This window comes from Chlamydia sp. 16-02, from assembly GCF_042235055.1.
Lineage (GTDB): Bacteria > Chlamydiota > Chlamydiia > Chlamydiales > Chlamydiaceae > Chlamydia.
In genome coordinates this window covers 519,045-633,559 of the sequence record NZ_CP114172.1, presented here as the reverse complement: position 1 = coordinate 633,559, position 114,515 = coordinate 519,045, and the positions used below count along the sequence as shown (strand labels likewise).

The window sequence follows — 114,515 nt, the reverse complement described above, 5'->3', positions numbered from 1 at the left end:
TGAGTAGTGGTAGCGGGAGCAGTTGCTCAGCATTTAATTTTAATGACATGCTTAATGGCGTATGCAAGTACGTCCAAGGTGTGCAACAATATCTAACAGAATTAGAAACCTCAACGCAAGGTACCGTTGACTTAGGTACGATGTTTAATTTGCAATTTCGTATGCAGATTTTATCACAGTACATGGAAGCAGTATCCAATATCTTGACAGCAGTGAACACAGAGATGATCACTATGGCAAGAGCTGTTAAAGGAAGTTAATAAACTAAGAGAAGGATCATGGCAGATTTGGAATTATTTAAAGCAGATTTTGCGTTGTTGTTTGAAGCTGGCATGTTGGCTATCAAACAAGGTGATGAAGAAAGCGCAAAAAAGCTTTTTCAATCTTTACAAATTTTAAATCCCGACCATTATGGTCACGAATTAGGATTAGCATTGATTGACCTGCATAAGATGGAAATTTTTGCTGCAGAAGAGCGATTAAGTGCTTTAGCACAAAAAGAAGTCGATAATTGGAGCATTAAGTCTTTCCTTTCTCTAACACACATGATGATCGTTTTGCATCAAGGAAGCTCTTTCGAAGTGCGACGTGAAAGCTTGGAAAACTGCTTAAAATTAGCAGATCAGGTGTTAGAAAATTGTGAAATAGAATCAACAAGAATTCTTGCCCAATCCGTTTTAGACTGGCATGATACTTTAGTAGCTAAAAGTGGTGGACCTTTAGGTTAATCTATTTTTTGGTTCTAAATAAAATACACATGGTTGTTGTCTTATGATAGATCCTTTGCAGCTTTTCCCGAAGCTAGACTCTGATAAAGAAACAGCTTCTATACAAAAACCTTCAGGGACTCCTTTAGCGAGCGAGCTAAATAAGGAGGTTCCTGCATTTTCTTTAGGAATGTCCGCGGACGCACTTAATAAAAATATTGAGGATGTAAAACCTAATCCTATGGCGATGATGCAAGATAGAAATTCTAACATCATTGATCCTGAATTAGAAGAAGCCTTGGATTCTGAAGAGCTCAAAGAACAGATAAATAATCTGAAAGAGCGTTTATGGGACGCACAATCAACCTTACAAAACCAAGATCAAAATAAGTTGTCTCCTGAACATTTTGAAGCTGTTAGTGTGATTATCGATTTAATCAATGGAGATCTTAGTGATATAGCTGAGCATACACAGCAAAGCTTAGAGAAAAAGACAGAAGAAGAAAGTGATTCTGTTACGCGTAAGATGATCAATTGGGTTTCCTCAGGTGAGGAAGTATTAAACAGAGCTCTCCTGTATTTTTCTGATAGAAACGGAGAGCGAGAAAATTTAGCCGACTTTTTAAAAGTACAGTACGCTGTTCAAAGAGCAACGCAAAGGGCAGAACTCTTTGCTAGTATTGTAGGAACTACGGTAAGTAGTATAAAGACGATAATGACCACACAATTAGGTTAACATGGACGAATTGACGACAGATTTTGACACGCTCATGTCGCAATTAAACGACGTACATTTGACTACAGTCGTAGGTCGTATTACTGAAGTTGTCGGTATGTTAATCAAAGCAGTCGTTCCCAATGTGCGTGTTGGGGAAGTGTGTTTGGTTAAACGTCACGGCATGGAGCCTCTCGTTACTGAGGTTGTTGGCTTCACGCAAAATTTTGCTTTTCTATCGCCATTGGGAGAGCTTTCTGGGGTTAGCCCTTCTTCAGAAGTTATCCCAACTGGTCTACCTTTGCACATCCGTGCAGGTAATGGTCTTTTAGGGCGTGTGTTGAATGGTTTGGGAGAGCCTATTGATGCCGAAACAAAGGGACCTTTAGTTGATGTTAATGAAACCTATCCTATTTTCCGTGCACCACCTGATCCATTGCATAGGGAAAAGTTAAGAACAATCTTGTCCACAGGCGTGCGATGCATCGATGGTATGCTCACAGTAGCTAGAGGTCAGCGTATAGGAATCTTCGCTGGAGCCGGGGTTGGTAAATCCTCCCTTTTAGGGATGATTGCTAGAAATGCTGAAGAAGCTGATGTTAATGTGATTGCTCTCATTGGAGAGCGGGGCCGTGAGGTTCGTGAGTTTATCGAGGGGGACCTTGGAGAAGAAGGAATGAAACGATCGGTGATCGTTGTTTCTACATCAGATCAATCATCACAACTACGATTAAACGCTGCTTATGTAGGTACTGCTATAGCAGAGTATTTCCGAGATCAGGGGAAGACTGTTGTTTTAATGATGGATTCTGTAACTCGATTTGCTCGAGCATTAAGAGAAGTTGGGTTGGCTGCTGGAGAACCTCCAGCTAGAGCAGGATACACACCTTCAGTATTTTCAACCTTGCCTAGATTATTAGAACGTTCAGGAGCATCAGATAAAGGAACAATCACAGCATTTTATACTGTGCTTGTTGCCGGAGATGATATGAATGAACCGGTTGCAGATGAAGTTAAATCGATTCTTGATGGACACATTGTCTTATCTAACGCTTTAGCACAGGCATATCATTATCCTGCTATTGATGTTTTAGCATCAATTAGTCGTTTGCTGACAGCAATTGTTCCTGAGGAACAAAGACGCATCATAGGAAAAGCTCGTGAGGTATTGGCAAAGTATAAGGCAAACGAAATGCTTATACGTATTGGAGAATACCGTCGAGGTTCCGATCGCGAAGTGGATTTTGCTATAGATCACATAGATAAGTTGAATAGATTCTTAAAGCAAGATATCCATGAAAAGACTAATTACGAGGAAGCTGCGCAACAACTTCGGGCAATTTTCCGATAAGATATTAAGGGTAAAATGCCGTGCCTAAATACCCGTTAGAGCCTGTTCTAGCGATTAAAAAAGATCGTGTTGATAGAGCGGAAAAAGTTGTTAAAGAAAAGCGGCGTCTTTTAGAGATAGAACAAGAGAAATTAAGAGAAATCGAAGCTGCTCGTGACAAAGTGAAAAATCACTATATGCAAAAGATTCAGCAATTGCGAGAATTGTTAGACGAAGGCACAACGAGTGATGCGGTTTTACAGAGAAAAGCCTATATTAAAGTTGTTGCTGTACAACTGGCTGAAGAAGAAGAAAAGGTTAATAAACAAAAAGAAAGCGTTTTAGCAGCTTCCAAAGAGCTGGAAAAAGCAGAAGTTAATTTAGCCAAACGGCGAAAAGAAGAAGAAAAAACGCGTTTGCATAAAGAAGAGTGGATGAAAGAAGCTCTCAAAGAAGAAGCGCGAGAAATAGAAAAAGAGCAAGATGAAATGGGACAACTACTTCATCAGTTGCGCAAGAAAAAACAACGTGAATCGGGGGAATCTAGTTCATGGAATTAAATAAAACATCCGAGTCTTTGTACAATTGCAAGACAGATCGCCATTCAGTACAACAGGACGTAGGTCCGGAGCCTAAAGATAACCGCGACGTTAAAGTATTTTCTTTGGAAGGCCGCCAACAATCAAAACAAGATCGTCAGGATAAAGTTTCGAATAAAGGTTCTCGTCAAGAATCTCGAGGAGCTGATGATAAGCATGTAGAAGAGAAAACATCTGCTGTATCTTCTAAAGAAGAAGATAAAGAAGATGGCGATGGCTTCATGGCTTATGACAATCCTACAGCAGGAATGGCATTTGTAGATGTCGCTGCTCCTATGTCTAGCGAAGTTGTTGTAGAAAGTTCTACAGTAGCTGTTGCTAGTGCAGATTTACAGTGGGTGCAAGAAGTTATTGCTAATACTGTAGAATCTATGATGGTTGCTGATGTTAATGGTCAGCAGTTAATCGAATTAGTTTTAGATACTGAAGGTAATGTTCCTGAAATTTTTGCAGGTGCAAATTTAACCTTAGTACAATCTGGAACGGACCTTTCTGTAAAATTCTCTAATTTTGTAGATAATGCTCAGATGGCAGAAGCAATGAATCTCATTGTAAATAATCCTTCTCAGCTTGCTAGTTTAGTAGGAGCATTAAAAAATCGTCATTTGAATTTGACAGAATTGACTGTTGGATCAAGTATTGTACAATTGCCAACTGTTGAAGAGGTACAAACACCTCTACATATGATTGCTGCTACAATTCATCAAAGAGGTGAAGAGAAAGATCAAGAAGGAAAAGATCAGCAGCAACAACAAGATCAAGAACAAAACCAATATAAAGTTGAAGAAGCACGTTTATAAAGGTGATTTCTCATGGCAGTAGCAGCGGAGCCTAGCGCTAGTTGGTTAAAATCTAGAAATGATTTTCTAAACTCTTTAGTGAAAACGGAAGAAGGGATTTCTCTTCCTTCGTTTCCTAAAGATTTATGCCAACGTAGGTTGAAAGAAAAATTTCGTTTAGAAGAAACAAGTCTTACTATTCAACCTCGAGGCTCCCTCTCTGCAAATCAGGCTGTTCAAGATTTTGGAACACATCTTTTAGTTCAGTCGTTTCTAGCACAACCTTTAGATCCTGGGACCTTCTTCTTTGTTACTTCAGAAGCAGATCTTCAATCTTTCATGGTTGCTGTATTTAATGATTCTAGTTTAGCTTCCTATTTCTACGAGAAAGATAAACTATTAGGATTCCATTACTACTTTTGCGCAGAGCTATGTAAGTTACTCCAAGAATTGGCTTGGTTGCCTTCATTATCTGCTAGAGTTTTAGGAGATGCACGGTTTTCTAATAAGGATCTGCAAGGATCTTACCAAGCTGTAGATATCACTTGCGGATTAGATGGAAAGTATATGCGTTTCCGTTTACTTTTCCCAGAAGTGGTATGTGATAGTTGTAAACAGTTCCTTTCTACATCGGATCAAAATTTTGATGTTCATCAATTAGATCCTACTCCTTTGACGATGTCTATAGAAGTTGGTTATTGCCAACTAACGCAAGAGGAATGGCAACAAGTTGTACATGGCAGCTTCATCTTGTTAGATAGTTGTTTATACGATCCTGATACAGAAGAAAGCGGTGGCTTGCTTACTATTCAGGGACATCAATTTTTCGGTGGTCGTTTTGTTGATCAAACCTCCGGGGAATTTAAAATTACCAGCTATCCAAGTTTACAACAGGAAGAACCTGCTGAAGAAACACCAGAAGCTGCTCTACCTGCAGCACCTTTACCAGGAAGCTGTAAATTAGTAGCCGAAGCTTCTAGATACTCATTAACTGTTGAGGAGTTTTTAAAACTTACTCAAGGCAGTATCTTAAATCTCGATGGTATCCACCCTTCTCGAGGTGTGGATTTGATTCTCAATGGAGCGAAAGTCGGGAGAGGAGAGATAGTATCTTTAGGAGATGTTTTAGGAATTCGAGTCCTAGAAGTATAAACGCATAATTGTCTCCTATGGATTGTCAATCCGAAATACCTTCTCAAAATCAGGTAATTGGTGAATATCACATCAAACAAATCTTGAGTAAGAAAGAGGGCAGAGCGGTGTACCAGGGTTTGCATCCTGATACTCTACAACCTGCAGCCATTAAAGTTCTTGCAACACCTTTGATTGCTGATACATCACGAGTTCATAATTTCTTAAAAGAAGCGCGGATCGTTGAACAAATCTCACATCCAAATATTGTTAAGTTATACCAATATGGACAATGTAGGGAAGGTCTGTACATAGCTATGGAATATATTCAGGGAGTTTCTCTTAGACACTACATTCTCTCCCAGCTAATTCCTTTATCACGTGCTATTGATATTGTCTTACATATTGCCCAAGCTCTTGAATATCTACATAGCCGCGGCATTCTCCATAGGGATATAAAACCAGAAAATATCCTTATGACATCTCAAGGACAAATTAAGCTTATAGATTTTGGTCTTGCTGCGTGTTCTATGGATGAAGATACTCGTCTTGCGTGTTTAGGGACACCTTCGTACATGAGTCCTGAACAACGTCAAGGAGATAAGATTTCTGAACTTTCAGAAATCTATTCATTGGGTTTAATAGCATACGAATTAATCTTAGGAAATTTAGCCTTAGGTAAAGTCGTTTTATCTTTAATCCCAGCTAGAGTGAGTAAGATCCTAGCAAAGGCTTTACAACCCTCCCCTAAAGATCGATACGGATCTATGAAGGAATTCATCTCAGATTTACATAGATATCGTCATGGTGAAGATCTTCAAAAAGATAAGCGTAATAAAGATCATACCGCGCTGGTGAATGATCAGCTATATCATCAGAGATTTTGGTTATCTCCTTTGGAAATTGTTACTCCCGAATTTCTATCGATTTCCATATGTGAACAAGGATATCCTACGCATCCCCATGTATACTATGAAGCTTATATGAGTGGAGATACTTTTAGATTATGGTTTTGTTATAGTCTTTCAGGAAATCCAACTTTAGTATTAACTATTGTGAAGAGCTTCGTAAGTCAATGGGGTCATGAAGATAACATTAGAAATACGATCCGCAAAATTCATAGTGAGTTAATGCGTATAAATGTTCCTATAGATGAAAAGGGAATTTCGTTAGTTTGCGTAACTATCCCGAAAGAAAAAAAGGAACTTTCTTGGATTGCTTGTGGGAAAACTAATTTCTGGTTAAAAAAACAAGGAAAGGTTCCTCAGAATTTTGCTACTTCGTCCTTAGGTCTAGGAAAAATTAGTTCTTTACAAATTCAGGAAACCAAGGTTGCATGGGAAATAGGTGATGGAGCAGTATTACATACCTTACAGGCAGACGATTCCATGTCATCTTTACATAGTCCTTTATTCACAGAGTTGAAAGATAGAGGACAAACAGCTATATTCTGCCCAATAGAGAGCGTACAGTACGGGATATTAGAAAATCATGACGGAAATCTTTGTCCCTCAACACTTATCAGCTTAAAAAGAATCCGGTGAAAATAGTGACGTCGAACATTGGAAGAAAGATCTTACAGGTCATAAATAAGAAAAAAGGAAAAATCGGAGTACTTGCTGCTGTGTTTTTCTTTGACCTGGTTTTACTTGGTGTGAATTCTCAAAAACCACCAATTAATGAACCAAGATCTCGAGCTAGAAACTCCCAAACAGACGAAAATAGCCAAATTGCTGCCTGTCCTAAAAACATAGTTAATAAGACATCAGCAAAGAAATCTGATAAGCAATCTATTGCTAAAAGCTTACCTCAAAATCAACCGCGTCATTTTAAGAAATCTACACAGACATTTTCTCCAGGATTTTCTGAGGGTTCGCCATTTGCTAAGCCTGAAGTTAGAAAACGTCCTCTTGATAACCGTTATACTCAAACGGCTACGAAAAAAACTCCGCGTTTCCTTCCTAAACAGGAAGAAAAAACGGAAGTTATCGAAGAGAAAAGCGAAGAGGCTCAACTTTGGGAAGATAAGCGTGCTTATGCTAAACGCGCTGTAAACGCTATAAACTTTAGTGTAAAAAAGCTTGTTGAAGAGAGTGAGAAAAAGAGTTCTCAGGAAGAAGGCTTTAAAGTTGATAATAAAGCAGCATCTTCACAACCATTGAAAACAAAATCTCCAGATAAGCAACCCTCTATTGATAAGATAGCAATTCACTCTGATTCCAAAAAAGATGATGAGCAAGCTCCCTCTTTATTGAAAGGGAAACAAATTACCTGCGCAGATCTTAAAGATAATGGTTATACTGTAAATTTTGAAGATATCTCTGTTCTTGAGCTTTTGCAATTTGTCAGTAAGATTTCTGGAACAAATTTTGTTTTCGACAGTAATGATTTAAATTTCAATGTAACGATTGTTTCTCACGATCCTACATCTGTTGACGATCTTTCTACGATCCTTTTACAAGTCTTAAAAATGCATGACTTGAAAGTAGTAGAGCAAGGGAATAACGTCCTTATTTATCGTAATCCTCGTCTTTCTAAATTATCGACTGTAGTTACCGATGGTTCTGCAAAGGATAATTGTGAAGCTGTTGTGGTTACTCGTGTATTTCGTTTATACAGCGTACATCCTACATCTGCTGTAAATATTATTCAGCCGCTACTTTCACACGATGCTATAGTAAGTGCTTCAGAAGCTACACGCCATGTCATTGTTTCTGATATTGCTGGAAATGTTGAAAAAGTTGGGGAGTTATTAGCAGCTTTAGATAGTCCCGGAACATCCGTGGATATGTCAGAGTATGAAGTGCGTTATGCAAATCCTGCTTCACTAGTGAGCTATTGCCAAGATGTTCTTGGTGCTATGGCTGAAGACGAAGCTTTTCAGATTTTTATTCAACCAGGAACAAATAAGATTTTCGTAGTTTCCTCGCCTCGTTTAACTAGCAAGGCAATACAACTACTAAAATCCTTAGATGTTCCAGAAATGGCACATACATTAGATGATGTCACAAGCCCTGCTGCAGCTTTAGGAACATCAGGGGCCGCAAATCCCAAAAGCTTACGCTTCTTTATGTATAAGCTGAAATATCAAAATGGTGCGGCAATTGCTCAGGCAATTCAAGATATTGGATACAATCTCTATGTAACAACAGCGATGGATGAAGATTTCATCAATACGCTAAACAGTATTCAATGGTTAGATGTTAACAACTCTATTGTTGTTATCGGAAATCAAACGAATGTAGATAAAGTCGTTAGCTTACTCAATGGTTTAGACTTACCTCCAAAACAAGTGTATATTGAGGTGCTTATCCTAGAGACTAGCCTAGAGAAATCTTGGGATTTCGGGGTTCAGTGGGTAGCACTTGGAGATGAACAAGGTAAGGTCGCCTATGCTTCAGGCTTATTAAGCAATACAGGTCTTACTAATCCTGCAAAATCTACAGTTCCACCTGCAAAACCATCTCCAGGAGATATTCCATTACCGACACCTGGTCAGTTAGCAGGAATTAGCGATATGATGTATGCATCCTCAGCTTTTGGCTTGGGGATCATAGGAAATGTTCTTAGCCATAAAGGGAAATCTTTCCTTACCTTAGGGGGGCTTCTCAGTGCTTTAGATCAAGATGGCGATACTGTCATTGTTCTTAACCCAAGAATTATGGCTCAGGATACACAACAGGCATCTTTCTTTGTTGGGCAGACGATTCCTTTCCAAACAACGAGCACAATCATTCAAGAAACGGGAACTGTTACACAAAATATCGAGTATGAAGATATTGGTGTTAACCTTGTTGTTGCTTCAACGATCGCTCCGAATAACGTCGTTACTTTACAAATAGAACAGACGATTTCTGAGCTACATTCTGCTCAGGGGACTCTTACACCTGTAACAGATAAAACTTATGCAGCTACCCGACTACAAGTTCCTGATGGATGTTTCTTAGTAATGAGTGGTCATATCAGAGATAAAACTACAAAAATCATTACGGGAGTTCCTCTGCTAAACTCTATACCTTTAATTCGAGGTTTGTTCAGCAGAACAATAGATCAAAGGCAAAAACGTAACATCATGATGTTCATTAAGCCTAAGGTTATTAGCAGCTTTGAAGAGGGCACAACATTAACAAATAAAGAGGGTTACAGATACAACTGGGAAGCTGATGAGGGATCTATGCAAGTAGCGCCACGACATGCTCCTGAATGTCAGCACCCTCCCGCATTACAGGCAGAAAGTGATTTTAAAATGCTAGAAATAGAAGCCCGATAAATGCTATATAGAAAAAATAAGATGATATTCTACGCCATGGAATAGCTTCTGACTCTGTTGTATTTCAGGGGGAAAGCCAAGAAAACATCATCGGCCGTATGATTGTTGTTTTCTTGGCTTTTTTATTCCCCAACTCTATACTTACTCCTTCTTTTTTGCCTAAATAGCTCAGTTGGTAGAGCAACGCATTCGTAACGCGTAGGTCGTCGGTTCGATCCCGGCTTTGGGCAAACATAGCGAAAAATATTTACAGAAAATAAAAAGAAGGCTTACCGTTTTGCTTTATTTTTAATGGAAAAGTATAAGAGATAAGAACTTATAAAGAGCAAGATCCTCTCATAATCGCCATTATGAGGTTTTGCATTTTGCTTTCTATTTTAGAAGTATTTCTTAGCCTATTTCTATAAAGAATATTCCGTATTTGATGGATATGGTGAAAATCAATGTCTTTTCTCTATCCAAATTAAAAATACATTTAGGGGAAAAAGGGCAACTGGCATGTCCTAAGAGGCGAGAGACTTTAGGGAGAGTCGTCCTCAGAGCTTTTCAAGATTTCATCTTAAAAGTATGTCAGGGCTTTTAATTTTGGCCTTAGGGGGAAAACTTTGCCGCCCTCCTATAACCACATATTTGGTAAGGAGGGTATTAAAAGCCGGCGGGAGATAAACCTTCTGCAAGTTTTTTTAAAACATCTGCGCGTAATTGCGTAATTACTTCTTTTTGCAGATTCTTATTATTTTCAGGTTGTTTTGTAAGTGCTAAATGTCCACGATGTGCTTGCCAAAATACTGGATTCCAAATAGTGCTATTATTAGCTCCCTGGATCCACCCTAGACTAATTCCTAGTTGAATCCAGCTTAATGCATCTAATGTTTCCTGAAGGTCTAAATGATAGGAATGCGTAAGCAGTCCTAATGCACGTAAAATATGATTTTTTAATTCTCCAGCATTTTCTTCAGCATGTTTCTTTTTTGCTGATGCCTCCGCAACGGATATTTTTGAGGACCATATTCTCAACGATGATAGGATTTGCTCTTCAGTAAGTCCTAAAGAACATTTATTGGATAAAACTAGCATGTTTCCAATGTATCCTGGCGTTGCCGGTAGCATTCCTGAACAAGCTACTTCTGTATCTTCATCAATAATATCGTTTAATTCCTGAGAATATACTAGTGTAGGAGCATGCAAAAAACACTGACTTTTTAATCCCGTACCACATTCTCTAGGATTTGTAGTTAAAAAACCAAAATCTGAAGAAAAAGCAAATTCTAGCTTCTCATTAAGATAAGAGTCTAACCGTACAAGCTGATCTAAAGCTTTTTCAGGTTCAGATACAAAGTCTATCGTATGGAGAATCAAATGATCTCGGAAATTTATTGCGGCTAGAATAGTTCCAGAACGATTTACAATAAGAGCTTCGCCTTCAGGATTCCCTGTTAGATCATAGGGAAATAGAAAATGCTCAATGAGAAATTCTTTTTGCCAAGCGGGAGCATCTTTAAGAGGTAAAACTAAAAACTCATCAAAACCTTCAATATGGTTGAAATGGGAAACTATAGCCTCTAAAATTTCCTGCTTTTTCTCCCTAGATAAACAAGGAAGAAACTTTGCTATGGAAAGATTCCTAGATAGTGAAAACGTCGTTATAGGCCAGGTTTTATTTATAGGAGGGGCGTCTTTCTTACTAGCAAAATTAAGAAGTAAATCATTGGGAAGAATCATGCGAATTCTGATTTTTTAAATGATTAATCTGATCTCGTATTACAGCAGCTTGCTCGTAATCTTCACGAGCTAACGTATCCTGAAGAGCCTCGTTTAAAGCTATTAGCTTAAGAAGGGGATTCATACTTGCCGCTTCTCCAGGAGCACGACCAATATGTAAGCAACCGCGACTACTGTCAGAAGTTGCTGATGAGAAAATAGCTTTAGTATGCATTAGTTTCGCAATAAGCTGTGTTTTGAAATTGGTGTAACACAAATGACAACCAAGTAGCTGATCTTCATCAGCAGTTGGTTTCCATACAGTTTTACAATTGCCACACTCTAAAGTTACTGAAGATCCCGAAGTACCTACGGCAATATTATCACGACTATAGTAATGACTCGGACAAGGACAAGATTCACATACATAAGAACGTAAGATCTTATCTTTATCTACTTCAGTATAGCAAATTGTTGCTGGCTTTTGACAGTGATAACACTGATGGGATTTAGAAGTCGCCATGGAGATCTACCATTAAAGCCAAATACTAATACACCCAGTACCAATAACAAAAAAGTGACAAAGGAGAAAAAGGTTTTTTTTAAAGAAATGTAAAAGAACCAAGAATAATCAACTGGGCCTTGAAGGATTTGAACCTTCGACCCCCTCATTAAAAGTGAGGTGCTCTAACCGCTGAGCTAAAGGCCCGAAGTTTGCTTGGTAATTTTACATTTTGACCCCAAGGGGATTCGAACCCCTGTTACCGGAATGAAAATCCGATGTCCTGGGCCAGGCTAGACGATGGGGCCAAGACAACTACAATATTACTAGTTCTATCCCTTTAGAGCAATCTTTTCCTCTCTTTGTTTCATATGAAAAACCAAAGAAATAGAGGTAGATAAAGATTACATATACGAAATAGAGCTTATCATATTGACGAAAGATCCGCCTCTTTTTGCTTCGTAATTTCGTCAATTTGCTTACAGAACTTATCTGTTAATTCCTGGATCTTCTTCTCCATTCCTTTAACAGCATCTTCTGTTAAGTCAGAATCTTTTTTTAACTTGTCGTTAGATTCCCTGCGGATATTGCGAATAGTTACTTTCGCTTCCTCAGATTTACGGCGCAACTGCTTGATAACTTCATTTCTGTATTCCGCAGTAGGCTCAGGAATCTTAATACGTACTATCGTTCCTTCTACATCCGGTTGCAAATTTAAATTTGCAGCAATAATGCCCTTGGATATAGCAGAAACATTATTCGCATCGTAAGGAGAAATAACTAACTGACGAATGTCTGCTACAGAAATAGAGGCTAAATCAGACAGCCTCATTGTGGTTCCATACACATCTACGGTCACTGTTTCTACTAAAGCAGGATTGGCTTTTCCTGTTCTAAATGATCTGACTTCTTTATGGAAGAATTCCAAAGCACCAGCCATTTTTTTTTCAGTATCAGTTAGAATGGACATGCTGAGCGTCTCCACAAATTAATGTTCCGATATTCTCATCGAAAATAGCTTGCTCTAAAGAATGCTTAACAAAGCTAAAGACACGAATAGGAATATTGGAATCCATGCATAAAGACACAGCGGAAGCGTCCATAACTCCTAGTCCCTGAGATAGGAAATCTTTATAACTAATACGGTCGTATTTTACAGCATCTGTAAACATTCGAGGATCTTTATCATAAACTCCATCAACATGCATAGTTGCTTTAAGTAGGATGTCAGCCTTCAACTCACAAGCACGCAAAGCAGCGCCTGTATCTGTTGTTAAATAAGGCGAACCCGCTCCTGTTGTGCAGATTAAAACTTTACCTTGGCTTAAAGCTTCCGCAGATTTTTGAGGAGTATACAAGTCTGCTAGTTGAGGGCAAGAAAGCGTAGAAGTTAACAAACAAGGAATATCATCGGCTTTTAATGCATCCGCTACAGCCATACCATTAATTAAAGTAGCTAACATTCCCATTTGGTCTGCAGATACTCGATTAATTTGTAGTTCTTTTTGTTGAGCAAGACCCCTTAAGATATTTCCACCGCCTATAACAAGAGCTGTTTCGATATCGCAGTTGCGTACGGCACGTAATTCTGCTACTAATCTGGATAAACGAACTTCATCAATTCGGTTTCCACTATCTGTTGAGAGAGATTCTCCAGAAATCTTAAATAAGACTCGTGTTATTCGCTTAGACATATTTCCTCTCGCTTATTAAGCTCCTATTTTCCATAAAATGAATTCCTTCACTTCGACGGAATTGCCACTAGTTTTGCTAGCGTCATCAACCAAACCTTGAATGGTTATATCAGGATTTTTAATGAAGGCTTGTTCTAGTAGACAAACATCTTGGAAGAATGTTCCCAATTTACCACTGATAATCTTATCGATAACAGCTTGGGGTTTTCCTTGTATTTGAGAAGAAATTACTTCTTTTTCTCTTTCTAAAGCATCCGCAGGTACACTCTCTTTATTTAAAAATAGTGGTTGTGCGGCTACGATGTGCATGGAAATATCTTTAGCTAGATCTTCTTTATCAGCAATTCCAGAAAGAACAGTCACGGAAACGGCTTTCCCATTACCGTGCGAGTAAATGCCTATACTTTCTTCCGTTGCTTTTGGTAAGTACTTAATTCTGCTAATACGGATATTTTCGCCGACAGTTTGCATAGTTACAGCGCGTAACTCATCAACGGTAAGAGAAGAGTCTTGAGATGAAGCAAGAGGTAGTAAGGCGTCGATATTGTCTACTTTATGATTTAAAACATCTTCAACTAAACTATCGACGAAAGATCGAAATACAGAGTTATTAGCTACGAAATCTGTTTCCACGTTAACTTCAACAACAGCAGTACCCCGAGCATCGCTTTTTGCTGCAATGACGCCTTCTTTTGTTTCTCTGTGCTCCTTTTTGCTAGCAGAGGCAAGACCTAATTTACGTAAGTGAACCACAGCTTCTTCAAGATTCCCATTGCATTCAGCTAAAGCTTCCTTACATTTGGTTAACCCTACACCGGTCTGTTGTCTTAAGAGTTTGAGGGTTTCCATTGAAAAGTTGCTCATTAGTTAGCCTCATTACTGTCGTATTTTTTTGCCAATAAATCTTCTTGACGATTGTCTTCGCCGGTTGCGTAGATATCGATTTCTTCAGATGCATCTTCAGTGTTTAAAGCTTTAATTGGAGAAATAATCTCGATGCCAAGTTTTTTCTTGGTATTAACGATGTTGTCTTTAATAGCGTTAACGATTAAACGAATACTTTTTAAAGAATCATCATTACATGGAACAACATAGTCAATCGGTGTTGGATCACAGTTAGTATCAACTAATGCCAATACAGGGATACCGAGTTTTTTAGCTTCTGCAACAGCGATTTTTTCATAGCTAGGGTCAACAACTATAACCAAACCAGGAATCTTCCTTAGGTAACGGATACCTTCCAAGTTTTTTAATAATTTTTGATGACGCTTAGCAAGTAAGGCGATTTCTTTTTTTGTTAAGTAAGAACTATTTTGAGTAAGATCTTTTTCGATTTTATCCAAAGTTTTAATAGAGTTTCGGATAGTTGTCATGTTAGTTAACATGCCACCTAACCATCTCTCAGCGACAAAGTATTCGCCAGCTTCTATAGCAGCTTCTTTAATGACGCATTTGGCTTGTTTTTTAGTTCCTACAAAGAGAATAGGCTTGTTCTCTTTAATGACCTTACATACTTGTGGAAGGGCATTGCGCAATTGATAAAGAGTTTTTGCTAGATTGATAATGTAAAGACCATTTTTCTCCTCAAAGATGTAAAGTTTCATCTTTGGGTTCCATCTTCGCGTTTGGTGCCCAAAATGAGCCCCCGCTTCCATTAAGTCTTTAACTGAAAGATTGCATAGTGGTTGTTCTTCCAAGCTTTGTACCTCTATTTCTTGAATATGTTAACAATGGCATCTTGATCCAACGTCAAGATTTCAGTCTTGGTGACGTTTAGAAAAGCGCCCGATCAGAATCGAACTGACACCGGTAGCTTGGAAGGCTACAGCTCTACCATTGAGCTACGGGCGCATGCTAAAAAGGAGATGTTAATTTAATAAAGCTTTTTACGCAAGATTGTAATCTCTAGGTCTCTAGCTTCTAGAAAATTTTAGATAGAAGGTTAGTTCTTATGCGAATGGATTTTAGAAAAGAGATTTGAAAGTAAACAAAAAATCAGAACCCAGATGCTCCTAGGTTCTGATAGCGGGACAAAAAGTTAGGATAGTATAAAACTAAATCCTTAGAATCTGAATTGAGCGTTTAAATGAGCGGCTCTTTCATTGATTAAGCGTGCTTCACCAGTGATTGACCATTTATCAGCATCGATTAAAGTTGCACCAACAGCAACGCCACAAGCTTTTCTAGACTTCATTTTGTTGATCTGAATCGAAACAGTTTGCATGAAGTCAGAGAATTTGTTGGTTGTGTCAAAAGTAGTTGCTTCCCCTAAAAGCGTCGGATTCCAATTTGTTAGTTTCAAAATAGCTGAAGCTAATTTAGGTTGGGCTATGCGGATGGCATCGGCATCAAATGTAGCTCTAGACCAATTGACCCCAATGTATGGAACAAGCATGTTCAATCTATAAGAGAGAGCCATGCCGACTTGCCACTCATGATATTTAATTGTGGCAGATTTAGTGTCGGTAGCTTGGTCTGTCCCAGCATTTAGAGGTAGAGGAAAGGCTTGGTTTTTATAACCTCTAGGCTTATGAATCACAAACTGTGCTGGGCTAGAAGTTACGTTAAGCATTTCAATTTTAGGATTAGACTGAGCGTATTGGAACTCTGCTCCTAAAGTCGCACAACCACATTCCCATAAAGCCCCACGTGCACCAACGCTCCAAGAGAATGTTGTGTCAGTATAAAGCTCTACAACGCCTTGGGTAATCCCTACGTTTGGAAGCTGATCGGCTGCAAGAGTGCCACCCTTAACCCCAATTAAACCAACAAGGTTGAATGCTGCAGAGCTTGCTTTGAAGTAGCCGTTAGAAGCTCCTAATGTGCAAAAGATATCAAAACGATCCCAGATATTTAATGCTAGGAAAGCGGCATTTGTAAACCATTCTGCATCTTGCATATGTTTGCCGTAAGCAATATTAGGTCTATCTGTAGGAGTTTTAAAATCTGCGGCAGAATCACCTGTAGGGGCAGCTCCCATACTGAATGTTTTATTAACATCAACTTTTAATACACGATCGAAAACATAATCTCCGTAGTATCCTGCGCGGATGCTAATAGCATCACACCAAGTAGAGCAAGGATCACAAGGATCACCTGAAGCACCTTCCCACATAGTGCCATCGATTAATAAACTTGGTTCAGCTGGATTCCCTACAGGCAAGGCTTGTAAGGAGAGAGCGGAACCCGTAGCGGCAAACAGTAATGCCGATTTTAAGAGTTTTTTCATACTCACCTCTAAAGATTATGCTTAGTATCTTTTCTTTTTGTGCTCGCTATTCTAATTTGCTCTTCTGGCGGCACCACGTCCAAGTTAAAGCCAGACAAGATATCCTGTAGGCAATTAATGGCTTTGAGGAGTGTCTTGCAAGTGAAAACAGCCTTAAGCATGAACATACAGTTCATTAATCGAAAACATAACAAACTTTTCTTATTATAGTAAAGACGATAAGAAAAAAGACTGTTTTCAGGCATAGATTTCAAGCGATAACTCCTTATATCTGCTAATAAGTGAGCTAATAGATTTTTGTACACACTTTTATTTCTTATGCCACTTAGAATAAGTTGGAATTGCCTTCACAGAAGAGTGTAAAAAGGCTTTCTTATACCCAAATCATTATATGTTCTTCTTTATTTTTGCAAATAAAACAAAGCGAAATTATTTAATAAAACATTAAAATTTTTGACGATTTTCATTTTTATGTTTTATTTATAATGTTTTCATTTTTGCAAAAATTACATTTGTTTTATCCATTATTATGTCTTGTAATGCTCAGTTTATAACTAGCCGAATCTCTTGCCAGACAATGGTTGAGACCCTACTATTTGTTTTATGAAACCTCCTAATAAGCGTCGTTCTTATCTTACAGTTCCAGAAAAGACCAACAGGCTATTGTCGGGGATTATCGTAACATTGGCGATAATCGCTGTGCGTTTGTGGCATCTTGCTGTTGTTGAGCATGATCAGAAATTAGAAGAGGCTTATAAACCACAGATGAGAGTTGTTCCTGAGCTTGTTGAGCGTGCAACGATTTGCGATCGTTTTGGTAAAGTATTAGCGGAAAACAAGATGCAATACGATGTGAGTGTTGCTTATGGAGCTATTCGTGATTTGCCATCCAGAGCTTGGCATGTTCATCCAGATGGAACTCGCGAGCTTATTCCTGTTAGGAAAAATTATATTGCGCGTTTATCCGAACTCCTTGCCCAAGAGCTACATTTAGATAAAGATGCGATTGAAGATAGTATCCATGCTAAAGCCTCTGTATTAGGTTCTGTACCGTATTTAGTTCAAACCAATGTTTCTGAACGTACGTATTTAAGATTAAAGATGATGTCAAAACATTGGCCAGGCTTGCATGTAGAGCCTACTGTACGACGTTATTATCCTATGGGAAAGATGGCTTCGGATATTTTAGGTTATGTAGGACCGATTAGTGCTCAAGAATATAAGCGAGTAACGCGTGAATTGAGTAAGTTGCGAGAATGTGTTCGAGCGTATGAGGAAGGAGAAGATCCAAAATTTCCTGAAGGTTTAGCGAGTATAGATCAGGTGCGCTCTTTACTAAATTCTTTAGAGAATAATGCTTATAGTTTAAATGCCTTAGTTGGGAAACTAGGCATAGAGGCATGTTGGGATGGGAAATTACGCGGTCAATTAGGCAAGAAAACAGTTCTTGTAGATCGCCGTGGAAACTTCATTCAAGGTCTTAATGAGATAGCTGCGACTTCTGGTAAGAAGCTTCAGCTTACATTGTCTACAGAGCTACAGACATTTGCAGATGCTTTGCTTTTAGATCATGAAAAAACAGAACAATTCCGTTCGACACGATCATTAAAGAAGCAAAAGTTTCTACCTCCTTTATTTCCTTGGATTAAAGGGGGAGCCATTATTGCTTTAGATCCTAATAGTGGTCAAATATTGGCCATGGCGTCATCTCCGCGTTATCACAATAACGACTTTATCGATATGCGGATAGGATCCGAACCAGAAGCGAGATCTGAAGTATATCGTTGGTTAGAAAATGCTGAACATGTTGCGGAAGTGTATGATAGGAAAGTTCCTTTGCGTCGTGAAAGGAGAGATTCTCTTACAGGTTTATACTACGACGAAGAACTTTCTCTTACTTTTGATTATTTCTTGGATTTTATTTTGCCAAACACATCAGAGCTTAAGTCTGTTGTTAAGCTTTATGGGACAGTAGGAAATGCTATCAAGTTGCAGCAGGATGTAGAACGTTTATTGAGTATTTTCTCTTATTCTGAAGGGCATTGTTCATGCTCTTCTATATTTGATGCAGTGTTTCCTTCTGAGCAAGAGCATATTGCTATAGGCAGAGTCATTTCTATGAAGCAGCAGGAATGGATAAGCCGTTGCTGTAAAGACTATGAGCAAGAAATAGAGGGCATTAAGAAAGAGCTAGAGCCATTTTTTTCTGAGCTTCCAGCGAATTACGATAAGCTTTTGCTTATAGATCTATTTCAGATGGTTGTTGATCCTTCAAGAGTTCATCCTGAGTTACTTGCTTCTGTAGGATCTCTTTCTTTATCAGAATTTTTCGAATGTCAGGGACATTATGTAGCTTTGCGTAGTGCGTTTTCCAAGATCGTAGAGGACATTTTTACTGAGGTAGATTTTAAAGAGTGGAGAAAGCTCTATTTTGCAAAGTTTCTAGAGGTTAAGAGAAAAGAGGAAAGCGATAGGAAACAACGCTATCCCACGCCGTATGTGGATTATTTATTAGAGGAAAAACGTGCACAATATCAGGATTTCCGTCGTTGTTACCTTGATAAGTTTTTAGTATATTTACTTTCTGGTCAGGGGGAAACAGAACATCTAAAAGCTTATTACGAAGCCCTTTCCATATGGAAAGGAGAATTAGAAAGTGGTGCACATAAGGCATTGTCATGGCACGAGCATTATGAGTTTTTAAAACAAAAGTTTTCTGATTCTTCAGTTGACCTCTTGCATTTGTTCTTATCTTTTAGAGAATTTTCTGAGCTTCAGCGGCCTCTTTATGGAAATTATGCTCCGATGCTTACACGAAATGTTCCACAAAAAGAACAAGATTTAGCATCAGCATTTTATCCTACTTATGGTTATGGCTACCTACGTCCTCATGCTTTTAGTCAGGCAGCAACTTTAGGGTCTATCTTTAAGCTAGTCTCTGCTTATTCTGTATTGTCTCAGGAAGTAATGCGAGGACATGTAGATTTAGACTATCTATCTCGTTTACTCGTTATTATCGATAGACAGTCTTTTGGTTATGTAAGTTCTAAGCCACATGTTGGCTTTTTTAAAGATGGCTCCCCTATTCCTTCATTTTATCATGGAGGGATTTTACCAAAGAATGACTATGCAGGGCGCGGACGCATTGATTTAATTGCTGCTTTGGAAATGTCTAGTAACCCGTATTTTTCCTTGCTTGTTGGTGAATATCTCTCTGACCCTGAGGATTTGTGTCACGCAGCTTCTTTATTTGGTTTTGGAGAAAAAACAGGGATAGGCTTGCCAGGAGAATATGCTGGTGTAATTCCTCATGATGTGGCTTACAATCGTTCGGGATTGTATGCCACTGCTATAGGACAGCATACTCTTGTTGTTACTCCTTTGCAAACGGCTGTGATGATGGCAGCACTGGTTAATGGGGGATCTCTTTATGTTCCTAACTTAATTTTAGGAGAGTGGAGTGGAGAAGAGTTTATAGCAGCCTCTCCTATAAAAAAACGGGATGTATTTATGCCTGAATGCATAACGAAATTGTTTAAATCCGGTATGCATAATGTCATTTGGGGAAATTATGGAACTACAAGAAGTATTCGTGATCAGTTTAGTCCTGAGTTATTAAATCGAGTTATTGGGAAGACAAGCACGGCAGAATCTATAGTGCGGGTAGGTTTAGATCGACAATATGGAAATATGAAGATGAAGCACGTGTGGTTTGCTGCTGTGGGATTTGCTGATGCTGAACTTATTCATCCTGATATTGTTGTGATTGTCTATTTGCGTCTTGGAGAGTTTGGAAGGGATGCAGCGCCTATAGCCGTAAAAATGATAGAAAAATGGGATAAAATAAGAAAAAAAGAGGGTTTTTCTGTCAATCAGTAGGAGTTGGCACGCTTTTTGCTCCTGGAAAACACGAGGTCAACGAACTTGTGTGCCAGGAGAAATATTCATGGAAGAAGCTGCGAAACATCTAGCGAAAGAATTTCTCTGCTCAGGAATTAACTTCTTTTTGAGTGGAGAATATGAACAGGCAGAACGAAGACTAAAAGAAACTTTAGAGCTAGATCCTACAGCAGCACTAGCTTATTGTTATTTAGGAATTATTGCTTTAGAGTTGGGAAGAATTCCTGAGGCATTAACTTGGTGCACAAAAGGATTGGAATCTGAGCCTGGTGATAGCTATTTACGTTATTGCTATGGGGTGGCTTTAGATCGTGATAATCGTTGTGAAGAAGCTGTTGAGCAGTATCGTGCCTACGTTATTTTGCATCCGGATGATGCTGAATGTTGGTTTAGTTTAGGTGGGGTCTACCATCGTTTAGGTAAATACACAGAAGCAATAGAATGCTTTGATAAAATCTTAGATCTCGATCCTTGGAATCCACAAAGTTTGTATAATAAAGCTGTTGTTTTAACAGATATGGATAATGAGTCAGAAGCTATTGCTCTATTAGAAACTACGGTAAGTAAAAATCCTTTGTATTGGAAAGCATGGATAAAATTAGGTTATTTACTCTCGCGTCATAAGCAATGGGATAAGGCTACGGAAGCTTATGAAAGAGTCGTGCAGTTGCGTCCTGATCTATCTGATGGGCACTATAATTTAGGTTTATGTTACCTCACCTTAGATAAAACACGATTGGCTTTGAAAGCTTTTCAGGAAGCTCTATTTTTAAATGAAGAAGACGCAGATGCGCATTTTTATGTTGGCCTAGCTCATATGGATCTTAAACAAAATCAACTTGCATCCGATGCTTTTCATCGTGCGCTAGGAATTAATTTAGAACACGAACGTTCTCATTATCTTCTTGGCTATCTTTATCACATGGAAGGGCAATCAGAAAAAGCGGAAAAAGAACTATCATTTTTAACTATAAAAGATTCCATGTTTGCTCCGTTATTACAGAAAACAGTATCTTCAGGTCAATTTGAACGTAGATTAGATGTGCTGCCATAAATAATAAAATTAGAAATTATGGGATAAGTTAAGTAATTTTTAAAACTCGTTAATTTTTTGTGAGATCGAAAAAATTGCTTTGATGTAGAAACTTTAGGGACAAAAAAAATAGAACTCTTAAAATGGTTTTGTGTTTCAAGACTTTATGTCTTTTTTTGAACACAGAGTGTGATCTCCAAAAGAATGCACAGTGTTAACATTCTTTTCTAAACAGGCGAGAAAGTCGAAGCTTCGCTTTTTCTTTCTCGCCTTCTTTAATGCTTCGAAAAATATTGAAAATCTGTTAATCTGGTTAAGCCCTTGTGTGGTTTTACACAATGACATTACGTGCGCAGAGGCGGGGCATTATGAGCCAATCCATAGAAGATTTTTTACAGAATCATGAAGATTATCCTTATGGGTTCGTCACGCCTATAGAGTCAGAGGGATTGACTAGAGGTCTTAGTGAAGAGACTATTGAAAAAATCTCCCAACTGCGTAATGAGCCCTCCTTCATTTTAGATTTTCGCTTAAAAGCTTACCAGCATTGGAAAAAGTTGCAGGAGCCAGCTTGGGCTAGACTAAATTATGGTCCCATTGATTATGAAGACATAGTTTATTTTTCTGCGCCAAAGCAAAAAAATCCTTTAGGACGTTTAGAAGAGGCCGATCCTGAAATTTTAGAAACTTTTAAAAAATTAGGAATCCCTCTAGACGAACAAAAACGTTTATTAAATGTTCAGAATGTTGCTGTAGATTTAGTTTTTGATTCCGTGTCTATAGGAACGACATTTAAAGAAGCTTTGGATAAAGCTGGGGTCATTTTTTGCTCAATGAGCGAAGCGATTCGTGAACATCCCGAGTTAATAAAAAAATATTTAGGGTCAGTTGTTTCTCATAGGGACAATTATTTTGCAGCTTTAAATGCTGCTGTTTTTAGTGACGGCTCTTTTGTCTATATTCCAAAGGGCGTGCGTTGCCCTATGGAGATCTCTACGTATTTTAGAATTAATGATAAGGAATCGGGACAGTTTGAGCGCACTTTAATTATTGCAGAAGATGATTCTTTTGTGAGTTATCTCGAGGGATGTACAGCTCCATCGTTTTCTTCACACCAGCTGCATGCAGCTGTTGTAGAGCTTGTAGCGCATGAACGGGCTGTCGTTCGTTATTCTACCGTGCAAAATTGGTTTTCTGGAGACAAGAAAACAGGTAAAGGTGGAATTTATAATTTTGTAACCAAGCGTGGTTTATGCGCAGGATACAAATCAAAAATCTCTTGGTCTCAGGTTGAAGTTGGAGCGGCAATTACTTGGAAATATCCTAGCTGCATTTTGAGGGGGAAAGAAAGCGTCGGAGAGTTTTACTCCATAGCTTTAACAAATGGCAAAATGCAAGCCGATACTGGGACAAAGATGATTCATGTGGGGGAAAAAACAACTTCAACAATAGTTTCCAAGGGTATCTCTTCGGAAGAATCTCATAATACCTTCAGGAGTCTTGTTTCTATTTCAGCAGGGGCTGTGAGAAGTCATAACTACACACAGTGTGATTCGATGCTGATTGGACAATCGTGCGGAGCCTATACTGATCCTAAAATTGCGGTAGAAAACTCTAAATCATCTGTTGAACATGAGGCAACGACATCGAAATTGCGCGCAGATCAATTAATGTATTTGCGTAGTAGAGGATTGAGTGCAGAAGAGGCTGTAAGCTTAGTAGTTCATGGGTTTTGTCGTGAGATTATTGAGCAGTTGCCTTTAGAGTTTGCTCGAGAAGCTTCGAAATTATTGTTTGTTAAGTTGGAAAATAGTGTGGGGTAGTTGATGCTACATATACAAAACTTACACGTATGCTGTGAGGATGTTAAAATCCTGGATAATTTAAGCTTGCACATCTCTCCAGGAGAATTACATATTATTATGGGCCCTAATGGAGCAGGAAAATCTACCTTCGCTAAAGTGCTGTCAGGAGATGATAGTGTCTCTATTATTTCTGGAGATATTAGCTTATTAAGTCAGGATCTATTAGAAAAGACTCCTGAAGAGCGTGCGCAGATGGGATTATTTATAGGATTCCAACAGCCTCCAGAAATTCCTGGCGTAAATAATAGGCTCTTTTTAAAAGATGCCTATAATGCTTGCAGGCGTTCTCGCCAAGAAGAAGAAATAGCAGAAGCTGAATTTGATATGCTTTTATCTTCTGTCTGTGAAACCTATGAATTTGAATCGTTTGAACATTTCTTAGAAAGAAATATCAATGAAGGATTTTCTGGTGGAGAGAGAAAGAAAAATGAAATTTGGCAAATGCTTGTTTTAGAACCAGAAATGATATTATTAGATGAGCCTGATTCAGGGTTAGATGTCGATGCTTTAAGATTCGTCTGTAAAACAATTGAGAAATATCGCGAGCTTCACCCTAGGAGTTCTATTTGTATAGTTACTCATAACCCTAAATTAGGAAATCTTCTTCAACCTGATTATGTACATATCCTATTAGAAGGAAGGATAGCATGTTCAGGAGGAGTTTCTTTGATGCGAGAGCTAGAAGAAAAAAGTTATCACGAAGTATTGTCCTGCTCTTCTCGGGGGTAATATGTTAAGTTTTTTGGAACATAGCTGCCCTATAGCTACAGATTCTCCTATGCATCAAGCTACGCGAGTGTGCTATGAAAAACATTTCCAATCGGAATCTTTTAAAGAGATTTTCCGTGCTTTTTCTTGGCTTAAGGATCTTACGCAGTCCCCAGAGAAATATCATATTGCTCATGGGGGGTCTGAGACAGCAAAGCAACATTGGTTACATCATAAGAATTCCCTATCTTGTGAGTGCATTTTAATTAACGGTAAATACGAACCTTCCCTCTCTCAATTGCCTGAAGGTGTATTATCGATGTCGTTGAGGGATGCGCAATCCGTTTTTTCGACTTTTATTCAAAGATATGATGTAGATACACAACCTCTAGCGTTTCTTAACGCTGTATGTTCTCAGGAAGAAGGTGTGGTTATCTATATTCCTGAAGAATTTCAGGTAAGTGAACTTTTGAGTATTCGGCATATTTGTTTCCCGACCTCTCAAGAGGATCGGGTGATCTATTCTCCAAAGATTATCTTAATTTTAGGAAAGCAAACTAGCTGTTCTGTTCAAATTTCTCATCATACTGAACGAGAAAGTGGTGTTGCCGAAAGCTTTGCTATTGTTAATGGTGTTACAGAAGTCTTTGTATCTGAGGGCGCTGAGCTGTCCTTGACCATGCTACCTAAGTACATTAATGAAGAAAGAGTAAGCTGGTCTCACATAGCGACTATCGAAGAGCAAGGAGCATGTTCTATAGCTCAACATCTTCTTGAAGATGCTGGAGGTTATGGTTGGTTTGATAATACTTTTTCTATGATAGGGAATAACTCTCATGGAGAATCTTTGGTTTCTGCATTATCTCCGAAAAAGACATGGGTAAGAAATCTTATGCATCATGATGCAGAATCCACAACATCACGACAAAATATCAAATCGATTTTATATTCTGGGCATTTCCTTTTTGAAGGAGGTATCCATGTAACATCTCGTGGAATGTTTACCGATGCTTATCAAAAGCACGATACATTATTGCTTAGTGACAACGCTCGTGTAACAACTTTCCCAAGACTAGAAATTCTTACTGATGATGTTAAGGCTTCTCATGGAGCTACTGTAGGACCTTTAGATGCTCAGCAGATATTTTATATGCAATCTCGTGGAATGACACGCGAGGAGGCTCAAAAGAAACTTGTTCGAGGATTTTTATCTATAGAACCTTCCCTGGAACATTTCCCGAAATTATCGATGCGAATGCAATCGCAAGAAACTAAAGAGTGCTCTATAGATGGTGTGTAGGATAAAAGAAGACTTTCCTATTTTTTCTAATAAAAAGCTTCAAGGGGAATCCTATATCTACCTAGATTCTGCTGCGACTACGCATAAGCCTAAAAAGGTAATAGAAGCTATTACGGATTTTTATAGTAGTACCTATGCTACTGTGAACCGTAATGTATACAGTTCTTCGAAAAATATTACCGAAGATTATAACGCTGTTCGTGGGAAGATACGTGAGTGGATACAGGCTTCATGTAATGAGGAAATTATTTTTACTCGAGGAACCACAGCAGCTTTAAACTTATTAGCAATATCTGCTAACGATAGTTTTATTCCTGAAGGTGGTGTTGTATTAGTTTCTGAAGCAGAGCATCATGCAAATGTTTTATCTTGGGAATTAGCTTGTCGTAGACGCGGATCTTGCGTGAAGAAAGTAGCCGTTGATGATTCGGGTTATATAAATTTAGAACATTTGGAGACCTTACTTAGGGCAGGGGCTTCTTTTGTTAGTATAGCCCATGTCAGTAATGTTACAGGATGCATCCAACCTTTAAAGCAAATAGCGCAGTTAGCTCATACATATGGAGCGTATATTGCTGTAGATGGTGCTCAGGGAGTCGCCCATGCTTCTGTAGATGTTGTCGATTGGGATATTGATTTCTATGCTTTTTCAGCTCATAAAATCTATGCCCCTACTGGATTGGGAGTGTTATACGGTAAGAAAGAGCTTTTAGAGAAGATGCCTCCTGTAGAGGGTGGTGGAGATATGGTCTCTATCTATGATAGTGAGAATCCAGAATACCTTCCTGCGCCGTTAAAATTTGAAGCAGGAACACCGCCTATAGCTTCTATCTTAGGGTTGGGAGCTGCTATAGACTATCTGCAATCCCTGCCAGATGCTTTATATCAGCAGGAAGAAGAGTTAATCCATTATCTTTACAACGAGTTAATGACAATTCCCGGTATGCAAATATTAGGTCCTGAGGTAAATCAGCCGCGCGGGGCTTTGGTAAGTTTGAAAGTCCAGGGTGCGCATCCTTTTGATATTGGTTGTCTTTTAGATCTTCAGGGAATAGCTGTACGTACTGGTCATCAATGCGCACAACCTGCAATGAGCCGATGGAATTTAGGCCACGTTCTTAGAGTGTCACTAGGGATATATAATGATAAAGAGGACATCGATACTTTTCTGTCTGCTTTGCAAGCTATATTGACTAGAGTGCGCACGTAGTTTTATCGACAACTTCCCTGAAAATCAATACGTTCTTTTCTAGGACGCCAGCGTAAATATGTTTGCCTAGATTTATCTATTAACCAATTTTTAATATATTGTGAGCTATGGATAAGTTTTGGCAATGTATAGTCCGCACGTGTCATATCTATACGATAGATCCCATGCTTCTTATTTTTTCTATTTAGGGTATTTCCTAGGATAAAGGAAAAGGGATAGTGTTGCTTAACTATTTTTGCACATGCATCATCATATTTCCCAAAGGGATAGAAAAATCCTAAAGGAGTTTGCCCAAGAGCTTTCTCTATAGAATATTTAGATAAGAAAACCTCTGTAGCAAGATAGGGAGGGGAATGTTGCAAATTGCGAATTGCAAATCCTGATGAAGCTAATTGTATGTAAGGGGAATCTGCAAGTATTTGCAATTCTTGTTTGGTACAAAATGGTTGATGAGTAGCAAAGACTTCGTCTTGGAAAGCTAGAGTCTCTCTAGGAGATAAACGATGTTTAAGGGGAAGAGAAGAAGCTGAATCTTCAGCGACATATCTCCAAGCAATTCCAACAACAGCAGGGATATGATGTACTTGTAGAAAAGGGAAAATATGAGAGTAAAAATCTATGGAGGCATAATCAAAAGTTAACATCAGAGATAACTTTTTGATAGGTTCTCCGGGGAGCACTAAAGGGTATGTCTGTTTAAGCAGTAATAAATACCTTTGGAGTTTTTCTAAAAGGCTAGGCTGTTTAGAAAAGAAAACTTGCCGAAAGGCTAAAACAATAAGCATGTACCTGCCTTAAGATGAAGGTTTGTTATCCTCATGAGGATAGACAACTAGAGATCCCGAGAGAATTTTCGGGGGATGTTGAGAAGAAGGTTCTGTTGATGTCTGTGTAGAAGAAGGAGATTCCGTTGTGGCGTTAGGAAGTTCTTGGGTATCTATAGGAGATGGCATACAGATCCTTAGTATAAATAGGCAGTTAGTGCTTTTTGCCAAAACGTTTAGTTAATGTCCACTCCCCATCTTTGTAGAATTGTTCAAATTCCTTAAACAAAGGCAAGGTTTTAAGTTCTTCAAAATCCGTTTCGGTATCTTGATTTAAGATTTCTTTGATTTCTATAATTCTTAAAAGAGTAAGAAAGCGTAGAGTGGGATAATCTTCAGAAGACGCCGCCAACTGAAGCAACTGGGAAGATTTTTCTAATGCTGCTTGGTAATCTTGAGTAGCTTGAGCATCTGCGATTTCTTTTAATAAAACCTGAGCTGGGGAGGGCATATGGAAATTTGCTCCGCTACTATAAGCAAGTCCTGCGTAATAGGCTCCACGTAAGGGTTCATTATGGATATAGAAACATGAAGAAAGGAAACCCGCGTAAGGCTTTACAGAATTTCCGCCCATACGATAAGCACGTTCTAACATTGGCAGGGCGGTTTTAGGAGGTATGAATCCCTGAAAAACTGCAGACTCTGCAGTTTTTGTAAGAAGAAGAATACTTTCGTGTTTTTCACGGTCACTTTTTTGAAAGTCGTAGATGATCTTTCCCGTGAGAAATATGGATAAAGTCACAAGGACTGTTAAAGTAAACGAATAGGAATAAACCCTTTTCCATATTGAGGATAGTAAGTTCTTCATGATTTTAGGATGTAAAGCGCTTAATACTCTCAGTGTATCTGGAAAAAAATTTTTCGTAAACTCCTTGATTTGAGATGTCCTAACAGGGGAAAACACTAAAAAAAGCACTTCACTTCTACAAGCTCTTTTGATAGAAAAACTTCTGTGATACTATTTTTCCTTAAAATAAATTGGGATAAATGCCATCTCTATGCCACTAAAAATGTTCCAGAGATGATAAGAAAATAGCGAAGGTAGTTTGTGAGTGGAATTATCAATAAAGATACGATAATAGAAGTGGCTATCGATAATATTCGAGTGAGTCCCTTTCAACCTCGGCGGGTATTCTCTGAAGCAGAACTTCAAGAATTAGTATCATCTTTAAAATCCGTAGGTTTAATTCATCCACCCGTAGTTCGTGAAATTCGTAGTGGCGATAAAATTTTATATTATGAACTAATCGCTGGAGAACGTCGTTGGAGAGCTTTACAGCTCGCAGGATACACCACAATTCCGGTAGTTCTTAAGCAAGTAATCGCTGATGATATTGCTGCCGAAGCAACACTTATAGAAAATATTCAACGTGTGAACCTCAGTCCTATGGAAATGGCAGAGGCTTTTAAAAAGCTCATCAATGTTTTCGGTTTAACTCAAGATAAGGTAGCCCTACGTGTAGGGAAAAAGCGTTCCACAGTTGCTAATTACTTACGGCTTTTTTCTTTATCGGAAACTATTCAAAAAAGCCTTTATTCAGGAGAAATCACGTTAGGGCATGCTAAAGTTATTCTTACTCTAGAAGATCCTAAATTACGAGAAACTCTTACCGAGAGAATTATCTCACAACGTCTTGCTGTTCGCGAAGCTGAACAAGAAGCAAAGAAATTATTATCAGGGGAGTCTACGATTTCTTCTTCTAGAGAATGCATAAAAAAACCTTTAGCAGGAAACTATCAAGATATGCAAGAGCGTCTTAGTCAATCTTTAGGCTATAAGGTAACGGTAAAGTCTCAAGGCTCTCATCATAGTGTATCACTATATGTTCACGATGAAGAGGAGCTTAAGCAGCTAGAAGAGTGGCTATTGAAAAAGGCTTAATAAAGAGGATCTTAGATCTTCTTTATAAGTATTTTTTAAAGAATGCACTGATATGAGTGCTTATCCCCATCGGATTGTTCTGGAATAGGCCCTTGAAGGCAGGTTTTCTGTCTCTTAGAACAGCGGTTGTAAAAGACACATCCTGTAGGAGAGGGAGTTTCAGAGGTGTTTGTCTGATATGCTTTTAATTTGTGTTCTGTACTGCGATTCTCTGGAAGATCAGGAAGCTGCGAGTTGAGAAGCATTTGTGTATAAGGATGCTTTGGATTTAAGAAAATATCTTCCGTAGCTCCCGATTCAACAATCTTACCTTTATACATAATGATCACTTCTGAGCAAAAAGAGCGAACAACAGCTAAATCATGAGAAATAAACAGATAACTCATTTTCAGCTCTTTTTGTAAATTTGAGAGCATATTTAGGATCTGCGCTTGCATCGAAAGATCAAGAGCAGAAACTACCTCATCACATATAATAAGCTTAGGAGTCCCTAATAATGCTCTAGCTATAGATACACGTTGTTGTTGACCGCCGGAGAGTTGATGAGGATAACGGTAAAAATAATCTGCAGATAACCCTACAAGTTCTAAGGTTTCTCCAATTACGGAATGGAGTTTCTCTTTTGTAATTATGCGATGATGAATAAGAGCGTGGCCTAAGCTATCAAAAATCGTTTTTCTAGGATTTAAAGAAGCCTTGGGATTTTGGAAAACCATGCGTACATAGGAGCGAAGCTTTTTTAAATCATGTTTAGAATGTAGTTTGATAGGAGTGTTATTAAAAGATAAGTAGCCCGAGGTGAGGGATAATAATCCAGAAAGTGCTAAGGCTAATGTTGTTTTCCCCGATCCCGACTCTCCAATTAGGCCCACGATCTTTCCCGAAGGTATAGAAAAAGAAACATTATCAATAGCTCTTGTTGCTATTGTCTTTCTTCGAAACCAGCTTGAACGCTTGTAATAATATTTTTTTAGCTGATTGGCTTGTACCAAAAAGTCATTCATATAACCAGCACCTTACTTTATGCCCTTCGCTTATATTTTGAACTTCCGGAGATTCCATTTTACATTTCCCATAGGCTTTTGAACATCGAGGATAATAACAGCATCCTGAAGGAAGAGCACTATAATGCGGAGGCTGTCCAGGAATTGCTATAAATGTGTCATTTCGCAATGAAGGGCGCGACGCCAGAAGATCTTGAGTATAGGGGTGGCAAGGATTATGGAAAATTTCTTTGGCAGAAGCATACTCTGCCATTCTTCCTGCATAGAGAACGAGCACCTCATCAGATGTTTCAGCAACAACACCCATGTTATGGGTGATAATCAACAAACTCATACCTAGTTTTTCCTGTAAGCTTTTTAATAACTGTAAAATTTGATATTGAACAGAAACATCAAGAGCTGTTGTTGGCTCATCGGCAATTAAAATTTCCGGAGAGGAGAGTAAAGCCATAGCAATAGAAACTCTTTGCAGCATTCCTCCGGAAAGCTGATGAGGATAGAGTTTTAAACAAAGTTCGGGATTATGAAATCCTGTATCTATAAGAGCTTGGATAATTTTCTCTTTACCCTCTTTATGTGGAAGGTGAAGGTGCGTGTGAATAAGCTCCTGGAATTGTTGTTCTATGGTGAAAACCGGATTTAAAGAGGATTGAGGATTTTGGAAAATCATAGAAATTTTGGTTCCGAAAATGGATCTTAAAATTCCTTGTGGAGCTTCTAATAGATCTTTTTCATGGAAAAGAATTTTCCCTGATGCAGAAAATAATGGGGAGGGCAATAGTTGCATAAGAGCTTGAGCAGTTACTGACTTCCCTGATCCCGATTCCCCGATAATCGCTAACGTCTTTCCCTTGTGCAAATCAAAGGACAATGACTCAACAATAGGGTAACGTTCCTGACGTTTATTCAGGCTTACCGAAAGATCTTTAACTTGTAAGATAGGTGGATGAGTCATAAGTCATTTACAAGATCATTAAAGCACGTTATTATTGCTAAAAAGGTATTCTTATGCAAACCCTTGCTCGTCTGTTCGGACAGTCTCCTTTTGCCCCGCTACAAGCACACTTGGAAGTCGTAGCCTTTTGCGTTCAGCAAATGGTGCCAATCTTCACAGCTTTACGAGACGGGGATTACAAACAGGTACAAACAATAGCGAAAAGTATTTCTGATAAGGAATACCAAGCAGATTGTATAAAAAATGATATGCGTAATCATCTTCCTGTAGGCTTATTTATGCCTATATCACGGGCCGGATTGCTAGAGATTATTTCTATACAAGATAGCATAGCTGATGTTTCCGAAGATGTGGCTATCTTACTTACCGTTAGAAAGCTATGTTTTTATCCAGAGTTTGAGAGAATCTTTTTTCAATTCTTACATAAAAGTGTCGAAACTTTTGATCTTACTATGACGGTCATACAAGAATTTAATAAATTACTAGAAAGTTCTTTTGGAGGACGTAAAGCTGATAAAGCGCGCTTTTTAGTAAGTCGCGTGGCGAAAGCAGAACACGAGTGTGATGTTATTCAACGAGAAATCATGCAAATATTTTTCTCCGATGAATTTACGATTTCTGAAAAAGAATTTTATTTATGGCTGCAGGTAATTAAGCGTGCTGCGGGTATTTCCGATAGTTCAGAAAAGCTTGCTCATCGAGTTAACATGACGCTAGAAGAAAAGTAATATTTCATGCTTGCCCTACTCATTTTTGTTCTCTTATGTGGTTTTTATACCTCTTGGAATATAGGAGCTAATGACGTTGCTAATGCTGTTGGTCCTAGTGTGGGATCCGGAGTATTAACATTACGTCAAGCTGTAATCATTGCCGCTATTTTTGAATTTTTAGGAGCATTGTTCCTCGGGGATCGTGTTGCGGGAACTATAGAAAGTCGTATAGTCTCTGTTTCAGATCCATTAATAGCTTCCGGAGATTATGTTTATGGCATGACAGGAGCTTTGTTGGCCACAGGAGTATGGTTGCAACTGGCTTCATATTTTGGATGGCCGGTTTCTACAACACACTCTATAGTGGGTGCAGTGATTGGTTTTGGTCTTGTTCTTGGTAAAGGAACAGTTATTTATTGGGGATCTGTAGGGGCAATTTTAATCAGTTGGGTTATTTCTCCATTGATGGGAGGATGCATCGCCTATCTGATCTTTTCTTTTATACGTCGAAATATTCTCTATAAAAATGATCCTGTAGGTGCGATGATCCGCATAGCACCATTTCTTGCAGCTTTTGTGATAATTGTTTTAGGAATAATTATTGTTTGCGGTGGCGTGGTTACACGTTTGGTGCCTGTGCCGTGGGCTTTATTATTGGTTTTCCTTGTAGGGGGTCTTGCCTACGCCATCATGTTTAAATATGTGCACACGCCACATTGCTCCTTTATTTGTAGTTCGCCAAAATCAGGAAGTTTGCTTTGTCGTTTAAAAACCTGTGGGGGAAACTATGGAAGGAAATACCTGATTGTAGAGAGAATTTTCGCTTATTTGCAAATCATCATTGCCTGTTTTATGGCTTTTGCCCATGGATCTAACGATGTGGCCAATGCCATAGCTCCTGTAGCTGGAGTTTTGCGACAAGCGTATCCTCAAGTATATTCTTCTTACACGTTAATAGGACTTATGGCCTTCGGTGGTGTCGGATTAATTATAGGACTATCCGTGTGGGGATGGCGGGTGATTGAAACCGTAGGCTGTAAGATTACCGAACTTACCCCCTCACGGGGATTTTCCGTGGGTCTAAGTGCCGCTGTTACAATTGCTTTAGCCTCAGCTATGGGCTTGCCAATATCTACAACACATGTGGTTGTTGGTGCTGTCTTAGGGATAGGTCTTGCTCGTGGTATTCACGCTATTAATTTAAATATTATCAAAGACATTATTATGTCATGGTTTATCACCCTTCCTGCAGGAGCGATACTCTCTATTCTATTTTTCTTTGCTTTAAGAGCGCTCTTCCAGTAAAAATAGGGAAATCATCTTAGATAGTTTCTCAAGGTATATGGATAGATTGACAGTCAGGGACCTTTCCCCAGAAGAAAAAAAGGTTTTAGTTCGTGTAGATTTTAATGTTCCTATAAAAGATGGGAAGATTCTTGATGATATCCGCATTCGTAGCGCTATGCCGACAATCAACTATCTGCTGCAAAAACGCGCTGCTGTAATTTTAATGAGTCACTTAGGCCGTCCTAAAGGAACTGGTTTTGAAGAGAGATATTCTCTTCAACCTGTCGTTGAAGTTTTAGAAGGTTATTTAGGACATCATGTGCCTTTAGCTCCCGATTGTATCGGAGAAGTTGCTCGTCAGGCAGTAGCCCAGCTGTCTCCAGGGCGGGTATTACTATTAGAGAACCTCCGTTTCCATAGGGGAGAAGAACATCCCGAAGAAGATCCTACATTTGCTGCTGAACTTTCCTCTTATGGGGACTTTTATGTGAACGATGCGTTCGGCACTTCTCATAGAAAACATGCTTCTGTCTACACGGTTCCCCAAGCATTTCCTGGGAGATCTGCAGCAGGTCTTCTTATGGAAAAAGAACTCGAATTTTTAGGTCAGCACCTTCTCTTATCTCCTAAACGTCCGTTTACTGCGATCCTTGGTGGTTCTAAAGTATCTTCAAAAATAGGAGTCATAGAAGCCCTACTATCGCAAGTGGATAACCTGCTTTTAGCAGGAGGTATGGGATTCACCTTCTTAAAAGCATTAGGGAAATCTGTGGGAAATTCTTTAGTTGAAGAATCAGGGATAGAACTTGCTCGTCGTGTTTTAAAACTTGCAGAGCAGCGTAATATACGTATTGTTCTTCCTAGAGATGTGAAGGCCGCAAAGACTTGCGAATCTGGAGTTGCCTGGTCAGAAATATCTATAGATCAAGGTATTCCTTCGGATCTTGAAGGTTTAGATATCGGAACTAAGACTATCCAGGAGTTTTGTAAAATCATCGATGCGTCAGCAACAGTATTTTGGAATGGTCCGGTTGGTGTTTATGAAGTTCCTCCTTTCGATCAAGGTTCTATGGCTATTGCCAATTGCCTAGCACGTCATTCTTCTGCAACTACTGTGGTTGGTGGTGGTGATGCTGCCGCAGTTGTTGCTTTAGCAGGATGTACTTCTCAAGTCTCACATGTATCGACAGGTGGGGGAGCTTCTTTAGAGTTTTTAGAAAAAGGATTTTTACCGGGAACAGAAGTTCTATCTCCAGAGCAAGATTAACATTCCTAAAGGCGCTACGCAGCGCCTTTATATCTATGCGCTAATGTCTCACTCCATATCTTTTCTTCTACATTCTTGTAGTTAAGATTTCTTTAATGTGTATTTAATGTGTTTTTCATAAAAATTAATAATTTTTATTTCATTTAATAGATTCTTGTTTAATTTCTAGTCTTAAACAGGGAACTGTTTCTTAAATTATTCATTTATAATAGTTAAGCTAGTTCAGAAATGCTTTTGTCTATCTAAAGATACGTCCCCATCTTTATTTATTTCAAAGAGCGTATTTTCAATGGGATGCGCTTTTATTTTTTTATAATTCTCATATTTTCTATTTATTTAATTTTTAAATTAAAAATCTCGATTTTGATTTTAGTTTTAAACAAAACGTGTGCGGCTAAATTAAATTTAATTTTAAAATTAAAATATAAAAATGGAGAAAAACTATGGGAATTAATCCAAGCGGTCGCGGAAATAACAATGATCTATGGATTTCAGGAGCTCATGAGCAACATCCAGATGTTCGGGATTCTGGAAGTTCTTCTGGAGCAGCGGGCTCCCATAGTGTTTCTACTCAAAATAATACGCCAGAAACCCCTGGTTTCTTATCAAGAATCGGAGCTGCTGTGAGAGGTTTCTTCTCTAGTATATTTGGTGGGAGTTCTTCTTCACGAACAAGTTCTCGAGCTTCTTCTCCACAGCAAACTCCATCTAGTAGTCGTAGATCCTCAAATGCATCCGACATGGAAGTAGATGGAGCAGGATCGGATACAGGTAGTATAAAATCTACAGGTAGTACGGGCTCTAGTGATAGTGCAAGATCGACAGAGGGTGCTGCTCGAGGATTACAAAAGAAAGGTTACACTCCAGGAGTTAAAGTGGACTCACCAACAGCTCCTCGTAGAGGTGGAGTTCAACGTCCCAATACACCACCACCTCCGCCTCCTTCTGCTCCATCAACAAGTGGTACAAGCGGTATAAGACCTGTACGTCCTGCTCCACCGCCACCAACAACAGCAGGTATATCGCAATCCCCATCAACAAGTGGAACTGGGTCTACGAAACGTAAGGCTCCTCAGCCTCCAGAAGGAGAGCTTACACGTCCAAAATTACAACGTCGTGACAGCATATCCTCTATTTCTAGTACAGACTCTACAGTGAGTACAGACTCGAGTATTGCTGAGTCGCGATCAATAGCAGATAGATTAAAAGCAGAATTAGAAACTCATAATACAACAAAACAAGCCCAATTAGATTCTCTATCTGCTCAGATTAAAAATCGTTGGATAGAACGCGAAATAGACGAGCCTATGGTTTACGGGCTTTCCTGTATGCAGACATTAACAGCTAGATTAGGTCAGGCACGTTTGGAAGCTCAGAAAGAATTGCGCGTATTACGACCTGGAGTTCATGAGGCTCCATTAAAGACCGCCATTTCTCAATCTAGATCTATATGGGATCTTGGAGAAAAAGAACAAAAACAGGAAGGAGATTCTGTGCTTTTTCAAGTGCTGATACGTATGGGGCTAGAGGGGAGCTTATTAAGTCCTGAAGTCGACTATGTGGATTATGTAAATCAGCTTGTTGAGGAATATGGAGATGTTGATGAAGTTTACGATTGGCAACCTACATTGCAATCTCTTGCTCAAGATTTAAACGGAATAAGAAATAGTAATCCTAATGGTATGCAGAAATTTTGGTCTTCATTTGCTGCAAAAGGAGAGGTTACTGTCAGAAGTTTAACCAATAAGTTTATGGCTGCGAATACAGGAAAATATGATCCTTCTTCAGTTAAAGTAGACGTTCGTTGGAACCGTGGTGCTTTAGATTTAATGAAGTCTTTAAGTCCTGAAGTCTATGTAAAAACGGTTTCGATCTTGGCTATAGATGCCTTTACTTCACGAGAATAGGATTTAGAGAAGATTAGTTATGGGATCGCCAATTTCAGGTGGTGGAGGCGCTGAGCCTCCATGGAAAGATCTATTTACAGACAAGGATTCCTCAATAGAGGGCGAAGGTGAGGATGTTGATTTAGAAGATCGCATTTCTGATCATGTTGGCTCTATTTTTGATGATCAAAAAGCAGAGCGTGGTATTCCCGAAACGAATGCTTCTGAGGAAATGAATAGTGACCTTCAAGGTAGAATACATTCAGAACCACAAGAAAGTTTCTTTAGAAATATCCTTACTAGGATTCGTAACGCAGTTCATAGGTTATGGTATAACAGATTAGGATCTCCTCGTTTGTCAAGACGCGAGAACTTTTCTAAAAGTTATGCGGATCTTTTTGCGGATACAGATTTGCCCGCAACAGCTGTTGCGGAAGCTAAAGCAGCTCCAGAAGCTACAGTAGGATGTTGCGCATCTATAAGACAATTTTTTGTTAAGGCGTTTAGAAAAATGTGTTGTTGCATCGCTAGAAGATGCGCAGAGTCTTCTATAGATTTTTGTGGTGCAGATCCTGAAGGTCCTGAGGGCACTATGGCACTTGCGTTAATATTGCGCATGGCATCTAAATGGTCTTCACAACAAGAATTTCTTTATCAATCGCAAAATAAAGGGATTGATGCCTTTCTAGCTATGGGAACAGCTTCTATTGCAAGTACTGTAGAAGCAACAGCTGTTTTAACACGTTTTGAAGACATTCTAAAAGGAGAGAAAGTACAAGATCCTGTAGCAACAGTTCGGGGTATCACGAAACTTTCTTCATTACCTTATGATAAGATAATTAACTGCAGCAGAGCTATAGAAACTCTCCAAGAAGTCGACCCCGATTATGACTACACATTTATATTGGATTTGGCTACACGTCTTGATAATCTCGCAAATAAGGGATATGAAGAAGTTGCTATAGTTAGACAAATTCTCTCATCTTTACGCTATACGCATACAACTTTAATGGGAGAGTATCTCAATTTGTGGGGAGATGATTCTTTAAAAACAAGTCAGCAAATTCCCATAAATTATGATTTAGTCGTGACTATTGTTAAAAACAACCTGCCTGATTTGGAAGAGGCGTATCGTGATAATCGTGTAGAATATGAGAAAAAACTTAACGATATAATACGAAACTTTTTCTTTGCCTATGAGAATAGAGCATCTAGGTTAAGAAGGTTGTATCAAGGCAATATAGAAAATCCTCAAGATATAGTAGACGAAGATAGAGGTCAGTAAAACTGTTATTTTTAGAAATAAAAATAATGCAATAATATTTCTTCTAAAGAATAAGCAAAAAGAAAACGATACGGCCGTATTCTTCCCATGATGTTGGATTTGCGATTTTCTACAGACTATTACCTGCGTGTTGTCGAATTAGCTATTCGTGATGGATCACGCACTCTTGTCTATAATAAGAAACAATCCCTTTTAGAAACTTGGCCTATAAATGCGGCTCTTTCTCCTGATCAAGATGGTATGAAAGAAACCATCCAAAAAGCAATTCAGGAACTTTTTTCTCGTTCTGTGATTTCCTATTCCCTATCGGGGAGACTCCTTTCTATTATTGACATGCGTCTACGGCAAGAAACGCCTTATATACGTATTTTATATAGAATATTTCGTAAAGATACTTTTGAGAGAAAACAGACTGTTGTTAAAAAGCTCTTATTGTTAAAAAACATTATTTTTCTAGAGCGTCAACGACCTTTAAATAAAATCTCCAACGTGGCCAGTACTGTATTTAGCAAGGAAAAAACAAATTTCTCTTCCTGGGAAGATTTTACTCATGATGTCGAAATGCCTACAGAAGACATGGATATGAGTTCTTCAGTAAAAGATGGTTTTGCTGCGGAATCTTCTTCGCAAGTAGTCATGGAAGCTTTAATGACCTTTCTAGAAAGCCAGAATACTTACCTCCCCTTAAGTTTGGAGCTTTTAGATCAGTTTCTTTCTGAAAAGGTGTTAGCTTTACACACATTATCAGAAAGAAATTTTCATCTATTAACGGAACTTAAAGAGCTCTACACATTAAGTCGTGAAGATTTTCAAGCAGTTATCGGCGGTATTGTTACAGATTCCCTTTCCGATGTTCTTACGAATTCTCTGGTAGGGTCTCAATTACTTACTCCCCAAGGGAAAGCTATGGTAAGTACCTGGCAAGAAGTTGCTGAATTTTCTCCTAAAGAGGCTATTTTTGCTCAAGGGTTTCTAGCAGAAATTCTCCGACGCATCGTATCTGAGGATTTGAAAACCATTGTTTCGGTTGCTAATGACGCCACTCCAGAACAAATTGGCAGAATGTATAGCATTCGTGATTGTAGCCCAGGGTTGTGGTTGAAAATGATGCGGATACTCTTAATGCGCTGGCTTCTAGACTTTGATGATAGAGTGTACTCTTCATTAAAAAAAAGTATTCACTATTACACGCCACAACCAACTTTATGGCAGCAAATTTTATGTATGTTTAAAAAATTCTGATACTCTTCTTTTCAAGTTTCATTTTATTTAGAGAAAGGACTTTAAATAGGTATTTTTTCTTTTAGGGTTTTTTCAAAGGAAAATAACGCAAGAAAGTGTATACTTTTTCGTTATGGTTCCTTTTCGTCTACATCATTTATACACATTACTTAACGAGCTTTACACCACACCTATTGGTGAGGTAAATCGTGTGGCTCTGTATTTTAAACAGCATCGTTCTTTAGGTTCTAAGGATCGTCAATGGATGAGTACGCGTATTTTTGCTATCTTGCGTCATCGACGGTTATTAGAAGCGCTTATCCAACGAGATAATCAGGAAATTACCCCTGAGACTTTAGTGGCTAAAGTCGAAGAAGGAGCTCTAGATGATATTGAGAAATATCAGGATCTTCCTTGGCCCGTGCGTTATTCTATATCTGATGATCTTGCCGAGTGCTTAATTGAAGATTATGGTCAGGAAAGAGCTAAGGAACTCTCTGAGATTTTTCTTCAGGAAGCCCCTTGTGCTATTCGCGTGAATACACAACGAACTTCTGTAGAAGATCTTCAAAAGCGTTTAGAATATCCCAGTGAGCCAGGATCTGTCCCAGGTTCTTTACGTTTTGATAAACGTTATCCCCTGCAACACAGCGCAGCCTTTCATCGAGGCTTATTTGAAGTTCAAGATGAATCATCTCAGAAAATTACTTTAGATATTCCTATAAGTAAAAAAGATCGTATTTTAGATTTTTGTGCAGGAGCTGGTGGGAAAAGTCTGATTTTTGCAGAAAGAGCGCATCACGTTGTTCTACATGATAGTCGTAAGGATGTTTTGGAAGAGGCAAAGCAACGTTTGCGTAGGGCAGGAGTAAGGAACTTTTCTATAGGAGAGCAACATCTAAGAAGAAATAGCTTTTCTATCGTAGTTGTTGATGCTCCTTGTACAGGAACGGGAGTATTTCGACGGCATCCTGAAAAGAAAAGCCAATTTTCTAAAAAACTTCTCGTTACATTCTCAAGAGTACAAAGAAAGATACTTAGAGAAGCTATGAATTATGTAAAACCTGGTGGGAAACTTGTCTACATTACCTGCTCTTTACTTTCAGAAGAAAATGAAAAGCAGATTGCTTTCATGAAATCTTTAGGATGGGAAGCAGAACGTCATACGCACACTGCATTATCACCAGAAAGTGGAGACGGATTTTTTGCTGCCCATTTTGTTCGCAAAAGCAAAGAAGCTTCTCTATAGAAGTTTGACCTAAGCCATGTTCATGGTGAGGGTCATCACTCTGTGTTTGATAATAATTAACAATAAGTTGTGACATTCCCCAGATGCTTCGGGGAATTTATCAAATTGTAATAAGATGTGCAGAAGATTCAGAGGATCATTCCAAATTTCAGGACGTTTTAATGCAAATATTACTTGTTTTAGAAAGTAGGTGTGCTGCTCATCTCTTATAACTTTTGGATCTTTCCAAAAATACCACGAAGATGTTGTCGGAGCATCATTTCTAGAAATACACAATGTAGTAGATACTAAAGTCTCGGAAATTTCCTCCCCAATTCCTGCCATAGGTAGGAAAATAGAGGCGAGCAAGCCACAAATTAGATATTTGCGCATAATATTCCTTATTATCTCAATAATACCCACGTAGTTTATGCAAAAATCAGGTTTTTCATAAGCTAAAAGAAAGAGTTATATCATAGGTAATACCGAGATGATTTCCTGCGATGCACGCGTGTTTTCCTATAATACAGAAGTACTAACGTTAAAATAATATATGTTCTGTATGAAGTGACAACACGCTTGGCATACAAACAAATTTTTTGGATAACAGAAGGGTGAATCGTGTCTAACGCGTAAAGGGGTTCAGCACGAACCTTTTCCCCAGAGAGATTACGAAATACCCAATGGCCAAGAAGATCGCCTTGTTGAATGGGAAATTTTGTTGCGTGGGGAACAAAAGAAATTGTTCGAGGTTCTTCTCCCTCAGAAGCATAGAAATCATAATAAACACCATTACGTAAAGGGATAGAAATTTTCCCTAAAAGCCCCAAACGTAAGGCATATTTTTCTGTTGGGGGGATGAGATATCTCCGTAAAGCAGGTTCATTGAAAATCCCCTCACATAGAGCTATAACATCTTCATAAAGCTCCCCCATAGTAGGATAACCAGCGGCTATAGTAATAATAGAGCGGCCATGTTTTTTTGCTGCAAAGATAAGATTTTTCCCCGCATCTTTTGTTGTCCCTGTTTTTCCACCTAATACAGGAGGATAATAGTAAGTGGATCCGGGAAGAATAAGTTTATTTGTAAGATTTAAGGCTCTCTCTTGGCTCAAATTTGTCGCGGCCATTTTATAATTGGTAGTGCGAATAACCTGACGAAATAAAGGTTCTTTTAGACACTCACGCATAATAGAGGTTAAATCGCGAGCTGTTGTGTAGTGATTAGGGTGATGCAAGCCATGAGGATTATTAAAATGCGTATGTGAGCAACCTATCTCGTTCAGGAGGCTATTTAGTTGCTTCATAAATTCGCTTACAGATCCCGAACAGGCCATTGCGAGAGTATTAGCGGCATCGTTAGCTGAGCAGATCAGCAAAGCATGAAATAGGTCCCACCCCGACACCTCTTCTTTATTTTGCAGTTGTATTGTCACGCCATCGGTTTCTAGCCAATGTGGAGGGCTGCGGTATCCCGATTGCTTTTTAGCCTGAGGGGTAATTGAAGCAATAGCATCTTGTTTTACAGTAATGAAGCGATTCAAAATGTCGGGATGTTTTCTTAAGATAAATAGCGCCGTAGCAATCTTTGTCATGCTTGCAGGATAAATTCTTTTGTCTATGTCCTTAGCATAAAGTACTTTGCCAGTTTCGGATTGAACGATAGCCACGGCATTTCCTCGTATTTCAGGGAAAGATATATCCGCATATGAAGGAATCATAAAGATACCTGCAAAAAAACCAGCCAGTCCAGATCTAAAAAAAACTCTTATCATTATAGGGATTTTGATAGCTTGTTACTTAGGTTTGAATCTTCGCGTAAGTCTGAGAAAGCTCTTGACGCCTCTTAAAATAAAGAATTACCATGAGTGAGAGGGAAAACGCTATGAGTTTGGATTTTTTAGAAGAATTTTACCGTCGTTCTATTTGTAACAAGGGAACGGCGTTTCCTGAGGGCTTCGTGGATATTGCCGATGTCCTGTCTCATTCTGCGTCTGAACTTAAAATCGACTCTATTAGCGATCTTCCTGTTAATAATTTCATCATTGCAGAATCGGCAGATAAACTCACTTTATTTAATGCAGATTTCGCTGTTTGGTTAGTGCCAGAGCTTGTCCAAGGAGAGGCCGTTACTCGGGGATATATCGCTTTATATCATTCTGGGGGAGATTATACTCCAGAAATGGCATTTCAGGCTTCCGGGGAATACAATCAATCTGCATTGATCCTTGAAGCACTTCAAATATATCTACAAGATATAAAAGATACTGAAAGCGTGTTACGTTCTTTCCGTTTTAATCAAGATTAGTTCAACTATTATGGATCTTTAGGTGTACGATATTAGAGTTTTCGTGTCTTTCGTACTGAAATTCATCTACAGAATTTTTCGCTAAGAAAATTCCTAATCCACCAAGTTTTCTTTCATCTAAAGGAAGTTGATCTTGAATATCAATAGATGCGGTTAAAGGATTGAAAGAAGGTCCATTATCTTTGATAGTTACTTGCAAAGCTTCTTTATCTCCGTCACAACAAATGATTATCTTTCCAGGAGAGGATGCTTCTTGATATGCATAGGAGATAATATTGACGAGTAGCTCTTCACAGGCAAGCTCTAGCTTTAATAATTTCTCTTTCGGGAATGTTTTCAGCTGTCCTGTCCCTTTAACGAAGTCTAGCATATTGTGAAGTTCACTAAGGAGTGCCGGAAAGACTGCTTCTCCATCAGAAGAGGTCATAATATACCTGTTGAACAATAGTCTCAGCTAAATGAGCGTATAACACACGCCAGGCGCTCTTAATAGCCTCATTATGCATTTCAAATTGACCTAAGGCAAATTGTTGAACATTCGCCATGCCTAAATCAGGTTCAAAATCAAAGGAGACTGATTTTCTTGATACACAGTCATCGATTACGACTTTCCCCGATTGTCTGTCAATAAGTTGTACTTTCGCAGATATAGATAAACGCCCCTCGCTAGAGACAATAAAGTGTCTCGGGGTCTTATCATCAATTTTATTTGGGGCATACGTAAAACCCGTATTCTCGTCAACTTCATTCAGGAGTTGTACCTTGAGAAGATAACGAGCGCAGCTTTCGCCATTGCGGACAGGAAGAGAACGTTTTCCCAATTCATAGATGAGAGCTGATGTCAGTTGACCTAGGGAATCCTCATCAATAGGAGAAAGATAAACGCCTTCGGAACGCATCGAGCGGCCTAAATCTGATAAGGTCGCTGAAGAATTTAGGATAGTATATCCACTGCAAGAAGACAGTCCTAAGCTAGACAAACAAAAAAACAGGGCAAAAACTAATATATGCATGAGAAATATCTTAAAACTAAGAAGAATGTTTTGCTATTCTATTTAGTCGTTTATGACACTTAGCTACTAAAGATGACTCAGGATAATTATCAATGGCTGTAGTATAATAGATACTCGCAGCGTGAGGTTTCTTCTTCTTTTCATAGAAACGTCCAGTAGCATAGAGCCCTGAAGCATAACGTTCGCACATAGAGCGTACGTTTGAAGAAACAACATGAGTTAAAGGGTGATTGGGATGTTGCTTTTTGATAGCTTCTTCATTGATCTTTGCCAAATTTAAATATTGCACATTATGAGGCTCTTTTTGTGCTTGCATAAGATAAATTTCTGAAAGACGAACAAAAGATTTTGAAGATAATGGGTGAGCAGCAAATTGTAGTGTTAATTTTTTAAAAGTTTTAATGGCTTCAGAAAAATCTTTTTTGATAACGAGTAAATCGCCTTTAAGATACAGAGCTTGAGCTCCTAAGTCTTTATTAGGAAAAGCTGTGAGTATTTCATCGTAAATACGTAAGGCATCTGCATCAGCATTAGCAAGTTTAGGAAATCCTTCCAAAAGGAACACTCGTTTACGTTTCCCTTGAGCGAAGCTCTTTGCTATAGAATATTTCATCAAAAACAATTCTTCAGAATAATCAGCGTCAGGAAGTTGCATATAAGTTGCAAAAGCTTTTTCAGCTAAATCTGGTTGACCATTTTTAAAATAACATACTCCAGTTAAGTACAAAGCTTCAGTATATAAAGGATCTTTCGGAAAATGATGAGTAACCATACCGAAACAAAGTAAGGCTTTACGATAACTTTGTCGTTCTAAATAGTTCTTCCCTTCCAAAATATATTCTTCCGGAGAGTATTTAGGTACAAACTTTTGAGGAGATAGTTTACCAGAAAAAGGTTCAAAAGAAATCGGCCTGGCGTGGCATCCAGAACACAAAAGTAGTAACAAAACAACAAACTGTAAAACAGATTTCATAAATCCGGCATGAAGCTACGATAACAAAATGTTATCATAAAAAAGAAAAAGAGAATTTGTCAAATCCATTGTTTTTGTTTTATTTACAAAATATAATTTTTTTATTTGATAAAACATTTTTTTATTTAGTAAAATAAATAAAAAGGTTTTTTATGAAAAAGTTAGTTTTGTACTTTGGTACTTTTGTTGTATCTCTTTTTTGCGGAGTTTTTTTATGGGATAATGTGCCTTGTGCGCATAAGGCCATGCAGGTCACCGCAAATTATAGTGTCGATGTTTTTGAGAAAAGCTGCCGGCTTGTTCGCAAAGTTTCTGGATTCGAAAGACTCCGAGTTTTTGAAAGGAAGTTTTCTCCAGAGCAAATATTGACTTTCTTCCCTGAGCATGTGGATGGAAATGCCTCTGTAGAACTGACTTTTGTTCCTCATACACTGATGCATGTGCGTTTTTCTAGAGAGGATACTGTCAAGAAAATGATGGTCAGTCAAGAGGGTGAGATCCTTTGGAGCTTATCAAATGGTGAAATGGTTCTTAATACTGGAACATGGGCTTGTTCTAAAGGATTTAGGGAATGTCTAATGCTAAAAGCAGGAAAACAAGATGTTAATGTTATGCAGGCTTTAGCAAACCTCGGAGGAGCAGCTTCTAAAGAATCATTGACACACGCTCTATCTATGAAAAATATCAGAGCTGAAAAAGTGATTCGTGCCTGCCAGAAAAAGAAGTTGATTTTCTCAATGGGTAGTCAAATAGGAAGCCATTTTCAACAGCTCCAGCCGATTAAAGGTTGTACAACAACAATCCAATCGTCCCCTGTATGGTTGCGAAGACCTCGAGGTTCCTCTATTGTATCGCCACAATTTTCTGAAGATCGCGTAAGTAGTCTTGCCGGAATGATTTTTGGAAATAATTTCTTAATATTAGATAAGGTTGTTGTTTATGTTCCTGTGTATAAAGTGTCCTTAGTTGCTGCAGATAATAGTGTTCGTATAGAATACGTTAATGCTGTAACAGGGAAACCATTTCTGGATATTTAAACAGCAATAAACCAAACAGGAAGTTGAGATTTTTCTAAATCCTTCTGAAGACCACTGGTATCTTCAGAAACAAAATAGTCTGCATCGGGAGAGATGGAGGCCACGCGCTCATTATTCTTTGTGAAAACTAGAGATAGGGTGCGAGATCCGGGATATTTGCGTATGATTTGCTTTAATATGCACAGGTGGCTATGGCGTAATTGTCCAAGATCAAGAGATAACTTAACTATAGAAGCTTGAGATCGATTATCAGTAGTTTTTGACATAGTAGATGTTTTCCTCTGACTCGTATCTTTATTAGTTTCTAAGTTTAAATACGACATTTTCTGCATCTGACTTTTGATCTTATCAAACATGTCGTCGCATTCTTGAAGGAGATTTTCATTAATAAGAGATAAATCCTTCATCCACCGGCAAGATAGGCGTAAAGATTCACTACGTTTATCGATAGATAAAATAGCATAAATTAAACGATCTTCTTCTAAAAGTTCCTGTTGTTCAGCGTACATTTCTGGCCATATAGGTAATTCATAAGAATCAACACCGTCGTTAACACGTAGTAAAGCAAATTTTCTTTGCCCTTTTGAAGAAATTCGTGTTGTGACCTTGTCGATAATGAATATGGTCCGAATTACCGAACCATGAGGGAGGTTTTCAAATTCTCCTGGGCTGACAACAGAAAGCTGAGGTAGAATATCTTTAACAGCATCCATAGGATGCTCAGTAAGATAAATACCTAATAACTCTTTCTCTTTCTTAAGTATTTCTTTTTTTGATCTATGAACAACATTTGTAACTGGAGTTAACGCTACAGGATGTTCTTGATGCATAGTATTTAAAGAAAAGAAGGTCATAACTCCGGTAGCAGCCTCTTTTTTTTCTTTAGATATTGTATCATAGAGAGTTTCTAACGTGGCTTGAGCAATGTCTCTATCAGTCTCAAAAACATCGAAACATCCTGCATCGATTAAGTTTTCTGTGTGCTTCTTGGTGACCTTCTTTAAATCAGAACGTTGGATAAAATCTTGAATGCTTTGATATGGCCCACGTTTCTCTCTTTCCTCAACGATACTTTCTACAAGACCTTTACCTATACCTCGAATAGCTCCCATAGCAAAACGAATGCCTCTATCTGTAGCAACAAAGTTTGTTCCTGATTCATTAATGTCAGGAGGGAGGATACAGATATCCATGCTATGTGCTTCGTGAATGAGTTTTCCTACTTTCTCAATATCATCAGAGTCGCAGGTAAGAAGAGCTGCTAACCATTCTTTAGGGTAATTTGCTTTAAGATAAGCAGTTGTATAGGTAATTAACCCATAAGCAGCTGCATGGGACTTGTTAAAGCCATAGGAAGCAAATTTTTCCATTTTATCAAAAATGGTTGTTGCTAAATCTGGATCGATACCATTTTTACATGCGCGTTCACAAAACTTTGTACGCTCTTGAAGCATCTGCTTGATATCTTTTTTCCCCATGGCACGACGTAAGACATCACCTTCCCCTAGGGAATAGCTTGCTAAAGATCCGGCAATTTGCATAACTTGCTCTTGATAGACCATAATGCCATAGGTCTCTTTGAGAATAGACTCCATAAGAGGATGATCGTACTCTATGATCTCTTTGCCGTGCTTTCGATTAATGAAGGAGGGGATCATATCCATAGGACCAGGACGATATAAAGCACCTATGGCGATGATTTCTTCAAAGGAATCGGGACGAAGATTTTTTGCTAACTCTTGCATTCCTTTAGATTCCATTTGGAATATCCCCATTGTCTTGCCTTGGTGCAAAAGAGCAAATGTTGTTTTGTCATCCAAGGGAAGAGAGGCCATTTCTAATAGCTTGCCAGTTTTCTTTTGGATTGCATGAATAGCAATATGGATACTTGTTAAAGTTTTTAATCCTAAGAAGTCCACTTTAAGCATTCCCACACTTTCCACAGGCTTCATGGAAAATTGTGTAGTAATCATTGTAGAATCTTTAGAAATACAGATTGGGATGTGATTAGTTAAGCGGTCTCCACAAATAATAACTCCAGCAGCATGTACTCCTGTATTGCGGATAGATCCTTCTAGATGCATCGCCATATCAATAACCTGAGCAGCCTCAGAATCATTGGTGTACAACTCATTTAGATGAGGGTCTGTTTCTAAAGCTTTTGCCAATGTAGTATTAAGTTCTGGAATATGCTTGGCGATGTGGTTAACTTTAGAAAGAGAAACATCCAAAGTCCTTCCCACATCTTTCACAGCCATTTTGGCTTTCATAGTTCCAAAAGTAATAATCTGAGCTACGTTATCTTTTCCGTGGCGTTCTGTCGCATAATTGATAACGCGTTCTCGCCCTGCCATACAAATATCAATATCGATATCGGGGTAAGATAAACGCTCGGGATTAATGAATCTTTCAAAGAACAGATCGAAGCGGATAGGTTCTATTTCTGTGATTCCTAGTAAGAATAACATGACTGATCCGGCTCCAGAACCTCGCCCAGGACCTACAGGGATTCCATTATCTTTTGCCCAACGAATAATATCCCAAACAATAAGGAGATAGTCACACATCCCTTTAGGAATGATAATTGACATTTCCATTTCCAAGCGTTCTTTAACTAATTCTAGGGGATCTCTATCAGGAAATTTTTTAGAGATATGACTAAGCTGTTCTAGAGTATATTTTGTAGATAACCCTTGTTCGCAAAGCTCGCGAAGAAAAGCTGAAGAAGCTTCGTAACGTTCTTCTTCCGTATACGTTTGCTTTTCTTTAAGAAACTCAGGAACGTAAATAGGGTAGTGCTTATTCGAAAGATTCAATTTAAGATTACATTTGTCCGCAACTTCTAAAGTATTGGAGATTGTTTCTGGATGATCAGCAAATAAAACAGCCATTTCTTCCGGAGACTTAAAATAATACTCTCTACTGCGAAACGTTTTTCTCTTAGGATTGGGGATATATGTATTCTGTTTTGCAATTCTTATTGTTTCGCCTAGTTGTACATTAAGAAGAATCTCATGCGCTAACCAATCATTAGGATGGATATAATGAATATCGTTAGTAGCTACTGAACGAATTCCTAAATGCTTGCTGGTTTTTAATACAGCCTGATTAACTTTTACTTGAGCTTCGATAAATTGATGATACTCGTGTTTTAACCATTCTTCTCCTAAGGAGACAATTTTCTCCTCAGACATTTTATGAAGTTGGATTTCACTATAGAAATCATCACCAAATAGGTTTTGATACCAGAGGAGGTCTTTTTCAAGAGCTTCTTCAGATTCTAAAGCAGCTTGAGCTACAGAGCCAGATAGACAGGCAGATAGACAAATAAGACCCTTAGAATGTTGACTGAGAAGTTCTCTATCTATCCTAGGGAAATAATAAAAACCTTCAGTGAATGCTAGGGAAGACAATAAGCAGAGATTGCGATATCCCTGTTCATTTTTACATAAAAGAATGAGATGATTTGCTACGCGGCTTTTTTTCTCTTTTTTCTTATCAAAACGTGAAGTCGGAGCCACATAAATTTCACAGCCAATGATAGGCTTGATGTCGTTTTGTTGACACTCCTTATAAAACTCAATAGCTCCGTATAAATTTCCATGATCTGTTAATGCAAGAGAAGGAATTTGATATTCCTTTGCCTTTGCTACGAAGCTCTTAATCGAGCTTGTAGCATCTAGAATGGAATATTGAGAATGACAGTGAAGAGGTATCCAAGTCACTAGTAAATCCTGGCGTCAACCCACATTACTTTTTAGTTTGCAAGCTTCTCTCGGAGGCATTCCATGTAGGAAGGAATAAAACCAAAGCAATTAAAGCACAACCTAGAAGAGCGATGAAGAAACCTCTCCAACCCCAATCTTGTGCGATTTTCCCTAAAGGATAACCCGCAAATGCTGCTCCGAAATAAGCAAACCAACCTGCGAAACCACTAGCAGTCCCCGCGGCTTTTTTATGAGATAATTCCGCAGCTGCTAAACCAATCATCATTTGAGGCCCAAACAGGAAGAAACCGATGACGAAGAGTAAGGTGCCGTCTAACCACCACATATCTTGATTACGGCCATACCACATGCCTAAAATTGAGAATAATAATCCTAAAGAAAATACAACATTCATCGGGCCACGCTTGCCCTTGGAAATCTTATCGGATAACCATCCGGCAATTAACATACCGAAAAGCCCACCGATTTCGAATAAAGAAACGCAGAAGTTAGCTTTAACAGCAACGTAGCGTTTTGTCTCAATTAAGAATAACGCGCTCCAATCATTTACAGCCATACGAACAACGTAAATGAAAAATGAAGCAAAAGACAATAACCAGATCCACTTGTTCTTCAGAACATAAGTAAAGAGAATTTCTTTAGTGGATAATTCTTTTTCAGCTTCTTCTTCTAGAATATCTGCTGTTGTTTCTTCATGCTTCCGAGACTCCTGTTCTTTCCTGTATTTTTCAATAGCAGGAAGACCTAGGGATTGTGGTGTATCACGGAGACGATTGATTAAAACAAATCCCATGATAATACATAGTACACCCGGGATAAACATAGCCCCGCGCCAACCACAACAATCAATAGCAAATCCCGTAAGAATAGGAATTAAAGCTCCACCAATGTTATGTGAAGTGCTCCACACACTCCACCAGGTCCCTCTTTCAGATTTTGAATACCAGTGAGTTAGTAAACGAGCGCATGGAGGCCAGCCCCATCCTTGAAACCAACCATTAAGCCCCCACCACAAAGCAAATAACAGAATTGAAGAGGACATTCCAAAGAAGATGTTCGTAAGTCCTGTGATAATTAAACCCAATGCCATGAAATAACGAGGGTTTGACTGATCAGACATGACACCACTAACGAATTTACTGACGCCATAGCTAATGTATAAAGTACTCCCGATGATTCCTAGTTGTGCTTTATCAAAGCCAAGGTCCGTCATCAATGTGGGCATGGCAAAGGTAAAACTCTTCCTTGTGAAATAGTAGAAGACATACCCTATAAACATGCTGTAAAAGATTCTAATTCTCCAATACTTGTATTGTTTTTTGACTAATTCTGGATCATCAAGTTCTTTAATATGCTTGGGAGGCTGAAAGAATTTGGTCCAAATATTCATCATAAGATCTCATGTTTAAATATTTAATATAGTTTCAGTAGAATAGGGAAGACCTGAGGTTAACACATGGGCAATGAAAAAACAAGAAAGTAATAGCATGTTGTAGCATGCATAAACATTGATTAATTGTAGTTTTCAGTTGCTTATTTTAGTATAGATCGACGTATTAATATCTGAGTTTACATCCCTTTATTTTAATTTTTATCGCTATCACAAAAATGAAGCAAATGGCTTATAGAACCGCATTATGAAGAGAATGATTATACTATTCGCAAGTTTGTTTTTAACTCCAATAGGCATTGAAGATACTAGAGAGGCAAGATCTTTTGAGGCTAAAATTTGGAAGAAAATATTGCGAATACATATTCGAGAATATGAATTTCCTCGCCAAGAGATTATAGAACCTCTCTTTTGTGAATCTTCCGACTCTTATGTAGGGCGGGTTTAATTTTGCTCTTTATCTGAATTTGGGATATTCTACTCTTAAAATTGTTTAATTAAAATTAAAGACATACGGTGAAAGTAGCTTTACCCAAAGGGGTTTTCGATATATTCCCTTATATTACTGATACGAAACATATGTGGAGACATACTTCCTTATGGCATCAGGTGGAAGATGTTATTCATGAAGTATGTCATTTATATGGGTTTTCAGAGATCCGTACACCTGTTTTTGAAAAGTCAGAGGTGTTTTTACATGTCGGAGAGCAAAGCGACATTGTAAAAAAAGAAATGTATACTTTTCTGGATAAGAAAGGTCGGTCATTAACACTACGACCTGAAGGAACAGCCCCGATAGTGCGCTCATTCATAGATAATCCTATGAGTCAACGCGATGACAATAAATTTTATTATATCCTTCCTATGTTTCGTTATGAGCGTCAACAATCGGGAAGATACCGTCAGCATCATCAATTTGGTTTAGAAGCCATAGGAGTGCGACACCCTCTTCGTGATGCAGAAGTTCTAAGTTTGCTTTGGCATTTTTATTCTGCAGTAGGTTTGCAGCACATGCAAATTCAGTTGAATTTTTTAGGTGGAGAGATCACACGCAAGCGTTACGATCAGGTTTTGCGCGAGTATTTTCTTCAACATTTAAACTCCCTGTCTTCTTTAAGTAAGGAAAGGTTTAATACAAATTTATTGAGAATACTAGATTCTAAAGAACCAGAAGATCAAGAGATTATTAAATCCGCGCCCCCGATTCTTGACTATATTTCGAATGAAGATCGAAAATATTTCGATGAAATTCTTTCTGCTTTAAACATTTTAAATATTCCTTACTCTATTAATCCAAGATTGGTTCGAGGTTTAGACTACTATACGGATGTAGTTTTTGAAGCGATCACGACATTCGGAGGTCACTCCTATGCTTTGGGAGGAGGAGGACGTTATGATGGGCTGATTGCAGCATCTGGGGGACCAGCCACTCCTGCTTGTGGTTTTGGAATTGGTTTGGAAAGGGTCATTCAAACATTATTAGCTCAAGGGAATCTAACACTTCCATCTTCCCAGAAATTACGTTTAATTCCTGTTGATTCAGAAGCTGATTCTTTTTGTTTTGTTTGGGCTCAACATTTACGTAGTTTGGGAATCCCTACAGAAGTTGATTGGACACATAAGAAATTGAAAATCGCTTTAAAAACAGCAGATGCAGAGAAAGTAACTTTTGTTTGTCCAATAGGAGAAAGAGAATTGCTTTCTGAGGAATTGACCATTAAAAATATGTCTTTACGTCAAGAATTCTCTGGTTCAAAGCAAGAGATAGAGCAAAGGTTGCTATATGAAATACAGAACACATCGTTGTAATGAGTTGTCCCTAAGCAATGTTGGAGAACGGGTACGCGTATCCGGATGGGTACATCGTTATCGTAATCATGGGGGTGTCGTTTTTATAGATTTACGAGATCGTTTTGGGATTACACAAATAGTCTGTCGTGAAGATGAGAAACCTGAATTACATCAGTTAGTTGATTCTGTTCGTTCGGAGTGGGTCTTGTCTGTAGAAGGCTCCGTATGCCGACGTTTAGAGGGTATGGAAAACTCTAATTTAGCTACAGGTGACATTGAAGTAGATATTGAAAAAGTAGACATTTTGTCAAAAGCTAGAAATTTGCCTTTCTCTATCTCTGATGAGCATATCCATGTGAATGAGGAGCTGCGATTAGAATATCGTTATTTAGATATGCGTCGAGGTCAGATTTTAGACCGGTTGATCTATCGTCATAAGGTTATGTTAGCCTGTCGTCAATATATGGATAAACAAGGTTTCACTGAGGTTGTTACTCCTGTTCTAGGTAAATCTACTCCTGAAGGAGCTAGAGATTATCTAGTCCCTTCTAGAATATATCCTGGAAGTTTTTATGCTTTGCCTCAGTCGCCACAACTATTTAAACAGATTCTTATGGTGGGCGGTTTAGATCGATATTTTCAAATAGCTACTTGCTTTAGAGATGAAGATCTGCGAGCCGATCGGCAGCCCGAATTCTCGCAAATTGATATTGAGATGAGTTTTGCTACTCCGGACGATCTTTTCCCTATTATTGAACAGCTAGTAGTTGAAATGTTTGCTGTTCAAGGAATTAGAATAGATCTTCCTCTGCCTAGAATGACCTATCAAGAAGCAAAAGATTTATATGGAACAGATAAACCTGATCTTCGATTTGGTTTGCAATTACGTGATTGTCGAGAGCACGCAAAACAATTTTCTTTCTCTATATTTTTAGATCAACTTGCCCAAGGAGGCACAATAAAAGGTTTTTGCGTCCCTGGTGGTGCAGATATTTCGCGTAAACAGCTTGATATTTACACAGAGTTTGTAAAGCGCTATGGCTCTATGGGACTGGTTTGGATTAAAAAACAGGAAAATGGTGTAGCTTCTAATGTTGCTAAATTTGCTTCTGAAGAAGTTTTTGAAGCTATGTTTGCGGACTTCGGAGCTGAAGATAATGACATCTTGCTTTTGATAGCAGCTCCAGAATCTGTAGCTAACCAATCTTTGGATCATTTACGTAGATTGATTGCTAAAGAGCGTAATTTATATAACGAATCACAATATAATTTTGTTTGGATTACAGATTTCCCGCTATTTGCTAAAGAAGATGGAAAGATATGTTCGGAACACCATCCGTTTACCTCTCCTTTAGATGAAGATATTCCTTTATTGGACACAGATCCTTTATCCGTACGTTCTTCGAGTTATGACTTGGTTCTTAACGGATATGAAATAGCTTCCGGATCACAACGTATCCATAATGCAGATTTGCAAAATAAAATATTTTCTATTTTAGAGTTATCTCCAGAGAGTATAAAAGAAAAATTCGGCTTCTTTATAGATGCCTTAAGTTTTGGCACACCACCACATTTAGGAATTGCTTTAGGTTTAGATCGTATTATGATGGTGCTGACAGGAGCTGAAGGTATTCGAGAAGTGATAGCTTTCCCAAAAACTCAAAAGGCTGCAGATTTAATGATGAATGCGCCTGCGGAAATTATGACTTCCCACTTAAAAGAACTAAATATTAAGGTAACTTCTTAAATAATTTTATACCTATTTTAGGTGCATGGCATCACATAATGTGAGTGTCTAGGCTACAACCATAGGAGAGAAAATATGAAAAAACGATGGCATTTAATTATAATAACAATGGTTGTGTCCTTTTCCATTGCTTCCTGTGATTCGAGTTCTCAAGGTGGGGACCAAACAGCACAAGTTGGGGAAAAAAGCACTGCTAATGATTCACAACTTTCTGTAAATCAACAGATATCGCGCACTTTCGGTCATTTGCTAGCAAGACAGTTACGCAAATCAGAAGATATCATGATGGATATCACTGAGGTTGCTAAAGGTTTGCAAGCTGAGTTAGAATGCAAAAGCGCACCTTTAACTGAATCAGAATATGAGGAAAAAATGGCAGAAATACAGCAATTAGTTTTCGAGAAGAAAGCGAAAGAAAATCTCTCCCTAGCAGAAAGATTCCTACAAGAGAATAAGAAAAATGCTGGTGTTGTGGAAGTGCAGGCTGATAAATTGCAATACCGCATTGTAAAAGAAGGTGCTGGGAAAGCCATTTCAGGGAAGCCTTCGGCACTTCTTCATTACAAAGGCACTTTTATCAATGGTCAAGTATTTAGCAGCTCAGAAGCTAATAAAGAACCCATCCTTCTTCCTTTAGGACAAACAATACCAGGGTTTGCCTTAGGAATGCAGGGCATGAAAGAAGGTGAAACTCGTATCCTTTATATTCATCCTGATTTAGCCTACGGAACTGCCGGTCAATTACCTCCAAACTCTCTATTGATTTTTGAAATTAGTTTAATTGAAACTACAGATGATTCTGTAGCCACAAAAAATACAGAGAATAAAAATACGGCTTCATGAAAGTAGTTCTCTATAATCCTGATATTCCCCAAAACACGGGGAATATAGGAAGAACTTGTATAGCTCTAGGTGCTGAATTAATTTTAGTGAGGCCCCTAGGGTTTTCTTTGCTGGATAAATTTGTTAAGCGCGCAGGAATGGATTACTGGGATAAGGTCAATCTATCTGTTGTGGATTCTTTAGACGAAGCTCTATCCGGAGTAGATCAAAACAAAGTATTCTGTCTTTCAACCAAAGGTTCACAATACTATGGGGATGTTTCTCTTCCTATGGATGGTGTATATGTTTTTGGTTCTGAATCAAAGGGCTTGCCTGAAGAGGTATTAAAAAAATACCACAACCACTGTTATTACTTGCCCATGAAACCTGGAATCAGATCCCTGAATTTAGCAACAACTGTGGGTGTAGTGCTTTTTGAAGCAGTTCGACAAAATAATCAAAGTGCTTGTATTCGTAACGGGGATTAAGAGTGCTGATTAATTAGCTTAATCAAAGAATCCTTGTCTTTTAGTCCGACTACACGATCGATCTCTTTCCCATCTTTAAATAGAATTAGAGTAGGAATTGAAGAAACTCCGTACTGTTCTGCTGGTGCAGGATGGTCATCTATGTTTACTTTTCCAATAAGTACTGAGGGGACTTCTGTTGCAAGACTTTCTAATACGGGAGTTAGCATTTTGCAAGGCCCACACCATTCAGCAAAAAAATCTATAAGTACTAGGCCCGTGGCGATAAAGGAATTGAAATTTTCAGCAGATACAACTTTGACCATAATTCTCCAATAAGTTCGGGGTATTCATTTTGAATTTTACTTGCAGCTAAGAAGACTTGAACTTCCATGAGCCTAAGCTCACTAGAACCTGAATCTAGCGCGTCTACCGGTTCCGCCATAGCTGCATGAAGGCAGATTGTAGACATAGGTTAAAAAAAACACAATTCAGAAACTTTTTCAAAGGAAAAGAGAGAAAATTCCTATCTATTTCTGAGATTCTTTATTGAGGATAATCAGAGGGTGTTTGACTATGCCTATGAAAGATATTCGTATTAGAAGAACCTTCAGACATCCCTGCTTAGATTATTCATATTTATTAAGATCTTCTAATTGTTTTTAATCATTTGATTTGAAATGCTTTGAGAGTTTGTTAGAGACAGTTTTAAGATTAAAAATTTTCAAGGAATGTTATGGAAACGGAACAACATGAAACTTCTGAGAACATGAAACAATTTTTTCAAAATCTAGAAGAGATAAAGCTTTTCCTAAAGGAACATGCAGGCGAACATCCAAAACTTCAGGAAGCTTTTGATATGTTCGATAAAACATTTAGAGTGGAGGATTAAAGTAAGATTAATATATTTAGGGTGTTGTTTAATCTACTTTAGACGCTTGTGTGACGGTAAATAAAGGTTCCGGGACTTACACAGTAGATCCCAGCGGGTGTTAACATAGGACAAAAATAAACGGTTCTTTGGATATTTAATAACTTTTATTAACACGCTGCAATAATAGAAGATCCATGATGTAGGTATTTAACTTGAGAATATTGACGTCATGGCTTTAAAACTCTAAATAATAAAAATTATTTCCTAATGTTGTTCTTGGGCTCCTCTAGTTTCATTGCGATACGTTCAATAAAATGCCCCAGCCACGGTCTTGAAAGTGTCATTCAGTAACACTACTCTTCACTTTATTGCGAATAATCAATTTATCTTTTTAATTCCCGCAACGGCTAGTAGCTTTATGTTCAACATAATTCTCGTGTTATGCTAGTATGATTGATTTAATGTGAAACAGTGCTAAACTATTCTTGAGTTTATTGCTTTAGAAAATAAAAATTCTTCAGTAAACCGGGAAAACTTTTAATTTGCTTCATTAGCTGAAAAAGGGATGAGCATGAATATTTCTGGAAGTATCAAGCAGAAACTTCTCCAGTTTTTGGGAAAACAAAAAGCACCAGAATTGTTGGCCACGTATCTATTTTATCTAGAACAAGCTCTAAATATAAATCCTGTGGTTTTCGTTCGTGACAAAATCATTTTTAAAACTCCAGAAGATGCTATTCGAATTCTTGAGGAAGACAAAAAGATTTGGCGCGAAACAGAGATACAAATTTGCTCTGGGAAACCGGAAGTTAACGAACACACAAAAAGAATCTATATTTGTCCTTTCACTGGAAAGGTGTTTGCTGACAACGTGTATGCTGATCCTCAAGATGCTATTTATGATTGGTTATCTTCGTGTCCTCAAAATACAGAGCGCCAAAGTGGTGTTCGTGTAAAACGTTTCCTTGTGTCCGACGATCCAAGTATGATCAAAGAATACATAGTTCCTCCTAAAGAGCCAATTGTTAAAACTGTTTTTGCCTCTGCTATTACAGGAAAACTATTCCACAGCTTACCAACGCTTATAGAAGATTTTACCTCTGCATATTTGCGTCCTATGACTTTGGAAGAAGTGCAAAATCAAAATAAGTTCCAATTGGAAGGTACTTTCTTATCTTTACTACAAGATGCTCTCGTCGAAGACAAAATTGCTGAGTTTGTAGAAAGCTTGGCGGATGATACAGCCTTTCATGTATATATTAGTCAATGGGTAGATACAGAAGAGTAACCAATTCTGCTCAAGAAACTGTAGATATAGGTATCGAACTTGGCAAAATACTTCCTCAAGGAGTTGTTTTGTTATTGTTTGGTGACTATGGTGCAGGGAAAACAGAATTTGTTCGCGGCGTTGTACAAGGATATTTGGGGGATGCTTTGGCTCAAGAAGTCGCTAGTCCTTCATTTTCTCTTTTACATGTGTATGGTAGTGAGCTGCAAAGAATCTGCCACTATGATTTCTACCGCATAGATGCTGTCGGAGAAAATCAACAAGATCTTTTTCAGGATGCTGAAGAAGAAGATGTTTTATGTATAGAATGGCCGGAAAACATAACGTTACCGCGATTTCGAGAGATGGTGCAGATTCAGATTAATGTGTTAATTACTACTCAAAGAGAAGTGAGCATAGATGCCTCACCATCGATATTGTTAAAATTGCTGAAGGAATAAAAGAGAATCATGACTTTACTAAAAGATACGGTTTTTGTTTGCCTAGATTGTGAAATGACTGGGTTGGATGTAAAAAAAGATCGTATTATTGAATTTGCTGCAATGCGTTTCACTTTTGATAATGTGATTGATTCTATGGAGACTCTGATCAATCCCGACCGTGTGATTTCAGCGGAATCACAAAGAATACATCATATTTCTGATGCCATGTTAAAAGATCAGCCTAGGATTGCTGAGGTATTTCCAAAAATTAAGTCTTTTTTGAAAGAGGGGGACTATATAGTCGGACATAGCGTGGGGTTTGATCTACAGGTCTTAACTCAAGAAGCTGAGAGAGTAGGAGAAAGTTTCTTATCTAAGTATTGCATCATCGATACTTTAAGATTGGCAAAGGAGTACGGAGATAGCCCTAACAATTCATTAGAAGCCCTAGCTGTACATTTCAATGTTCCTTATGATGGCAACCATCGTGCTATGAAAGATGTGGAGATTAACATCAATATTTTTAAACATTTCTGTAAACGGTTTCGAACTATAGAGCAGCTTAAGCAGATGTTGGCAAAACCCATAAAGATGAAGTATATGCCTCTAGGGAAACATAAAGGACGTTGTTTCTCAGAAATCCCACTTTCATATTTGCAATGGGCATCTAAAATGGATTTTGACGCAGATTTACTATTTTCTATAAGACACGAAATTAAGCACCGGCAGAAAGGTACAGGGTTTACTCAGGTCAATAATCCTTTTATAGGATTATAGAATAAATCTGATTTATAAAAGTTTATTTGAAATCTTTGAAGTTCGAGTTATTAAAGAAATAAAAATGTCATTTCAAGTAATCTCTTGATTTTCTTTAGGTCTAAAGATACTATCCAACAAAAAGTAGGCAGCGTTGTCTCTTCCTGGGGGAATTTTTAATGCTTAAGAAAAAGCCCGTATCTTTCAGTTGTATCGACGGTCATATTTATAAAATTTTCCCAAACGATCTAAATGCAAATAATACCGTATTTGGTGGTCTATTAATGAGTTTGCTAGACCGTTTAGCGCTTGTAGTTGCAGAAAGACATACTGAAAGAATTTGCGTAACGGCTTTTGTGGATGCTTTGTGTTTTTATGCTCCTGCCTATATGGGAGAAAATCTAATTTGTAAGGCTGCTGTTAATCGCACATGGAAGACCTCATTGGAGGTTGGTGTTAAGGTGTGGGCAGAGAATATTTATAAGCAGGAAAGACGCCATATTACTTCTGCCTACTTTACGTTTGTTTCAGTAGATGAGAATAATGTTCCTACTCCTGTGCATCAGGTTGTTCCAGAAACTCCTGAAGAAAAACGCCGATATGATGAAGCTGATCAGCGCAGACAATCTCGATTGAATATGAATAAATAGGAACGTTTTGTTCAGAATTCTTAGTTTTCTTTGTTCCTGGATTTTCATAGCTTTTGCTCAACCTGATTTGAGTTGGTTTTTCTCTCTATTGGGGAGCGCTACTGGTTATGGTTTTTTGTGGTATAGTCTAGAACCTCAAAAGCATCCCTACCTATCTTGGAAACAGCTCGTCTCTCTGTTATTTTTTTGGTCTGTCACGATAAATGGTGTGCATTTTTCTTGGCTGCTCTCAGATTTATATGTTGGGAAGTTTATTTATGCTGTTTGGGGCATGCTGATTAGTTTATTGGCATTGCTGTTCACAGCTTTTTCTTGCCTACTATTTTATATAGTACGCAAAAAACATGTGAAAATCCTTTGGTGTTTACCTGGTTTATGGGTAGCCATTGAAATGGTGAGGTTTTATTTTCTCTGTTCAGGAATGTCTCTGGACTATTTAGGCTGGCCAATTACCGCAAATGCTTATGGACGCCAATTTGGAGGTTTTTTTGGCTGGTCAGGAGAAAGTTTTGTCATAGTAGCCACAGGAATTAGTTTTTACCAATTGTTATTAGGAAAGCGCTTTACGCGAGTAGCTTGGTTGGGATGTTTTCTTTTCCCCTATGTTTTAGGAGGGCTACATTATGAATATCTCAAACATACTTTTTCAAAAGAGGAAAGTCTTCGCATAGCTATTACGCAACCAGCGTCCTCAACTTTTTTAGAAGGACCCTGGTCAGGATCTCCAGCAATGGCTTGGCAAAAGCTTATTAGCCTTTCTTCTATTGTGCGAAAACCTGTAGATCTCCTTATTTTCCCTGAGGTTTCCGTTCCTTTTGGAAGAGATAGAAAAGTCTATCCTTATGATGACAGTCAGGTGATACTTTCCCCATTGACACATTTTAAACATAAAGACGAGCTGTTGGCTAATATAGATTGGATGCAAGCTCTTTCGGATCACTTTAATTGTCCTATTCTTATGGGTTTAGAGCGTTGGGAAGAAGTGGATTCCAAACTATATCTGTATAATTCTGCAGAGTGTATTTCTCAATATGGTGAGCTAGTTGGATATGATAAACGTATATTAGTCCCCGGAGGAGAGTATATTCCCGGAGGCAAGTTCGGTTGGTCGGTTTGTAAGAAATATTTCCCAGAATATGCAGTATCTTGTCAGCGTATACCAGGGGGACGTTCCGGAGTTATAGAGATAAAAAACTTACCACGTATGGGAGTTTCCATCTGTTATGAAGAAACTTTTGGAATGCTATTACGCAACTATAAGCGAGAGGGTGCCAAGCTTCTTGTAAATTTAACTAATGACGGATGGTATCCTTCATCAAGGCTGCCACAAGTGCATTTCTATCACGGCATTTTGCGGAATCAGGAATTGGGGTTACCTTGTGTTCGTTCTTGTCATACCGGTATTACTGTGGCTGCAGATGCATTGGGAAGAATAATAAAAATGCTTCCTTATGAAACACATTCTCGGAAGGCATCCCCAGGAGTTTTACAAGTAACTCTTCCTCTTCAAAATTATCCTACTTTGTATGCATTTTGGGGAGATTTCCCTGTGATTTTCGTATCTTTGCTATCTCTAGGGTATATTGGTTGTTATTTTGGATATCGCTTGCTTGCTAAAAAAGAAAAAGGATAATATACGAACACTCTTTGTCAGGTTTTTGCATGTTAGAACGAGCTCAAAGAACGTTAAAGCGCGAAGTACGTTATTCAGGTGTGGGAATTCACTTTGGAAAATCGGCGACCTTAACTTTAGAACCTGCCAAAGAAAATACCGGAATAGTCTTTTGCCGTTCTGATCTTTTAGGAGAACATATCCCCGCACTGCTCCCCCATGTATGCAATACAGGTCGTAGTACCACATTATCTTCAGGGGATTCTGTTATTGCTACCGTTGAGCATCTTATGGCTGCTTTGCGTTCGAGTAATATTGACAATGTGATTGTTCGTTGTAGCGAAGAGGAAATTCCGATAGGGGATGGGAGCTCGCATGTTTTTATGCAGCTCATAGATGATGCTGGTGTTTGTATACAGAATGATAAAGTTCCCATTGCGAGACTATCTCAGCCTGTGTACTATCAAACCCAAGATACTTTTCTGGCTGCATTTCCTTGCGACGAGTTAAAGATTTCTTACACTCTACATTACCCTCAAAGTCCTACTATTGGAACGCAGTATCGTTCTTTCGTTATTACGGAAGAGTCTTTCCGAAAGGAGATCGCCCCTTGTAGAACATTTGCTCTATATAATGAGCTATGTTTTTTGATGGATAGAGGTCTGATTAGAGGAGGGTGTTTGGAAAATGCTGTGGTTTTTAAAGACGACGGTGTTATCAGCCTTGGGCAATTGCGATTTGCAGATGAGCCTGTACGGCATAAAATTTTAGATTTGATAGGGGATCTATCTTTGGTAGGCAGACCTTTTGTTGCTCATATTGTTGCTGTGGGATCAGGACATTCCTCGAACATTGCCTTGGGTAGAAAGATTTTAGAAGTGCTACAACCCTAAGAAATGAGTGATAGATGAAAGAGGCGCCTGTAATTAAATTACGAGAATTATTAAACTTACTTCCACATCGTTATCCTTTTTTGCTTGTGGATAAGGTGTTGTCTTATGATTTAGAAAAACGATCCATTGTTGCACAAAAAAATGTAACGATAAACGAGCCTTTTTTTGTAGGGCATTTCCCTGAAGCACCCATTATGCCTGGAGTGTTAATACTAGAATCTTTAGCGCAAGCAGCTGGAATTTTGCTAGGCTTGGTTTTAGAAAACGACAGAAATAAAAGGTTAGCTTTGTTTTTGGGAATACAAAAAGCGAAGTTTCGTCAGGCAGTTAGACCCGGCGACATTCTTACATTGAGCGCTGAATTTTCATTGATTTCTTCGAAGGGAGGAAAAGCTTCGGCACGAGCTTGTGTGGGTTCTCAGGTTGCTGCCGAGGGAGAATTGAGCTTTGCTCTTGTAGACAAGGAATCTTTAGATTAACGGAGACGTATGACGAACATTCACCCAACAGCAATTATCGAACCCGGGGCTAAAATCGGAAAGAATGTTGTTATTGAGCCGTATGTTGTTATTAAATCTACGGTGACCCTTTGTGATGATGTAGTTGTTAAATCCTATGCGTATATTGATGGACACACTACTATAGGCAAGGGAACAACGATATGGCCATCCGCAATGATTGGTAATAAACCCCAGGATTTAAAATATCAGGGGGAGAAAACCTATGTTACTATAGGAGAGAATTGCGAGATTCGAGAATTTGCTATTATAACCTCATCTACTTTTGAAGGAACGACAGTTTCTATAGGAAATAATTGTCTTATCATGCCCTGGGCGCATGTAGCCCATAACTGCACAATTGGAAGTTATGTGATTTTGAGTAACCACGCGCAATTAGCTGGCCATGTTACTGTAGAGGATTATGCAATTATTGGTGGAATGGTAGGTGTTCATCAATTTGTTCGTATTGGTGCGCATGCTATGGTTGGGGCTTTAAGTGGTGTCCGAAGGGATATTCCTCCGTATACTATAGGTACCGGGAATCCGTACCAATTAGGCGGAATCAATAAGGTTGGTTTACAAAGACGACAAGTCTCTTTTGATACGCGTTTAGCTTTGATTAAGGTATTTAAAAAAGTTTATCGTTCTGCAGATAGCTTTTCTGAATCTTTATTAGAAGCTCAAGAAGAATATGGCCATATTCCCGAAGTTCAAAATTTCATTCATTTTTGTCAGAATCCGAGTAAGCGTGGAATAGAACGTGGGGCTGACAAGGATGCTTTACAAGAGGAGAATGTGGAGAAGGAAGGAGCTCTTGTTGAGTCTTAAGGTTGTTTATTTCGGCACTCCACAATTTGCCGCTACAGTTTTAGAAGATTTATTACACCATGACGTTAATGTTATAGGTGTTGTTACTCGTGTGGATAAGCCTCAAAAACGTTCTTCGCAACCTATTCCTTCGCCTGTTAAAACATTGGCCTTATCTAAGAATATTCCTCTTTTGCAACCCGAAAAAGCCTCAGATCCGCAATTTATTGAACAGCTAAGAGTTTTTGAAGCTGATGTTTTTATTGTTGTTGCTTACGGGGCTATCTTACGTCAGGTAGTTTTAGATATCCCGAAATACGGTTGTTATAATTTGCACGCGGGCCTATTACCGGCATATCGCGGTGCAGCGCCTATACAGCGTTGTATTATGGATGGTGCTACGCAATCTGGAAATACTGTAATTCGCATGGATGCAGGGATGGATACCGGAGATATTGCCGGTGTGTCTTACGTTCCTGTAGGTCCCGATATGACAGCTGGAGAGCTTGCAGAGGCTTTAGCTGCTCAGGGGGGAGAAGTTCTAATAAAAACTTTACAGCAGATCTCTAATGGAACAATTTCCCATACGCCTCAAGACTCGTCTAAGGCATCGATAGCTCCTAAGCTATCCAAGGAAGAAGGGTTTGTTCTTTGGGATCGTCCTGCTGATAAAGTATATGCTCAAATACGAGGTGTTACACCGGCTCCTGGAGCCTGGACACTCTACTCTTATCAGGATAAACCAGAAAAACGTTTGGTTATTCGTAAGGCTTCTCTTTTTTTTAACAAGGGTGTTCATGGTAATCCTGGGGATATTATTGTATCAGATAATCAAGAGCTTCTTGTTGCATGTGCTGAAGGAGCTATCTGTTTACGAGAAATCCAGCCTGAGGGTAAGGGAGCAATGGATTCAAAAACTTTTTTGAATGGACGTTCTAGTCATAAATTAAAATTATCTTTTCACACAGTCAATTAACTTCAATATTAGACAAGTTAATTTAGTTTATTAAGTTGCTAATGTGTTATAATTGCAACTTAAAACGGTTATCTTTTTGCTAAAAACCTTTTAATTTTAGGGAGGTGGATATGGCATCTGCAACACCACGTGTAGCTGGCCTACTTATGGGCAGTAGAAACGTGTTTATGCAAACAGCAATGCAAGGGGCCAAGAGAGGCGACACTGGCAATTGTATTAAGCAATTTTTTACGAATGGAAATAACCATTTAGCACGCTTTGTTGGTAGTACAAAAAACCTAGATAAGGCGTTTAAATTTGCTAAATCGGTATCAGAATTTAGCTGCGGCGTTATAGAAAGTTCTGGAAATACAGGAGCTTCTCTTCAAATAGCTAAAAATGTAGCCGGTACTTTAAGCACGGCTAGATCCGTTGTAGCTTTAGCTAACGTATTGAACGGTTCAATTCCTGGATGTGTTAACTCCTCTAAGAATTGCTTTAACCATATTAAAAAATGCTTTGCTCCAGAAGCGGAATATGATCTTGGTAATGTTGAAAAAGGCTTACCTTATAACAAGATCTACCTCACTAAAAGTGACCACGCGCTGGCCGCGATTAAAGAGGGTTGTTCTGCAGTTGGTGCGGCTACTTACATCGCAACATTTGGTGTCAGCCGTCCGATACTCTTGGCGAACAAACTGGCTAATAAGCCTTTCCTTTCTTCAGAAGCCAAGGCGGGGCTGGGCAATAGTGTAACGTATCTAATGACAGCAAACCACGCTGCAGGTGTTATTGGTGGAGCTGCATCCTTGCTCTATGAAAACCGTGCCTATAAGCGTGCCTCTGAAGGATTGTTAAACGCTAGAACGGCAGAGACGATGGATCCTGAAGTTTATAATCAAGTGTCTCAACAGTTAAAAGAATCGCACTTCAAAGCTGTTAAAAAGACAATACTTGGAATTTTAGAAAAAGCATTTGAATTGATCGCGGATCTATTCAAATTAATTCCTTTCCCATTTGCTGCTCCAGTTCGATTGGCTGTGACATCGGGAGCGGTTACAATTTCCAGTGGTATTGGTCTTTACAGCGTCTGGTCCAATTCGTAAGAAAAAGATTTGTCAGTTTAAGACAATATTGCAAATCGCTTCTAGAAAACCTAGAAGCGATTTTTTTATTTATTAGCAAACTAAGATTTTATAAGAACTTTTTATCTTTCTCTCATTAAGGCGTTCCCGCTTTTTCTTATTGTAAAAATCTTCTCCCTCTGATAACCTGTCCCTTTATTTTCTTAAGGAAAAGGTTCCTTTTCTTTTTAGGGAATTCTACGAGTAAAAATGCTAAAACGACTTGCCTGGTTGTTCTCACTTGAGTGCGGACAATCATTGTATTAATGGGTAATTATATGCGATCTCAGCTTAGCTTAATGGGAAAAAAGGAAGGCATGATTCATGTCTTTGACAAAGATGGAAATCTGGTTGCGTGTTCAGTAATTAGCGTGGGTTCCAATGTTGTTACTCAAATAAAAGTTGATTCAACTGATGGTTACAATGCTGTTCAGATGGGCGCGAATGAAATCAATGTTCCAGAAAAGACATTAGAAAAACGTGTGAATAAACCTAAACTTGGCCATTTTAAGAAGTCAGGTTCTCGTGTTTTTGGTTTATTAAGAGAGGTTCGTCTTTCTGAAGATGCTATCAATGAAGTTTCTTTGGGAAGCGAATTTGGTTTAGAAGTTCTTGAAGATATCTCTTCTGTAGACATTAGCGGTGTTTCTAAGGGTAAGGGATTTCAAGGGGTTATGAAGAGATTTGGATTTCGTGGAGGTCCTAAAACTCACGGTTCTGGATTTCATCGTCATGCCGGTTCTATAGGAATGCGGTCAACTCCTGGACGGTGCTTCCCCGGAAGTAAGCGTCCTAGTCATATGGGTACTGTCAACGTAACCGTTAAGAATTTAGAAGTAGTAAAAATAGATTTAGAGAAAAAAGTATTACTAGTGAAGGGGGCAATCCCTGGTCCTAGAGGCTCTGTTGTTGTCGTAAGACGTTCTTCCAGAGCAAAAGGGTAATACAGAAGAGGTTCTAATGGTTTTATTATCAAAGTTTGATTTTTCTGGGAGTAAAATAGGAGAGGTTGAATTGCCAGATGCCTTTTTTGCTCAAGAAGGAAATGGACTTCAACTAGTGAAAGACTATCTTGTGGCTATTCGAGCTAATAAGAGACAGTGGTCCGCATGTACGAGAAATCGTTCAGAAGTTAGTCATTCTACTAAAAAGCCTTTTAGACAGAAAGGCACAGGAAATGCCCGTCAAGGGTGTTTGGCTTCTCCTCAGTTTCGTGGAGGGGGCATTGTTTTCGGTCCCAAGCCTAAGTTTGATCAACATGTTCGTATTAATAGAAAAGAAAAAAGAGCAGCGATTCGTTTGCTGTTGTCACAGAAAATTCAGACAAATCGATTGATTGTGGCTGATGACAGCGTATTCACAAGTAGTTTATTCTCTCCAAAGACAAAAGAAGCTTTAAGATTTTTAAAATCTTGTAATGTGGAGTGTCGTGGAATTCTTTTCATTGATGATTTAGATCATGCTCAAAACAATGAAGGTTTAAGATTAAGTTTGCGAAATTTATCAGCTGTACGTGGTTTTGCGTATGGAATGAATATCAATGGATACGATCTAGCCTCTGCCCACAATGTAGTGATTTCCGAAAAGGCTCTGAAAGGACTTGCCGGGCATCTTATTTCTGGAACGAAAGATTAAAAGGGAAAATTAGGACATGAAAGATCCTTATGATGTAGTCAAACGGCATTATGTAACCGAGAAGGCTAAAACTTTAGAAGGTTTGAGTCTTGGGAATGGTGAGGGCAAAAAGAAAGGTAGTTTTTGTAAGCATCCAAAATATACATTTATTGTATCTTGCGATGCCACTAAGCCTTTAATTGCTCAAGCTTTGGAATCTATTTATGCAGATAAAAAAGTAAAAGTTAAAAGTGTAAACACGATATGTGTGAAGCCTCAGCCAGCCCGAATGTTTCGTGGAAAACGAAAAGGAAAGACTGCAGGATTTAAGAAGGCAGTTGTGACCTTCTATGAAGGCCATTCTATCGGGTAATCTATTAGAGGGAAGAAAAACATGTTTAAAAAGTTTAAGCCAGTAACTCCAGGGACTAGACAGTTGGTTCTTCCGGCTTTTGATGAGCTAACTAGGCAAGGAGAGTTATCGGGGAAAAGAACTAGGAAAAGTGTGCGGCCAAATAAAAAGCTCTCATTTTTCAAAAAAAGTTCAGGTGGTCGTGATAATTTAGGTCACATTTCCTGCCGTCACCGTGGTGGAGGGGCTAAACGTCTATACCGAGTTGTCGACTTTAAGCGTAACAAAGACGGTATCGAAGCTAAGGTGGTTTCTGTTGAGTATGATCCAAACCGTTCTGCCTACATTGCTTTATTGAGTTATGCTGATGGAGAAAAGCGTTACATACTTGCTCCAAAAGGCATAAAAAGAGGAGATCAAGTTATTTCTGGAGAAGGCAGCCCTTTCAAAGTTGGCTGTTGTATGACTTTAAAAAGCATGCCTTTAGGGTCAACCGTTCATAATATTGAGATGAGACCCCACTCTGGAGGAAAATTAGTAAGATCGGCAGGTTTAGCCGCTCAGGTTATTGCTAAAACTCCAGGTTACGTTACATTAAAAATGCCTTCAGGCGAATTCCGCATGTTAAATGAAGGTTGTAGAGCTACTATCGGCGAAGTTTCTAATTCCGATCACAATTTATGTGTTGATGGTAAAGCAGGAAGAAAACGATGGAAAGGCATTCGCCCAACCGTTCGTGGTACTGCTATGAACCCTGTCGATCACCCTCATGGAGGTGGTGAAGGCCGTCATAATGGCTATATCCCTCGCACTCCTTGGGGTAAAGTCACGAAAGGATTAAAAACTCGTGACAAGCGCAAAAGCAATAAGTGGATAGTTAAAGATCGTAGGAAATAGGGATTATGAGTAGATCGTTAAGAAAGGGTCCTTTTGTTGATCACCATCTGATAAAAAAAGTACGCGCTATGAACTCGCTGGAGAAGAAATCTCCAATTAAAACTTGGTCTCGTCGTTCTATGATTACTCCTGAAATGATCGGCCACACATTTGAAGTTCATAACGGAAAAAAGTTTCTAACAGTTTTTGTTTCAGAAACTATGGTAGGACATAAGTTGGGTGAGTTTTCACCAACAAGAATATTTAAAAGTCATCCCGTGAAGAAAGGGTAAGTCAAAAGGAGACATGTCATGTTTAAAGCGACCGCCCGCTATATACGGGTTCAGCCTCGCAAGGCTCGACTAGCTGCCGGGCTTATGAGAAATTTAAGTGTTAAAGAAGCTCAGCAACAGTTGAGTTTTTCTCAGCTAAAAGCTGGAAGATGTCTGAAGAAAGTTTTAGATAGTGCTGTAGCTAACGCTGAGCTTAATGAGAATGTGAAACGCGAGCAATTAAGCGTTATCGAAGTCAGAGTAGACGCGGGTCCTGTGCATAAACGAGCTAAATCGAAAAGTCGGGGAGGACGATCCCCAATTTTAAAACGCACTAGTCACTTAACTGTTATTGTTGGTGAGAAGGAGCGGTAGGAGAAGTTATGGGTCAGAAAGGATGTCCAATCGGTTTTCGTACAGGTGTCACTAAAAAATGGCGCTCCCTATGGTATGGAAACAAACAAGAATTTGGTAAGTTTCTTATCGAAGATGTTAGAATTCGAGAACTTTTAAGAAAAAAACCTTCTTGTCAAGGGGCTGCGGGCTTTGTTGTAAGACGTATGAGCGGTAAGATTGAAGTTACAATTCAAACAGCTCGCCCAGGATTAGTTATCGGGAAAAAAGGAGCAGAAGTAGATCTTTTAAAAGAAGAGCTAAGAAAGCTTACCGGTAAAGAAGTTTGGGTAGAAATAGCAGAAATTAAACGCCCCGAGTTGAATGCCAAATTAGTCGCAGACAATATTGCTAGACAAATTGAACGTCGTGTTTCTTTTAGACGTGCCATGAAAAAGGCTATGCAATCTGTTATGGATGCCGGAGCTATTGGTGTTAAAATACAGGTGTCTGGAAGATTAGCAGGTGCTGAGATTGCCCGTTCTGAATGGTATAAAAATGGTCGTGTTCCTCTGCATACATTGAGAGCTGATATTGATTACGCCACAGCATCCGCAGAGACTACTTATGGAATTATCGGCGTAAAAGTCTGGATTAATCTTGGGGAAAAAACCTCTACTGCTAATGCTAATGCTGGCGCTGCGGCTCCAGCTGCACAATAGCTGTAAACAAGTGTGTGTGAATTATTATGTTGATGCCTAAACGAACAAAATTTCGCAAACAGCAAAAAGGTCAATTTGCAGGCCTAAGCAAGGGGGCTACTTTTGTTGACTTTGGCGAGTTTGGAATGCAGACCTTAGAAAGGGGTTGGGTAACTAGCCGACAAATAGAAGCTTGCAGGGTTGCTATCAATAGATATTTAAAACGTAAGGGAAAAGTTTGGATTCGTATTTTCCCAGATAAAAGCGTGACTAAAAAGCCTGCAGAAACTCGTATGGGTAAAGGTAAGGGTGCTCCAGATCATTGGGTGGCAGTTGTTCGTCCAGGTAGAATTCTTTTTGAAGTCGCTAACGTTTCTAGAGAAGATGCTCAGGATGCTTTAAGAAGAGCTGCAGCAAAATTAGGGATAAGAACACGTTTTGTGAAGCGGGTCGAAAGGGTATAAGTATGGCAGCAAAGAAAAAATTATTAGCTGAGCTTAGAGAGAAAAGTCGGGTTGAGCTAGAAACATTTATTCATGAAAATAAGAAAGCTCTTTTTTCTTTAAGAGCCGAAGCCGCTTTACAAAATAAAGTAGTTAAGGCGCACTTGTTCTCTTTATATAAGAAAAACATAGCTCGATCTCAGACGGTCATACAAGAAAAAGAGGGAAAAATCAATGGCTAGTGAAGCAAGAGGCCTTAGAAAAACCAAAGTTGGTGTTGTTGTCTCATCAAAAATGGATAAAACCGTGGTTGTTCGAGTGGAAAGAATATTCTCTCATCCTCAGTATGCTAAAGTTGTTAGAGACTCTAAAAAGTACTATGCGCATAATGATTTAGATGTTTCTGAAGGCGATAAAGTTAAGATTCAAGAAACGCGACCCATGTCTAAATTGAAAAGATGGCGTGTTGTTGAGTGTGTAAGTTAATTTGGTAGATTAGCAACATTGGATAGATGCAGTTATGATTCAGCAAGAAAGTCAATTAAAAGTTGCCGATAATACCGGGGCTAAAAAAGTAAAGTGTTTTAAAGTTTTAGGCGGATCTCGCAGACGTTACGCTACAGTGGGTGATATCATTGTATGTTCGGTTAGAGATGTTGAACCCGATAGCTCTATCAAAAAGGGTGACGTGGTTAAAGCTGTGATTGTTAGAACACGTCGCGATATTCTTAGAAAAGATGGTTCTTCTTTAAGATTCGATACTAATAGCTGTGTAATTATCGATGAAAAAGGAAATCCCAAAGGAACACGAATTTTTGGTCCGATAGCTCGAGAGATTCGAGATCGTGGCTTTGTGAAAATTAGTTCTTTGGCTCCTGAGGTGATTTAAGGATAAGAAAAGATATGAAAAGACATAGTGTTTGTGTTGGCGACACGGTTTATGTGCTGGCCGGGAACGACAAGGGAAAGCAAGGTAAAGTTTTATCTTGTCTTAGAGAAAAAAATAAAGTGGTCGTTGAAGGAATCAACGTGCGTACGAAAAATATCAAACGCAGTCAAGAAAATCCTAAAGGTAAAAGGATTAGTATTGAAGCTCCGATACATGTTTCTAACGTGCGTTTAAGTATAGATGGTGCTCCAGCAAAACTTTCTGTCAAAGTTACTAAAAACGGACGAGAGTTATGGAATAGATCTTCTGACGGCACTTCTAAACTATATCGTTCTGTGAAAGAGAGAAAAGGTTAATATGAGCAGGTTAAAAAAACTATATACTGAAGAGATCCGAAAGTCCCTCCAAGAAAAGTTTGGGTATGGAAATACCATGCAAATTCCTGTTCTTAAAAAAATTGTTATAAGCATGGGTCTTGCTGAAGCGGCTAAAGATAAAAATCTTTTCCAGGCTCATTTAGAAGAACTTTCTATGATTTCCGGACAAAAACCTTTGGTGACAAAGGCTAGAAACTCTATCGCGGGTTTCAAACTTCGTGAAGGACAAGGTATTGGTGCCAAAGTAACTTTGCGTGGTCAGCGTATGTACGATTTTATGGATCGTTTTTGCAATATAGTCTCTCCTAGAATTCGTGACTTTCGTGGTTTCTCGAGTAAAGGAGATGGACGCGGATGTTATTCATTGGGACTAGATGATCAGCAGATTTTCCCTGAAGTAGATTTAGATCGCGTTAAGAGAACTCAAGGGATGAATATTACTTGGGTAACTACAGCACAAACAGATGTTGAATGCACTACTCTTTTAGAGTTGATGGGTTTGCGCTTTAAGAAGGCTCAATAGGGGAGATATAAGATCAGTATGGGCATGACAAGTGATACTATAGCCGATTTATTAACACGAATTCGAAATGCTTTGAAGGCAGAGCATTTGTATGTGGATTTAGAGCACAGCAAGATGCGTGAAGCGATTGTAAAAATTCTGAAACAACATGGGTTTTTAGCTCATTATTTAGTGAAAGAAGAAAATCGCAAACGCACAATGCGTATCTTTTTACAATATAGTAATGATCGCAGGCCTGTGATACGCCAATTAAAGCGAGTTTCTAAACCTTCTAGAAGGGTTTATGTTCCTGCAGCAAAAATCCCTTATGTTTTCGGAAATATGGGTATTTCTGTTCTTTCCACATCTCAAGGGGTGTTAGATGGATCGACAGCTAGAGCTAAAAATATTGGTGGCGAACTACTCTGTTTAGTTTGGTAACAGGATAAAAGAATTTATAGGACGGTAAGGAATGTCTCGTAAAGCTCGAGACCCTATTGTGCTCCCTCAAGGAGTAGAGGTCTCCATTCAAAATAATGAAATCTTAGTAAAAGGTCCTAAGGGCTCTTTAAAACAAGTATTAGCGCCAGAAGTGGTTATCGATATCAAAGATAAGGAAGTTTTTGTTCACGCAGCTCCTGGTGTTGTTGATAGACCAAGTCGTATGCAAGGTTTGTTTTGGGCTTTAATTTCTAATATGGTTCAAGGAGTCAGCGCAGGATTCGAGAAGCGATTAGAAATGATTGGAGTTGGCTTTAGAGCTGCCGTCCAAGGATCTGTGTTAGATTTGTCTATCGGAGTATCTCATCCTACGAAAATGTCTATTCCTGCGGAGCTGCAGGTTACTGTTGAGAAGAACACCTTAATTTCAGTGAAAGGAATAAATAAGCAGCTAGTTGGAGAATTTGCTGCTAGTATCCGTGCTAAACGTCGTCCCGAGCCTTATAAAGGTAAAGGTATCCGCTATGAAAACGAATATGTTCGTCGTAAAGCTGGGAAAGCGGCAAAAACAGGTAAAAAATAGTGTAGCAAGGCAGAGTTAGGTTATGGAAAATTCGTTATTCAAGAAGTCTGAAAAGAAAGCCCGTAGGGCTTTAAGAGTGCGTAAAGTCTTAAGAGGCTCTTCTTTAAAGCCTCGTTTGTCTGTTGTGAAGACTAACAAGCATATCTATGTACAATTAATTGATGATTCTATTGGCAAAACTTTGGCTTCTGTCTCAACTATGGCGAAATCAAGTAAGGCTTCCGGATTAATTAAAAAGAATCAAGACGTTGCTAAAACGTTAGGAACCCAAATTGCCCAGATAGGGAAAAGTCTTCAGGTAGATCGAGTTGTTTTCGATCGTGGTCCTTTCAAATATCATGGAGTTATTGCCATGGTGGCTGATGGTGCTAGAGAAGGCGGATTACAGTTTTAATGAAGGTTTAAGAGATGACGTTATCAAAGAATTCTCACAAAGAAGATCAGCTAGAGGAGAAAGTTCTTGTTGTCAATCGTTGTTCAAAAGTAGTCAAGGGCGGTCGTAAATTTAGTTTTTCCGCACTTATTTTAGTGGGTGACGGTAAGGGACGATTGGGCTACGGTTTTGCCAAAGCAAATGAATTAACAGATGCTATTCGCAAAGGTGGAGAAGCTGCGAGAAAGAATTTAATTACTATTGAATCTTTGGAAGGCGATTCTATTCCTCACGAAGTTCTAGTTGATCAGGACGGAGCTCAATTGCTTTTGAAGCCCGCTAAACAAGGAACTGGAATTGTGGCGGGTTCACGTATTCGTTTGATTTTGGAAATGGCTGGAGTCAAGAATATTGTTGCCAAAAGTTTAGGCTCAAATAACCCTATGAACCAAGTAAAGGCTGCTTTTAAAGCTCTCTTGAGTCTTTCTAGCAGGAAAGACGTTTTACAAAGGAGAAGAGTGACACATGATTAAATTAGAATCATTACAAGATCCTTCACCAAGAAAAAGAAGAACAAAATTATTAGGACGCGGTCCTGGTTCAGGTCATGGTAAAACAAGTTGCCGAGGCCATAAAGGAGATGGAAGCCGTTCTGGTTATAAGCGTCGATTTGGTTATGAGGGGGGCGGAGTTCCTCTTTATAGAAGAGTTCCTACAAGAGGATTTTCTCATAAACGTTTTGATAAATGTGTAGAAGAAATTACTACTCAACGTTTGAATATTTTATTCAACGAAGGGGAAGAAATTACTTTAGATGCTTTAAAACAAAAAAGAGCTATAGATAAGCACGCAATTAGAGTAAAAGTGATTGTTAAAGGCGAATTAGAGAAAACGTTTATCTGGAAGGACACTAATGTAGTATTGTCTCAAGGAGTACGAAACCTTATTGGTGTTGCTTAAAGATAAAAATTTTCAGGCCCGATTATGACAACTTTACGACAGATATTTTCTATTACTGAGTTAAGACAAAAGTTATTTTTCACTTTTGCTTTACTTGCGGCCTGCCGAGTTGGTGTGTTCATCCCTGTGCCAGGAATTAACGGCGAACGTGCCGTAGCTTATTTTAAACAGTTGTTAGGTTCTAGTCAGAATTTATTTCAGTTGGCTGATATTTTTTCTGGGGGAGCTTTTGCACAAATGACAGTTATTGCTTTAGGTGTGGTTCCATACATTTCCGCATCTATCATAGTCCAACTTCTTTTAGTATTTATGCCCTCAATACAAAGGGAAATGCGTGAAAGTCCTGATCAAGGCAAAAGAAAAATTGGCAGATTAACTCGTTTATTTACCGTTGGCTTAGCAGTTATTCAATCGCTACTTTTTGCTAAATTTGCTTTAAAAATGAATATGTCTATTCCTGGCATTGTTCTTCCAACCTTGTTGTCTTCCAAGCTATTTGGCGCCCCCTGGATGTTCTACATGACAACAGTTATTGTTATGACAACAGGAACATTACTGCTCATGTGGATAGGTGAACAGATTTCTGATAAAGGCATTGGTAATGGCGTTAGCTTGATTATCAGTCTCGGGATTTTAGCTTCTTTTCCTTCTGTTTTAGGATCAATAGTAAGTAAGTTGAATCTTGGTTCTCAAGATCCTTCTCAACTAAGTTTGTTCTCTCTACTTTTGTTATGTTTTATTTTTGTGTTTGTTCTCGTAACAACAATATTGATTATCGAAGGTGTGAGAAAAATTCCCGTGCAATATGCACGTAGAGTAATTGGTAGGAGAGAAATCCCTGGAGGAGGATCCTATTTGCCTCTGAAGGTAAACTATGCGGGCGTTATACCTGTTATTTTCGCTTCGTCCTTGCTAATGTTCCCGGCAACTATAGGGCAATTCATGTCTTCGGATTCTTCATGGCTTAAGCGAATAGCTATGATGCTATCCCCAGGTAGCTGGGTATATTCCTCATGTTATGTTTTGCTTATAATATTTTTTACATATTTTTGGACGGCAACTCAGTTTCATCCGGAACAAATTGCTTCCGAAATGAAAAAGAATAACGCTTTTATTCCTGGAATTCGACAAGGGAAGCCTACACAAACATATTTAGAATACACCATGAACCGCGTTACTTTATTAGGAGCGGTCTTCTTAGCTGTTATTGCTATTTTACCATCTATTTTAGGGCGTGTTCTTAATGTAGATGCTAATGTGAGTTATTTTTTAGGCGGCACAGCAATGTTGATCGTCGTTGGTGTGGTTTTAGATACGATGAAACAAGTGGATGCCTTTTTGCTTATGCGTCGGTACGATAGTTTTTTAAAAAAAGATCGTTCCAAAGGAAGGCATTGAAAAATAACAATTTTTGACCTAAGATGCTTATACTACTTTAAGGGAGGCCCTACGTATGCCACGCATCATTGGAATTGATATTCCTGCGAAGAAAAAATTAAAAATAAGTCTTACATATATTTATGGGATAGGGCCAGCTCTTTCTGAAGAGATTATTGCAAAATTGCAATTGAATCCTGAAGCTAGGGCTGTTGAATTGACGGAAGAAGAAATAGGTCGCCTCAATTCTCTCCTACAATCAGAATATGTAGTTGAAGGAGACTTGCGACGTCGTGTTCAGTCAGATATTAAAAGATTGATCTCTATACACGCCTATCGTGGACAAAGACATCGTCTTTCATTGCCTGTAAGAGGACAGAGAACAAAAACAAATTCTCGAACACGTAAAGGCAAGCGTAAAACGGTCGCAGGTAAGAAGAAATAATTTTTTTAGGAGAACGTGTTTTGGTTAAACATCAAACGCAGAAAAAAGGCGTAAAAAGAAAACAGTTAAAGAATATTCCTTCAGGCGTTGTTCATGTTAAGGCTACCTTCAACAATACGATTGTGTCCATAACAGATCCTGCAGGGAATACTATCTCTTGGGCTTCAGCAGGAAAGGTTGGATATTCCGGATCTCGTAAGTCATCTGCTTTTGCTGCAACGGTGGCTGCACAAGACGCTGCAAAAAATGCTATGAATTCTGGCCTTAAAGAAGTCGAAGTATGTTTAAAAGGCACCGGAGCTGGCAGAGAATCTGCAGTTCGCGCTCTCATAGCCGCTGGTTTAGTTGTTTCTGTCATCCGTGACGAAACTCCTGTTCCTCATAATGGTTGTCGACCAAGAAAAAGGCGCAGAGTGTAGTTTTAGGGAAGGAGAAAGGGATGTCGGATAATTCACAAAATTTACTTTACGATAAATTTGAATTGCCAGAGTCAGTCAAAATGATGGCTGTAGAAGGTAGCGGAGGATCGATTGATAAGCAGGCGAATTTTGTCGCAGAACCTCTGGAAAGGGGTATGGGGCATACCTTAGGTAATGCTTTGAGAAGAGCATTGCTAATTGGTTTAGAGGCTCCTGCAATTATTTCCTTTTCTATGACCGGCGTACTTCATGAGTACATGGCAATAGATGGAATCGTAGAAGATGTAACTAACATCGTCTTAAATTTGAAAGGAGCTTTACTGAAGAAATATCCTTTCCAAGATAGTGAGGATGGTCGTTGCACTCAATTATTAAAGTCTACTATTTCTGTAGATGCTTCTGATCTGGCTGCTTGTGGTGGTCAAAGATTTGTAACATTGGCTGATTTATTGCAAGAAGGCGGGTTTGAGTCTGTTAATCCTGATCATGTGATTTTTACTGTAACACAGCCTATGCAAATTGAAATTGCTTTAAGAGTGGCTTTTGGAAGAGGGTATTCTACATCTGAGAGAATTATTCTCGAAGATAAAGGTGTGAATGAGATCATTTTAGATGCAGCCTTCTCACCTGTAGTTTTAGTTAATTATTTCGTAGAAGACACTCGTGTTGGTCAAGACACAGATTTTGATCGCTTGGTTCTGCATGTAGAAACAGATGGTCGAGTATCTCCTAAAGAAGCATTAGCTTTCTCTACACAAATTTTAAATAAGCATTTCTCTATTTTTGAAAAAATGGATGAGAAGAAAATAGTCTTTGAAGAAGCTATTTCTATTGAGAAAGAGAATAAAGACGATATTCTTCATAAATTAGTTTTAGGTATTAATGAGATTGAATTGTCTGTAAGATCTACAAACTGTTTGTCTAATGCAAATATTGAAACCATTGGTGAACTGGTAATTATGCCAGAGCCTCGTTTGCTTCAGTTCAGAAACTTTGGTAAGAAGTCTCTTTGTGAGATTAAGAATAAGTTAAAGGAAATGAAGCTCGAATTGGGAATGGATCTCAGTCAATTTGGCGTTGGTTTAGACAACGTAAAAGAAAAAATGAAGAGTTATGCCGAAAAAATTCGGTCTAAAAACGTCAAGGGATAATTAAGTATATGCAACACGCTAGAAAGAAATTTAGAGTTGGTCGTACTTCTGCGCATAATCGTTGTATGTTAGCTAACATGTTAAAATCTCTAATCCATCAAGAAAGAATAGAAACTACTTTGCCTAAGGCGAAAGAGTTGCGTCGCTGTGCGGATAAGATGATTACATTAGCTAAAAAAAATACATTAGCTGCAAGACGTTTAGCTGTTGCTAGGCTAATGGTGAGATACAATAAATTGACAAGTAAAGAAGCTCGTCAAGCTAAGGCTGGCGATCTATCGGCTTATAACGTAGATCGTACCGTAATAAACAAACTATTCGATGAATTGGGTGCTCGTTTTGTCTCTAGAAATGGCGGCTATACGCGTATTTTGAAATTACAAAATAGAGTTGGTGATAATGCACGAAAGTGTATTATAGAATTTTTAGCCAATTAGGCTATTTTTTGCGAATACTGACTACTAGGGAATAGTGATGAAAGTTGTAATTAACGGTTTTGGACGGATTGGAAGATTAGTTTTAAGACAAATTCTAAAAAGAAATTCTCCTATCGAAGTCATGGCTGTTAATGATCTTGTTCCTGGAGAGGCTTTAACGTATTTATTTAAATACGATTCTACTCACGGGCGCTTCCCAGCAGATGTATCTTATGATAACGGTTATCTTATTGTTGATGGCCGTAAAATTCAATTGTTAGATCAACGTGATGTCCAAAAGCTTCCTTGGAAAGATCTAGGTGTAGATACTATTATTGAAAGCACGGGTTTATTTACTAAAAAAGAAGATGCTGCGAAACATCTTGAATCTGGTGCGAAGCGTGTACTTATTACTGCCCCTGCAAAAGGAGATGTTCCGACATTTGTAATGGGAGTAAATGAGAATAAATTTGATCCTGAGAAGGATACCATTATCTCTAATGCTTCGTGCACTACAAACTGTCTTGCTCCTTTGGCTAAAGTATTACTAGATAATTTTGGTATTGAAGAAGGCTTGATGACCACAGTTCATGCTGCTACAGCTACTCAGAGTGTTGTAGACGGCCCGTCTAAGAAAGATTGGAGAGGTGGTAGAGGAGCTTTTCAAAATATCGTTCCTGCTTCTACTGGAGCAGCGAAAGCTGTTGCCTTATGTCTCCCAGAATTAAAGAATAAATTAACCGGAATGGCTTTTAGAGTTCCTGTTGCTGATGTTTCTGTCGTTGACCTTACTGTAAGATTGCAGAAGTCAACAACATATGAAGAGATATGTAAAGTTATTAAAAATGCTTCAGAAACGAATTTGCGTGGGATTCTAGGTTATACGGATCAAGAAGTAGTTTCTTCTGATTTTATAGGATGTGAATATTCTTCTATATTTGATGCTGGTGCAGGGATAGCGTTAACCGATCGTTTTTTCAAACTAGTTGCCTGGTATGATAATGAGATAGGGTATGCAACTCGCATAGTTGATTTATTGGAGTATGTAGCAAAGAACTCTAAATAAAAGGTTAAATTCGTGTATTTTACAAGAGATCCAGTCATTGAAACTGTAATTACGTCGAGGGAAGGATACAAGTTATCAGTTCGTAATACTAAGCATCTTTCTCAGGATCCTTTTGTTGTTGAAGCAGTTGAAGTTATTTCTTTGGGAAACACCTGTTTTTTCCGTAACTGTGATCATAGTAAACCGTTCATTGTTCCTGCAGGCGATTACGAAGTAATGGAAATTCGAGATACTAAGATCAACCTGAAAGCAGTAGGTTTAGATCGTGGTATTAAAATTGCCGGGGGCCGAGAAGCCTTAATCAAATTGCCTAAGGCTGCTCCCGTAGCTGTTGTTGAAGAAAGTTCTTCAGAGACAGTTGTTACATCTGAGTCTTCATCTTCGGAAACTTCCACTACACCAGCATCTTCTCATTCTACAACTAGAAAAGAGAAAAAAGAACGTAAAGGGGATAAGTGGAAAGAGAAGAAAAAGCAAGGACGCAAGAAAACTAATAAAGAGGTTTCTGAAGTGGCGGGATCTTCTCAAGAGATTATTGATGCTGTTACTGAGGAACTTTGGGAAGAATCCCAAGAAAGTAAATTAAGTGAGCAGAAAAAGTTTTCTCTATTACCCCCTCCTGCGAAATTAATTTCTGAGATTATCTCTCAAGCTGTTTCGGACCCTACAGTAACTTCAGCCGATTTAGATGAATCTTTACAGGCTTTAGTAACTGAAAGTTCTGAAGTGATTAATGCTTTATTATCGGGTGATCAGGCAATTATTTTTCCTGAAGAAGAAATGGAAACTGCTCCAGCTTGCGAACAGCCTTTACCATCTTCTTTCCCAACGGAAGATGAATAGGAATTCATTAAAGATTTTTGGTTGTTTTCTCTTTGAAAACCATTGATCTAGAAAGTGTCATCTGATAAAATTCCGAGTTATATTTTTGGTGTTTTTCTTAAAGTAGATACTTCCAAAAACTATAGTTCGAATCGCATCAGTTATTCAATTCATAATTGGCGGGATTCTTCATTATTGCTCAGATGGTGGAATGGTAGACACTAGGGACTTAAAATCCCTTGGGCGCAAGCCCGTGCAAGTTCGAGTCTTGTTCTGAGCAGTTTTTCCTTTTTTTTGTTTAGATCTTAACCCAGTGATTCATGTCCATTATTGAAAATAATGTGCATTAATCGATTTTTTATTTTCATTTAATTTTTTCTGAAATTCTAAAACTCGGTATCCACACTAGGAAACATCAACTTAGATTTTCTAGATTTTTTGGATGTCTTTTTCTTGGTTGTGAAATTGAGACAAGAACTCCTTCCTGTGCTATAAACCGGAAAAATCTAATTAATATCTAGAGGTATCCTTTGCGGCGGCTCTTATCGGCAATTAGGCTGCATCTAACTTCTATATGGTCTAGCAACTCCACCTGTTCTTCTTCAAATCATTACGATATATACTCGAGATCTATGCTTCTGTTGCTATGTCGATGGAAAGATGCAGATATTATGGAATGGCAATACGCATGTAATGCTTTAGCAGATGTTTGTAGTAAAATGAGTGGGCAACTTATCCCAAGTAAGTCCGAGTTATTACAAGAAGATCTTTCTCCTGAGCAAGATATCCATTTAGAATGGAAGTATCGATTTTCGGATTTAGAAAAAGAGTTTTTATCTCGTGATGAGGTTAGAAATGCTGAAATCGAAAAGTTAAAGAATGAGAATGGTTGGTTACAACATCGTCTTTCTGAAAAGTTACAGCAAACACGTCATCAAAATGATATTATTGATGAATTAAAACGGGATTTAATAGAAAGTGTTCAGCAAACAGAAATTAGTGAGGGGAGACGTCTCTGTTATGAACATAAGATTAAGATCCTCGAGGAACAGTTAGACAAGCTAACTCTATCTCGTATTCCTGAAACTGATATGTTTGAACAAGGCTCAAGAGAAAGCTTACTAAAACAGCAGGAAATAATAGATCTAAATAAAGCCATGATGAATTTAAATGAGAAAAAAGTTGATCAGGATAAGAAATATCAAGAAGAAATCGCAAGATTAAGTCTAGAGTTACAGAATTATAGACAAACCGCATATATAAATATGGAATCAGAAAAACTCCTACAGATTCAAAATGAGTTAGTTCAGAAGAAGAAGGAAGTTGCTTTACTACAAGATCTTGTTGAAGAGCAGTATTGTCAAATACAGAGGCTTAATAAGGAACTTGGATTTGAAAATGTTTTGAATGTATCGCATTTAAAACAGCTTCTAGGTAGAGATTTAGATTGTAATAGTACTGAATGTGTTCAGGAATCAAAATGTAGTGGGCTTGTAGAGTAGATCTTATATCAAGATTTCTAGTTGTAATTATATATGGCTAACATAGAATAAACACTACATACTCCGTTCGGAGAACTTTTCTTAAGTCTGGATAAGGACTCAATTATGACGCAATTGATTATGGGGATTGATCCAGGGACACTAGTTTCTGGGTATGCTATTATTCTTGTTGAACAGCGTTATAAGATACGGGCTCATAGTTATGGGGCCATTCGTTTATCGTCCAAAGATTCACTAACAGAGCGTTATAAGCAGCTTTTCCAAACATTATCTGCAGTATTAGATGATACTACTCCCGATGCTGTGGTTCTTGAAACTCAATATGTTCATAAGAATCCTCAAAGCACTATAAAATTGGGTATGGCGCGAGGTGTACTCGTCCTTTCAGCTGCTTTAAGAGATATTCCTGTTTTTGAATATGCACCAAATGTAGCTAAGAGAGCTGTTGTAGGAAAGGGAAATGCGAGTAAACAACAGGTGCAATTAATGGTTAGTAAGATTTTAAATATTCCTGACGTCTTAAATTCTAATTGTGAGGATATTGCAGACGCATTTGCATTAGCAATATGTCATGCGCATACTTCTGCTTATACTTGTTTAGGAGTTCGATAATGTACGACTATATTCGCGGAATTCTTACTTATATGAGTTCGGGAACTATTGTGATCGAATGTCAGGGACTCGGGTTTAGTATTTTTGCTTCCGATCGATGGTTGATTGAATTATCGAGTCAATTACATCGTGAAGTTGTTGTTTATACATATACAGTTGTTCGTGAAACTGAACATGTTCTTTATGGATTCAACTCTCGAGGAGAACGTGAATGTTTCCGTATGTTAATTTCATTTTCTGGGGTAGGTCCTAAGACAGGCCTAGCAATATTGAATACCTTTTCTCTTAATAAACTTTGTTCTATAGCACGTGCTGAGGATGTTAAAGCTATAGCTTCTGTTCCGGGTATAGGGAAAAAAACAGCAGAAAAACTTATGGTGGATCTCAAGCAAAAGCTTCCGGATCTGCTTCCTTTAGATTCTCAAGTAATTACTTCTTGGGAACCCGCAAAACCTTCATGTATGGATGAGGGGATACAAGCATTAGCTGCATTAGGATATCCTAAATCTTCGGCAGAGAGGATGATTGCTGAAGCTATGAGCGAACTTCCAGACAATGCCTCGTTAGCTGAAATTCTTCCTATTGCTTTAAAAAAGAACTTACAAGGATTGAACAAGAACTAGACTTTCCTAAAGATAGTGGTATAATTTCTCTCACATTCACTTCATTTTGTTTAAGGAGATTGTTATACATGGAACAAACGCTATCAATTATCAAACCTGATTCTGTTGGCAAGGCTCACATCGGTGAGATTGTTGCAATCTTTGAAAAATCAGGATTTCGTATAGCTGCTATGAAAATGATGCATTTATCAGTGAAAGAAGCTGAAGGTTTTTATGCTGTTCATAAATCGCGGCCATTTTTCCAAGAGCTTGTCGATTTCATGATTTCCGGTCCAGTTGTTGTTATGGTTCTCGAAGGTGATAATGCTGTAGTTCGCAATCGAGAAATTATGGGAGCTACAAATCCTCAAGAAGCTGCTCAGGGGACTATTCGTTCTCAGTTCGGTGAGTCTATAGGAATTAATGCGATACATGGATCTGATAGTTTAGAAAATGCAGCTATAGAAATTAACTATTTCTTCAGCAAAATCGAAATAGTTAACTCGGCTAAATAATCAAAAATATTTTTATAATAACGTTGTGGATTTTCGGTGAGGCTTTTCCAGAATATCTTTCAGATCATCTTCTGAAAGAGTCCCCCAAAGAAAAATATTACTTGCGGATGCTTTTAATTTATCGAAAAAACTTTCTTTAGTTGGGAACCATGGACGAATAGTTGTGAGAAAATCTTGGTGTAGACGTTGTTTCCTATACGATGGTTGTTTTTGGGGTATTGGTAGATAACGTTTAAGTTTTTCTATATCCATATCCCATAGAAATGTTGAATGATGTACCCAACGCGACTTTTGGATATATTGAGCATTCCCTGCGATTTTCTTCTCCCCTACAGTATAATCATTTTCATTAACAGAAAAAGCCTTGGGGAAGATAGGCGCATAGATGTCATAAGACCATTGCATCAAATCGTGAGAATTGGCCATAGGTTCGAAAGAATTCATAATCCAGGTTACGAATAAACTATTTTCATCAATAAATACTGTCCCACCACCACTGTAACGTTTAATTATAGGAACATTATCGGATCGTAGCTCAGGGATATGAAGGTCTTCGTCTGGACGTCTTGAAATACCGAGGACGACTGCTTCCGGTGCGTTAGAATTAACAATACAGATATTTTCTTTGCAGTTGCGCAGAAGAGCCTCTTCTATTTGCAACTGCTCAAAGATAGTTATTCCAGATAGATTTAAGAAAATACATTTATTGGTGAGCATGTTTTTTTACAGCAACCATCAATACTTGAATATCGGCGCAAGCGATTCCTGATATCCTTGAAGCAGACCCTATAGTCCTTGGGGTAAATTTAGCTAGTTTTTCTCTAGCCTCCAAACTTAATGAGGAAATATTTTGATAATCTATGTCATCGGGAATAGCCATATTTTCTGATTTTGATAGACTGTGAATCAAAGATTTCTGACGATCTATATACCCTGCATACTTAATTTCCATTTCTAGTGAAGCATTCAGTGTTGAGCCGAGATCACGGACGTCATCTGGGAATGTTTCCTTTAGAATATCGTAAGATACTTCTGGACGACATAAAGCTTTTGCTAGAGAAACAACAGAATTTCCGTACTTTTTGAATGTCTTACTTAAACGAAGTTTTTCTTCCTCTATAATTTGCTTTTGATTTTCAAAAATTTCGTAACGCTCTTGACTTAGGAGACCTAAGTTACGACCATAGTGAGATAAGCGTAAGCACGCATTATCCTGCCTTAAGAGTAGACGATGTTCTGCTCTTCCTGTAAACATACGATAAGGCTCATCTAGTACTTGAGTAGTGAGATCGTCTAGCATCACACCGATATAGGACTCTTGTCGTGATGGAATAAATACGGGTCTTCCAAGTACTTTATTTACTGCGTTAATGCCTGCAATAAGACCTTGAGCAGCAGCTTCTTCATATCCGGTTGTCCCATTGATTTGTCCACATAGAAATAAACCTTCTATAATTTTACTTTCTAAAGTGGGGTAGATGACATTTCCATGAACATAATCATATTCAATAGCATAAGCAGGACGGGTAATAACCGAATTTTCTAATCCCCGAACCGAACGGATCATGTTGTATTGAACATCAAAAGGCATGGATGTGGATAAACCATTAACATAAACTTCCTGAGTGTAAATTCCTTCAGGTTCTATGAAGATATGGTGACGTTCTTTATCTGCAAATTTAACAATTTTATCTTCAATAGATGGACAATATCGAGGTCCTACACCTTCAATACGTCCTCCGTACAGAGCTGAGCGCCCAATATTAGCTGCAATAATATCTTTGGTTTTCTGGGTAGTATGAGTGATATAACAAGATACCTGAGGTAGGGGAGGAACAAAAGGCTTATCCCTATGAACAAATCCTACACCCGGATCTCCGGGTTGTTCTTCTGTTACAGAAAAATCAATGGAAGAGGCTAATAGGCGGGGAGGAGTACCTGTTTTTAATCTACTAATTGGAAAACCACGCTCTTTTAGAGCTGCTGATAATCCTGTTGCTGCAGGATCCCCAAGACGTCCACCAGGGAAATTGAGATCCCCAATATGAATTAAGCCACGCATGAACGTTCCAGAAGACAGAATAACCGTCTTCCCTAGATAGACGATTCCTTCTTTTGTTGTAACACCCTGGATGATACTTTCATTGTCTAGTAAAGACTCAACCGTACCCTGCATGATATGCAAGCCGGGGATGCTCTCTAATAAGCGTTTCATATGAATATGATACATTTGCTTATCAACTTGAGCTCTTGGAGCACGAACAGCGGGACCCTTGGTCTGATTTAAGATACGAAATTGTATCCCAGACTGGTCAGTAACCTCTGCCATGATACCACCTAGGGCATCGATTTCTCGAACAATATGCCCCTTACCGATACCACCAACAGCAGGATTACAACTTAACTTAGCAATAGTATCTAAGTTTGAAGTTAAGATTAGTACGGAGGCTCCCATTTTTGCAGAACAAAATGCAGCCTCGCAACCCGCATGCCCAGCACCAACTACAATAACATCGTAATTAATTGGGTGAGTCCACATAAACTAGCTAATTATTTATTTTTATGACGGTCTCTTCGGCGTCTTTTATTACGCTTATGCTTAGCGATTTTAAGTCTTCGTTTTTTCTTAACAGATGACATAGTCTTTTTTATTGTTAGGGTATGAATATGAGTGTGTAATTCGATCTTTTCTCAATGAAAAAAGATCGCCAAGTAGAATAGCTAAATTTAGATTAGAACTATTCCTTGGATACCTAAAGCTATTAGGCACACCGTGTTTCACTGTTTCGTTTTATCCCGCAGTCTCAACACACTAAGTAAACCTAGGATTGCGGTACTTGTTTTTCTCACAGGAAACAACAAGAGAAATGTTACTACAAAGATATTTTGTGGTCCACTAACGATTTTAATCGAAGTTGGCTATAGAAATGGCATAGACTTTTTTTGATAATCTCTGGCGAGCATTTTTATAAAAATTTATCTAACCATTGAATTCAAAAGCTGCATAATTTCTAAATCTCGCAAGTTCTTTTTCAAAAACCAGAGGAACAGAACCTATGGAACCGTGGCGATTTTTAGCAACTATAAGCTCTGCTGTTCCAGGTTTATCATTCGGGTCGTAATATTCTCTACGCAATAGAAACATGACTAAGTCGGAATCCTGTTCTATACTTCCACTTTCTCTAAGATCACTCATCATAGGTCTATGATTGGCTCTATCTTCTACTTTTCTAGATAACTGTGATAAACAAAGAATAGGAATATTCAACTCTCTAGCCAAAGTTTTCAGCATTCTTGAAATTTCTGAAATTTCCGTTTGACGACTTTCTGCAGAACGTAATGTTCCTGAACCAGAAAGAAGTTGTAAATAATCGATAATCAGGAATTGAATATCATAACTTTCTTTCATTCTTCTGGCTCGAGCTCTAAGATCAGTCACTTTTAATCCGGGCTGATCATCTATAAGTAAAGTATGTTGTTGCATTTCATTTACAACAGAAACAATACGTTGAAAGTCTTGCCCAGACAAATCTCCCACATTAATTTTTCTGGATTCCACTTCAGATCGAGAGCATATGATTCTATGAATTAGTTGATCAACGGTCATCTCTAAGGAAAAAATTCCTATAGGGAGTTGACTTTGAAAGCACATGTTTTCTGCGATATTTAAAGCAAGAGCAGTTTTCCCCATGGCAGGTCGGGCTGCAAGAATCATTAAGTTAGATTGGGAAAAACCATTGATCATCTTATCTAAATCAATGAAATGCGTCGGGATGCCTGAAATAGGTAAAGCATCACCGCTTTGTGCATGTTGTTGGAAGAATTCTTGTTTTTCTTGTAATTGTATTAGAAAAGGTTTTTCTTGAGCGGAGACCAGACCCTGAAGTTTATCGGCAACGAGAACGTACTGTGTCAGGGAGGTTGTTTGGCTAATTTTAAATAAAGCATTTTGCGCTTCGTCTAAAGCAACAGCAACGTCTTTAGGTTCCTCGCTTGCTTTTTTTTCTATTTCCTTCGCTGTTTGGATCATTTTTCTTAAGATAGATTTAGAAAGAATGATCTGAATATATTCTTCAATATATGCTGCAGTTCCTGCAAAATCTGCTAAGGTAATTAAATAACCAGGCCCCCCAATTACTGTAAGGTGATTTCTTCTTTTAAGTTCTTCTCCTGCAAGATGTACATCTATAGGTTTATCGTGTTTAAAAGCATCTTGGAGAACTCGGAAAATGATTTTGTGTTCAAGATAGTAAAAGTCATCTTCATTAAGTTGGTTGGCTGCTAGATTAAGATAATTAACTCCCGTCAACATACAGCCGAGAACAATCATTTCTGATTCTTTAGAATTAGGTGGACTTGGTAATGTGGGAGCGGGTGTTTTTTCTGTTTGAGTCAACATAGTTTTTATGATGTGATCTAGATGCAGGAGTCATTAGAGATCAGGTTAGGATATCGAAAATATATGCTCAAGTCATAAAGATTGGGAAAGTCAATAAAGTTTCTATTAAATATTCAGAAAAAACTTGGGGAATCGGGCGTAGAAATTACTAGATCACTAATGTTAACTTACAATAGAATTGAATTCGCGTTTGTCTTGTTTTTCTTTTGCGCGGACTAAGAGGCTGAATGGCCTGGAGAACAGAGGCTTAAAAGTTAACTTGCTTTCATTGAAGAGAGGAATTATTCTACTTTATTAAATAGGAAGATAGTAACAGGTTTTTCTCTTGGGAACTCTGGTATGCCTTCTAAGGAAAGATGACTGAGTGGTCGAAAGTACGTCCCTGCTAAGGACGCGTACCTCTAAAGGGTACCGAGGGTTCGAATCCCTCTCTTTCCGAATTTTTCTAATAGAGTCCGTAATAAAGTTAATTAGTTGCTCTTTTTCTTTAAAATTTTTCTAAAATATCAAATGGGTATCAATATAAGGTAATCTAAGAAACAGTTGCTAGAGGGAGGAACTCTCTTCTTGCCTGTAGAGTTGGCTTATCCTATAATAAGTTCTTTTAGATTATATTAAGATTCCTTAAAAAGATCACGTTAGCCAAAACCATGAGACAATTTTGTAATTTACTTTCTCTATCACGTATATGGCTAGCCCTATTCTTTTACCAAGAAAAGATTCACTTGCGTCTGTTGGTTATTTTAGGCGCCATGGCCAGTGATGTTTTAGATGGCTATCTTGCTCGCCGTTACAAAGCAACTAGTCGTTTTGGTTCTATGTTGGACCCTCTTACCGATAAATTCTTTGTTTTTGTTTGTGTTGCTATCTTGTACTGGGAGAGATCCTTATCCCCAGAGCATCTCCTGCTTATTTTTGCTAGAGACATTTTCCTCGTGCTTTTCGCTATCTATCTCTCTATTGTTAAAGGATGGAAGGGATACGATTACCGAGCTCTATTCTTTGGGAAAATCTTTACAGTGGTTCAATTTATTATTTTACTTGGGGTCACCGCAGGTGTGCAAATTCCTGTAATTGGATTAATGCCGTTAATTATTCTCGGATTTCTCTATTTCTTAGAGAGAGTGATAGATTACAAAAAACAGTGCCTCGATTAAAGGCTCTGGTAAATTTTTTATTTAAAAAAGAGTGGAAGGATCTCACAGGAACAACTTGTATTTTAGGAAGTGTTTCGCTACAATAGTCCTTTATATTTGTCATAGTCTTTTAAAATATGCCTTGCCGTTTGCTCAGCAACAAGTATTATAGGAACTGTACGGGTTCAAAGTCTTTTAGGCATGATTTATCATCTGTTTACAAATCTTTATGCTCTATAATTTTGGGAAGGAGTTTATGCAGTCATCAGAGATGAAACCCTTTTCAAGACTGCGGGCGTACTTCTGCCCCATATATCGATCAGAATTCCCAAAATTTATTCCTCTTTTCTGGCTAGCCTTTTTCGTAGGATTTAATTATTGCCTCCTAAAAAGTATGAAAGATACTTTAGTGGTGGTGGGATCTGACGCGGGTGCGGAAGTTATACCGTTCTTGAAAGTCTGGGGGATAGTTCCTGGAGCCGTTATCGTTACTATGATCTACGGTTGGTTAAGTAATCGGTGTCCTAGAGACACCGTTTTTTATTCCTTCATAGGTACTTTTCTCGGTTTCTTTTTCTTGTTTGCCGTAGTAATTTACCCTATGGGGGATGCCTTACACCTGCATTCTTTTGCAGATAGGTTACAAGAATTGCTACCACAAGGCTTACGTGGATTTATTGTAATGATCCGCTATTGGAGTTACAGTCTATACTATGTAATGTCGGAACTATGGAGTTCGGTAGTTCTTTCAACGCTCTTTTGGGGGTTGGCTAACGAAGTAACTAGCGTAAAGGAAGCTGGAAGATTTTATGCCTTAATTAATACCGGGCTAAACCTTTCTTCCGTATTTGCTGGTGAAATCTCCTATTGGATGGGCAAGCATTCGCTTTTTGTTTATCCCTTTGTTAAGGATAAATGGCATGAGGTTATGATGAACCTCACTATTTTAATCGTTCTTGCCGGGTTGTGTATGATTTGGCTATATAGAAAAGTTCACTTCCTTACACAACATACCTATAATTTCTCTACAGCATTTTCTTCCCCCGACTCTTCTTGTGAGGCGTTGCCTCAAGTCGAGGAGAGTGTGGCTAGTGTAAAAGCTAAGAAAAAAACAAAGACTAAGGCAAAAAGCCTTTTTCTTTACCTCATTCGTTCTCGGTATTTACTAGGCCTGGCCGTTATAGTTTTATCCTATAATCTTGTTATCCACTTGTTTGAAGTGGTTTGGAAAGATCAAGTTAGTCAGATTTATAGTTCCCACGTTGAATTCAACAGCTATATGAGTAGGATCACTACATTAATAGGAATTGTCTCTGTCTGTGCAGCTCTTTTCCTTACCGGGCAAAGTATTCGGAAGTGGGGCTGGACTGTAGGTGCGTTGACTACCCCAATTGTTATGCTGGTAACAGGTGTACTATTCTTTGGTGCTGTATTTGCTGTGAAGAGAGATATTATGATCTTTGGCGGCTTTTTCAATATGGCTCCTTTAGCCATAGCAGCTTGGATAGGTGGGATGCAAAATGTGTTCTCTCGCGCCGCTAAATTTACATTCTTTGATCAGACTAAAGAAATGGCATTTATTCCTTTGCCCAATGACCAGAAGAACTTTGGTAAGGCTGCCATTGATGGTGTGGTATCTCGGATAGGGAAGTCAGGAGGTTCCTTAGTTTATCAAGGGTTGTTGATTATCTTCTCGTCTGTTGCTGCGAGTCTTAATGTGATAGCCGTAGTACTTCTTTTAATAATGGTAGTTTGGATAGCTGTTGTTGCTTTCATAGGAAGGGAGTATAACATAAAGGAAGCCGCTGCTGTTGCTGAGAGTTCGGAAACAGATCCAGTTGCATCAGAAGTCTCTATTAATAGAACTGCGGTGGAAAATTCCAGCAAAGAAGAAGTGGCTACGCTATAGTTTAAAGGGCTTTGCAGCCCTTTTTATTCATATTTTTTTTGATCTTTAAGCCTTCCCTCACATACTTTATTTTATTTGTTTTATAAATTTTTGACGTTACGGGTATTTATGAAAACGTTTTGGCATTTTTTGTCTAAAGGCTTCTTATCGATTCTAGGTTTATCTCTCGGAGTAGTTCTTGCCTTCTTTGTTACTTTGATGTTAGTTGTTTCTACCTCTGGGATGAACGATTCGCAGTTTGTGAATATGCCTGATGCTAAGGGTGAGGTAAAAGATCTAGGTAAAGACGCGCCAATTATCGCTGTATTAGAAATGAAGGATGTTATTTCTTCTAGCAAACACACAGCAAAAATTATTCAAGAAGCTATTACAACACTAGATTCCACACCTTATAAAGATAGGGTGAAGGGTATAATCATCGATATGGATTGCCCTGGAGGAGAAGTGTTTGAAATTGCCCGTATATACTCAACGATTCAGTTCTGGAAACAACGTACAAATTGTCCTGTTTATGTTTTTGTGAATGGTCTTTGTGCTTCTGGTGGATATTATGTCGCGTGTGCTGCGGATAAAATTTATTCGACACCCTCTTCTTTGATAGGTTCCGTAGGAGTACTTTCTGGACCATATTTTAATGTAAAAGAAGGTTTATCTCGTTATGGAGTGCAAAGTGATTTACTTACAGCTGGAAAAGATAAAGCTCCTATGAATCCTTACACAGAATGGACAACTAAAGATCGTGAAATTCGACAAGAGATAATTGATTATCTTTATGGTCAATTTGTTGATATCGTTGCAACGAATCGTCCATTATTAACTAAAGATAAATTGATTGGTGTTTTAGGGGCGCGTTTATATTCTCCTGAGAAAGCCTTAGAAGAAGGTTATATCGATGTTGTAAATGTAACTAAACAACAAGTGCTTCAAGATTTAGTTGCTGATTGCAAAATTGAAAATAACTACCGTGTAATCGGTTTAGGAAGTGATGGTTGGTTGAAAAAAGTTATGTCGTCAATAACTAATAGTCCGTTGATCACAGGAAAAATTCAACATGAATTGCTTCCTAATCTAGATAATTCCACAAGTACATTTTACTACTTGGAGTCATGATTCTAGTTAATTAGTAAGCGGAGAGAATCAGTGAGAAAGATCTTTATTTTAGATGCTTCAGGATTTGTTTTCAGAGCGTATTTTGCTCTCCCAGATATGAAAAATTCTTCTGGAGAAGGAACGCAGGCTGTTTTTGGCTTTATTCGTTCTATTAATAAATTAATCAAAGAATTCTCTCCAAATCATATGGTAGCCGTATTTGACGGACCAAATAATAAACAAAGTCGTAGAGAGATTTATGCTGATTATAAAAGTAATCGAGAACAGAAAGAAGAAAATCTCTACCAACAAATTCCTGTAGTTAAAGAATACTGCAGTTTACTTGGGCTAACTTATCTAGAGGTAGAGGGAGTCGAGGCAGATGATGTAATAGCTAGTGCTACAAAACAAGCAGTATCAGAGGGATATGAAGTTTGTATATGTACTGCGGACAAAGATTTACTCCAACTGGTTGGTCCTAATGTTATTGTTCTGAATCCGTGGAAAGATCAACCAGAAATTGATCAAAATCGCGTTATAGATATTTACGGCATTCCTCCAAAGAGAATACCAGATTACTTAGCCTTAGTTGGTGATACTTCTGATAATATTCCCGGTGTGTCTGGTTGTGGGCCTAAGAAAGCAATAACCCTGCTGCAAAAGTATCACTCTGTAGAAGGTATCTTAGAAAATCTTGATGAGTTAACAGGATCTACTCATAAGATGCTCTCAGAACAAAAAGATCTTTTATTATTGAGCAAAGATCTTGCTGTATTAAATGATAAGATACCTCTTCCTATAGCAATAGACGGATTAAAGTTTCCTCTCCATGAAGTGCGTCAGGAAGAAATGAATACTTTTTATATGCGACAAGGTTTTAAAACTTTAGTTCAGCAGGTTGAGGAAGAATCTAACGTAGATGTTATTGTAATCAATAATAATAAAAAATTGACTCATGAGCTCTCTAATTTGCATGGAAAAAATGTAGCTTTTTCTGTTGGATATAAGGGGAGTTTTCTCCCATCTCTAACTTTAATGGGAGTGGCTTTAGCTTGTGATGATGCTGTTTATTATATTGATATAGAAAATGCTTTAGACGATGTTCTCACCCCATTAAAAGATTTCTTTAGAAGAGAAGATACCGAATTTTATGGTTACAACATAAAGAGAGATAATCACGCGTTAGAAAATGCGGGCATTCATGTGAATCATATAGCTCTTGATTTGGCTCTAGCCGAACATTTGATTAATGGAGGAGCGAAAATCTCGTATCAAACGCTTCTTGTTGATCATGGATTAGTGAGTGCTGCAGGTAGATATGGAAAGGAATGGGGCCAGTTAAGTTTGCCCATATTAAAGTCGCCTGTAAATCCTGCTCAATATTTTGGAGAATTTGTTTCTCATTTGCCTAGAATAAAAAAAACTTTATTAGAAGAATTGAAAATAAAAAAGGTAGAAGATCTTTTTTTCAATATGGAAATGCCTTTAGAGAAGGTTCTTTTCACTATTGAAAGAAATGGGATGCCTTTAGATGTTGAAGATCTGCAAGAGTTAGAAAGGATTTTATCAGAAGAATTAGCAATTCTTACGGATGATATCTATACCCTAGCCGGAACTCCTTTTAATATTAAATCTCCTAAGCAGTTATCAGACATTTTATATAATAAACTAGGCCTGACCCCTATGGATAAGGCCCGATCTACTAAAGCAGAAGTTTTGGAAGCTTTATCAGAGGAACATGAAATTATTGAGAAGATTTTAGCATTTAGGGCTGTTGAGAAATTGCTTTCTACTTATGTGAAAGCCCTTCCTAGACAAGTAGACCCTCATACTTCTAGAATTCATCCTACATTTAATCAAATGGGAACAGTCACAGGTAGACTGGCTTGCCAGGATCCAAATCTACAAAACATTCCTATACGTTCTGAGCGAGGCAGATTATTAAGAAAGGCTTTTTGTGATACTCATCAGAATAATTATTTTTTATCTGCAGATTATTCTCAAATTGAGTTAAGATTTCTGGCGCATTTGAGCCAAGATGAGTCGTTGAAGTTGGCCTTTGAGTCGCGGGAAGATGTACATACGTTTACTGCCTCTCAGGTATTTCATGTGCCGTTAGAAGAAGTTACTAAACAGCAGCGCATGCAAGCAAAGACTGTAAATTTCGGTATTATCTACGGGCAACAAGCTTATGGATTGTCAAAGATTTTAAAAATCAGTGTTTCAGAAGCTCAAAAGTTAATAGATGCATACTTCGATCGTTATCCTGAAGTAGCTCGTTTTATTAATGAAACGGTAGGTCAAGCTTGTGAAAATTTGCGAGTAAAGACATTGCTGGGTAGGGAAAGGATAATAGATAATTGGACAGAGTTTTCAAACTCTCGTGCTGCTTCAGGCCGTCTAGCTGTTAACACTCGCATACAAGGTAGCGCTGCTGAATTGATCAAGTTGGCAATGCTGCAACTTTTTGATGCGTTAGAAAAACGCAAATTGCGAAGCCGAATGTTATTGCAGATACATGACGAATTGATTTTTGAAGTTCCTGAGGATGAAAAAGAAGAAATGCAAACTTTAGTGCGCGATATAATGGAATCTGCAATGATTTTATCTGTCCCATTAGTTGTGAATATCTTAATTGGAAAAAATTGGGCAGAATGTTAGAATTACTAAAAGTTTCTATTACAGGGGATCTCTCTTCAGGAAAGACTGAAGCAAGTAGGGTTTTTCAAGATTTGGGTGCCTATGTAATTAGTGCTGATAAAGTTTCGCATAGTTTCCTTGTTCCTCACTCGCATATAGGTCGTCGCGTTATAGACCTTCTGGGATCAGAAGTTGTTATTGACAATGCATTCGATAGAAAAGTCATAGCAGAGAAAGTTTTTGATAATTTAGTTCTTCTTCAAGCTTTAGAAGCTATTTTGCATCCTGAAGTTTGTCGAATTATTGAAGAGCAATATTATCAGGTCGCCAAGGAGCGAAAGCACCCTCTGTTCATTGCTGAGGTGCCTTTGTTGTATGAAATACATTATGCGAACTGGTTTGATCGCGTCATTCTTATTACAGCAGATGAGAATATTCGTAGGGAAAGGTTTACCAAAAAAACTAATTGTTCTGATTTAAATTTTTATCAGAGATGTGCTCGATTTTCTTCTCATGAAGAGAAAATGATGCATGCCGATATTATTATAGAAAATAACGGCACTAAAGAAGAATTACGTCATAAAGTCGAAGAATATTTTTACGCTTTAAAGGGAGCATTATGAAAGAAGAACGTTCTTCAGAAGTCTTGCCAAAGGTGAAAGAGAATAAAAAACATACATGTCCTGTGTTGCAAGAGAAGTCTTTTGCAGGAGAATGTGCTGTAGTTACGGATATGGTTGATGAAAATCAGAACGTAACTATTACAAAAATTGCCAAATTGCAAAGGATGGGGATTGAAGAGCTTAATGTACTAGCTCGTCAATATGGAGTGAAGAACATCGGGTCTCTCACTAAATCTCAGGTAGTATTTGAGATAGTGAAAGCAAAATCTGAGCGCTCGGATGAACTTTTAATTGGGGAAGGAGTTTTAGAAGTTCTCCCAGATGGATTTGGTTTTTTAAGATCTCCTACTTATAACTATCTTCCTTCTGCTGAAGATATTTATGTCTCCCCCGCTCAGATCCGTAGATTTGACCTAAAGAAGGGAGACACAATTATAGGTACAATACGTTCTCCAAAAGAGAAGGAAAAGTACTTTGCCTTACTCAAGGTAGATAAAATTAACGGATCTACTCCAGACAAAGCTAAGGAACGAGTTTTGTTTGAGAACCTCACTCCTCTATATCCTAATGAAAGAATTGTTATGGAAATGGGGAAAGAGCACCTTGCTGAAAGAGTTCTAGATCTCACAGCTCCCATTGGAAAGGGTCAAAGAGGACTTATTGTAGCTCCTCCCCGTTCCGGGAAAACTGTCATTTTACAAAGCATAGCCCACGCTATTGCTGTCAATAATCCAGATATTGTTTTAATTGTTTTGCTCATTGATGAACGTCCTGAAGAAGTTACTGATATGATTCGTCAGGTACGAGGTGAAGTTGTCGCCTCCACGTTTGATGAGCAGCCTGAGAGGCATATTCAAGTTGCGGAAATGGTTATAGAAAAGGCTCGACGTCTAGTTGAACACGGAAAGGATGTTGTTATCCTTCTCGATTCTATTACACGTTTAGCTCGAGCTTACAACACTGTACAACCGCATTCTGGGAAAATCTTGACAGGTGGTGTAGATGCTAGTGCTTTGCATAAACCGAAGAGATTCTTTGGGGCTGCTAGAAATATTGAGGGCGGGGGATCACTAACTATTCTGGCTACTGCCTTGATTGATACCGGATCTCGAATGGATGAAGTGATTTTTGAAGAATTCAAGGGTACGGGAAACATGGAACTTGTTCTTGATCGTCGTCTATCTGATCGAAGAACCTATCCTGCGATTGACCTCATTAAGAGTGGCACTAGAAAAGAAGAACTACTTTATCATCCTAGTGAGTTAGAAAAAGTCTATCTCTTCCGTCAAGCAATTGCTGATCTTACTGCTATTGATGCTATGCATCTGTTGTTAGGTAGATTAAAAAAGACGAATAGTAATGCAGAATTTTTACTTTCTTTGAAAGAATAATTTAGAAGATCTTGTCGTTTCTGTTTTTTTGAAGTATTCGAAATGATAGGTGAGAAACCTACGGTTTTAACTATAAGTTTGTAGACCCTGTCTTTCACTTATCCTTTTTCTAAATCATATCTACGATTTAATAGACCTTGGAATGATTGATCTTTTTATCAATTAAAATATTCTATAGTCTTTTCTTGATGCTGATGGAGAGAGCTCTATCAACCCATTGAGGAGATAGGATATATGACAAGAATGTCTTATTAGTTTTAGCGTTATTTCCCGATAAGAATCTCAGGGAAAATAATTAAGGAGGTCTCTTTGTTAATGAGATATTTTCCTTGAATTGCTTTTTCTATGATTTGCTGAGCTTTGCGATAATGCATATTGAGTTTTGTAACTTGTAAAGCTGTTCCAGAAGGACTATAGATTCCTAAGTATTCTTTTCTTTGAAAGATTGCCACGGTTAAGGGGGGCTGATTAAATATCTGTAGTCCCTTAGTTAGGGGAATACCAAAAAATAAACGGATAAGCATATTCTTATGCTTATAATGAGAGTTTTTGTATTTTGTCAAAAAACGATGAGGATACCAGATAATGATGAGCTTTGAAGAGGAGCAACTTCGTGATCATGCTGTGGTTAACCTATACCGCATAGGAGCAATAAGATTTGGTGATTTTAATTTATCAGATGGTCAGAAAACTCCTATTTATGTCGACATGCGTTTGGTTATCTCTTGTCCTGATGTTTTACAAACTATCGCTTCGTTAATTTGGCGTTTACGTCCTTCTTTCAATAGTAGCTTACTGTGTGGCGTCCCTTATACCGCTCTTGCATTGGCCACATGTATATCACTGAAATACAACATCTCTATGGTGCTAAGAAGGAAAGAATTAAAACATCCGAATCAAGAAGATAGAATTAAAGTTGAAGGTCTTTTTTCTCCAGGGCAGACATGCTTAGTAATTAACGATGTTGTCGCTTCGGGGCGTTCGATTTTAGATACTGCTAAGGCTTTAGAAGATGAGGGTTTAAATATTCGAGAATCCTTAGTATTCCTAGACAGACAAGTCGGTGGAACAGATGCCTTAAAAGAAGCAGGAATTAAGTTGAGATCGGTATTTACTTTGGAAGAACTTGTCAGGTCCCTGCTTTCCAAATGCCAGTTAAAAGATACAGACGCAGCTATTGCGACCGCGCTTATAGAAACTTTTCAATAATTATTCATTTTTATTCTATTTAATAACAAAAACTTGGTTTTTATAATTAAATTAATCTAATTTCATTCTAGTTAGTTTGTGTAGCCTTTTTATTTGATTCTAATTTAAAATTGGGATTACAGAAGGCAGGGCAAATGATAGAAAACGATTTTCAGGGCTATCCCCCAAGTTATCAGGCTTCTCATTTTTATCGAGATAAGGTTGGTGTTATTGTTTTATGCGGTGGTGAAGGAAAGAGACTATCTCCTTTAACCTATTGGCGTTGTAAACCAACTGTGTCGTTCGGGGGAAGGTACAAGCTCATTGATGTACCGATTTCACATGCAATAGCCTCTGGTTTTTCTAAGATTTTCGTAATAGGTCAATATCTTACCTATACATTACAACAGCATCTTGTGAAGACGTATTTTTATCATGGAGTATTACAAGATCAGATACATCTTCTTGCCCCGGAGGGTAGGGATGGAAGTCAGGTATGGTATCAAGGAACTGCCGATGCTATTCGTCAGAACCTCTTATATTTAGAGGATACGGGGATAGAGTATTTCTTGGTTTTGTCTGGAGATCAATTATACAATATGGATTTTCGTAAGGTTGTAGATTACGCTCTATCAATGCAATCTGATATGGTAATAGTCGCGCAGCCCATTCAGGAAAAAGATGCCTCAAGAATGGGAGTCTTGCAAATAGATAAAGATGCAAATCTATTAGATTTTTACGAAAAACCTCAGGAAGAAGCAGTTTTGAATCGTTTTCGATTATCTTCTGAGGATTGTCGAAAACATAAACTGAATCCTCAATACGGAAATTTTTTAGGAAATATGGGGATTTATCTTTTCCGAAGAGAGAGCCTATTTCAATTGCTTTTAGAAGAGCAAGGGGATGACTTTGGAAAGCATCTTATCCAAGCTCAAATGAAACGCGGGTCAGTAAAGACTTTCCTTTATGATGGCTATTGGACAGATATCGGAACAATCGAATCTTATTATGAAGCAAACATTGCTTTAACACAGAAGCCTAGACCTCAAGTTCGTGGTTTGAATTGCTATGATGATAGAGGGATGATTTATAGTAAGAATCATCACCTTCCGGGAACTATAGTTACGGATTCAATGATTTCTAATTCATTACTTTGTGAAGGTGCTGTTATTGATTCGAGTAATGTATCTCACAGCGTTGTGGGCATTCGTGGTGTGATAGGGAAAAATTCTGTTATAGATCACTCTATTGTTATGGGAAATGATCGTTATGGAAGTCCAAATCAAAATGTTTTAGGTATCGGAGATAATTGTGAGATTTATAAAACAATAATCGATGAGAACTGTAGAATTGGCAATGGAGTAAAACTTACTAATATTCAAGGACATCGAGATTATGATTCTCCCGATGGGAAGTTAGTGGTTAGGGATGGAATTATTATTATTCCTCGAGGAACTAGAATTCCTGATAACTATACTTTTTGATATGCGATTTTTATAATTAATAAAAATAGCCGGGAATGTTTTTATCCATCGAGATTTTAGCCGCATATCCAGTAAACTATTCCTATAGTGACAACGCACGGATCATCTTCCTTATGCAGATATACGCAATAGCGGACTTACACTTGGCTATCGGAGTTCCTGAAAAGACAATGGAGATCTTTGGTGAACCCTGGATCTCCTATCATGAGAAAATCCGTGAAAGGTGGGAAGAGACGGTAACTTCTGAAGATATCGTGTTACTTCCTGGAGATATCTCTTGGGCTATGCATCTCAAAGAAACAAAAGAAGATTTCGCTTTTATAGATTCTCTCCCTGGGACTAAGTATATGATTCGTGGGAATCATGATTATTGGAGTTCTGCATCAGCAACTAAAATATCACGAATTCTTCCTGAAAATTTGCATTATCTATCTCAAGGGTTTTCTCTATTAGATCCCAAAAAAGCTATTGTAGGAGTAAGGCTTTGGGATAGTCCTACAATATGCGTAGCTCCTAAGTGTTTTCAATCTCCTCTTTTGGGAAAGGAACAGCATTACAGTGAGCAAGATGAGAAAATTTTTTTAAGAGAGCTTGGAAGATTACAAAGAGCTTTAGAATCTGTCCCCCAGGATGTTGACCAGATTATTGTTATGACCCACTACCCTCCTATCAGTAGTGATGGTACTCCTGGACCTGTATCAGAAATTCTCGAAGTTGATGGGAGAGTATCGCATTGCTTATTTGGTCATATGCATAAAGTCCGCTCCCCTTTAGAAGGATTCGGAATCATTCGTAATATCGATTATAGGTTAGTTGCTGCTGATTATATAGATTTTATTCCCCAGGCTATAAAGTGAAGATTCTTGCAGGAAAATACAAAGGGAAATCTTTAAAAACATTTTCTAATCCCTCGGTACGTCCTACTTGTGGAGTAGTCAAAGAGGCGGTATTTAATATTTGCGCAGCTTATATTGAAGATGCAGCATTTTTAGATCTTTTTTCTGGAGTTGGATCGGTAGGTTTTGAAGCTTTAAGTCGTGGAGCTTCTTCAGTGACTTTTGTAGATTCTTCCGCACAATCCGTACGTTTAATTCGAGCAAATAGTCAATTACTGAATCCAGAATTGCCAGTGACAATCATCAAACAAGAAGCAAGATCTGCGATTCATAGGCTTACTAAAAAGGACGTGTCCTTTGATCTTATTTATATAGATCCTCCCTATAATCTTGAAAATAGTTATCTTGGAGCAGTACTGCGCGATATTGTTATAGGGAAAGTTCTAGATAAGCAAGGATTGTTGTTTTTAGAAAATGCTTCTGCGGAACCTATTCTTGTTGAAGGTTTAGTACTGAAACGTAAGAGAAAGCTAGGTGGAACGTTTTTATCGGAATATATTCTTGAAAATACTTCGGATTAAAAAATTTTCATAAAATACTTAACATTAAACAGCTAGTATGTTTTTTGTTTGGATAGGCATATTTTTTGGCTTTCTAAGTATTCTTTCAAAAAATTTTTGTTCAAAGCTTATCTTAGAGAGCACACTGGATAAAATTTCTTTTGTAGAATATGATGCGAAAAATAAGTCTGGAATCCGAGGCGTGAGTTAGCGTGAAAATCAAGAATTCCTCAAAGCTATATTTTCTAGCTCTTTTGTGCTTCCTACCTTTGGTTTTTCTAGGATGTTCTAGAGAAAAGAAAGAATTATTGGTAGGAAGAGATACCACTTGGTTCCCAAAACAATTTGGAATTTATACAGCAAATATCAACGCCTTCCTTAATGATCTTGTATCTGAGATTAATTACCGGGAGAATCTCAATATCAATATTGTAAATCAAGATTGGATTCATCTTTTTGAAAACCTCGATGATCAAAAAACAGCAGGAGCTTTTACATCGATATTGCCAACAGCAGAGATGTTAGATCATTATCAATTTTCTGATCCTATATTGCTTACAGGCCCTGTGCTGGTTGTTTCTGAAGGGTCTCCTTATAAGTCTATACAAGATCTTCGTGGTAAGCTCATAGGAGTGTATAAGTTCGACTCTTCAGTATTGGTAGGTCAAGATATTCCTGATGCTGTTTTAAGTCCTTATCAACACGTGCCCATAGCTTTAGAAGCTTTGTCTTCTGGTTGCTATGATGCTTTATTAGCTCCTGTTATAGAAGTCACAGCTTTGATAGATACAGCTTATAAAGGGCGTTTAAAAATTATTTCCCAGCCTTTGAATCAAGATGGTTTAAGGTTAGTAGTCCTTCGTGGTGAGAAGAATAGCTTGTTAGAAGGTTTTAACATGGGACTGGTCAAAAGCATGCGTTCTGGTAAGTATCAAGCTATTAAACAGCAATATCGTCTTCCTTAACCTATTGCGATTTTATTAAACTTTTATTCTCTACATACGGCGTACTTTGAATAATTGTTGCTAATGATTCTACCCATTGAGGAGATTGATAAATAGCAGGTATGCGCAACGCTCGGTATTTCCTCTCTATAAGTATGGATATATACTCTTTTTCTATTTCATAAAGAGTTTCTATGTGATCCGAAGTAAATCCAAAAGGTACAATCAGCACATATTTTTTATCCGTATTTAATCTCGCACACTTATCTTTTGTTGACGGTGTTAACCATTTCCCAGGGCCAAACTTCGATTGATAACAAAGATGAGTTTCTATGTTTTCTAATCTTTCAGAAATAGCCTTGAAAGATTTTTCACATTGCATGTTATAAGGATCACCTTTATTCACGTATCTCATAGGAAGTCCGTGAGCAGAAAATAATAGACAGCAGTCATTTGTAGGGATATCGTGGGATTGTAAAAATTTCAGGATATGATCAATCATACATGAAATAAACTGCGGATGAGTTCCAAAATGGGGCACCCAAGAGATGTTTAGTGATGGAAGTTGGTTGCGGATAAATCTCACAATACTTCCTGTAACAGCATAAGTAAAATGTGGGAATAGGGGAACACCAACAATTGGACAATTTCCAAGAGCTTTTAACTTCTGAATTGTGTGCTGGTGTGTATCAGGTAAATAGCGGTGAAAGGTAATTACAGGAGTATCTAGCTGCAAAGATAGAGTTTGTGCAAGTGATTCTGTATCTTGATATATAGGAGAAAATCCACCGATACAATTGTATTGGGGAAGAACCTTAGGTGTGCGTTTTCTAGCTATAAATGAAAATAAACGTTTGTGGATGAAAGAAGGAAGAAATCCTCCAGTAACATCACGATCTGTAAGTAATGAAGTTAGGAAAACTTCAATGTCATTAGGATGACGAGGACCGCCAAAATTTGCTAATAGGTAAGCAGAAACCATAGTAACAAGCTTTATTATTTAATAATATTGGAGCTATTGCATTAAAACAATTACTTGCATAATTTCCCATAAAATTAAGATGAGTTTGTAAGATACATGAAGTTAAATAATGCTCTCCCAACTCTAGAAGCTTTATGTAAAAAAACACACCAAAAATTACGCCAATATCTTATCCGACATAGTTTATTGTTATTCGGATGTTTATTATTAATGGCTGCCGAACTAGGTGTATTTCTTTATTTTTTCTTATTTTCTGGGAAAACTATTGTTCCTGCATTTTGTCTTGCCTGTTTCTTTTTAACTCTGTTTGTTTGTCTTGTTGTACGTTTATACATATTGTCAGGGAAGCCAGATTTTTTTGAAAATCTAGCAATAAGTTATTTAAGAAATGCGCAAGCCTTATTTAATGGGAAACAAAATATCGTTGAAGAACAAACACATTTAGCGTCCTCTGCGACAAAACTTGCTATAGATTTACAAAATCAAGAATACACCCTCTTATCTAGTATACTGAATTTTCTTCCTCAACATGATTTTATTAGGAAGTTTAGTTGTTTTTGCTTCTGGAAAGATTATTTTCTATTTCGAGAGTGTTTATTACAGAAGTCTATAGATGCCTACATTAAGGTTGTACAATCTATTCCTGTAGATCTCGGAGCGCATGTATCCTTAGCGGATGCCTACGTAGCTCTTTCCGGTCTCTACGCTGATCCAAGGAAATATCCTGAATTTGATGCTAATTACTGGGTCCCCCCAGGGAGATATGGAGAAGAAGTTCAAGAAAAATTTTTCACAACAGCACAACGTGCGATAGAGGAATTCAAAATTTTAAATGAATATGCTCCGGGTAATGCTTGGGTGCATGCACAATTGGCTTATAGTTATCATGATTTACAGATGCCTCTAGAAGAAATCCAAGAGTACGAAATGATTCTCAAGCTAAAACCTACTGATGTGGAGACTATGACTAAGCTAGGTATTCTTTATTTTCAACAAGGAATGAATGCTAAGGGCTTGCGTATATATGAAGAATTGAAAAAAAGAGATTACAAAAAATCAAGAAAACTAATTAAATTCTATGGAATAGAATACAATAGTTATTAATTTTTTCTTCTTATTCTTTATAATAATTCTCCTAGTTTATAGAGCATCTTATTTATGAAAAGTATTGATGTCGATAATGATACGATAATGCGAAACAGTTTGTGCGATAGGATGAGCGTTTCGTGGCGAGCACGTTTCTCTGTTCGGACTCGTTACGAAATAGCCAGCGCCGTGGCTATTTTTGGGCTTGTCTTAGCTTTATGTGGATCTGGGGCGGTCTATCTTGTTTTTACATCATGTGCAATTTCTGAGATGTTTATTCAAGGATGTATTTCATTAGGGTTAATGCCCATTCCTGTGGCGATACTTTCCTTGTTGTTGGGTATTTTGATTCTTCTCTATGGGATCTACCTATTGCCACAGCAAAAAGAAGAGAAAACGATATTTGTTTCTTAAAAGCATTCACTATATTTAATTTGTTCTAAGAATATAGTGTGCATGCGATTCACTTAAATGAAAGAGAGTAAAATGAAAAAACTAATAATAGCATTTTTATTATTAACTTCTTGTGAAACACAACGTGTATTTAGCCTAGAGGCATCTTTTGATAGAATTTCTTGTTCAGAAGAGGGTGAGGAGAAAGAAGAAGGTGGGTGTGAAGGTGGTTCTTGCTCAGGAGGAGAATGCTGGGAAGATTAGATAGTTTACACACTGTTCTTTTCATGTTTTTAGTTGGAATATAAAAAGAGAATCAAATGAAAAAATTAATCTTAGCATTGCTTTTATCTTCCTCATGTATTTGTGAAACATTTGTTTTTGCTGACGATAGTAATAATGTGAAAGTGGTTGGTAATAATAGTCCTGAAAATGAATTCGAACAAAGTGAAAATCCTGATCAGGAAATCATATACTTGGATGGACATCCATATTATAGACATAAACCTATGCCTTATAGTGGATAAGAATGTTAGCTTTTTCAATGTTAGAAATAAGTCTGAAAACGGCTTCTGAAGGATGTTTTTTTCGAATAAATAAAATCAGAAAAACATGAAAAATCTAACAGTTTAATTCACAAGATAATGCGGGGTTTATTTATTCCTGAAACAGAGAGAAACATATAGTTAACATCCGGATCATCATAGTTTTTTAATTGCGCATTATTCTTATTTTCTCATAAGGTTTATGGAAACCTTTATGCCAGTATCGATTTTTCCCATGTTTTTAGTTTTTCTAGACGCGGCGAAGAGATATTTTCATCTGGCATATACAACAAGGAGAATAAAAATGAAAAAATTAATCTTAGCGCTTCTTTTAGCTTCTTCATGTGCTTGTACAACAGCTGTTTTTGCTGATGATAGTGATGATGTGAAGGTAAGCGATAACGGCGATTCTGGAAATGAATCCGGAAACGAAAGCGGAAACGAGAATTCCGAAACTCACGAATAAGAGTTTTTCTCTTGTGTTGAGGAAACAGGGGAGAACCCCTGTTTCTCATTAGTATTCAAAACAGCTAGTCATTAGCTTAACAAAGTAATTTCAACGCTCATTTTCAATTTAATTTGAAAATCATAGAGCACCAATTCCTTCCCACGAATCACAAAAGTAACCCTTATAGATTTATAGAGCCTTTGATTGCGGATTTTTCTTTTAAGAAGATGTTGCACCGTATTTGAATAGCTATAATCATCCTCGGGCATTTGTGAAAGCAAATCGGTCTATTTTTTTATATAATCTTTTTTTATTTTTAAATTCTTAAAAGAGGAATAGAGGCTCTTGGTATATTACAGAGAAGGTTTCGGTCTGGATTAAAATTATTGCATTAATAAAGAAGATTATTTAAAACGTCTTCAAAAGGATTTTTCATTTTGTTTAAGATCAGATAAAGTAGTGTTTTTAGACTCTTTATTTGATTCAGGGTTATAATATACATAATGTTTAATTCAAATAAGACGAAAATAGATCGCGTTTTAAGCGTATAGGGAAGAGCAGAAAGAGGCCGCAAATAATAAAATTATAATTTTATACCAAGATTGTCTTAAGAACCCAGCACTATGAGAGACTTTCTAGTTGATAGTGTAAAATTTTTATTAGGTTTCGCGATTAAACTAGAGTCTGAGGCAACGAGATAAGTGTCAAAGAGGAGAATCTTTTTAAAAAGTACATGCAGAGTGCTTTTTTTTTGCGCTATTTTAAAAAGTAAATAATTTTTATCGTTTGATAGAACTCTATTGGATCAAAATTTTTAGCTGCTTTTGTTGAGTTTTGCTATAATGATCTAGTGATAGAGTCTTGAAAAGCTTAAAGGCTGAAAGACATGTTTTTCAGGAACTGTCAGAGTATAGTAGTCTTTGGCAGAGGATCTGTTTTATATGAATAAACGGTGTATAATAGACAAAATTTTAAAGTGTGTAGTTGTTACCTCTTTGGTTTTGTTATACTGGTCGTCTGATTTGCTTGAAAAAGATATCAAGTTAATCAAAATGAATGTTCGAGATGTGCAACAAGACATCCAAGAATTACTTAGTATCGTAAAGCAGAATAACGCTACACGGTCTTCTAGCACGCCACACCCCTCGTCATTATCCGTAACTACATGCTGTAACTTTATAGAAGTTGGAGATCCTCGCTATCCAAATCTACTTTCTCCAGACCCTTATATGGAAAAAACCTTAGGGAATCTTGTAGGAGATGATTTTACTCCTAAGGGTATTTTGCGCACGGCTCATGTTGGTAAACCGGATAATTTGAGTCCTTTTAACGGTTACGATTATATCGTGAAGCTATATGATTTATGTGTCCCAGGGTTGGCAAACGCACATGTGGGGAAATACGAAGAATTTTCTCCAGGATTAGCTTTAAAAATAGAGGAACATAGCGTTGAAGATGGCTCTGGGGATCGCGAATTTCATATTTATTTACGCCCTAATGTATTTTGGGTGCCTATAGATCCAACACGTTTTCCTAAGCATGTGCAACTAGCTGATGATTTTATGCAGCCTCATCCTGTGACCGCACATGATTTCAAATTTTACTATGACGCGGTAATGAATCCCTATATTGCAGAAATGCGTGCTGTAGCCTTGCGTTCGTATTTTGAAGATATTGTCTCCCTTACTGTAGAAGATGATTTGAAATTTATAGTTCGTTGGAAAGCGCATAATCTTTTAAATGAAGAAGGAAAAGAAGAGAAAAAAGTTCTATACTCTGCTTTTTTTAATACTCTATGTTTGCAGCCTCTACCTTGTTTCGTATACCAGTATTTTGCTAACGGAGAAAAGATCGTTAAAGATGATTCCGATCCCGATATCTACCGTAAAGATTCCGTTTGGGCACAGAATTTCTCCACACATTGGTCAATGAATTATCTTGTTAGTTGTGGGGCCTTTTACTTTTCTGGAATGGATGACGAAAAGCTCGTTTTTACGAGGAATCCAAACCACTACAATCTTAAGGAAGCTCTAGTTGAGAAGCGTTACGTCTATATTAAGGATAACTCGGACTCTTTATTTCAAGATTTCAAAGCAGGAAAACTAGATTTAGCTTATCTACCTCCGAATCATGTGGATAATCTAGCGAGTTTTATGAGAACCTCTGCTTATAAAAATCAAGCTTCTAAAGGCGAAGCGATTCGTGAAATGATCTACCCAGATCGTTCCTATGCCTATATTGGCTGGAATTGTTACTCGTTGTTTTTTGAGAATCGTCAAGTGCGACGCGCTATGAATATGCTCATAGATCGTGATAGGATTATAGAAGAGTGCCTAGATGGTCGTGCTCATATAATCAGTGGACCTTTCTCACCTTTTTCTCCTTCCTATAATCAAAAGGTAGAAGGTTGGCACTATTCTCCAGAAGAAGCTGCTCGTATATTGGAAGAAGAAGGTTGGATAGATTCCGACGGTGATGGCATTCGAGAAAAAGTCATAGACGGAGCTGTGATTCCTTTTCGTTTCCGGTTATGTTATTATGTTAAAAGTATCACAGGCCGTACTATTGCAGAATATGTAGCTACTGTCTGTAAAGAGATAGGCATTGAGTGTAGTTTATTAGGATTAGATACCGCCGACCTTTCTCAAGCATTTGAAGAAAAGAATTTCGACGCCTTGCTTACTGGCTGGTGTCTAGGATCTCCTCCAGAGGATCCTCGAGCTCTTTGGCATTCCGAGGGTGCAATGGAAAAAGGATCTGCCAATGTTGTTGGTTTCCATAATTCCGAAGCTGATAAAATTATAGATCAACTTAGTTATGAATATGATGCCGGTAAACGTATGGATTTATATCATCGTTTCCACGAAGTTATTCATGAAGAGTCTCCCTATGCTTTCCTATTCTCTCGTACCTATTCTTTACTCTATAAAGATTACGTGAAAAACGTCTTTGTCCCTAAACAGAGGACAGATTTGATACCTGATGCTCAAGACGAAATGGTTAATCTTCATATGGTTTGGCTAGACAGGAAGGAGGAAGAGTGCTCAAGTATATCTTAAAACGTCTGATATTGATCCCCCTGACACTTTTTGCAATTGTTTCGATTAATTTTATCATACTGAATGCAGCTCCAGGAGACGTTATTGAAGATCAATCTGTCGATGCTCATGGGGATGCAGGGAAATCAGATAAGATTCGTACGTACAAAGGTCCGGATCGCTACTTGCAATTTCGAGAATATTATGGTTTGACTCTACCTATTTTCTTTAATACTCGCCCCAGTATGTCACACGCTAAGGTGAAAACGGGAATTCAGGAGATAATAGATAATTTCCAGAATAAAAAATCTAAAAAGCAATCATTTTCCAAACTAAAAGTTTACTGGGGTGATCGCGCAAAATTTATTATGCCGGCACTGTTATTTGAGGCTAGCGATAATACAAAAAATGCTTCCTATCGTCATATTGCAGCAGATCTATTCATTCGGGGGGCTATCCGTCAGGGTATCATAGGTTCAGGTTTATCTTCGGAGCAGTATGCATACAACGAGAAGGTCTCTAAGAACAATGCTTTGCTTGTAAAACTGCTCTCAGAGGAAGATATAGGCATTAAAGTTGAAGCGTTAAAAGAATGGTTTCGTAAAGAAGGTGGTATGGAAACTTTTTCTTACAAACGTTTCTCTTGGAAGACATTCCTTTTAGAAACTCGTTTTGCTCGTTATATGTCGCGTGTTTTGCGTTTGGATTTTGGAACTTTACGCAATGATTCTCATAAAACAGTAGTTTCTGAAGTTATTAAACGATTACGTTCATCATTAACGCTATCTGTTTTGCCTATGATCTTGGTATTTATTTTATGCCAAGTATTCGGAATGATTATGGCTTTAAATAGAAATCGTTGGTTGGATCACACATTAAATTTCATTTTCCTATTTCTATTTTCTGTTCCTGTTTTTGTTGCTGTTCCGTGGATTATTGATAACTTTGTCATCAATAAAACCATACCGTTTACCTCTATTCCGATGCCATATAATGGACTAAGGTCCTCTCCGGAAATTTTTAATCAGTTAAGTTCTTTCGGAAAGCTTATAGATACTGTAACGCATAGTTTCCTGCCTTTCTGTGCTGTAAGTTACGGAGCGTTTGCTTCTCAATCAAGATTAAGCAGATCTATATTTTTAGAAATACTAGGTGAAGATTATATTTGTGCAGCACGAGCCCGCGGAGTATCTCGTTATGATATTCTTGTAAAACATGTAGGGAAGAACGCAGCATCCTCATTAATTACCTCCCTTGCTTCATCCTTAGGAGCAATATTAGGAGGGGCTTTAGTTGTAGAGACTTTGTTCGATATCGATGGGTTTGGAAGATTTTTCTACCAAGCTATTTTGAATCGTGATCATAACGTAGTGTTATTTTCTGTTCTTGTTGGATCGGCTTTATCTCTATTAGGTTATTTAATTGGAGATATTTGCTACGTGCTATTGGATCCCAGAGTACAGCTAGGAAAGAAGAGGATTTAAAATTATGCAATCCCACACTTCTTTTTATCGCAGATTTTTTCAGGCATATCATAAGAATTTTCTTGCCTCACTGTCCTGGAAGTTCGTCATATTTTTATCACTTGTAGGTATTTATGCGCCTTTGTTTGCTAGTAGTAAGCCTATTTTAGTGAAGTGGGAAGGCTCTCTTTTTTTCCCATTATTTAGGTATTTATGGTTCCCGGGTTTTTACACTAAGCCGATCGATCTTTTTTTTAATGTGTTCATGGTAACACTACCCTTTTTCTTTATAGGTTGTAAGTTTTCTAAGGGAAGCCTTCGTAAGGTGATTATCGGAATTTTAGCTATTGTTCAGATTTCAGGATTTATCTTTGTATATCGTGGGAATATTCAGGATCCTTCAGGAGATGAAAATCTTAAAAAATTACGTGCTGAAAAAATCCTTTCACAAATTGCCAATAACCGAGCAGAGACTGTAGTTTTGCTTCCTAAAGATATGCGTACTTGGGAATTAGAAAAGACGTATATGAGTAAGTACGAGCAATTAGGAATTTTGATAAAGTCAAAATATCGTAAATTGCAGCATGAGAAATTACAGAAATATTGTGTGGCCTATGAAGGATATAAAGGCTCACAAATGCCTACATTGCATCACTCTCAGATGAAAAATGAGCAGGTATGTTTGGAGCGTTTACAAAGAAGGCTACAAAATTTGAGTACATCCTACGAGTCTTCTTTGCAAACTTGGTACAGGGCAATTGATGAGTACCGTCCTTTTCTTATGGCACTTACTCGTGTTGAGCATGATTTAAACTTAGCTTTATATAATAAAGATCAGCATGAAAGTTTACTCTCGGCATATTCTTCGATAGAAGAAGAGGCAGAACCTTTCCGTAAGCATTTAATAAAAACACGTCAAGTTCTTGAAGAATATAGTAAAATTCACAGTGCGATTAACTTCATTCAGGATAAACGTGCATGGATTAATGAAGAATCTGAAAAACTATGTATTCTAATTAATCCGCTACTCACCACATTTCATTGGGAAGATGATGCAGGAGGCTCGCGTGAGATGAATAAGTATGTGCGTTGGTGGCAGCTTACACGCATTAACCGTAAAGATCTTCTAGCTTCTTTAATTTTTGGTATTCGTATAGCTTTAGTTGTCGGGGGAATTTCCGTTGCTATTGCGTTATTTATTGGTACAGTCATAGGTCTAATTTCAGGATATTTTGGAGGGACTACGGATATGGTTCTTTCTAGATTTACTGAGATTTGGGAAACTATGCCTATGCTATTTATTTTGATGCTTGTTGTCTCGATAACACAGCAGAAGTCTTTAATCCTAGATACAATACTACTCGGTTGTTTTGGTTGGACAGGGTTTAGCAGATACATCAGAATAGAAACTCTGAAGCAGCGCAATATGTCCTATGTACTAGCTGCAACGAATATGTGCTATAGCCACTACCATATTATGGTTCATCAGATACTTCCTAATGCAATTGTCCCTATTATTTCCCTACTGCCATTTTCTATGATGGCGATGATTAGCTGTGAAGCAGGGCTAACATTTTTAGGTCTTGGTGAGGAAAGTTCTGCATCTTGGGGAAATCTTATGAAAGAAGGTGTCACAGCTTTCCCATCAGAAAGTGCTATTCTTTGGCCCCCAGCTATTATGCTTACGGCATTGTTGATTGCCATAGCATTGATAGGGGATGGTATTCGCGACGCCTTAGATCCTAAGTTACAAGACTAACTTAAAGATCTCTCGAAATTAAGAAGGATGCTTTGGATTTGCTCTCCTGCGCAGTAATGGCGTTCACCGTTACTTCCAATTACCCTATGACAAGGAAAAAATAGAAGAAAAGGATTGTTTTTACAAGCTGATCCTACAGTACGCGGATGCATATCCGTTTCTCTAGCGATCTCTCCATATGTGCGTGTTTGTCCAAAAGGGATGTTTGCAACGCAATCGAGTATCATTTTTTGCTGTTCGGATAAAATAGATGTATTGATGTAAGAAGAATGTGGAATGTTGAGTTTTTGCGAATATTTGGCACACAATAGCACAATTTCTTCCATAGCTTTGTGTGATCCTGGACCAAGAAAAAGACAACAAAAAACAGGAGCTACGGAAAGTTGAGTTTTTACAACAGCGTTATTTTGAAAATGGACAATGACTTGTAGAGGGGGATGTTTAGCTATCTGCAAGCCTTGAGAACAGGCTTGCGATAGAGAAAATTTAGAATCATCAGAAACTAAGTAAAGATTCTCGGACATGAAAGCAAACTATATTATCCCGCATTATTAAGTCTCTCAAACTTTGTTTTTGAGACTAAGCGTCCACGGTGATACCATTCACATTTATAGACACCGGCAGCATAGATTTTTCTCATACCATGAGGGAAATTATTTCTCCAAGATACTTCTTCTGCAATAACTTCGTCTTCATTATAGCGTAATTCACATCCTTCCTTAGATCCTTTTACAAAAGGAATCTCCGCTGCTTTACAACCGTTTTTAAATACCGTTGTAGTGCCATCTTGATATCCATAGCGCCATTCTTCAATAGTACTCGGAATTCCTCCTAGGAGATAAGTTAAACGCAATCCATGAGGTTGGCCATTAGTATAGTGAGTGACAGTTTCAGGGTCTCTAGTAGCGTAGAAGGTGGTTCTTTTCACCATAATGCCATCGGTGAAAGTTTCTTCGGAAAGAAGAACATTACTTGGAGAAAAGTTAGAACGTATACCTTCTCCATTGCGAATTGTTGATGTATATTTTCCATTAAATGAAGAGTAGCTCCCTTCAATTACGCGACCTTGATAGGTGGTCTCTGTGAAGTAAGGTTTAGTAATAGTATCGTTATTTTTATTGTCTGGCCAGCGAGTGACAACAAGAGACCCATCTTCTTGGAAGATTTCTTCTTGAGAAGGTAAACCATTAGAAAAGAACGTTTTATAGGAGGCGAGCCTTCCTTGATCGTAAGTTTTCACTACAGAAAGAGTTGTGGAGTGGGGGAAGGTTAACGTTATCTCTCCGTGAAGAAGGCCTTGAACGTAGATCTCATAAAGGGTAGATCCATCCTTTAAAACTTTGGTGATTGTTCCATCACAACCCCGTTTTACCCAATCTCTTCCTGATACAATAATTCCATAGTTATTGCGGAAGGTCTCCTTCATAACGGAGGAATCTTGTTTTAGAGCTGACCCATAGGTAAAGCATGAGAAAGAGAGTGCGCAAACGCAAAAAAGCAGTTGTTTCATGAATCGATCGTTCCTTTTGTATCGTTTATTTGCGTGTTAAGCATAGCAAGTAAACGCTCATGTTCTTCTTCTATTTCTTGATTAGATAATGTTCTTTCCTTGTCTTGAAATACAAGGCGTAGAGAAACATTTTTATTCTGAGTAGTAGGGTTCTTATTTTGATATATACTGATAATGGAAACACTTTCAAGCCATTTAGAATGGAAACTTAAAAGTTTCTTACGTAAAGAATCCGCTGGTACAGACTCATGAACTGTCAATGTTATATCTCGGAATGAAGAGGGGTAAATAGGATAGGGTTTGTATAAGTGTAAGGATTTCTTCTGTGTATGTAGAAGAGAGTCTAGCGAAAGTTCGGCAAAGAATACAGCATGCTTGATCTGGGCTTTTTTACATAACTGCGGGTGTATTGTCCCAAATCGTCCTAATACATGTTTATGAAGATAGATCTGCGCTTGTTGGTAGGGATGGAAGTTTGCATGATCACTAGGTTGGATTGTGTAGGCCTGTGAAGAAACATGTAAATATTGAAATAATTTTTCAAGCCATCCTTTTATTGAATAAAATGATAAAGGACGCTCATGAGATATCCAAGACAACTCTTCTGCTTGCCCTGATAGGATAATTCCTAGACTTTGTGTTTCTTGATATTTCGAATCTTTCTTTTTGTAAGTTGTTCCTAACTCAAAAGCATGTACATAGGGCGCTTGTCTATTGAGATTCGTTGCTGTACTTTTTAATAAGCCGGGAAGTAAAGAATCACGCAACACAGTAGCTTGTTTGGATCCTTGTAAAGAGATGAGATCAGTTTCTTCTCTAGTGAATCCGGCTATTTCTGTGTCTAGAAGATCACATGTGAAAAACTGTTGCAATCCTGAATTTGCTAAAAAGTCTACAATCTTTCGTTTAAGAGAGTACATGGGACTGTAAATAGCAGGAGCTTTCTTGTTCTCTATTTTCCATGGTTGTGTTCTGCAGACTTCTTCAACAAGATCAATCTCTTCATGGATATCATGGCGATAAGAAGGAACTTTTACGGATAAAATAGTATTTTCTTTAGAAGTAATGCTAAATCCTAAGGAAATCAGTTCCTCACTTATTTGAGAAGAGTTTAGAGATGTTCCGAGAATTTTCTCTATGAGTTCTGTACGCAAGGATAAATTAAGCGCTTGAGGTGTAGCTCCCAAAACATGAATAGGAGATACCTGAGCATTGGGGAAAAGCCTTTGTATATAATGAATGGCTGCATAAAGAGAAGGCAAAACATTATTTGGATCAATGCCTCTTGTGAAACGGTATGCAGCTTCAGAATGTAGAGGAATATGTGTTTGAGAGGCACGTATGACTTTCGGAAGAAAGTAAGCTGCTTCTAGGATAATCTCAGTTGTTGAATTGTTGAATGACGAATCTAAACTCCCCATCACACCCGCTAAACCTACTGTATGATCTTTGTCACAGATGATAGCCGTTCCCTGAGGGACAAGGACTTCTTCAGTATTTAGGAGTTTTAAAGATTCATCTTTTTGTGCTTTTTGAACATGGAGAGAATCAATATCCACAGTTTTAGCATCATAAACATGTAGAGGTTGTCCTAAAGACAACATAATATAGTTGGTGATATCTATAATGGAATTAATAGATTTTTGTTTGAGTTCTCCAAGAGCATTTTGCAGGTCCTGAGAAGAAATCTCCGCAGAGACTCCAGAAATTTTTACACAACAGAACATAGGACACAGATTTTGATCTTGTGATGGGCATTCTTTTGTAGTTGTTTCCAGGGGAGTAAACACAAATTCTGGAGGTAAAGTAAGATCTACGTCTGTTACGTGGGCAATTTCTCTAGCAAGGCCTAGAAGTGAGGCGCAATGACCTAGGTTGGGAGTTAGGGAACATTCAATAAATGTATCGGCAAGAAGAGCGCAGGCACTTTCTCCTAAAGGCGTGTCTTGAGGAAATTCAAAGAGTCCTCTTTCTGTTGTTTGTAAATGGGCAAAGCCTAATTCATCTGCGCCGCAACACATGCCTTGGGATTCTACACCACGCAGTTTAGATTTTTTTATTGTGTACGCG

The 114,515-nt window shown here is 38.1% G+C and carries 117 protein-coding genes and 7 tRNA genes (2 of these 124 cut by a window edge); 91 read left to right on the top strand and 33 right to left on the bottom strand.

What is annotated here, in order from left to right; genetic code table 11:
• The 10 genes from O1W70_RS02780 to O1W70_RS02735 form a co-directional block, all read left to right on the top strand.
• Positions 1-260, top strand: partial view of a DUF5407 family protein gene (locus O1W70_RS02780; RefSeq protein ID WP_011006005.1) — the 3' portion only. 1 nt of this gene lie to the left of the window's left edge; only the last 260 of its 261 coding nucleotides appear in the window; its start codon straddles the left edge of the window (only 2 of its three bases are visible, at positions 1-2); its stop codon occupies positions 258-260.
• 18 nt (positions 261-278) lie between these two features.
• Positions 279-728, top strand: a complete 450-nt coding sequence (locus tag O1W70_RS02775) for a hypothetical protein (protein WP_332380797.1) — start codon at positions 279-281, stop codon at positions 726-728.
• A gap of 43 nt (positions 729-771) precedes the next feature.
• Entirely contained in the window at positions 772-1,443 is a 672-nt protein-coding gene (locus tag O1W70_RS02770) for a hypothetical protein (protein WP_332380796.1), read from the top strand.
• Position 1,444: 1 nt separating this feature from the next.
• Complete coding sequence (gene sctN, locus O1W70_RS02765; protein WP_213241964.1) at positions 1,445-2,773, top strand: type III secretion system ATPase SctN; 1,329 nt, start codon at positions 1,445-1,447, stop codon at positions 2,771-2,773.
• A 20-nt stretch (positions 2,774-2,793) separates the two neighbouring features.
• Positions 2,794-3,312, top strand: coding sequence for a type III secretion T3S chaperone (locus O1W70_RS02760; RefSeq protein ID WP_213241966.1), 519 nt, complete (start codon positions 2,794-2,796; stop codon positions 3,310-3,312).
• Entirely contained in the window at positions 3,303-4,151 is an 849-nt protein-coding gene (locus tag O1W70_RS02755) for a DUF5421 family protein (protein WP_375797186.1), read from the top strand. Before O1W70_RS02760 ends, O1W70_RS02755 begins: the two co-directional genes overlap by 10 nt.
• A gap of 12 nt (positions 4,152-4,163) precedes the next feature.
• The gene (gene sctQ / locus O1W70_RS02750; protein ID WP_332380794.1) at positions 4,164-5,282 is read left to right on the top strand and encodes a type III secretion system cytoplasmic ring protein SctQ; all 1,119 of its coding nucleotides are present in this window, start codon (positions 4,164-4,166) and stop codon (positions 5,280-5,282) included.
• 17 nt (positions 5,283-5,299) lie between these two features.
• Positions 5,300-6,805 (top strand): serine/threonine-protein kinase, encoded by a 1,506-nt coding sequence (locus O1W70_RS02745; RefSeq protein WP_332380793.1) that lies wholly within the window; start codon positions 5,300-5,302, stop codon positions 6,803-6,805.
• Positions 6,802-9,531 carry a type II secretion system protein GspD gene (locus tag O1W70_RS02740; protein ID WP_332380792.1) on the top strand — a complete coding sequence of 910 codons (2,730 nt, stop codon included), beginning with the start codon at positions 6,802-6,804 and terminating at the stop codon, positions 9,529-9,531. Before O1W70_RS02745 ends, O1W70_RS02740 begins: the two co-directional genes overlap by 4 nt.
• Before the next feature lie 157 nt (positions 9,532-9,688).
• Positions 9,689-9,761, top strand: a tRNA-Thr gene (locus O1W70_RS02735).
• Positions 9,762-10,176: 415 nt separating this feature from the next.
• On the opposite strand, the gene O1W70_RS02730 is transcribed toward O1W70_RS02735, so the two are convergent.
• The 10 genes from O1W70_RS02730 to O1W70_RS02685 form a co-directional block, all read right to left on the bottom strand.
• Positions 10,177-11,253, bottom strand: a complete 1,077-nt coding sequence (locus O1W70_RS02730; protein WP_375797185.1) for a protein arginine kinase — start codon at positions 11,251-11,253, stop codon at positions 10,177-10,179.
• The gene (locus O1W70_RS02725) at positions 11,237-11,755 is read right to left on the bottom strand and encodes a UvrB/UvrC motif-containing protein (RefSeq protein ID WP_375797184.1); all 519 of its coding nucleotides are present in this window, start codon (positions 11,753-11,755) and stop codon (positions 11,237-11,239) included. The genes O1W70_RS02730 and O1W70_RS02725 overlap by 17 nt, the downstream gene beginning before the upstream one ends.
• Before the next feature lie 113 nt (positions 11,756-11,868).
• A tRNA-Lys gene (locus O1W70_RS02720) sits at positions 11,869-11,941 on the bottom strand.
• A 26-nt stretch (positions 11,942-11,967) separates the two neighbouring features.
• Positions 11,968-12,042, bottom strand: a tRNA-Glu gene (locus O1W70_RS02715).
• Positions 12,043-12,161: 119 nt separating this feature from the next.
• Entirely contained in the window at positions 12,162-12,704 is a 543-nt protein-coding gene (gene frr, locus O1W70_RS02710) for a ribosome recycling factor (protein ID WP_375797183.1), read from the bottom strand.
• A complete protein-coding gene (pyrH, locus tag O1W70_RS02705; RefSeq protein WP_375797182.1) occupies positions 12,688-13,428 on the bottom strand; it encodes a UMP kinase in 741 nt (246 codons plus the stop codon). The genes frr and pyrH overlap by 17 nt, the downstream gene beginning before the upstream one ends.
• Before the next feature lie 15 nt (positions 13,429-13,443).
• Positions 13,444-14,292 carry a translation elongation factor Ts gene (gene tsf / locus O1W70_RS02700; RefSeq protein WP_375797181.1) on the bottom strand — a complete coding sequence of 283 codons (849 nt, stop codon included), beginning with the start codon at positions 14,290-14,292 and terminating at the stop codon, positions 13,444-13,446.
• Entirely contained in the window at positions 14,292-15,083 is a 792-nt protein-coding gene (gene rpsB, locus O1W70_RS02695) for a 30S ribosomal protein S2 (protein WP_375797325.1), read from the bottom strand. The genes tsf and rpsB overlap by 1 nt, the downstream gene beginning before the upstream one ends.
• A 125-nt stretch (positions 15,084-15,208) precedes the next feature.
• Positions 15,209-15,279, bottom strand: a tRNA-Gly gene (locus tag O1W70_RS02690).
• A 211-nt stretch (positions 15,280-15,490) separates the two neighbouring features.
• On the bottom strand, positions 15,491-16,657 hold the full coding sequence (locus tag O1W70_RS02685) for a porin (RefSeq protein ID WP_375797180.1): 1,167 nt from the start codon (positions 16,655-16,657) through the stop codon (positions 15,491-15,493).
• Positions 16,658-17,260: 603 nt separating this feature from the next.
• On the opposite strand from O1W70_RS02685, the gene O1W70_RS02680 reads away from it, so the two are divergent.
• From O1W70_RS02680 to O1W70_RS02655, 6 genes are all read left to right on the top strand, one after another.
• Positions 17,261-20,536 (top strand): penicillin-binding transpeptidase domain-containing protein, encoded by a 3,276-nt coding sequence (locus O1W70_RS02680; protein ID WP_375797319.1) that lies wholly within the window; start codon positions 17,261-17,263, stop codon positions 20,534-20,536.
• 67 nt (positions 20,537-20,603) lie between these two features.
• Positions 20,604-21,611: a tetratricopeptide repeat protein gene (locus O1W70_RS02675; RefSeq protein ID WP_332380782.1), complete on the top strand. Its 1,008-nt coding sequence runs from the start codon at positions 20,604-20,606 to the stop codon at positions 21,609-21,611.
• A 347-nt stretch (positions 21,612-21,958) separates the two neighbouring features.
• Positions 21,959-23,413, top strand: coding sequence for a Fe-S cluster assembly protein SufB (gene sufB / locus O1W70_RS02670; protein WP_332380781.1), 1,455 nt, complete (start codon positions 21,959-21,961; stop codon positions 23,411-23,413).
• Between the two features lie 3 nt (positions 23,414-23,416).
• Positions 23,417-24,184, top strand: a complete 768-nt coding sequence (gene sufC / locus O1W70_RS02665) for a Fe-S cluster assembly ATPase SufC (RefSeq protein ID WP_332380780.1) — start codon at positions 23,417-23,419, stop codon at positions 24,182-24,184.
• A 1-nt stretch (position 24,185) separates the two neighbouring features.
• Positions 24,186-25,463, top strand: a complete 1,278-nt coding sequence (sufD, locus tag O1W70_RS02660) for a Fe-S cluster assembly protein SufD (RefSeq protein ID WP_332380779.1) — start codon at positions 24,186-24,188, stop codon at positions 25,461-25,463.
• Complete coding sequence (locus O1W70_RS02655; RefSeq protein ID WP_375797324.1) at positions 25,456-26,673, top strand: SufS family cysteine desulfurase; 1,218 nt, start codon at positions 25,456-25,458, stop codon at positions 26,671-26,673. Before sufD ends, O1W70_RS02655 begins: the two co-directional genes overlap by 8 nt.
• A gap of 2 nt (positions 26,674-26,675) precedes the next feature.
• Here the strand turns inward: O1W70_RS02655 and O1W70_RS02650 are convergent, their stop codons facing one another.
• The 3 genes from O1W70_RS02650 to O1W70_RS02640 are packed head-to-tail and all read right to left on the bottom strand — an operon-like array spanning position 26,676 to position 28,305.
• Positions 26,676-27,458, bottom strand: a complete 783-nt coding sequence (locus tag O1W70_RS02650) for a polysaccharide deacetylase family protein (protein WP_375797318.1) — start codon at positions 27,456-27,458, stop codon at positions 26,676-26,678.
• Between the two features lie 9 nt (positions 27,459-27,467).
• Positions 27,468-27,626, bottom strand: coding sequence for a hypothetical protein (locus O1W70_RS02645; RefSeq protein ID WP_332380777.1), 159 nt, complete (start codon positions 27,624-27,626; stop codon positions 27,468-27,470).
• Positions 27,627-27,651: 25 nt separating this feature from the next.
• Positions 27,652-28,305: a hypothetical protein gene (locus O1W70_RS02640; RefSeq protein ID WP_332380776.1), complete on the bottom strand. Its 654-nt coding sequence runs from the start codon at positions 28,303-28,305 to the stop codon at positions 27,652-27,654.
• 240 nt (positions 28,306-28,545) lie between these two features.
• On the opposite strand from O1W70_RS02640, the gene O1W70_RS02635 reads away from it, so the two are divergent.
• The gene (locus tag O1W70_RS02635; protein WP_332380775.1) at positions 28,546-29,379 is read left to right on the top strand and encodes a ParB/RepB/Spo0J family partition protein; all 834 of its coding nucleotides are present in this window, start codon (positions 28,546-28,548) and stop codon (positions 29,377-29,379) included.
• Positions 29,380-29,414: 35 nt separating this feature from the next.
• Here O1W70_RS02635 and O1W70_RS02630 read toward each other — a convergent pair whose 3' ends face one another.
• Positions 29,415-30,383 carry an oligopeptide/dipeptide ABC transporter ATP-binding protein gene (locus tag O1W70_RS02630; RefSeq protein WP_375797317.1) on the bottom strand — a complete coding sequence of 323 codons (969 nt, stop codon included), beginning with the start codon at positions 30,381-30,383 and terminating at the stop codon, positions 29,415-29,417.
• The gene (locus O1W70_RS02625) at positions 30,376-31,338 is read right to left on the bottom strand and encodes an ABC transporter ATP-binding protein (protein WP_332380773.1); all 963 of its coding nucleotides are present in this window, start codon (positions 31,336-31,338) and stop codon (positions 30,376-30,378) included. Before O1W70_RS02625 ends, O1W70_RS02630 begins: the two co-directional genes overlap by 8 nt.
• Before the next feature lie 53 nt (positions 31,339-31,391).
• Here O1W70_RS02625 and O1W70_RS02620 point away from each other — a divergent pair, with 53 nt between their 5' ends.
• From O1W70_RS02620 to O1W70_RS02590, 7 genes are all read left to right on the top strand, one after another.
• Positions 31,392-32,066 carry a TIGR00153 family protein gene (locus O1W70_RS02620; protein ID WP_332380772.1) on the top strand — a complete coding sequence of 225 codons (675 nt, stop codon included), beginning with the start codon at positions 31,392-31,394 and terminating at the stop codon, positions 32,064-32,066.
• Between the two features lie 6 nt (positions 32,067-32,072).
• Positions 32,073-33,353, top strand: a complete 1,281-nt coding sequence (locus tag O1W70_RS02615; RefSeq protein WP_332380771.1) for an inorganic phosphate transporter — start codon at positions 32,073-32,075, stop codon at positions 33,351-33,353.
• Between the two features lie 37 nt (positions 33,354-33,390).
• Positions 33,391-34,602 carry a phosphoglycerate kinase gene (locus tag O1W70_RS02610; RefSeq protein WP_332380770.1) on the top strand — a complete coding sequence of 404 codons (1,212 nt, stop codon included), beginning with the start codon at positions 33,391-33,393 and terminating at the stop codon, positions 34,600-34,602.
• A gap of 443 nt (positions 34,603-35,045) precedes the next feature.
• The gene (semD, locus tag O1W70_RS02605) at positions 35,046-36,509 is read left to right on the top strand and encodes a SemD/SinC family type III secretion system effector (RefSeq protein ID WP_375797316.1); all 1,464 of its coding nucleotides are present in this window, start codon (positions 35,046-35,048) and stop codon (positions 36,507-36,509) included.
• Between the two features lie 19 nt (positions 36,510-36,528).
• On the top strand, positions 36,529-37,773 hold the full coding sequence (locus tag O1W70_RS02600) for a hypothetical protein (protein WP_332380768.1): 1,245 nt from the start codon (positions 36,529-36,531) through the stop codon (positions 37,771-37,773).
• An 87-nt stretch (positions 37,774-37,860) separates the two neighbouring features.
• On the top strand, positions 37,861-39,015 hold the full coding sequence (locus O1W70_RS02595) for a hypothetical protein (protein ID WP_332380767.1): 1,155 nt from the start codon (positions 37,861-37,863) through the stop codon (positions 39,013-39,015).
• A 112-nt stretch (positions 39,016-39,127) separates the two neighbouring features.
• On the top strand, positions 39,128-40,243 hold the full coding sequence (locus O1W70_RS02590; protein ID WP_332380766.1) for an RsmB/NOP family class I SAM-dependent RNA methyltransferase: 1,116 nt from the start codon (positions 39,128-39,130) through the stop codon (positions 40,241-40,243).
• Between the two features lie 9 nt (positions 40,244-40,252).
• Here the strand turns inward: O1W70_RS02590 and O1W70_RS02585 are convergent, their stop codons facing one another.
• Both O1W70_RS02585 and O1W70_RS02580 read right to left on the bottom strand, forming a co-directional pair.
• Positions 40,253-40,615, bottom strand: a complete 363-nt coding sequence (locus O1W70_RS02585) for a hypothetical protein (protein ID WP_332380765.1) — start codon at positions 40,613-40,615, stop codon at positions 40,253-40,255.
• Between the two features lie 80 nt (positions 40,616-40,695).
• Complete coding sequence (locus O1W70_RS02580) at positions 40,696-41,943, bottom strand: D-alanyl-D-alanine carboxypeptidase family protein (RefSeq protein WP_375797315.1); 1,248 nt, start codon at positions 41,941-41,943, stop codon at positions 40,696-40,698.
• A 164-nt stretch (positions 41,944-42,107) separates the two neighbouring features.
• Here O1W70_RS02580 and O1W70_RS02575 point away from each other — a divergent pair, with 164 nt between their 5' ends.
• Positions 42,108-42,530, top strand: coding sequence for a hypothetical protein (locus O1W70_RS02575; RefSeq protein WP_332380763.1), 423 nt, complete (start codon positions 42,108-42,110; stop codon positions 42,528-42,530).
• A 1-nt stretch (position 42,531) separates the two neighbouring features.
• On the opposite strand, the gene O1W70_RS02570 is transcribed toward O1W70_RS02575, so the two are convergent.
• From O1W70_RS02570 to O1W70_RS02560, 3 genes are read right to left on the bottom strand one after another with little or no spacing between them, the layout of a single operon-like run.
• Positions 42,532-42,957 (bottom strand): anti-sigma regulatory factor, encoded by a 426-nt coding sequence (locus O1W70_RS02570; RefSeq protein WP_332380762.1) that lies wholly within the window; start codon positions 42,955-42,957, stop codon positions 42,532-42,534.
• Positions 42,944-43,543, bottom strand: coding sequence for an LPS assembly lipoprotein LptE (gene lptE, locus O1W70_RS02565; protein WP_332380761.1), 600 nt, complete (start codon positions 43,541-43,543; stop codon positions 42,944-42,946). The genes O1W70_RS02570 and lptE overlap by 14 nt, the downstream gene beginning before the upstream one ends.
• Before the next feature lie 16 nt (positions 43,544-43,559).
• Positions 43,560-44,516, bottom strand: coding sequence for a tetratricopeptide repeat protein (locus O1W70_RS02560; RefSeq protein WP_332380760.1), 957 nt, complete (start codon positions 44,514-44,516; stop codon positions 43,560-43,562).
• A 152-nt stretch (positions 44,517-44,668) separates the two neighbouring features.
• On the opposite strand from O1W70_RS02560, the gene O1W70_RS02555 reads away from it, so the two are divergent.
• Positions 44,669-45,553 (top strand): hypothetical protein, encoded by an 885-nt coding sequence (locus tag O1W70_RS02555; RefSeq protein WP_332380759.1) that lies wholly within the window; start codon positions 44,669-44,671, stop codon positions 45,551-45,553.
• On the opposite strand, the gene dnaE is transcribed toward O1W70_RS02555, so the two are convergent.
• Both dnaE and O1W70_RS02545 read right to left on the bottom strand, forming a co-directional pair.
• Entirely contained in the window at positions 45,550-49,278 is a 3,729-nt protein-coding gene (gene dnaE / locus O1W70_RS02550; RefSeq protein ID WP_332380758.1) for a DNA polymerase III subunit alpha, read from the bottom strand. The two genes, O1W70_RS02555 and dnaE, sit on opposite strands and share 4 nt — an antisense overlap.
• Before the next feature lie 25 nt (positions 49,279-49,303).
• Positions 49,304-50,671, bottom strand: a complete 1,368-nt coding sequence (locus O1W70_RS02545) for an MFS transporter (RefSeq protein WP_332381162.1) — start codon at positions 50,669-50,671, stop codon at positions 49,304-49,306.
• Positions 50,672-51,187: 516 nt separating this feature from the next.
• Between O1W70_RS02545 and hisS the strand changes: the two genes are divergently transcribed.
• The 4 genes from hisS (at position 51,188) to O1W70_RS02525 (ending at position 55,519) form a co-directional block, all read left to right on the top strand.
• Positions 51,188-52,480 (top strand): histidine--tRNA ligase, encoded by a 1,293-nt coding sequence (gene hisS / locus O1W70_RS02540; RefSeq protein WP_332380757.1) that lies wholly within the window; start codon positions 51,188-51,190, stop codon positions 52,478-52,480.
• A complete protein-coding gene (gene aspS / locus O1W70_RS02535) occupies positions 52,455-54,209 on the top strand; it encodes an aspartate--tRNA ligase (protein WP_332380756.1) in 1,755 nt (584 codons plus the stop codon). Before hisS ends, aspS begins: the two co-directional genes overlap by 26 nt.
• A 75-nt stretch (positions 54,210-54,284) precedes the next feature.
• Entirely contained in the window at positions 54,285-55,052 is a 768-nt protein-coding gene (locus tag O1W70_RS02530) for an FKBP-type peptidyl-prolyl cis-trans isomerase (protein ID WP_375797314.1), read from the top strand.
• Positions 55,049-55,519, top strand: a complete 471-nt coding sequence (locus O1W70_RS02525) for a tRNA (cytidine(34)-2'-O)-methyltransferase (protein ID WP_213240113.1) — start codon at positions 55,049-55,051, stop codon at positions 55,517-55,519. The genes O1W70_RS02530 and O1W70_RS02525 overlap by 4 nt, the downstream gene beginning before the upstream one ends.
• On the opposite strand, the gene trxA is transcribed toward O1W70_RS02525, so the two are convergent.
• Together trxA and O1W70_RS02515 are read right to left on the bottom strand one after the other, a co-directional pair.
• Positions 55,516-55,824, bottom strand: a complete 309-nt coding sequence (trxA, locus tag O1W70_RS02520) for a thioredoxin (protein WP_213240115.1) — start codon at positions 55,822-55,824, stop codon at positions 55,516-55,518. The genes O1W70_RS02525 and trxA overlap by 4 nt on opposite strands.
• 41 nt (positions 55,825-55,865) lie before the next feature.
• Positions 55,866-55,949, bottom strand: a tRNA-Leu gene (locus O1W70_RS02515).
• A gap of 285 nt (positions 55,950-56,234) precedes the next feature.
• On the opposite strand from O1W70_RS02515, the gene O1W70_RS02510 reads away from it, so the two are divergent.
• The 41 genes from O1W70_RS02510 (at position 56,235) to ndk (ending at position 83,022) form a co-directional block, all read left to right on the top strand.
• The gene (locus O1W70_RS02510; protein ID WP_213240117.1) at positions 56,235-56,390 is read left to right on the top strand and encodes a hypothetical protein; all 156 of its coding nucleotides are present in this window, start codon (positions 56,235-56,237) and stop codon (positions 56,388-56,390) included.
• A gap of 553 nt (positions 56,391-56,943) precedes the next feature.
• A complete protein-coding gene (locus O1W70_RS02505; RefSeq protein ID WP_332380754.1) occupies positions 56,944-57,660 on the top strand; it encodes a DUF2709 domain-containing protein in 717 nt (238 codons plus the stop codon).
• Entirely contained in the window at positions 57,639-58,100 is a 462-nt protein-coding gene (gene tsaE, locus O1W70_RS02500; protein ID WP_332380753.1) for a tRNA (adenosine(37)-N6)-threonylcarbamoyltransferase complex ATPase subunit type 1 TsaE, read from the top strand. The genes O1W70_RS02505 and tsaE overlap by 22 nt, the downstream gene beginning before the upstream one ends.
• A 9-nt stretch (positions 58,101-58,109) precedes the next feature.
• Complete coding sequence (locus O1W70_RS02495; RefSeq protein ID WP_332380752.1) at positions 58,110-58,859, top strand: putative quorum-sensing-regulated virulence factor; 750 nt, start codon at positions 58,110-58,112, stop codon at positions 58,857-58,859.
• A gap of 158 nt (positions 58,860-59,017) precedes the next feature.
• Complete coding sequence (locus O1W70_RS02490; RefSeq protein WP_332380751.1) at positions 59,018-59,488, top strand: acyl-CoA thioesterase; 471 nt, start codon at positions 59,018-59,020, stop codon at positions 59,486-59,488.
• Positions 59,489-59,495: 7 nt separating this feature from the next.
• Positions 59,496-61,121, top strand: a complete 1,626-nt coding sequence (lnt, locus tag O1W70_RS02485; protein WP_375797313.1) for an apolipoprotein N-acyltransferase — start codon at positions 59,496-59,498, stop codon at positions 61,119-61,121.
• A gap of 29 nt (positions 61,122-61,150) precedes the next feature.
• Positions 61,151-61,993 (top strand): UDP-3-O-acyl-N-acetylglucosamine deacetylase, encoded by an 843-nt coding sequence (lpxC, locus tag O1W70_RS02480; protein WP_332380749.1) that lies wholly within the window; start codon positions 61,151-61,153, stop codon positions 61,991-61,993.
• 14 nt (positions 61,994-62,007) lie between these two features.
• Complete coding sequence (gene fabZ, locus O1W70_RS02475; protein WP_332380748.1) at positions 62,008-62,472, top strand: 3-hydroxyacyl-ACP dehydratase FabZ; 465 nt, start codon at positions 62,008-62,010, stop codon at positions 62,470-62,472.
• Positions 62,473-62,481: 9 nt separating this feature from the next.
• Positions 62,482-63,321: an acyl-ACP--UDP-N-acetylglucosamine O-acyltransferase gene (lpxA, locus tag O1W70_RS02470; protein ID WP_332380747.1), complete on the top strand. Its 840-nt coding sequence runs from the start codon at positions 62,482-62,484 to the stop codon at positions 63,319-63,321.
• Complete coding sequence (gene fmt / locus O1W70_RS02465; protein WP_332381160.1) at positions 63,311-64,276, top strand: methionyl-tRNA formyltransferase; 966 nt, start codon at positions 63,311-63,313, stop codon at positions 64,274-64,276. Before lpxA ends, fmt begins: the two co-directional genes overlap by 11 nt.
• A 110-nt stretch (positions 64,277-64,386) precedes the next feature.
• On the top strand, positions 64,387-65,361 hold the full coding sequence (locus O1W70_RS02460; RefSeq protein ID WP_332380746.1) for a hypothetical protein: 975 nt from the start codon (positions 64,387-64,389) through the stop codon (positions 65,359-65,361).
• 296 nt (positions 65,362-65,657) lie between these two features.
• Positions 65,658-66,323: a 50S ribosomal protein L3 gene (rplC, locus tag O1W70_RS02455; RefSeq protein WP_332380745.1), complete on the top strand. Its 666-nt coding sequence runs from the start codon at positions 65,658-65,660 to the stop codon at positions 66,321-66,323.
• A gap of 16 nt (positions 66,324-66,339) precedes the next feature.
• Positions 66,340-67,014: a 50S ribosomal protein L4 gene (gene rplD, locus O1W70_RS02450; protein WP_332380744.1), complete on the top strand. Its 675-nt coding sequence runs from the start codon at positions 66,340-66,342 to the stop codon at positions 67,012-67,014.
• A gap of 16 nt (positions 67,015-67,030) precedes the next feature.
• Entirely contained in the window at positions 67,031-67,366 is a 336-nt protein-coding gene (locus O1W70_RS02445) for a 50S ribosomal protein L23 (protein ID WP_332380743.1), read from the top strand.
• 21 nt (positions 67,367-67,387) lie between these two features.
• Complete coding sequence (rplB, locus tag O1W70_RS02440; protein WP_332380742.1) at positions 67,388-68,242, top strand: 50S ribosomal protein L2; 855 nt, start codon at positions 67,388-67,390, stop codon at positions 68,240-68,242.
• 5 nt (positions 68,243-68,247) lie between these two features.
• Positions 68,248-68,514 carry a 30S ribosomal protein S19 gene (rpsS, locus tag O1W70_RS02435; protein WP_332380741.1) on the top strand — a complete coding sequence of 89 codons (267 nt, stop codon included), beginning with the start codon at positions 68,248-68,250 and terminating at the stop codon, positions 68,512-68,514.
• A gap of 18 nt (positions 68,515-68,532) precedes the next feature.
• Positions 68,533-68,868, top strand: a complete 336-nt coding sequence (gene rplV, locus O1W70_RS02430; RefSeq protein WP_332380740.1) for a 50S ribosomal protein L22 — start codon at positions 68,533-68,535, stop codon at positions 68,866-68,868.
• A gap of 8 nt (positions 68,869-68,876) precedes the next feature.
• Positions 68,877-69,548, top strand: coding sequence for a 30S ribosomal protein S3 (gene rpsC, locus O1W70_RS02425; protein ID WP_332380739.1), 672 nt, complete (start codon positions 68,877-68,879; stop codon positions 69,546-69,548).
• A gap of 26 nt (positions 69,549-69,574) precedes the next feature.
• The gene (gene rplP, locus O1W70_RS02420; protein ID WP_117273791.1) at positions 69,575-69,991 is read left to right on the top strand and encodes a 50S ribosomal protein L16; all 417 of its coding nucleotides are present in this window, start codon (positions 69,575-69,577) and stop codon (positions 69,989-69,991) included.
• A gap of 2 nt (positions 69,992-69,993) precedes the next feature.
• Entirely contained in the window at positions 69,994-70,212 is a 219-nt protein-coding gene (gene rpmC, locus O1W70_RS02415; protein WP_332380738.1) for a 50S ribosomal protein L29, read from the top strand.
• The gene (gene rpsQ / locus O1W70_RS02410; RefSeq protein WP_332380737.1) at positions 70,205-70,456 is read left to right on the top strand and encodes a 30S ribosomal protein S17; all 252 of its coding nucleotides are present in this window, start codon (positions 70,205-70,207) and stop codon (positions 70,454-70,456) included. Before rpmC ends, rpsQ begins: the two co-directional genes overlap by 8 nt.
• A gap of 34 nt (positions 70,457-70,490) precedes the next feature.
• Positions 70,491-70,859: a 50S ribosomal protein L14 gene (rplN, locus tag O1W70_RS02405; RefSeq protein WP_011006076.1), complete on the top strand. Its 369-nt coding sequence runs from the start codon at positions 70,491-70,493 to the stop codon at positions 70,857-70,859.
• Positions 70,860-70,873: 14 nt separating this feature from the next.
• Complete coding sequence (gene rplX, locus O1W70_RS02400; protein WP_332380736.1) at positions 70,874-71,215, top strand: 50S ribosomal protein L24; 342 nt, start codon at positions 70,874-70,876, stop codon at positions 71,213-71,215.
• A 1-nt stretch (position 71,216) separates the two neighbouring features.
• Positions 71,217-71,759 (top strand): 50S ribosomal protein L5, encoded by a 543-nt coding sequence (gene rplE, locus O1W70_RS02395; RefSeq protein ID WP_332380735.1) that lies wholly within the window; start codon positions 71,217-71,219, stop codon positions 71,757-71,759.
• A gap of 18 nt (positions 71,760-71,777) precedes the next feature.
• Positions 71,778-72,179 (top strand): 30S ribosomal protein S8, encoded by a 402-nt coding sequence (gene rpsH / locus O1W70_RS02390; RefSeq protein ID WP_213240149.1) that lies wholly within the window; start codon positions 71,778-71,780, stop codon positions 72,177-72,179.
• 31 nt (positions 72,180-72,210) lie between these two features.
• Entirely contained in the window at positions 72,211-72,762 is a 552-nt protein-coding gene (gene rplF / locus O1W70_RS02385; RefSeq protein WP_332380734.1) for a 50S ribosomal protein L6, read from the top strand.
• A 22-nt stretch (positions 72,763-72,784) separates the two neighbouring features.
• A complete protein-coding gene (gene rplR, locus O1W70_RS02380; protein ID WP_332380733.1) occupies positions 72,785-73,156 on the top strand; it encodes a 50S ribosomal protein L18 in 372 nt (123 codons plus the stop codon).
• Positions 73,157-73,170: 14 nt separating this feature from the next.
• Positions 73,171-73,668, top strand: coding sequence for a 30S ribosomal protein S5 (gene rpsE / locus O1W70_RS02375; protein WP_332380732.1), 498 nt, complete (start codon positions 73,171-73,173; stop codon positions 73,666-73,668).
• Entirely contained in the window at positions 73,661-74,095 is a 435-nt protein-coding gene (rplO, locus tag O1W70_RS02370; protein WP_332380731.1) for a 50S ribosomal protein L15, read from the top strand. Before rpsE ends, rplO begins: the two co-directional genes overlap by 8 nt.
• Before the next feature lie 24 nt (positions 74,096-74,119).
• Entirely contained in the window at positions 74,120-75,493 is a 1,374-nt protein-coding gene (gene secY / locus O1W70_RS02365; RefSeq protein WP_332380730.1) for a preprotein translocase subunit SecY, read from the top strand.
• A gap of 55 nt (positions 75,494-75,548) precedes the next feature.
• A complete protein-coding gene (rpsM, locus tag O1W70_RS02360; protein ID WP_011006085.1) occupies positions 75,549-75,917 on the top strand; it encodes a 30S ribosomal protein S13 in 369 nt (122 codons plus the stop codon).
• 20 nt (positions 75,918-75,937) lie between these two features.
• A complete protein-coding gene (gene rpsK / locus O1W70_RS02355) occupies positions 75,938-76,336 on the top strand; it encodes a 30S ribosomal protein S11 (RefSeq protein ID WP_117273803.1) in 399 nt (132 codons plus the stop codon).
• Between the two features lie 20 nt (positions 76,337-76,356).
• Positions 76,357-77,487, top strand: coding sequence for a DNA-directed RNA polymerase subunit alpha (locus tag O1W70_RS02350; protein ID WP_332380729.1), 1,131 nt, complete (start codon positions 76,357-76,359; stop codon positions 77,485-77,487).
• 8 nt (positions 77,488-77,495) lie between these two features.
• On the top strand, positions 77,496-77,924 hold the full coding sequence (gene rplQ, locus O1W70_RS02345) for a 50S ribosomal protein L17 (protein ID WP_332380728.1): 429 nt from the start codon (positions 77,496-77,498) through the stop codon (positions 77,922-77,924).
• A gap of 37 nt (positions 77,925-77,961) precedes the next feature.
• The gene (gene gap, locus O1W70_RS02340; RefSeq protein ID WP_332380727.1) at positions 77,962-78,969 is read left to right on the top strand and encodes a type I glyceraldehyde-3-phosphate dehydrogenase; all 1,008 of its coding nucleotides are present in this window, start codon (positions 77,962-77,964) and stop codon (positions 78,967-78,969) included.
• A gap of 12 nt (positions 78,970-78,981) precedes the next feature.
• Positions 78,982-79,812 (top strand): GrgA family transcription factor, encoded by an 831-nt coding sequence (grgA, locus tag O1W70_RS02335; protein ID WP_332380726.1) that lies wholly within the window; start codon positions 78,982-78,984, stop codon positions 79,810-79,812.
• Between the two features lie 176 nt (positions 79,813-79,988).
• Positions 79,989-80,071 (top strand) — tRNA-Leu (locus O1W70_RS02330).
• A gap of 391 nt (positions 80,072-80,462) precedes the next feature.
• Complete coding sequence (locus tag O1W70_RS02325; RefSeq protein WP_332381159.1) at positions 80,463-81,293, top strand: hypothetical protein; 831 nt, start codon at positions 80,463-80,465, stop codon at positions 81,291-81,293.
• Positions 81,294-81,398: 105 nt separating this feature from the next.
• Positions 81,399-81,905 (top strand): crossover junction endodeoxyribonuclease RuvC, encoded by a 507-nt coding sequence (ruvC, locus tag O1W70_RS02320; protein WP_332380725.1) that lies wholly within the window; start codon positions 81,399-81,401, stop codon positions 81,903-81,905.
• Positions 81,905-82,528, top strand: coding sequence for a Holliday junction branch migration protein RuvA (gene ruvA / locus O1W70_RS02315; protein WP_332380724.1), 624 nt, complete (start codon positions 81,905-81,907; stop codon positions 82,526-82,528). Before ruvC ends, ruvA begins: the two co-directional genes overlap by 1 nt.
• A gap of 68 nt (positions 82,529-82,596) precedes the next feature.
• Positions 82,597-83,022, top strand: a complete 426-nt coding sequence (gene ndk / locus O1W70_RS02310; protein ID WP_332380723.1) for a nucleoside-diphosphate kinase — start codon at positions 82,597-82,599, stop codon at positions 83,020-83,022.
• A 12-nt stretch (positions 83,023-83,034) separates the two neighbouring features.
• Here ndk and O1W70_RS02305 read toward each other — a convergent pair whose 3' ends face one another.
• From O1W70_RS02305 to dnaB, 4 genes are all read right to left on the bottom strand, one after another.
• A complete protein-coding gene (locus O1W70_RS02305) occupies positions 83,035-83,739 on the bottom strand; it encodes a lipoate--protein ligase family protein (RefSeq protein WP_332380722.1) in 705 nt (234 codons plus the stop codon).
• Complete coding sequence (mnmG, locus tag O1W70_RS02300; RefSeq protein ID WP_332380721.1) at positions 83,726-85,561, bottom strand: tRNA uridine-5-carboxymethylaminomethyl(34) synthesis enzyme MnmG; 1,836 nt, start codon at positions 85,559-85,561, stop codon at positions 83,726-83,728. Before mnmG ends, O1W70_RS02305 begins: the two co-directional genes overlap by 14 nt.
• 11 nt (positions 85,562-85,572) lie before the next feature.
• Positions 85,573-85,662 carry an AURKAIP1/COX24 domain-containing protein gene (locus tag O1W70_RS02295; protein ID WP_072667724.1) on the bottom strand — a complete coding sequence of 30 codons (90 nt, stop codon included), beginning with the start codon at positions 85,660-85,662 and terminating at the stop codon, positions 85,573-85,575.
• 340 nt (positions 85,663-86,002) lie between these two features.
• Complete coding sequence (gene dnaB / locus O1W70_RS02290; RefSeq protein WP_332380720.1) at positions 86,003-87,421, bottom strand: replicative DNA helicase; 1,419 nt, start codon at positions 87,419-87,421, stop codon at positions 86,003-86,005.
• Between the two features lie 350 nt (positions 87,422-87,771).
• Between dnaB and O1W70_RS02285 the strand changes: the two genes are divergently transcribed.
• The 7 genes from O1W70_RS02285 to rho all read left to right on the top strand — a co-directional run bounded on the left by O1W70_RS02285 (position 87,772) and on the right by rho (position 96,209).
• Positions 87,772-87,859: transfer RNA gene (locus tag O1W70_RS02285), tRNA-Ser, on the top strand.
• A 212-nt stretch (positions 87,860-88,071) separates the two neighbouring features.
• Positions 88,072-88,578, top strand: coding sequence for a CDP-alcohol phosphatidyltransferase family protein (locus tag O1W70_RS02280; RefSeq protein WP_332380719.1), 507 nt, complete (start codon positions 88,072-88,074; stop codon positions 88,576-88,578).
• 235 nt (positions 88,579-88,813) lie between these two features.
• The gene (gene npt2, locus O1W70_RS02275; protein WP_332380718.1) at positions 88,814-90,466 is read left to right on the top strand and encodes an NTP/H+ exchange transporter Npt2; all 1,653 of its coding nucleotides are present in this window, start codon (positions 88,814-88,816) and stop codon (positions 90,464-90,466) included.
• 108 nt (positions 90,467-90,574) lie between these two features.
• Positions 90,575-91,576 carry a S49 family peptidase gene (locus O1W70_RS02270; RefSeq protein WP_332380717.1) on the top strand — a complete coding sequence of 334 codons (1,002 nt, stop codon included), beginning with the start codon at positions 90,575-90,577 and terminating at the stop codon, positions 91,574-91,576.
• Between the two features lie 30 nt (positions 91,577-91,606).
• The gene (gene polA, locus O1W70_RS02265) at positions 91,607-94,216 is read left to right on the top strand and encodes a DNA polymerase I (RefSeq protein ID WP_332380716.1); all 2,610 of its coding nucleotides are present in this window, start codon (positions 91,607-91,609) and stop codon (positions 94,214-94,216) included.
• The gene (gene coaE / locus O1W70_RS02260) at positions 94,210-94,818 is read left to right on the top strand and encodes a dephospho-CoA kinase (protein WP_332380715.1); all 609 of its coding nucleotides are present in this window, start codon (positions 94,210-94,212) and stop codon (positions 94,816-94,818) included. The genes polA and coaE overlap by 7 nt, the downstream gene beginning before the upstream one ends.
• Before the next feature lie 110 nt (positions 94,819-94,928).
• Positions 94,929-96,209 carry a transcription termination factor Rho gene (rho, locus tag O1W70_RS02255; RefSeq protein WP_375797323.1) on the top strand — a complete coding sequence of 427 codons (1,281 nt, stop codon included), beginning with the start codon at positions 94,929-94,931 and terminating at the stop codon, positions 96,207-96,209.
• A 263-nt stretch (positions 96,210-96,472) separates the two neighbouring features.
• On the opposite strand, the gene O1W70_RS02250 is transcribed toward rho, so the two are convergent.
• Entirely contained in the window at positions 96,473-96,733 is a 261-nt protein-coding gene (locus O1W70_RS02250) for a hypothetical protein (protein ID WP_332381156.1), read from the bottom strand.
• A gap of 61 nt (positions 96,734-96,794) precedes the next feature.
• Here O1W70_RS02250 and O1W70_RS02245 point away from each other — a divergent pair, with 61 nt between their 5' ends.
• The 5 genes from O1W70_RS02245 (at position 96,795) to O1W70_RS02225 (ending at position 101,242) form a co-directional block, all read left to right on the top strand.
• Positions 96,795-97,418, top strand: a complete 624-nt coding sequence (locus O1W70_RS02245) for an orotate phosphoribosyltransferase (RefSeq protein ID WP_332380713.1) — start codon at positions 96,795-96,797, stop codon at positions 97,416-97,418.
• Between the two features lie 134 nt (positions 97,419-97,552).
• Complete coding sequence (gene glgC, locus O1W70_RS02240) at positions 97,553-98,881, top strand: glucose-1-phosphate adenylyltransferase (RefSeq protein ID WP_332380712.1); 1,329 nt, start codon at positions 97,553-97,555, stop codon at positions 98,879-98,881.
• 113 nt (positions 98,882-98,994) lie between these two features.
• Complete coding sequence (locus O1W70_RS02235) at positions 98,995-99,738, top strand: metallophosphoesterase (protein ID WP_332381154.1); 744 nt, start codon at positions 98,995-98,997, stop codon at positions 99,736-99,738.
• Entirely contained in the window at positions 99,735-100,298 is a 564-nt protein-coding gene (gene rsmD, locus O1W70_RS02230) for a 16S rRNA (guanine(966)-N(2))-methyltransferase RsmD (RefSeq protein WP_332380711.1), read from the top strand. Before O1W70_RS02235 ends, rsmD begins: the two co-directional genes overlap by 4 nt.
• Before the next feature lie 191 nt (positions 100,299-100,489).
• Positions 100,490-101,242 carry a transporter substrate-binding domain-containing protein gene (locus O1W70_RS02225; protein ID WP_332380710.1) on the top strand — a complete coding sequence of 251 codons (753 nt, stop codon included), beginning with the start codon at positions 100,490-100,492 and terminating at the stop codon, positions 101,240-101,242.
• A gap of 1 nt (position 101,243) precedes the next feature.
• On the opposite strand, the gene hemH is transcribed toward O1W70_RS02225, so the two are convergent.
• Positions 101,244-102,203, bottom strand: a complete 960-nt coding sequence (hemH, locus tag O1W70_RS02220; RefSeq protein ID WP_332380709.1) for a ferrochelatase — start codon at positions 102,201-102,203, stop codon at positions 101,244-101,246.
• A gap of 96 nt (positions 102,204-102,299) precedes the next feature.
• Here hemH and O1W70_RS02215 point away from each other — a divergent pair, with 96 nt between their 5' ends.
• The 8 genes from O1W70_RS02215 (at position 102,300) to O1W70_RS02180 (ending at position 110,935) form a co-directional block, all read left to right on the top strand.
• On the top strand, positions 102,300-103,307 hold the full coding sequence (locus O1W70_RS02215; RefSeq protein ID WP_332380708.1) for a hypothetical protein: 1,008 nt from the start codon (positions 102,300-102,302) through the stop codon (positions 103,305-103,307).
• A gap of 54 nt (positions 103,308-103,361) precedes the next feature.
• Entirely contained in the window at positions 103,362-103,703 is a 342-nt protein-coding gene (locus O1W70_RS02210; RefSeq protein WP_332380707.1) for a hypothetical protein, read from the top strand.
• Positions 103,704-103,775: 72 nt separating this feature from the next.
• Positions 103,776-103,946, top strand: coding sequence for a hypothetical protein (locus tag O1W70_RS02205; protein WP_332380706.1), 171 nt, complete (start codon positions 103,776-103,778; stop codon positions 103,944-103,946).
• 56 nt (positions 103,947-104,002) lie between these two features.
• Positions 104,003-104,209 (top strand): hypothetical protein, encoded by a 207-nt coding sequence (locus O1W70_RS02200; protein ID WP_332380705.1) that lies wholly within the window; start codon positions 104,003-104,005, stop codon positions 104,207-104,209.
• 322 nt (positions 104,210-104,531) lie between these two features.
• Positions 104,532-104,693, top strand: a complete 162-nt coding sequence (locus O1W70_RS02195; protein WP_332380704.1) for a hypothetical protein — start codon at positions 104,532-104,534, stop codon at positions 104,691-104,693.
• Positions 104,694-105,616: 923 nt separating this feature from the next.
• On the top strand, positions 105,617-107,734 hold the full coding sequence (locus tag O1W70_RS02190; RefSeq protein WP_375797312.1) for an ABC transporter substrate-binding protein: 2,118 nt from the start codon (positions 105,617-105,619) through the stop codon (positions 107,732-107,734).
• Positions 107,716-109,197 carry an ABC transporter permease gene (locus tag O1W70_RS02185; protein ID WP_332380703.1) on the top strand — a complete coding sequence of 494 codons (1,482 nt, stop codon included), beginning with the start codon at positions 107,716-107,718 and terminating at the stop codon, positions 109,195-109,197. Before O1W70_RS02190 ends, O1W70_RS02185 begins: the two co-directional genes overlap by 19 nt.
• 4 nt (positions 109,198-109,201) lie before the next feature.
• A complete protein-coding gene (locus tag O1W70_RS02180; protein ID WP_332380702.1) occupies positions 109,202-110,935 on the top strand; it encodes an ABC transporter permease subunit in 1,734 nt (577 codons plus the stop codon).
• Here the strand turns inward: O1W70_RS02180 and O1W70_RS02175 are convergent.
• The 3 genes in view from O1W70_RS02175 to pheT are tightly spaced (at most 14 nt apart) and all read right to left on the bottom strand, a layout consistent with a single transcriptional unit that may run on beyond the window.
• Positions 110,932-111,459: a methylated-DNA--[protein]-cysteine S-methyltransferase gene (locus tag O1W70_RS02175; protein ID WP_332380701.1), complete on the bottom strand. Its 528-nt coding sequence runs from the start codon at positions 111,457-111,459 to the stop codon at positions 110,932-110,934. The genes O1W70_RS02180 and O1W70_RS02175 overlap by 4 nt on opposite strands.
• 14 nt (positions 111,460-111,473) lie before the next feature.
• Positions 111,474-112,445, bottom strand: a complete 972-nt coding sequence (locus O1W70_RS02170) for a toxin-antitoxin system YwqK family antitoxin (RefSeq protein ID WP_332380700.1) — start codon at positions 112,443-112,445, stop codon at positions 111,474-111,476.
• Positions 112,442-114,515: the 3' portion of a phenylalanine--tRNA ligase subunit beta gene (gene pheT / locus O1W70_RS02165; protein ID WP_375797322.1), read on the bottom strand. The gene runs 311 nt beyond the window's last position; the window shows 2,074 of its 2,385 coding nt (coding positions 312-2,385); its start codon lies off the right edge, out of view — the gene reads right to left on this strand; its stop codon occupies positions 112,442-112,444. Before pheT ends, O1W70_RS02170 begins: the two co-directional genes overlap by 4 nt.

Excerpts from the sequence above, each read along its gene's own strand:
- aspS (WP_332380756.1), top strand. The coding sequence starts at position 52,455 with ATGAAATACAGAACACATCGTTGTAATGAGTTGTCCCTAAGCAATGTT.
- ruvC (WP_332380725.1), top strand. The coding sequence starts at position 81,399 with ATGACGCAATTGATTATGGGGATTGATCCAGGGACACTAGTTTCTGGG.
- hemH (WP_332380709.1), bottom strand. The coding sequence starts at position 102,203 with ATGGTTTCTGCTTACCTATTAGCAAATTTTGGCGGTCCTCGTCATCCT.
- dnaB (WP_332380720.1), bottom strand. The coding sequence starts at position 87,421 with ATGTTGACTCAAACAGAAAAAACACCCGCTCCCACATTACCAAGTCCA.
- O1W70_RS02460 (WP_332380746.1), top strand. The coding sequence starts at position 64,387 with ATGGCATCTGCAACACCACGTGTAGCTGGCCTACTTATGGGCAGTAGA.
- O1W70_RS02190 (WP_375797312.1), top strand. The coding sequence starts at position 105,617 with ATGAATAAACGGTGTATAATAGACAAAATTTTAAAGTGTGTAGTTGTT.
- semD (WP_375797316.1), top strand. The coding sequence starts at position 35,046 with ATGGGAATTAATCCAAGCGGTCGCGGAAATAACAATGATCTATGGATT.
- O1W70_RS02570 (WP_332380762.1), bottom strand. The coding sequence starts at position 42,957 with ATGACCTCTTCTGATGGAGAAGCAGTCTTTCCGGCACTCCTTAGTGAA.
- O1W70_RS02200 (WP_332380705.1), top strand. The coding sequence starts at position 104,003 with ATGAAAAAATTAATCTTAGCATTGCTTTTATCTTCCTCATGTATTTGT.
- O1W70_RS02640 (WP_332380776.1), bottom strand. The coding sequence starts at position 28,305 with ATGAAGAACTTACTATCCTCAATATGGAAAAGGGTTTATTCCTATTCG.
- mnmG (WP_332380721.1), bottom strand. The coding sequence starts at position 85,561 with ATGTGGACTCACCCAATTAATTACGATGTTATTGTAGTTGGTGCTGGG.
- O1W70_RS02775 (WP_332380797.1), top strand. The coding sequence starts at position 279 with ATGGCAGATTTGGAATTATTTAAAGCAGATTTTGCGTTGTTGTTTGAA.
- O1W70_RS02325 (WP_332381159.1), top strand. The coding sequence starts at position 80,463 with ATGGAATGGCAATACGCATGTAATGCTTTAGCAGATGTTTGTAGTAAA.
- O1W70_RS02600 (WP_332380768.1), top strand. The coding sequence starts at position 36,529 with ATGGGATCGCCAATTTCAGGTGGTGGAGGCGCTGAGCCTCCATGGAAA.
- O1W70_RS02195 (WP_332380704.1), top strand. The coding sequence starts at position 104,532 with ATGAAAAAATTAATCTTAGCGCTTCTTTTAGCTTCTTCATGTGCTTGT.
- O1W70_RS02170 (WP_332380700.1), bottom strand. The coding sequence starts at position 112,445 with ATGAAACAACTGCTTTTTTGCGTTTGCGCACTCTCTTTCTCATGCTTT.
- O1W70_RS02305 (WP_332380722.1), bottom strand. The coding sequence starts at position 83,739 with ATGCTCACCAATAAATGTATTTTCTTAAATCTATCTGGAATAACTATC.
- O1W70_RS02580 (WP_375797315.1), bottom strand. The coding sequence starts at position 41,943 with ATGATTCCTTCATATGCGGATATATCTTTCCCTGAAATACGAGGAAAT.
- rplD (WP_332380744.1), top strand. The coding sequence starts at position 66,340 with ATGGTTTTATTATCAAAGTTTGATTTTTCTGGGAGTAAAATAGGAGAG.
- O1W70_RS02495 (WP_332380752.1), top strand. The coding sequence starts at position 58,110 with ATGACTTTACTAAAAGATACGGTTTTTGTTTGCCTAGATTGTGAAATG.
- frr (WP_375797183.1), bottom strand. The coding sequence starts at position 12,704 with ATGTCCATTCTAACTGATACTGAAAAAAAAATGGCTGGTGCTTTGGAA.
- O1W70_RS02505 (WP_332380754.1), top strand. The coding sequence starts at position 56,944 with ATGAATATTTCTGGAAGTATCAAGCAGAAACTTCTCCAGTTTTTGGGA.
- O1W70_RS02280 (WP_332380719.1), top strand. The coding sequence starts at position 88,072 with ATGAGACAATTTTGTAATTTACTTTCTCTATCACGTATATGGCTAGCC.
- O1W70_RS02625 (WP_332380773.1), bottom strand. The coding sequence starts at position 31,338 with ATGACTCATCCACCTATCTTACAAGTTAAAGATCTTTCGGTAAGCCTG.
- sufB (WP_332380781.1), top strand. The coding sequence starts at position 21,959 with ATGAGCCAATCCATAGAAGATTTTTTACAGAATCATGAAGATTATCCT.
- rplX (WP_332380736.1), top strand. The coding sequence starts at position 70,874 with ATGAAAAGACATAGTGTTTGTGTTGGCGACACGGTTTATGTGCTGGCC.
- O1W70_RS02745 (WP_332380793.1), top strand. The coding sequence starts at position 5,300 with ATGGATTGTCAATCCGAAATACCTTCTCAAAATCAGGTAATTGGTGAA.
- O1W70_RS02245 (WP_332380713.1), top strand. The coding sequence starts at position 96,795 with ATGATGAGCTTTGAAGAGGAGCAACTTCGTGATCATGCTGTGGTTAAC.
- O1W70_RS02525 (WP_213240113.1), top strand. The coding sequence starts at position 55,049 with ATGAAAGTAGTTCTCTATAATCCTGATATTCCCCAAAACACGGGGAAT.
- O1W70_RS02490 (WP_332380751.1), top strand. The coding sequence starts at position 59,018 with ATGCTTAAGAAAAAGCCCGTATCTTTCAGTTGTATCGACGGTCATATT.
- sctQ (WP_332380794.1), top strand. The coding sequence starts at position 4,164 with ATGGCAGTAGCAGCGGAGCCTAGCGCTAGTTGGTTAAAATCTAGAAAT.
- rplR (WP_332380733.1), top strand. The coding sequence starts at position 72,785 with ATGGAAAATTCGTTATTCAAGAAGTCTGAAAAGAAAGCCCGTAGGGCT.
- O1W70_RS02685 (WP_375797180.1), bottom strand. The coding sequence starts at position 16,657 with ATGAAAAAACTCTTAAAATCGGCATTACTGTTTGCCGCTACGGGTTCC.
- O1W70_RS02620 (WP_332380772.1), top strand. The coding sequence starts at position 31,392 with ATGCAAACCCTTGCTCGTCTGTTCGGACAGTCTCCTTTTGCCCCGCTA.
- O1W70_RS02645 (WP_332380777.1), bottom strand. The coding sequence starts at position 27,626 with ATGCCATCTCCTATAGATACCCAAGAACTTCCTAACGCCACAACGGAA.
- rplC (WP_332380745.1), top strand. The coding sequence starts at position 65,658 with ATGCGATCTCAGCTTAGCTTAATGGGAAAAAAGGAAGGCATGATTCAT.
- rplV (WP_332380740.1), top strand. The coding sequence starts at position 68,533 with ATGTTTAAAGCGACCGCCCGCTATATACGGGTTCAGCCTCGCAAGGCT.
- tsf (WP_375797181.1), bottom strand. The coding sequence starts at position 14,292 with ATGAGCAACTTTTCAATGGAAACCCTCAAACTCTTAAGACAACAGACC.
- O1W70_RS02175 (WP_332380701.1), bottom strand. The coding sequence starts at position 111,459 with ATGTCCGAGAATCTTTACTTAGTTTCTGATGATTCTAAATTTTCTCTA.
- lptE (WP_332380761.1), bottom strand. The coding sequence starts at position 43,543 with ATGCATATATTAGTTTTTGCCCTGTTTTTTTGTTTGTCTAGCTTAGGA.
- rplO (WP_332380731.1), top strand. The coding sequence starts at position 73,661 with ATGATTAAATTAGAATCATTACAAGATCCTTCACCAAGAAAAAGAAGA.
- rho (WP_375797323.1), top strand. The coding sequence starts at position 94,929 with ATGGTTGATGAAAATCAGAACGTAACTATTACAAAAATTGCCAAATTG.
- O1W70_RS02630 (WP_375797317.1), bottom strand. The coding sequence starts at position 30,383 with ATGAATGACTTTTTGGTACAAGCCAATCAGCTAAAAAAATATTATTAC.
- O1W70_RS02650 (WP_375797318.1), bottom strand. The coding sequence starts at position 27,458 with ATGCTTATTGTTTTAGCCTTTCGGCAAGTTTTCTTTTCTAAACAGCCT.
- O1W70_RS02350 (WP_332380729.1), top strand. The coding sequence starts at position 76,357 with ATGTCGGATAATTCACAAAATTTACTTTACGATAAATTTGAATTGCCA.
- rpsH (WP_213240149.1), top strand. The coding sequence starts at position 71,778 with ATGGGCATGACAAGTGATACTATAGCCGATTTATTAACACGAATTCGA.
- O1W70_RS02235 (WP_332381154.1), top strand. The coding sequence starts at position 98,995 with ATGCAGATATACGCAATAGCGGACTTACACTTGGCTATCGGAGTTCCT.
- rpsB (WP_375797325.1), bottom strand. The coding sequence starts at position 15,083 with ATGGAAGCGGGGGCTCATTTTGGGCACCAAACGCGAAGATGGAACCCA.
- sctN (WP_213241964.1), top strand. The coding sequence starts at position 1,445 with ATGGACGAATTGACGACAGATTTTGACACGCTCATGTCGCAATTAAAC.
- O1W70_RS02215 (WP_332380708.1), top strand. The coding sequence starts at position 102,300 with ATGAAGTTAAATAATGCTCTCCCAACTCTAGAAGCTTTATGTAAAAAA.
- O1W70_RS02530 (WP_375797314.1), top strand. The coding sequence starts at position 54,285 with ATGAAAAAACGATGGCATTTAATTATAATAACAATGGTTGTGTCCTTT.
- O1W70_RS02590 (WP_332380766.1), top strand. The coding sequence starts at position 39,128 with ATGGTTCCTTTTCGTCTACATCATTTATACACATTACTTAACGAGCTT.
- O1W70_RS02755 (WP_375797186.1), top strand. The coding sequence starts at position 3,303 with ATGGAATTAAATAAAACATCCGAGTCTTTGTACAATTGCAAGACAGAT.
- trxA (WP_213240115.1), bottom strand. The coding sequence starts at position 55,824 with ATGGTCAAAGTTGTATCTGCTGAAAATTTCAATTCCTTTATCGCCACG.
- O1W70_RS02615 (WP_332380771.1), top strand. The coding sequence starts at position 32,073 with ATGCTTGCCCTACTCATTTTTGTTCTCTTATGTGGTTTTTATACCTCT.
- rplF (WP_332380734.1), top strand. The coding sequence starts at position 72,211 with ATGTCTCGTAAAGCTCGAGACCCTATTGTGCTCCCTCAAGGAGTAGAG.
- O1W70_RS02610 (WP_332380770.1), top strand. The coding sequence starts at position 33,391 with ATGGATAGATTGACAGTCAGGGACCTTTCCCCAGAAGAAAAAAAGGTT.
- rplP (WP_117273791.1), top strand. The coding sequence starts at position 69,575 with ATGTTGATGCCTAAACGAACAAAATTTCGCAAACAGCAAAAAGGTCAA.
- sufC (WP_332380780.1), top strand. The coding sequence starts at position 23,417 with ATGCTACATATACAAAACTTACACGTATGCTGTGAGGATGTTAAAATC.
- secY (WP_332380730.1), top strand. The coding sequence starts at position 74,120 with ATGACAACTTTACGACAGATATTTTCTATTACTGAGTTAAGACAAAAG.
- sufD (WP_332380779.1), top strand. The coding sequence starts at position 24,186 with ATGTTAAGTTTTTTGGAACATAGCTGCCCTATAGCTACAGATTCTCCT.
- rpsQ (WP_332380737.1), top strand. The coding sequence starts at position 70,205 with ATGGCTAGTGAAGCAAGAGGCCTTAGAAAAACCAAAGTTGGTGTTGTT.
- O1W70_RS02575 (WP_332380763.1), top strand. The coding sequence starts at position 42,108 with ATGAGTTTGGATTTTTTAGAAGAATTTTACCGTCGTTCTATTTGTAAC.
- npt2 (WP_332380718.1), top strand. The coding sequence starts at position 88,814 with ATGCAGTCATCAGAGATGAAACCCTTTTCAAGACTGCGGGCGTACTTC.
- ndk (WP_332380723.1), top strand. The coding sequence starts at position 82,597 with ATGGAACAAACGCTATCAATTATCAAACCTGATTCTGTTGGCAAGGCT.
- coaE (WP_332380715.1), top strand. The coding sequence starts at position 94,210 with ATGTTAGAATTACTAAAAGTTTCTATTACAGGGGATCTCTCTTCAGGA.
- O1W70_RS02680 (WP_375797319.1), top strand. The coding sequence starts at position 17,261 with ATGAAACCTCCTAATAAGCGTCGTTCTTATCTTACAGTTCCAGAAAAG.
- O1W70_RS02210 (WP_332380707.1), top strand. The coding sequence starts at position 103,362 with ATGAAAAGTATTGATGTCGATAATGATACGATAATGCGAAACAGTTTG.
- O1W70_RS02545 (WP_332381162.1), bottom strand. The coding sequence starts at position 50,671 with ATGAATATTTGGACCAAATTCTTTCAGCCTCCCAAGCATATTAAAGAA.
- rplN (WP_011006076.1), top strand. The coding sequence starts at position 70,491 with ATGATTCAGCAAGAAAGTCAATTAAAAGTTGCCGATAATACCGGGGCT.
- tsaE (WP_332380753.1), top strand. The coding sequence starts at position 57,639 with ATGGGTAGATACAGAAGAGTAACCAATTCTGCTCAAGAAACTGTAGAT.
- O1W70_RS02205 (WP_332380706.1), top strand. The coding sequence starts at position 103,776 with ATGAAAAAACTAATAATAGCATTTTTATTATTAACTTCTTGTGAAACA.
- O1W70_RS02675 (WP_332380782.1), top strand. The coding sequence starts at position 20,604 with ATGGAAGAAGCTGCGAAACATCTAGCGAAAGAATTTCTCTGCTCAGGA.
- O1W70_RS02725 (WP_375797184.1), bottom strand. The coding sequence starts at position 11,755 with ATGGCGACTTCTAAATCCCATCAGTGTTATCACTGTCAAAAGCCAGCA.
- rplE (WP_332380735.1), top strand. The coding sequence starts at position 71,217 with ATGAGCAGGTTAAAAAAACTATATACTGAAGAGATCCGAAAGTCCCTC.
- O1W70_RS02730 (WP_375797185.1), bottom strand. The coding sequence starts at position 11,253 with ATGATTCTTCCCAATGATTTACTTCTTAATTTTGCTAGTAAGAAAGAC.
- O1W70_RS02270 (WP_332380717.1), top strand. The coding sequence starts at position 90,575 with ATGAAAACGTTTTGGCATTTTTTGTCTAAAGGCTTCTTATCGATTCTA.
- lpxC (WP_332380749.1), top strand. The coding sequence starts at position 61,151 with ATGTTAGAACGAGCTCAAAGAACGTTAAAGCGCGAAGTACGTTATTCA.
- O1W70_RS02560 (WP_332380760.1), bottom strand. The coding sequence starts at position 44,516 with ATGAAATCTGTTTTACAGTTTGTTGTTTTGTTACTACTTTTGTGTTCT.
- fabZ (WP_332380748.1), top strand. The coding sequence starts at position 62,008 with ATGAAAGAGGCGCCTGTAATTAAATTACGAGAATTATTAAACTTACTT.
- rplB (WP_332380742.1), top strand. The coding sequence starts at position 67,388 with ATGTTTAAAAAGTTTAAGCCAGTAACTCCAGGGACTAGACAGTTGGTT.
- rplQ (WP_332380728.1), top strand. The coding sequence starts at position 77,496 with ATGCAACACGCTAGAAAGAAATTTAGAGTTGGTCGTACTTCTGCGCAT.
- ruvA (WP_332380724.1), top strand. The coding sequence starts at position 81,905 with ATGTACGACTATATTCGCGGAATTCTTACTTATATGAGTTCGGGAACT.
- O1W70_RS02295 (WP_072667724.1), bottom strand. The coding sequence starts at position 85,662 with ATGTCATCTGTTAAGAAAAAACGAAGACTTAAAATCGCTAAGCATAAG.
- pyrH (WP_375797182.1), bottom strand. The coding sequence starts at position 13,428 with ATGTCTAAGCGAATAACACGAGTCTTATTTAAGATTTCTGGAGAATCT.
- O1W70_RS02555 (WP_332380759.1), top strand. The coding sequence starts at position 44,669 with ATGAAAAAGTTAGTTTTGTACTTTGGTACTTTTGTTGTATCTCTTTTT.
- glgC (WP_332380712.1), top strand. The coding sequence starts at position 97,553 with ATGATAGAAAACGATTTTCAGGGCTATCCCCCAAGTTATCAGGCTTCT.
- O1W70_RS02770 (WP_332380796.1), top strand. The coding sequence starts at position 772 with ATGATAGATCCTTTGCAGCTTTTCCCGAAGCTAGACTCTGATAAAGAA.
- rpsS (WP_332380741.1), top strand. The coding sequence starts at position 68,248 with ATGAGTAGATCGTTAAGAAAGGGTCCTTTTGTTGATCACCATCTGATA.
- O1W70_RS02585 (WP_332380765.1), bottom strand. The coding sequence starts at position 40,615 with ATGCGCAAATATCTAATTTGTGGCTTGCTCGCCTCTATTTTCCTACCT.
- O1W70_RS02445 (WP_332380743.1), top strand. The coding sequence starts at position 67,031 with ATGAAAGATCCTTATGATGTAGTCAAACGGCATTATGTAACCGAGAAG.
- gap (WP_332380727.1), top strand. The coding sequence starts at position 77,962 with ATGAAAGTTGTAATTAACGGTTTTGGACGGATTGGAAGATTAGTTTTA.
- O1W70_RS02250 (WP_332381156.1), bottom strand. The coding sequence starts at position 96,733 with ATGCTTATCCGTTTATTTTTTGGTATTCCCCTAACTAAGGGACTACAG.
- rpsE (WP_332380732.1), top strand. The coding sequence starts at position 73,171 with ATGACGTTATCAAAGAATTCTCACAAAGAAGATCAGCTAGAGGAGAAA.
- O1W70_RS02180 (WP_332380702.1), top strand. The coding sequence starts at position 109,202 with ATGCAATCCCACACTTCTTTTTATCGCAGATTTTTTCAGGCATATCAT.
- O1W70_RS02595 (WP_332380767.1), top strand. The coding sequence starts at position 37,861 with ATGATGTTGGATTTGCGATTTTCTACAGACTATTACCTGCGTGTTGTC.
- lpxA (WP_332380747.1), top strand. The coding sequence starts at position 62,482 with ATGACGAACATTCACCCAACAGCAATTATCGAACCCGGGGCTAAAATC.
- O1W70_RS02510 (WP_213240117.1), top strand. The coding sequence starts at position 56,235 with ATGGAAACGGAACAACATGAAACTTCTGAGAACATGAAACAATTTTTT.
- rpmC (WP_332380738.1), top strand. The coding sequence starts at position 69,994 with ATGGCAGCAAAGAAAAAATTATTAGCTGAGCTTAGAGAGAAAAGTCGG.
- rpsM (WP_011006085.1), top strand. The coding sequence starts at position 75,549 with ATGCCACGCATCATTGGAATTGATATTCCTGCGAAGAAAAAATTAAAA.
- rpsC (WP_332380739.1), top strand. The coding sequence starts at position 68,877 with ATGGGTCAGAAAGGATGTCCAATCGGTTTTCGTACAGGTGTCACTAAA.